The organism is Candidatus Kapaibacterium sp. (assembly GCA_025059875.1).
In the GTDB taxonomy this organism is placed as follows: domain Bacteria; phylum Bacteroidota; class Ignavibacteria; order Kapaibacteriales; family HRBIN21; genus HRBIN21.
Genome location: JANXCT010000004.1, coordinates 1 through 115,343, shown reverse-complemented (window position 1 = coordinate 115,343; position 115,343 = coordinate 1). Strand labels below are relative to the sequence as shown.

At 59.9% G+C, this 115,343-nt stretch carries 91 protein-coding genes, 2 tRNA genes and 1 pseudogene (1 of these 94 running past the window's edge); 44 read left to right on the top strand and 50 right to left on the bottom strand.

What is annotated here, in order from left to right:
- The 5 genes in view from NZ960_06160 to NZ960_06140 are tightly spaced (at most 31 nt apart) and all read right to left on the bottom strand, a layout consistent with a single transcriptional unit that may run on beyond the window.
- Positions 1-982, bottom strand: partial view of a short-chain dehydrogenase gene (locus NZ960_06160; protein MCS7177184.1) — the 5' portion only. 692 nt of this gene lie to the left of the window's left edge; 982 of the gene's 1,674 nt are visible here — the first part of the coding sequence; its start codon is at positions 980-982; its stop codon lies off the left edge, out of view.
- Entirely contained in the window at positions 979-3,264 is a 2,286-nt protein-coding gene (gene metE / locus NZ960_06155) for a 5-methyltetrahydropteroyltriglutamate--homocysteine S-methyltransferase (GenBank protein ID MCS7177183.1), read from the bottom strand. Before metE ends, NZ960_06160 begins: the two co-directional genes overlap by 4 nt.
- Positions 3,265-3,287: 23 nt before the next feature.
- A complete protein-coding gene (gene prmC, locus NZ960_06150) occupies positions 3,288-4,217 on the bottom strand; it encodes a peptide chain release factor N(5)-glutamine methyltransferase (GenBank protein ID MCS7177182.1) in 930 nt (309 codons plus the stop codon).
- A complete protein-coding gene (carB, locus tag NZ960_06145) occupies positions 4,207-7,476 on the bottom strand; it encodes a carbamoyl-phosphate synthase large subunit (protein MCS7177181.1) in 3,270 nt (1,089 codons plus the stop codon). Before carB ends, prmC begins: the two co-directional genes overlap by 11 nt.
- Before the next feature lie 31 nt (positions 7,477-7,507).
- Positions 7,508-8,476 carry an NAD-dependent epimerase/dehydratase family protein gene (locus NZ960_06140; protein MCS7177180.1) on the bottom strand — a complete coding sequence of 323 codons (969 nt, stop codon included), beginning with the start codon at positions 8,474-8,476 and terminating at the stop codon, positions 7,508-7,510.
- Between the two features lie 117 nt (positions 8,477-8,593).
- Between NZ960_06140 and NZ960_06135 the strand changes: the two genes are divergently transcribed.
- The 7 genes from NZ960_06135 (at position 8,594) to fumC (ending at position 16,058) form a co-directional block, all read left to right on the top strand.
- Positions 8,594-9,199, top strand: a complete 606-nt coding sequence (locus NZ960_06135) for a hypothetical protein (GenBank protein ID MCS7177179.1) — start codon at positions 8,594-8,596, stop codon at positions 9,197-9,199.
- Positions 9,189-9,443, top strand: a complete 255-nt coding sequence (locus tag NZ960_06130) for a hypothetical protein (protein MCS7177178.1) — start codon at positions 9,189-9,191, stop codon at positions 9,441-9,443. The genes NZ960_06135 and NZ960_06130 overlap by 11 nt, the downstream gene beginning before the upstream one ends.
- A gap of 2 nt (positions 9,444-9,445) precedes the next feature.
- Positions 9,446-10,720, top strand: coding sequence for a peptidylprolyl isomerase (locus tag NZ960_06125; GenBank protein MCS7177177.1), 1,275 nt, complete (start codon positions 9,446-9,448; stop codon positions 10,718-10,720).
- Positions 10,717-11,478, top strand: coding sequence for a hypothetical protein (locus NZ960_06120; GenBank protein MCS7177176.1), 762 nt, complete (start codon positions 10,717-10,719; stop codon positions 11,476-11,478). Before NZ960_06125 ends, NZ960_06120 begins: the two co-directional genes overlap by 4 nt.
- Positions 11,479-11,506: 28 nt before the next feature.
- Entirely contained in the window at positions 11,507-14,368 is a 2,862-nt protein-coding gene (locus NZ960_06115) for a S8 family serine peptidase (GenBank protein ID MCS7177175.1), read from the top strand.
- 2 nt (positions 14,369-14,370) lie between these two features.
- Positions 14,371-14,589, top strand: a complete 219-nt coding sequence (locus tag NZ960_06110; protein MCS7177174.1) for a histone H1 — start codon at positions 14,371-14,373, stop codon at positions 14,587-14,589.
- Between the two features lie 74 nt (positions 14,590-14,663).
- The gene (gene fumC, locus NZ960_06105; protein ID MCS7177173.1) at positions 14,664-16,058 is read left to right on the top strand and encodes a class II fumarate hydratase; all 1,395 of its coding nucleotides are present in this window, start codon (positions 14,664-14,666) and stop codon (positions 16,056-16,058) included.
- On the opposite strand, the gene purM is transcribed toward fumC, so the two are convergent.
- From purM to NZ960_06080, 5 genes are read right to left on the bottom strand one after another with little or no spacing between them, the layout of a single operon-like run.
- Positions 16,041-17,045 (bottom strand): phosphoribosylformylglycinamidine cyclo-ligase, encoded by a 1,005-nt coding sequence (gene purM / locus NZ960_06100; GenBank protein ID MCS7177172.1) that lies wholly within the window; start codon positions 17,043-17,045, stop codon positions 16,041-16,043. The two genes, fumC and purM, sit on opposite strands and share 18 nt — an antisense overlap.
- Positions 17,039-17,890: a glycosyltransferase gene (locus NZ960_06095; protein ID MCS7177171.1), complete on the bottom strand. Its 852-nt coding sequence runs from the start codon at positions 17,888-17,890 to the stop codon at positions 17,039-17,041. Before NZ960_06095 ends, purM begins: the two co-directional genes overlap by 7 nt.
- 7 nt (positions 17,891-17,897) lie before the next feature.
- Complete coding sequence (locus NZ960_06090) at positions 17,898-18,674, bottom strand: hypothetical protein (protein MCS7177170.1); 777 nt, start codon at positions 18,672-18,674, stop codon at positions 17,898-17,900.
- Between the two features lie 7 nt (positions 18,675-18,681).
- Positions 18,682-19,461 carry an enoyl-CoA hydratase-related protein gene (locus NZ960_06085; protein ID MCS7177169.1) on the bottom strand — a complete coding sequence of 260 codons (780 nt, stop codon included), beginning with the start codon at positions 19,459-19,461 and terminating at the stop codon, positions 18,682-18,684.
- Between the two features lie 19 nt (positions 19,462-19,480).
- The gene (locus tag NZ960_06080; protein MCS7177168.1) at positions 19,481-22,378 is read right to left on the bottom strand and encodes a S8 family serine peptidase; all 2,898 of its coding nucleotides are present in this window, start codon (positions 22,376-22,378) and stop codon (positions 19,481-19,483) included.
- A gap of 50 nt (positions 22,379-22,428) precedes the next feature.
- On the opposite strand from NZ960_06080, the gene dnaX reads away from it, so the two are divergent.
- From dnaX to upp, 5 genes are read left to right on the top strand one after another with little or no spacing between them, the layout of a single operon-like run.
- Positions 22,429-24,021: a DNA polymerase III subunit gamma/tau gene (gene dnaX / locus NZ960_06075; GenBank protein ID MCS7177167.1), complete on the top strand. Its 1,593-nt coding sequence runs from the start codon at positions 22,429-22,431 to the stop codon at positions 24,019-24,021.
- A 20-nt stretch (positions 24,022-24,041) separates the two neighbouring features.
- Positions 24,042-24,506: a peroxiredoxin gene (locus tag NZ960_06070; protein ID MCS7177166.1), complete on the top strand. Its 465-nt coding sequence runs from the start codon at positions 24,042-24,044 to the stop codon at positions 24,504-24,506.
- The gene (locus NZ960_06065) at positions 24,503-25,888 is read left to right on the top strand and encodes a TatD family hydrolase (protein MCS7177165.1); all 1,386 of its coding nucleotides are present in this window, start codon (positions 24,503-24,505) and stop codon (positions 25,886-25,888) included. Before NZ960_06070 ends, NZ960_06065 begins: the two co-directional genes overlap by 4 nt.
- On the top strand, positions 25,867-26,217 hold the full coding sequence (locus NZ960_06060) for a uracil phosphoribosyltransferase (GenBank protein MCS7177164.1): 351 nt from the start codon (positions 25,867-25,869) through the stop codon (positions 26,215-26,217). Before NZ960_06065 ends, NZ960_06060 begins: the two co-directional genes overlap by 22 nt.
- Positions 26,133-26,543, top strand: coding sequence for a uracil phosphoribosyltransferase (upp, locus tag NZ960_06055; GenBank protein ID MCS7177163.1), 411 nt, complete (start codon positions 26,133-26,135; stop codon positions 26,541-26,543). Before NZ960_06060 ends, upp begins: the two co-directional genes overlap by 85 nt.
- A 57-nt stretch (positions 26,544-26,600) precedes the next feature.
- Here the strand turns inward: upp and dnaK are convergent, their stop codons facing one another.
- The 12 genes from dnaK to NZ960_05995 all read right to left on the bottom strand — a co-directional run bounded on the left by dnaK (position 26,601) and on the right by NZ960_05995 (position 41,945).
- Entirely contained in the window at positions 26,601-28,514 is a 1,914-nt protein-coding gene (gene dnaK / locus NZ960_06050; GenBank protein MCS7177162.1) for a molecular chaperone DnaK, read from the bottom strand.
- 138 nt (positions 28,515-28,652) lie between these two features.
- Entirely contained in the window at positions 28,653-29,102 is a 450-nt protein-coding gene (locus tag NZ960_06045; protein ID MCS7177161.1) for an Hsp20/alpha crystallin family protein, read from the bottom strand.
- 195 nt (positions 29,103-29,297) lie between these two features.
- Positions 29,298-29,822, bottom strand: coding sequence for a C40 family peptidase (locus tag NZ960_06040; GenBank protein MCS7177160.1), 525 nt, complete (start codon positions 29,820-29,822; stop codon positions 29,298-29,300).
- 174 nt (positions 29,823-29,996) lie between these two features.
- Entirely contained in the window at positions 29,997-31,853 is a 1,857-nt protein-coding gene (gene uvrC, locus NZ960_06035) for an excinuclease ABC subunit UvrC (GenBank protein ID MCS7177159.1), read from the bottom strand.
- Positions 31,850-32,575 carry an SDR family oxidoreductase gene (locus tag NZ960_06030; protein MCS7177158.1) on the bottom strand — a complete coding sequence of 242 codons (726 nt, stop codon included), beginning with the start codon at positions 32,573-32,575 and terminating at the stop codon, positions 31,850-31,852. Before NZ960_06030 ends, uvrC begins: the two co-directional genes overlap by 4 nt.
- A gap of 1 nt (position 32,576) precedes the next feature.
- Positions 32,577-34,592, bottom strand: coding sequence for an ATP-dependent helicase (locus NZ960_06025; protein MCS7177157.1), 2,016 nt, complete (start codon positions 34,590-34,592; stop codon positions 32,577-32,579).
- A 45-nt stretch (positions 34,593-34,637) separates the two neighbouring features.
- Complete coding sequence (locus NZ960_06020) at positions 34,638-35,366, bottom strand: ComF family protein (GenBank protein ID MCS7177156.1); 729 nt, start codon at positions 35,364-35,366, stop codon at positions 34,638-34,640.
- 6 nt (positions 35,367-35,372) lie between these two features.
- A complete protein-coding gene (locus NZ960_06015; GenBank protein MCS7177155.1) occupies positions 35,373-36,449 on the bottom strand; it encodes a tryptophan 2,3-dioxygenase in 1,077 nt (358 codons plus the stop codon).
- 16 nt (positions 36,450-36,465) lie between these two features.
- Positions 36,466-37,875 (bottom strand): hypothetical protein, encoded by a 1,410-nt coding sequence (locus tag NZ960_06010; GenBank protein ID MCS7177154.1) that lies wholly within the window; start codon positions 37,873-37,875, stop codon positions 36,466-36,468.
- Positions 37,872-38,210, bottom strand: coding sequence for a hypothetical protein (locus NZ960_06005; protein MCS7177153.1), 339 nt, complete (start codon positions 38,208-38,210; stop codon positions 37,872-37,874). Before NZ960_06005 ends, NZ960_06010 begins: the two co-directional genes overlap by 4 nt.
- Positions 38,194-39,570: a dipeptidase gene (locus NZ960_06000; GenBank protein ID MCS7177152.1), complete on the bottom strand. Its 1,377-nt coding sequence runs from the start codon at positions 39,568-39,570 to the stop codon at positions 38,194-38,196. The genes NZ960_06005 and NZ960_06000 overlap by 17 nt, the downstream gene beginning before the upstream one ends.
- On the bottom strand, positions 39,570-41,945 hold the full coding sequence (locus tag NZ960_05995; GenBank protein MCS7177151.1) for a polysaccharide biosynthesis tyrosine autokinase: 2,376 nt from the start codon (positions 41,943-41,945) through the stop codon (positions 39,570-39,572). Before NZ960_05995 ends, NZ960_06000 begins: the two co-directional genes overlap by 1 nt.
- A 119-nt stretch (positions 41,946-42,064) precedes the next feature.
- Here NZ960_05995 and NZ960_05990 point away from each other — a divergent pair, with 119 nt between their 5' ends.
- The 3 genes from NZ960_05990 to rpsA all read left to right on the top strand — a co-directional run bounded on the left by NZ960_05990 (position 42,065) and on the right by rpsA (position 46,584).
- Positions 42,065-43,177, top strand: coding sequence for an SUMF1/EgtB/PvdO family nonheme iron enzyme (locus tag NZ960_05990; GenBank protein MCS7177150.1), 1,113 nt, complete (start codon positions 42,065-42,067; stop codon positions 43,175-43,177).
- The gene (locus NZ960_05985; protein ID MCS7177149.1) at positions 43,174-44,517 is read left to right on the top strand and encodes a cytochrome c family protein; all 1,344 of its coding nucleotides are present in this window, start codon (positions 43,174-43,176) and stop codon (positions 44,515-44,517) included. Before NZ960_05990 ends, NZ960_05985 begins: the two co-directional genes overlap by 4 nt.
- 111 nt (positions 44,518-44,628) lie before the next feature.
- On the top strand, positions 44,629-46,584 hold the full coding sequence (rpsA, locus tag NZ960_05980) for a 30S ribosomal protein S1 (GenBank protein MCS7177148.1): 1,956 nt from the start codon (positions 44,629-44,631) through the stop codon (positions 46,582-46,584).
- Here rpsA and NZ960_05975 read toward each other — a convergent pair.
- The 3 genes from NZ960_05975 to NZ960_05965 are packed head-to-tail and all read right to left on the bottom strand — an operon-like array spanning position 46,578 to position 50,667.
- Positions 46,578-48,191, bottom strand: a complete 1,614-nt coding sequence (locus NZ960_05975) for a hypothetical protein (GenBank protein ID MCS7177147.1) — start codon at positions 48,189-48,191, stop codon at positions 46,578-46,580. The genes rpsA and NZ960_05975 overlap by 7 nt on opposite strands.
- Positions 48,188-49,234, bottom strand: coding sequence for a Gfo/Idh/MocA family oxidoreductase (locus NZ960_05970; GenBank protein MCS7177146.1), 1,047 nt, complete (start codon positions 49,232-49,234; stop codon positions 48,188-48,190). Before NZ960_05970 ends, NZ960_05975 begins: the two co-directional genes overlap by 4 nt.
- Positions 49,235-49,239: 5 nt before the next feature.
- Complete coding sequence (locus NZ960_05965) at positions 49,240-50,667, bottom strand: sugar transferase (GenBank protein ID MCS7177145.1); 1,428 nt, start codon at positions 50,665-50,667, stop codon at positions 49,240-49,242.
- A 177-nt stretch (positions 50,668-50,844) separates the two neighbouring features.
- On the opposite strand from NZ960_05965, the gene NZ960_05960 reads away from it, so the two are divergent.
- The 7 genes from NZ960_05960 (at position 50,845) to NZ960_05930 (ending at position 60,793) form a co-directional block, all read left to right on the top strand.
- Complete coding sequence (locus tag NZ960_05960; protein ID MCS7177144.1) at positions 50,845-51,192, top strand: 4Fe-4S dicluster domain-containing protein; 348 nt, start codon at positions 50,845-50,847, stop codon at positions 51,190-51,192.
- A 3-nt stretch (positions 51,193-51,195) separates the two neighbouring features.
- Complete coding sequence (locus NZ960_05955) at positions 51,196-52,734, top strand: amidohydrolase (GenBank protein ID MCS7177143.1); 1,539 nt, start codon at positions 51,196-51,198, stop codon at positions 52,732-52,734.
- A gap of 32 nt (positions 52,735-52,766) precedes the next feature.
- Positions 52,767-53,978, top strand: coding sequence for a glycine C-acetyltransferase (kbl, locus tag NZ960_05950; GenBank protein MCS7177142.1), 1,212 nt, complete (start codon positions 52,767-52,769; stop codon positions 53,976-53,978).
- Between the two features lie 4 nt (positions 53,979-53,982).
- Positions 53,983-54,837 (top strand): 3-hydroxyacyl-CoA dehydrogenase NAD-binding domain-containing protein, encoded by an 855-nt coding sequence (locus NZ960_05945; protein MCS7177141.1) that lies wholly within the window; start codon positions 53,983-53,985, stop codon positions 54,835-54,837.
- A gap of 25 nt (positions 54,838-54,862) precedes the next feature.
- Positions 54,863-56,863 carry a T9SS type A sorting domain-containing protein gene (locus NZ960_05940; protein MCS7177140.1) on the top strand — a complete coding sequence of 667 codons (2,001 nt, stop codon included), beginning with the start codon at positions 54,863-54,865 and terminating at the stop codon, positions 56,861-56,863.
- Positions 56,864-56,972: 109 nt separating this feature from the next.
- A complete protein-coding gene (ade, locus tag NZ960_05935) occupies positions 56,973-58,613 on the top strand; it encodes an adenine deaminase (GenBank protein MCS7177139.1) in 1,641 nt (546 codons plus the stop codon).
- Between the two features lie 83 nt (positions 58,614-58,696).
- Entirely contained in the window at positions 58,697-60,793 is a 2,097-nt protein-coding gene (locus tag NZ960_05930; protein ID MCS7177138.1) for a thiamine pyrophosphate-dependent enzyme, read from the top strand.
- Here the strand turns inward: NZ960_05930 and NZ960_05925 are convergent.
- Positions 60,782-62,071, bottom strand: a complete 1,290-nt coding sequence (locus tag NZ960_05925) for a hypothetical protein (protein MCS7177137.1) — start codon at positions 62,069-62,071, stop codon at positions 60,782-60,784. The genes NZ960_05930 and NZ960_05925 overlap by 12 nt on opposite strands.
- A gap of 69 nt (positions 62,072-62,140) precedes the next feature.
- Here NZ960_05925 and NZ960_05920 point away from each other — a divergent pair, with 69 nt between their 5' ends.
- From NZ960_05920 to NZ960_05885, 8 genes are all read left to right on the top strand, one after another.
- Positions 62,141-62,665 (top strand): hypothetical protein, encoded by a 525-nt coding sequence (locus NZ960_05920; GenBank protein ID MCS7177136.1) that lies wholly within the window; start codon positions 62,141-62,143, stop codon positions 62,663-62,665.
- Positions 62,666-62,953: 288 nt separating this feature from the next.
- A complete protein-coding gene (locus NZ960_05915) occupies positions 62,954-64,132 on the top strand; it encodes a phosphodiester glycosidase family protein (GenBank protein MCS7177135.1) in 1,179 nt (392 codons plus the stop codon).
- 698 nt (positions 64,133-64,830) lie between these two features.
- Positions 64,831-64,903, top strand: a tRNA-Ala gene (locus NZ960_05910).
- Positions 64,904-64,912: 9 nt separating this feature from the next.
- A tRNA-Gln gene (locus NZ960_05905) sits at positions 64,913-64,985 on the top strand.
- 3 nt (positions 64,986-64,988) lie between these two features.
- A complete protein-coding gene (locus tag NZ960_05900; protein MCS7177134.1) occupies positions 64,989-65,648 on the top strand; it encodes a cation transporter in 660 nt (219 codons plus the stop codon).
- 27 nt (positions 65,649-65,675) lie between these two features.
- A complete protein-coding gene (locus NZ960_05895) occupies positions 65,676-67,418 on the top strand; it encodes an ABC transporter substrate-binding protein (protein ID MCS7177133.1) in 1,743 nt (580 codons plus the stop codon).
- A 50-nt stretch (positions 67,419-67,468) separates the two neighbouring features.
- Positions 67,469-69,157: an ABC transporter substrate-binding protein gene (locus NZ960_05890; protein MCS7177132.1), complete on the top strand. Its 1,689-nt coding sequence runs from the start codon at positions 67,469-67,471 to the stop codon at positions 69,155-69,157.
- 29 nt (positions 69,158-69,186) lie between these two features.
- A complete protein-coding gene (locus NZ960_05885; GenBank protein MCS7177131.1) occupies positions 69,187-70,065 on the top strand; it encodes a C40 family peptidase in 879 nt (292 codons plus the stop codon).
- Positions 70,066-70,143: 78 nt separating this feature from the next.
- Here the strand turns inward: NZ960_05885 and NZ960_05880 are convergent, their stop codons facing one another.
- Together NZ960_05880 and NZ960_05875 are read right to left on the bottom strand one after the other, a co-directional pair.
- Positions 70,144-71,283, bottom strand: coding sequence for an alanine racemase (locus tag NZ960_05880; GenBank protein ID MCS7177130.1), 1,140 nt, complete (start codon positions 71,281-71,283; stop codon positions 70,144-70,146).
- A 4-nt stretch (positions 71,284-71,287) separates the two neighbouring features.
- Positions 71,288-71,455, bottom strand: a complete 168-nt coding sequence (locus NZ960_05875) for a hypothetical protein (GenBank protein ID MCS7177129.1) — start codon at positions 71,453-71,455, stop codon at positions 71,288-71,290.
- Positions 71,456-71,596: 141 nt separating this feature from the next.
- Here NZ960_05875 and NZ960_05870 point away from each other — a divergent pair, with 141 nt between their 5' ends.
- Entirely contained in the window at positions 71,597-72,598 is a 1,002-nt protein-coding gene (locus NZ960_05870) for a zinc-binding dehydrogenase (GenBank protein MCS7177128.1), read from the top strand.
- On the opposite strand, the gene NZ960_05865 is transcribed toward NZ960_05870, so the two are convergent.
- The 5 genes from NZ960_05865 to dnaB all read right to left on the bottom strand — a co-directional run bounded on the left by NZ960_05865 (position 72,595) and on the right by dnaB (position 79,323).
- Positions 72,595-73,443 carry a hypothetical protein gene (locus NZ960_05865; protein MCS7177127.1) on the bottom strand — a complete coding sequence of 283 codons (849 nt, stop codon included), beginning with the start codon at positions 73,441-73,443 and terminating at the stop codon, positions 72,595-72,597. The two genes, NZ960_05870 and NZ960_05865, sit on opposite strands and share 4 nt — an antisense overlap.
- Complete coding sequence (locus NZ960_05860) at positions 73,415-73,798, bottom strand: carboxymuconolactone decarboxylase family protein (GenBank protein ID MCS7177126.1); 384 nt, start codon at positions 73,796-73,798, stop codon at positions 73,415-73,417. Before NZ960_05860 ends, NZ960_05865 begins: the two co-directional genes overlap by 29 nt.
- Positions 73,795-75,588 (bottom strand): WD40 repeat domain-containing protein, encoded by a 1,794-nt coding sequence (locus NZ960_05855; protein MCS7177125.1) that lies wholly within the window; start codon positions 75,586-75,588, stop codon positions 73,795-73,797. The genes NZ960_05860 and NZ960_05855 overlap by 4 nt, the downstream gene beginning before the upstream one ends.
- Before the next feature lie 97 nt (positions 75,589-75,685).
- Complete coding sequence (locus tag NZ960_05850; GenBank protein ID MCS7177124.1) at positions 75,686-77,776, bottom strand: BatA domain-containing protein; 2,091 nt, start codon at positions 77,774-77,776, stop codon at positions 75,686-75,688.
- Positions 77,777-77,841: 65 nt separating this feature from the next.
- Positions 77,842-79,323, bottom strand: a complete 1,482-nt coding sequence (dnaB, locus tag NZ960_05845; GenBank protein MCS7177123.1) for a replicative DNA helicase — start codon at positions 79,321-79,323, stop codon at positions 77,842-77,844.
- A gap of 316 nt (positions 79,324-79,639) precedes the next feature.
- On the opposite strand from dnaB, the gene NZ960_05840 reads away from it, so the two are divergent.
- The gene (locus NZ960_05840) at positions 79,640-81,391 is read left to right on the top strand and encodes a hypothetical protein (GenBank protein ID MCS7177122.1); all 1,752 of its coding nucleotides are present in this window, start codon (positions 79,640-79,642) and stop codon (positions 81,389-81,391) included.
- Positions 81,392-81,469: 78 nt separating this feature from the next.
- Here the strand turns inward: NZ960_05840 and NZ960_05835 are convergent, their stop codons facing one another.
- From NZ960_05835 to NZ960_05800, 8 genes are all read right to left on the bottom strand, one after another.
- Positions 81,470-82,339, bottom strand: a complete 870-nt coding sequence (locus NZ960_05835) for a DUF2520 domain-containing protein (GenBank protein MCS7177121.1) — start codon at positions 82,337-82,339, stop codon at positions 81,470-81,472.
- A complete protein-coding gene (gene cysS, locus NZ960_05830) occupies positions 82,336-83,793 on the bottom strand; it encodes a cysteine--tRNA ligase (protein ID MCS7177120.1) in 1,458 nt (485 codons plus the stop codon). Before cysS ends, NZ960_05835 begins: the two co-directional genes overlap by 4 nt.
- Positions 83,786-85,210, bottom strand: a complete 1,425-nt coding sequence (locus NZ960_05825) for a sigma-54 dependent transcriptional regulator (protein ID MCS7177119.1) — start codon at positions 85,208-85,210, stop codon at positions 83,786-83,788. Before NZ960_05825 ends, cysS begins: the two co-directional genes overlap by 8 nt.
- A gap of 49 nt (positions 85,211-85,259) precedes the next feature.
- Positions 85,260-85,703: a hypothetical protein gene (locus NZ960_05820; GenBank protein MCS7177118.1), complete on the bottom strand. Its 444-nt coding sequence runs from the start codon at positions 85,701-85,703 to the stop codon at positions 85,260-85,262.
- A complete protein-coding gene (gene gltX, locus NZ960_05815; protein MCS7177117.1) occupies positions 85,700-87,181 on the bottom strand; it encodes a glutamate--tRNA ligase in 1,482 nt (493 codons plus the stop codon). Before gltX ends, NZ960_05820 begins: the two co-directional genes overlap by 4 nt.
- The gene (locus NZ960_05810; GenBank protein ID MCS7177116.1) at positions 87,178-87,654 is read right to left on the bottom strand and encodes a 6-carboxytetrahydropterin synthase; all 477 of its coding nucleotides are present in this window, start codon (positions 87,652-87,654) and stop codon (positions 87,178-87,180) included. Before NZ960_05810 ends, gltX begins: the two co-directional genes overlap by 4 nt.
- Positions 87,651-88,007: a preQ(1) synthase gene (queF, locus tag NZ960_05805; GenBank protein MCS7177115.1), complete on the bottom strand. Its 357-nt coding sequence runs from the start codon at positions 88,005-88,007 to the stop codon at positions 87,651-87,653. Before queF ends, NZ960_05810 begins: the two co-directional genes overlap by 4 nt.
- Positions 88,008-88,092: 85 nt before the next feature.
- Complete coding sequence (locus NZ960_05800; GenBank protein ID MCS7177114.1) at positions 88,093-88,788, bottom strand: SPOR domain-containing protein; 696 nt, start codon at positions 88,786-88,788, stop codon at positions 88,093-88,095.
- A gap of 93 nt (positions 88,789-88,881) precedes the next feature.
- Here NZ960_05800 and NZ960_05795 point away from each other — a divergent pair, with 93 nt between their 5' ends.
- The 3 genes from NZ960_05795 to NZ960_05785 all read left to right on the top strand — a co-directional run bounded on the left by NZ960_05795 (position 88,882) and on the right by NZ960_05785 (position 91,169).
- Positions 88,882-89,988: a UDP-N-acetylglucosamine--N-acetylmuramyl-(pentapeptide) pyrophosphoryl-undecaprenol N-acetylglucosamine transferase gene (locus NZ960_05795; protein MCS7177113.1), complete on the top strand. Its 1,107-nt coding sequence runs from the start codon at positions 88,882-88,884 to the stop codon at positions 89,986-89,988.
- A 147-nt stretch (positions 89,989-90,135) separates the two neighbouring features.
- The gene (locus tag NZ960_05790) at positions 90,136-90,600 is read left to right on the top strand and encodes a hypothetical protein (GenBank protein MCS7177112.1); all 465 of its coding nucleotides are present in this window, start codon (positions 90,136-90,138) and stop codon (positions 90,598-90,600) included.
- Positions 90,597-91,169, top strand: coding sequence for a hypothetical protein (locus NZ960_05785; GenBank protein ID MCS7177111.1), 573 nt, complete (start codon positions 90,597-90,599; stop codon positions 91,167-91,169). The genes NZ960_05790 and NZ960_05785 overlap by 4 nt, the downstream gene beginning before the upstream one ends.
- A 204-nt stretch (positions 91,170-91,373) precedes the next feature.
- On the opposite strand, the gene NZ960_05780 is transcribed toward NZ960_05785, so the two are convergent.
- Positions 91,374-92,414, bottom strand: a complete 1,041-nt coding sequence (locus tag NZ960_05780; GenBank protein ID MCS7177110.1) for a Gfo/Idh/MocA family oxidoreductase — start codon at positions 92,412-92,414, stop codon at positions 91,374-91,376.
- A gap of 132 nt (positions 92,415-92,546) precedes the next feature.
- Between NZ960_05780 and NZ960_05775 the strand changes: the two genes are divergently transcribed.
- The 9 genes and pseudogenes from NZ960_05775 to NZ960_05735 all read left to right on the top strand — a co-directional run bounded on the left by NZ960_05775 (position 92,547) and on the right by NZ960_05735 (position 105,580).
- Complete coding sequence (locus NZ960_05775) at positions 92,547-94,391, top strand: OmpA family protein (protein MCS7177109.1); 1,845 nt, start codon at positions 92,547-92,549, stop codon at positions 94,389-94,391.
- A complete protein-coding gene (gene dxs, locus NZ960_05770; protein ID MCS7177108.1) occupies positions 94,388-96,340 on the top strand; it encodes a 1-deoxy-D-xylulose-5-phosphate synthase in 1,953 nt (650 codons plus the stop codon). The genes NZ960_05775 and dxs overlap by 4 nt, the downstream gene beginning before the upstream one ends.
- Positions 96,341-96,343: 3 nt before the next feature.
- A complete protein-coding gene (locus NZ960_05765; protein MCS7177107.1) occupies positions 96,344-97,573 on the top strand; it encodes a hypothetical protein in 1,230 nt (409 codons plus the stop codon).
- Positions 97,533-98,939 (top strand): O-antigen ligase family protein, encoded by a 1,407-nt coding sequence (locus NZ960_05760; protein ID MCS7177106.1) that lies wholly within the window; start codon positions 97,533-97,535, stop codon positions 98,937-98,939. The genes NZ960_05765 and NZ960_05760 overlap by 41 nt, the downstream gene beginning before the upstream one ends.
- On the top strand, positions 98,929-100,743 hold the full coding sequence (gene mrdA / locus NZ960_05755) for a penicillin-binding protein 2 (protein ID MCS7177105.1): 1,815 nt from the start codon (positions 98,929-98,931) through the stop codon (positions 100,741-100,743). The genes NZ960_05760 and mrdA overlap by 11 nt, the downstream gene beginning before the upstream one ends.
- Before the next feature lie 66 nt (positions 100,744-100,809).
- On the top strand, positions 100,810-103,890 hold the full coding sequence (locus tag NZ960_05750) for a DUF2723 domain-containing protein (protein MCS7177104.1): 3,081 nt from the start codon (positions 100,810-100,812) through the stop codon (positions 103,888-103,890).
- Positions 103,891-103,903: 13 nt separating this feature from the next.
- Entirely contained in the window at positions 103,904-104,644 is a 741-nt protein-coding gene (locus NZ960_05745) for a glycosyltransferase family 2 protein (protein ID MCS7177103.1), read from the top strand.
- Between the two features lie 4 nt (positions 104,645-104,648).
- Positions 104,649-104,807, top strand: a complete 159-nt coding sequence (locus tag NZ960_05740) for a hypothetical protein (protein MCS7177102.1) — start codon at positions 104,649-104,651, stop codon at positions 104,805-104,807.
- An 11-nt stretch (positions 104,808-104,818) separates the two neighbouring features.
- Positions 104,819-105,580: pseudogene (locus tag NZ960_05735) on the top strand (MFS transporter).
- A 148-nt stretch (positions 105,581-105,728) separates the two neighbouring features.
- On the opposite strand, the gene NZ960_05730 reads toward NZ960_05735, so the two are convergent.
- From NZ960_05730 to NZ960_05695, 8 genes are all read right to left on the bottom strand, one after another.
- Positions 105,729-106,865 carry a 4-phosphoerythronate dehydrogenase gene (locus NZ960_05730; protein MCS7177101.1) on the bottom strand — a complete coding sequence of 379 codons (1,137 nt, stop codon included), beginning with the start codon at positions 106,863-106,865 and terminating at the stop codon, positions 105,729-105,731.
- Positions 106,862-108,409, bottom strand: a complete 1,548-nt coding sequence (locus NZ960_05725; protein ID MCS7177100.1) for a YifB family Mg chelatase-like AAA ATPase — start codon at positions 108,407-108,409, stop codon at positions 106,862-106,864. The genes NZ960_05730 and NZ960_05725 overlap by 4 nt, the downstream gene beginning before the upstream one ends.
- A gap of 65 nt (positions 108,410-108,474) precedes the next feature.
- Complete coding sequence (locus tag NZ960_05720; GenBank protein MCS7177099.1) at positions 108,475-109,827, bottom strand: alkaline phosphatase family protein; 1,353 nt, start codon at positions 109,825-109,827, stop codon at positions 108,475-108,477.
- A complete protein-coding gene (locus tag NZ960_05715; protein ID MCS7177098.1) occupies positions 109,820-111,106 on the bottom strand; it encodes an insulinase family protein in 1,287 nt (428 codons plus the stop codon). Before NZ960_05715 ends, NZ960_05720 begins: the two co-directional genes overlap by 8 nt.
- Complete coding sequence (locus NZ960_05710) at positions 111,087-112,436, bottom strand: hemolysin family protein (GenBank protein ID MCS7177097.1); 1,350 nt, start codon at positions 112,434-112,436, stop codon at positions 111,087-111,089. Before NZ960_05710 ends, NZ960_05715 begins: the two co-directional genes overlap by 20 nt.
- A complete protein-coding gene (recO, locus tag NZ960_05705) occupies positions 112,400-113,167 on the bottom strand; it encodes a DNA repair protein RecO (GenBank protein MCS7177096.1) in 768 nt (255 codons plus the stop codon). Before recO ends, NZ960_05710 begins: the two co-directional genes overlap by 37 nt.
- Before the next feature lie 145 nt (positions 113,168-113,312).
- Positions 113,313-114,722 (bottom strand): immunoglobulin domain-containing protein, encoded by a 1,410-nt coding sequence (locus NZ960_05700; GenBank protein MCS7177095.1) that lies wholly within the window; start codon positions 114,720-114,722, stop codon positions 113,313-113,315.
- A gap of 92 nt (positions 114,723-114,814) precedes the next feature.
- On the bottom strand, positions 114,815-115,343 hold a 529-nt coding region (locus NZ960_05695; GenBank protein ID MCS7177094.1), incomplete at its 5' end, for an immunoglobulin domain-containing protein.

Sequence of the window (115,343 nt, the reverse complement as noted above, 5' to 3'; positions counted from 1 at the left end):
GTTCCATCTGTCCGAGAGCGCTGACGGTCTCGAATTCAGCCCGGGCGAAAACTCCATTCTCTCCCGTGTCAATGAAGACAGAGCGCAGCGGTTCTTCGAAGCGACGGAGGGCTGTCGGTGGATGGCTAGGGAGAGTATCCCCGAGCTCCAAGGCCTCTTCAGGGGGGAGATCAACGCGCATGAGCGGACGCCCACGGAAGAGTACCGTGTCGTAGGCAATTCGCTTCCAAGCGATGATGGCGGCAGGTTTGACCTCTTTGACGATTGGGGCTCCGGGAGTACGGCCCATGAGGAACAGCAGTAAGGATTGGGCTCCAGCAACGGCGGACTTCGCCAGGAGGACTCGTGAAGGCCGCTCTTCGCTGTGGGTATACGGGATGTTCAATCCCATACCGCCGGTCCCTGTCGTGCCAACCTTCAAGTACAGGCGAGTGCCGGCAGCGAGGAGGCTGTGGTAGAGGATCTGAATGTGGCGAATCAGTTGCGGAATGTAGAGGCTGCTCAGAAGGCGTTCCGTGGCTTCCACGGGAAACTCGTGGTGCTGAAGACCATGCCAAACGGCAGCGGCAGCACTGTAGATGTCCTGGTAGGCAATGGCGGTGGCAGTGTTGATGCAGTCGACGACGATGTCGGGGCGAGTGGTGGTGAGGAGTTCGTAGAGTGCAGACTGTTGGAGGCGTGTTTCTTCCAGCTCGCTGAGGATATCTTCAATGAGGGCAGCCCGTGTTGTAGGATTGGCAAGAAGGTCGCTACGGGGAAGGTCCTTCCAGGCGCTGCGGACGAAGATATCCCCCCACCAGGCCTCGATGCTGACAGAGGGGAAGAGTCGGCGGAAGTCGGCAGCCGCTTCCTCTGCTTCTGTTCGGCGCAGGGAGGTGACAATGAGTCGCTTCGGGGATTCTTGGAGAATGCGGCGGCAGACGGCAGACCCTACCAACCCCCAGCCGCCGAGCACCAGTACGGTCTGCGACTCTAGCCTCATGAGCGATCTTGCTGTGTGGTGTGGTACTCGAGTCTCTGAGCCACACGGCGGGCTGCGGTGACCATGTTGTGGAGTGCAGGGATGACCTCATCCCATTTCCGAGTCTTCAACCCGCAGTCGGGGTTGACCCATACAGCCTCTGGCGGCAACACATTGAGAACGCGTTGGAGGATTGCCTCGACCTCTTCAGGGCTGGGAACAGCAGGGGAGTGGACGTCGTAAACGCCAACTCCGACGTGGAGGCTGCCCGGCGGGAGCTGAGAGAAGCTGTCTACAATCTCCCCCTTGCTGCGCGAGCCCTCGATGGAGAGCACGTCGAAGTCCAATTGGGCGATGTAGGGCAGGATGTCGTTGAACTCCGAATAGCACATGTGGGTGTGGATCTGTGTCTCCGGGCGAGCTCGGGCATGGCAAAGGCGGAAGGCTCGTGTTGCCCATCGGAAGTACTCATCCCAGTGGCGCCGCTTCAGTGGGGCTCCTTCCCGAAAGGCAGGCTCGTCTATCTGGATGATGCGAATGCCAGCATTCTCCAGGTCGCGGACCTCATCGGCTAGGGCTAGTGCTATCTCGTAGGCTAACTCTTCAGCCGGAATGTCAGGGCGCCAGTAGCTCCAGAGGAGCATTGTCACTGGGCCGGTGAGCATCCCCTTGACGGGCTTACGGGTAAGCGACTGGGCATACGTAATGTCACGCACAGTCATCGGTTGGGGACGCCAGACGTCTCCGTAGATGATGGGCGGACGGTAGACTCGGGAGCCGTAGGAGAGTACCCAGCCGTGTTCAGTTGTGGCGAACCCCTCCAAGCGTTCAGCGAAGTACTCCACCATGTCGCTGCGCTCGAACTCCCCGTGGACGAGCACATCCAACCCCAGCTCCTCTTGGATGGCGATAGCGTGGCGGATGTACTGCTGGATAGCGGTATCGTACTCCTCAGCAGAGAGCTCCCCACGGCGGTATTGGGCTCGAAGGCGGCGTAGTTCGGCCGTCTGGGGGAAGGACCCAATAGTCGTCGTTGGCAGTACGGGGAGGTGTAGGAGCTTGCGTTGGAGAGCGCGGCGTTCGGCTGCGGGGGGGCTTCGGTGGAAGTCACTCTCCGTTAGAGCTGCTAGGCGCTGGCGCACCCGTTCATTGCGAGCAAAGGGTTGGTGCACGAGGGCCGACTGCTCCTTGACACGCTGTAAGGCAGAAGTGTCGCCTTCCCATGCCGCCTTCAGTAGCCACAGCTCCTCGATCCGCTCCCGAGCGAATGCCAAGCGCTCTCGGAGTCCCTCCGGAAGGCGTGATTCTACGGTTGTCGTAATCGGTAGGTGCCACAGGGGACAGGACGGGGCGAGAACAACGCTATCGGCAAGTCGGGTAAGGCTTTCGACGAAGCGTAGAAGCTCTTCCAAATCCGAGCGCCAGACCTGCCGTCCGCTGACAATGCCGGCAATCAGGGCCTTCTCCCTCGGAAAGCCGAAGCGCTGGAGGGCTTCCCAGTTCTCGGAGTTCGAGACGAAGTCCAGCCCGATACCGGCCACAGGCAGCTCGCAGTACCGCTGGAAGTCGGAGACGCTGTCGTAGTAGCAGAGCACCCACAGTGGGAGCCCGCAGCGGCTGAGTTCACCATACCATTGCGCCACCAACTCCCAGTGTGCGTTCGGGACGTCTAGAGCAAGAGCGGGTTCGTGGAGCACAGCAAGAGCTACCCCTTCGCTGCGTAGGCTCTCCAGAACTTCCACGTATACGGGCAGCAACGCTGAGCTGAACACGTGGAACTCTTCGTCGCTTAGGGGCGTGATGCGGAGGACACCGTTGGAGGAGTGTGAGCGCTTGGAAAGCCGCAGGAAGGTATAGGGGCCGATGATCGTGGGAACCGTCTCTACCCCTCGCTGGCGATAGAAGCGGACGTCTTCCAGCGGGAAGTTCCGCGAGAGCTGGAAGTTAGGCTGTTCGAGCTCCGGGACGAGGTAGTGGTAGTTCGTGTTGAACCACTTCGTCAGTTCCAAGGCTTGCTTGCCGCGAGCTAGGGCAAAGTAGGAAGACAGCCCGTCGTAGGGGCCGATTCGTTGAGGAAGAGCCCCAACCATCACGGCGGTGTCCAGCATGGGATCGTAGAGGGAGAGCTCGTTGCTCGGGATGAGGTCCATCGAGCGGTACTCTCGCAGCCGTTCCTCGCGGAGGGCGGCCATGCCCTGTAGCAGTCCCTCTTCGTCCACGGAGCCGGACCAGTAGCCCTCAAGGAGCGTCTTGTACTGTCGGCGCTCTCCAAGGCGGGGGAATCCAAATGCGAAAGTCAGCACGCTGCTCATTGGGCGGGAGAGGACTAAAGCGAACGCGCGAATTTAGTGAGTGCTGGGGGGTCTGCTACAGAAGAGGGCTGCAAAGTTCCCACGAGAATACGGTCGTGGCCAGCGTAGTCTTTTCGGATCCGTAGCCACCGGGCATTCGGGCGGAAGAGCTCAGCAACGGAGTTCATACTTCCTGCTCCTACCTCCAGGAGGAAGAGGCCGCCAGGCGAGAGCAGTACTGGGAAGATCTGAGCAAATCGGCGATAGAAGCCTAAGCCGTCACCACCGTCCGTGAGCGCCTCACGAGGCTCGTGGAGGCGGACTTCGGGCTGCAAGTGTGGAAGGTCAGCGGCAGGAATGTACGGCGGATTGGAGACGATAAGGTGGAACGGCTGCTCAGGTGGTAATTCGCGGAGGATGTCGACGCGGGCAAAACGGACGTTCCGGAGTCCCAGGCGCCGGGCATTGTAGCGAGCTACAAGGAGCGCTCGCAGCGAAGTGTCAATCCCAAGCACATCGGCTCTCATGCAGTGGTAGGCGATCGCCAGGGCAATACAGCCGGAGCCGGTTCCGATGTCCAAGACGCGGACTGGATGGGGTAGAGAGCCTCTGCGGAGCAAGGCTAGTGCCTCTTCCACCAGCAGCTCTGTTTCTGGCCGTGGGATGAAGACCCCACGCCGGAGCGAGAGCCGGAGGCCGAAGAATTCGGTCTCTCGCAGCAGGTACTGTACAGGCTCGCGGCGGAGGCGGCGTCTGAGGAGCAGTGAGAGTCGACGGCGAGCAGTGGGCGGCAGAGGTGTAGAACGCTCCAGTACGAGCCGAAGTCGGTCCCATCCCAGAACATGGCACAACAGGAGTTCGGCGGTACGCCGTGGGCTGTCCAATCCTGCGGTAGACAGGACCTGCGTAATTTTGGCCAGGGCTTCTCCGACGGTGCGGCAGCTTGCCAATCGGCTACTCAGCATAGTACTCTTGGAGCGGCTTCACCTGGAGCTCGGCCCGGCGTAGTTCAGCCAGTCCGCGTAAGGATGCAGCGGCTGCTGCGAGTGTTGTGAAAAAGGGGATCCGATAGCGCATCGCCGTGCGGCCCATGATGTGCTCGTCATACCGGGCATTCTCTCCGAGTGGCGTGTTGATGAGGATGTCCACCTTGCCGTCGGTGATGTAGTCAATGATGCTGGGGCGCCCTTCGTAGTGTTTCCGCACAGGTGTCACCGGGAGACCGTGGCGGCGGAGGAATGCTGCTGTTCCTGCAGTGGCCCAGAGCTCGAAGCCTAGTTCAAGGTATCCGCGAGCGATTTCAACGGCTTGCTGGGTTTTGTCGTAGTCAGCCAGCGAAATGAAGACACGGCCGCCATTAGTCGGGAGGCGATTCCCCGCTGCGATGTGGGCTTTGATGAGGGCACGTCCAAAGGAGGAGTCAATCCCCATGACTTCGCCCGTAGAGCGCATCTCCGGTCCGGGGAAGACATGCACCTGGGGGAACTTGGTGAAGGGAAAGACCGATTCCTTCACGGCCACATACCCTAGGTCCAGCCGGAACTCTGGGACGTTGAGGTTGGACAGCTTCTTGCCTACCATCGCATGAAGGGCCAGTTCCAAGATGGGAATGCCCGTGGCCTTGGCGACGAACGGCATCGTGCGCGAAGCTCGGGGGTTAGCCTCCAGCACGTAGATCGTTCCTTGCTGCAGTGCATACTGGACGTTGAGTGGACCCACGACCTGGAGCGCTCGGGCAATTCGGCGAGTGTAGTCGCAGAGGGTTTCCAGTTGCTCGCGAGTGATGTTGTACGGGGGCAGCACGCAGGTGGAATCGCCAGAGTGGATGCCGGCTTCCTCTATGTGCTGTAGGACACCAGCGATGAGAACGGTCTCGCCATCGCTAACGGCGTCAACGTCGAATTCGTAGGCATGCTCCAAGAAGCGGTCAATGAGCACGGGGCGCTCTGGGAAAGCAGCGAAGGCTTCGCGGAGGTACCGACGGAGAGTCTCCTCGCGGTAGCAGATCTGCATTGCCCGTCCTCCGAGGACGTAGGATGGCCGAACCAGCACGGGGTAGCCGATTTGGCGTGCGATGTTGACGGCCTCCTCTTCCGATCGCGCGGCGCCCCACGGTGGACAGGGGATGCCAAGCGTGTCCAGTAGGTGTGCAAAGCGTTCGCGGTCTTCTGCCAAGTCGATCCCTTCGGGTGAGGTACCCAGTAGACGGAAGCCAGCAGCTTGGAGTCGGTGGGAGAGCCGCAACGGAGTCTGACCACCCAACGTTACGATGATCCCGTCTGGTTGCTCGTGCTCCAGAATGTTGAGGACGTCTTCGGCAGTGAGTGGCTCGAAGTAGAGCTTGTCCACGATGTCGTAGTCCGTGGAGACGGTCTCTGGGTTGCAGTTGATCATGATCGCCTCGTACCCTAAGCGCCGCAGGGCAAAGATGCCTTGGACGCAGCAGTAGTCGAACTCGATCCCCTGCCCGATGCGGTTGGGGCCGCTGCCCAAGATGACGACCTTTGGACGGCGCGAGGGAATGGACTCATTCTCCCCAGGGGCGTAGGTGGAGTAGTGGTAAGGGGTTTCGGACTCGAACTCCGCAGCGCAGGTATCCACGGTCTTGTAGACGGGACGGATGCCGTGCTGGCGCCGGAAGTCCGCTACTTCGGCCTCGGTACTGCCGGTCAGCACAGCTAACTGCACGTCGGAGAATCCCAGAGCCTTGAGGCGGCGGACCCGTTCGGGGCCGAGCTGCCGTAGTGCTTCAGTGCCCTGACAGCCATTCTGGTGCCGGAAGCTGATGACTTCGTGGGCTGCGGTGACGATCTCTCGGCATTGCTCGATGAACCATGGATCGTAGCCCGTCAACTCGTGGATTTCCTCCGTGCTCATTCCCAGCCGGAGGGCGTCGCAGAGGTCGAAGATAGACCGGGAATGGCGCCGGCGGAGCCTTGCCCGCAGGGGTTCGCGTTCTTCCTCGCTGAGTGGCTGCAGGTATTCGGGACGGTCGAACCCGAAGCCGAAGCGCCCCTGCTCTAAGCTTCGGATAGCCTTCTGGAGGGCCTCCTTGAAGGTACGCCCAAAGGCCATGGCCTCGCCGACCGACTTCATCTGGGTTCCAAGCTCGTCGGGTACCTCTGGGAACTTCTCGAAGTCCCACCGTGGGATCTTGACCACGACGTAGTCGATGGCGGGTTCGAAGCATGCAGGGGTTTTGCCGGTGATGTCGTTGAGGATTTCATCCAGCGTATAGCCTATTGCCAGCTTTGCAGCGATCTTGGCGATGGGGAAGCCTGTGGCTTTAGAAGCCAGCGCCGAGCTGCGGGAGACGCGCGGGTTCATCTCGATGACTACCATGCGCCCCGTCTTGGGGTCGACCGCAAACTGGATATTCGAGCCACCAGTCTCCACGCCGATTTCCCGCATAATGCGGATGGCGGCGTCGCGCATCTGCTGGTATTCTCGGTCTGTCAAGGTCTGGGCGGGGGCAACGGTGATGGAGTCCCCTGTGTGAACGCCCATCGGGTCGAAGTTCTCGATCGAGCAGACAATCACAACGTTGTCCCTGCGGTCGCGCATGACTTCCAGCTCATACTCCTTCCAGCCCAGCACCGACTCTTCCACCAGCACGCGCCGGATTGGGCTGGCAACGAGGGCTGCGGCGAGTAGTTCGCGGTACTCTTCCATGTTGTAGGCGATCCCACCGCCTGTACCTCCGAGGGTGAAAGAAGGCCGGAGGATGGCAGGGAAACCAATCGCTTCAATCGCACGGAGGCCCTCCTCAACGGAATGGACGAAAGCTCCGCGTGGCGTCTCCAACCCACAGCGCCGCATGGCTTCTTGGAAGAGCTTTCGGTCTTCGGCTTTGCGGATCGCCTCCAGTGAAGAGCCGATGAGGCGGACACCGTAGCGCTGAAGGACACCTCGTTCTGCAAGCTCAACGGCGACGTTGAGCCCAGTCTGCCCGCCCATGGTGGGTAGGAGCGCGTCGGGGCGCTCGCGGGCGATGATCTTCTCCACAAACTCTGCGGTAATGGGCTCAATGTAGGTGGCATCGGCCAACTCAGGGTCGGTCATGATAGTGGCCGGGTTGGAGTTGACGAGGATGACGCGGAGCCCTTCCTGCCGCAGAGCCTTGCAGGCCTGGGTACCGCTGTAGTCAAACTCGCACGCTTGTCCGATAACGATGGGGCCTGAGCCGATGATGAGGACGCTGCGGATATCGGGTGACCGTGGCATTAGGCTGAGCGTCTGCTTGGGTGGTACCGACTCAGATTCGTCCTGCCCGGCGCAGCTGGTCTTCTATCCAGCGGTAGGTGGCTTCCAGCCCGACTTCCAGTGGCGTCTGCGGTTCCCAGCCGAGGAGTTGGCGTAGCCGGGTGTTGTCACTGTTACGGCCACGGACGCCCTGAGGTTTGGTAAGGTCATGGCGCTTGTGGATGCGCTTGCCGGCAATCTGGGCCACGATGTCCACCAGCTCGTTGATCGTCACGAGCCGGTCGCTTCCTAAGTTCAGCGGCTGTCGGATGTCCGAGAGCATGATGCGGTAGATGCCTTCGACGCAGTCGGCGATGTACATGAAGGAGCGCGTCTGGTTGCCGTCACCCCAGATCTCAATTGTGTCCCCGTCCTTAGCGAGCGCGATCTTGCGGCAGATAGCAGCAGGCGCCTTTTCGCGCCCCCCTTCATACTCCCCGACTGGGCCGTAGACGTTGTGGAATCGGGCAACGCGTACCTCCAGGCCGTAGTCTTCGGCGTAGTACTGGCAGAGCTTCTCGGCGAAGAGCTTCTCCCAGCCATAGCCCTCTTCGGGGTCGGCTGGGTAGGCGTCCTCTTCTCGTAGAGGGGTCACGTCAGGGGTGCTTTGGCGGTACTGCGGGTAGATGCAGGCTGAGGAGGAGAAGAAGAAGCGCTGTCCGCCATTGAGGCGGGTGGCTTCCAGCATGTGGGCGTTGATGAGGATGTTGTTGCGGGCAACATCGGCATGATAGCGGCTGATGTAGCCGATGCCACCCATGTCAGCGGCTAAGTTGTAGACGTGATCGATCCCTTCGGTGGCTCGGAGGCAGTCTTCCCAGCGGCGCAGGTCTAAGAGGAGGAATTCGTGCGCGCGTGTCGGTTCGTAAGCGGGGGGCTTCAGGTCAACCCCTCGGACCCAGTAACCACGTTCGACCAGGAAGGTCACCAGATGGTGCCCTATGAAGCCGCCAGCGCCAGTGACAAGGACGCGCGTAGGCATTGTGGATGGGACTCCGGGTGAGACGGCAGGCGCAATGACGTACGTCTGCGAGTGCGTAGTGAAGGCATGGAGGCACTAAGTTTGCGAGCGATTCTCGCGGTGTTGCGGTAGGCTGGAATGGTATGCGCGGAAGGGCAGGTATCCCGCCGGCCATGGGTATGGCGCTGGTGGCTGAGTTGCGTGGTTGTTGGAGGGGCACTCCTACTCGGCGGGAGCGTGGTGCGTTCGGTGGCGCTCTTTTCGGTGTTCCAGCCGGGCACGGTAGAGCTGGAGGGGCACTACCTGCCAGCCGAACGACTGCAGAGTTACCGAGTGGCCGTCAACAGCAGTCCGTACGTATGGGCCGGCGGCGTGGTCTTCTTCGTTGGGGTTGCAGGCAGCGTCGCCTATCGGTGGCGGCAGTTACGCCAGCACGGTTGGCTTGTGATGGCGGCAGTATTGGCGGCGCTGGCGCTTGCAGCGGAGGTGTGGTTGGTGGCTCGGTTCGATATACCCCTGGTGATGCTGTTTGCAGGAGGGGCTCCATCGCTGGAGGTTGTGGAGCCGCTCGTTCTGAAGCGGGTCCGCCAAGGGGGGAGTATTGGGCTGTTGGCAGCATACGCGGAGTGGACCGTCTTGCTTCTCTTCATCTGGCGTCCCCTGGAGCAGAGCGATGGGACCGGAGCGGTTGGTGAAGGAGTTGCTGGAAGTAGCTCGCCGATGCGGGATTCAGGTGCGGCGTGAGCACGGGCGTTTCCGCGGGGGCTACTGCGTCTTCCGAGATCGGCGGCTCATCGTTGTGAATCGAGCGCTCCCGCCGGAGCAGATGAGTGTGGTATTAGCCGAAGCTCTGCAGCAGCTCCCGTTGGAGGGCGTCCCGCTGAAACCTGCTGTGAGGTCGTGGCTGGAGGCGGTAGCAGCCCAACACAGAGCTCTCCTGCTGGACGTCTCCACACCGAAGATGGTGGAGCAAACGAGAAAGCCATGAGGATGGTCTGGTGCGCAATTGCAGCCCTATGCATGCCGCTTGTCGTCCGTGCCCAGCTCCAAGAAGGTCAGCCACTGGACCGTGTCGTGGCTATCGTTGGTGGTGAGGCCATCTTCGCTTCCGATGTCGAAGCGCAGGTCCAGCTCTTCCGGCAGCAGCTCCCTGCGGGGGTTGAGCTGGCAGATAGTATCCTACGGCGGCGCGCGTTAGAGGCGCTCATTGACGAGAAGCTCATGCTGCTGAAGGCGCAGGAGGACAGCATCGTGGTCAGCGACGATGAGGTCACCCAACGCCTGGAGTTCCAGCTCCAGCTATTGGTGCAGCAGGTAGGCTCAGAGCGCCGAGTAGCAGAGCTCTACGGGATGCCTGTTGAGCGGATTCGGCGGGAGTATCGAGAGGAGGTGCGCAAGCGGCTCCTGGTGGAGAAGTTGCAGCAGCAGCGGTTTGGGACGATTCGCTGCAGTGCTCGGGAGTTGGAGGAGTTCTACCAACGCTACCGGGATTCCCTGCCGCTTGTGCCGGCACAGGTAGAGCTGTACCACCTGGTTCGGTATGTCCAGCCGGACTCTGCGGCGCGGCAGCAGGTGATGGAGCTTGCTCGCCGAGTGCGCGATAGCCTCCTGCGGGGTGAGGATTTTGCTGAGTTCGTGCGCCGTTACAGCGATGACCGCGGTTCAGCCGCTGCTGGCGGAGACATCGGCTGGGTAGAGCGTGGTAAGCTGTTGCCGGAGTACGAGCGCGTAGCCTTTTCGCTGCAGGTGGGGGAGATCTCCCCGCCAGTCGAGACCCCCATCGGTTACTACCTCATCCAAGTGCTGGACCGTCGGCAAGATGCTGTGCGGACGCGGCATATCCTCTTTCGCCTGCGGGCTGATGCAGAGCGGGTACGTTTGGAGCTCCTACGGTTGCGAGAGCTTGCCATCCAAGGGGCTCCTTTCGACTCATTAGCGCGCCTCTACTCGGAGGAGCCGGATACGAAGGGGTTCGGTGGGGCCTTAGGGTTAGTTCCGCTGGACGGCCTCTCGCAGGAGCTTCGGAAGGCCATCGAGGAGTTGCCCGATGGCGGGATTTCGGAGCCGTTGCCGTACTTAGCCAACCCGCATCGGCCGGGGCTGCAGCTCCTCTACCGGAAGCGCATGGTACCACAGCATCCAGCAAGCCTCCCCGAGGATGCCGGATACGTTGAGCGCTTCTGCCAGCAGTGGAAGCGGGAGCAGGAGTATCGGCGATGGGTTGCTGAACTACGCCGCCGTTTTCCGTGGGAGGTGCGTCCATGATGGGGTATCGGTACAGGTCGGCAGTGCTTGCTACGCTTTTGACTGCCGTTGCAGTCCTCAGAGCTCAAGTACCGGCTCCGCTCCAGCAGCCACTGCCGCCACAGCGGGCATTAGGGTGGCAAGAGGAGACCGATACGCTCATCCAGCCCGTTCCATTGCCCACTGAGGAGCTCCGGCAGACAACGCCGGAGCAGGACAGCGCCTACGTTCGGGCCCTGCGCACACCGCTAACTCCACTCTCGCGGTTCCAGGCTGCTCTCCGGGAATCTTCGCCGGCCTGGTTAGCAGCTCAGGAGCAGGTACTGCTCCCTCCATGGCAGAGTGCTCTTCGGAATCTCCGCCTCGACCCGGCGGTACTAGTCCCTACGGGTGAGGAGCTTGTCCAGCATGCGTATGCCCTCCAGCAGGCGCAGGCATTGCCTACCGCGACGTTGCGGCGGACTCCTGGAAGTGGTGTAGCCATCCCGCTAGCTGCAATTGCCCAGTTCATCGGGTTGACAGAGGACCTCTCTCCAACGATTCGCTATGAAGTGCAGACGGTATCGCATGTGCAGGTGCGCGTCTACTCGGTACAGGCACTGCTGGTTGCGACACTCTACGATGGAGTCCAGCGTCCTGGCCGGTACAGCTTGACGTGGAATGGGCGCGATGACCAAGGGCGTGAAGTTCCACCAGGGGACTACGTCGCTGAGGTCCGCATCGGTGGAACGCAGCGACTCTACAAGCGCATTCGGCTCGGAAGCTCCGACATTCGGTAAGGGTCCCACCAGGCTTCGGGTGTAAGGAATGTGGCACCGCATAGGAGTGGTTGCATGCCTCCTTGGAGGTCTTGCGGTGGCGGAGGCGGTCCCTGTGGTGCTCAAGCTACGGGCTACTGCTCCATCGCTTAAGGAGTGGAGTGCAGGTGGGCGTCGTGGGACACTGGCCTTTGTGATGCAAGTAGCCGGGATGCATGTAGCCGCTCCGCTGGTCCCTGAGGGACTGTTCCAGGCACTTTACCAGCGGGCACAGCAGCAAGGTGGTGTAGCGCTCTTCCAGCGCCTCAGGGAGCTTGAGCGGATTGTCGTAGTGGAGTTGCCGAGTGCAGTGGACACGGCGGTGCTCCTCCGGAAGCTAAAACGCCATCCGGAGGTGGAGTACGTCGAGCTTCTACCGGAGCGGTTTCTCTGCGAGGTTCCGAACGACCCACTCGTGGCTGGACAGTACGCGCTGAACGTGGCCCGCGTCTTTGAGGCGTGGGACTTGATGCCGGCTGATGTGCAGCCGATTGTGGTGGCCATTGTAGACACAGGCATTGACATGGAGCATCCCGACCTGGCGGACAACATCTTCCTGAATCCCGGCGAGCTTGGAACGGATGCTGCTGGGCGGGATAAGCGCTCGAATGGTGTGGATGACGATGGGAACGGATTCGTTGACGACTGGCGGGGCTGGGATTTTGCAGCCGGTTCGGGGAACCAGCAAGACAATGACCCTCGGCCAGGGAATTCTCACGGGACGCACGTGGCCGGGATTGTCGGGGCAATCATCAACAATGCTCGAGGGATTGCCGGCATTGTCCCCAAGGTCCGCCTGCTGGCGGTGAAGATTGGACCTGATGAGCCGGGAGCGCAATCGGTGCACAATGCTTACCAGGGCATCCTCTACGCGGCCTCGATGGGAGCGGCGGTCATCAATTGTAGTTGGGGCGGGCCGGGGCGTTCTGAGGTAGAGTACGAGGTGGTTCGAACGGCCGTTGCAATGGGAGCTGTCATCGTGGCTGCCGCGGGGAACGATGGGCGCAGGGGGCCTTTCTATCCAGCAGCGTATCCTGAGGTACTTTCCGTCGCAGCAACGGATTCGGCTGACAATAAGGCACCGTACTCCAACTACCACGAGACCGTGGACATTGCAGCCCCTGGCGATGAGATTCTGTCCCTCCTCCCCGGGGGGCTTTACACGAGGATGAGCGGTACTTCAATGGCGGCACCCGTCGTGAGCGGCGTGGTGGCGTTAGTGCGACAGCGCTTTCCTCAGTACTCTCCGTTGCAGGCGATAGCTCGAGTGATGATGGCTGCTGACGACGTTACCCAGCGTCAGCCCTGGCTATCGGGCTTGCTGGGGTGGGGGCGGGTTAACGCATACAGGGCGCTTGCGGAGCCGACCCTATTCGCCTGCTTCGTTGATAGCATAGCCATCACCGATGTTGATGGCGATGGCTTCTTCGATGCTGGCGACACGTTGCAGGTGTCTGTGGGAGTCCGGAACATCCTGGATGCTGTTGACAGCGTAGTGGTGGACATCTTTACCCCCTTGGTGCCAGCACCGGAGTATCTGCGGCAGCGGATTGTCCTCTCTGGTATGGCAACAGGAGAGTATCGGCGCTTGCCAGAGCCGTTCCTGTTGCGGATTGCTCCTACGGTGCCGCACAACGCCATCATGGAGTTTCGCATCAACGTGCGTTATGGGCGCCGGCTCATCGGCCGTGGTTGGACTGCAACCGTTGTGCGCCCAGTCTATCGGACACTGGCGGCGAACAACATTGCTGTCACCTTCAACAGCCGCGGCAACATTGCCTTCAACGACTACCCAGAGAATACGCAAGGGGATGGCTTCCGATGGCGTGGCAGTCCCAATCTGCTCTTCGAGGGAGCGTTGATGGTTGGCATCTCTGCGGGACGGCTCTCCAACGTTGCCCGGGGAGCACTGCAAGACCAGCAGGACCGCTCGTTCGTAACACGGCAGGTCCTCCGCCTCTTCCAGCCCGGTCCCCATGCCGCACTGGAGGCTGAGGCCGTCTTCGCCGACGAACGGAGGCCTGAAGATGCGGGGGTTGCCGTCCGGCAGCGCATCTACCAGTTCTCTCAGGCTGAGCGGAGTGATTTCGTGTTGGTTGTCTATGACATCGTCAACCAGACGGACTCGGCGTTTACCACCCTCCACGTCGGCTGGTACATGGACTGGGACATCAGTCCCTCAGCCATGGGCGATCGGGCGCTCTACGACAGTGTCTCGGGGGTTGGGTACGTCGTCTGCGAGAGTTGTCCAGTACCGATGCCCTTGGCAGGAGCGATACTCCTGAGTCGGCAGCCGGTGAACTTCTTCGCCATCGACAACGACGGCCGTGGTCCCGACAATCCGGGAGTCTACGATGGATTCACGCGGGAAGAGAAATGGCGTACGATGAGTAGCGGCCTTGCCCGCTTGCGGTCCAATCGCACGGATGCTTCGTTCGTGCTGGCAGGGGGGCCTATTCAGCTTGGGCCAGGGGATACAGCGCAAGTTGTGCTGGCGCTGGTAGCGGGAGCGGATGTGGAGGGACTTCGGCAAGCTGCTGCTGCTGCCCGACAAGCTGCAGCAACCCTCGGGGTGGATACCGTCCCATGGACTCCGCTACCGAGTCGCATATCGGCCTGGCTCTTCCCCAACCCTTGGCAACCGGGGATGCCAGTGCCAACGCTTGTGCTGAGTCTGCCGGAACGGCGCTACGTCCGCATCCGCCTGGTAGATCCGCTCGGGCGCTTCGTTGCAGAACTTGCTGAGGGGCTCTACCAGCCCGGGACTCATCGCTTCGTCATTCCACCTGCGGAACTCAGCAGTGGCCCCTACTTCCTCTACACTATGGCAGGCGCTGAAGGGATGGTCGTACCCTTGGTCATTGCGCGCTGAACATGCAGCGGTACGAGGAGCTGCTTGAGTTGGTGAAGAGTTGCCAGGCAGACTTTGAACGCTTCTACCTCAAGCAGAACCGACGGGCCGGTATCCGGCTGCGCAAGCGGATGCAAGAACTTCGCCGCTTAGCCAAAGCGATACGGGATGAAATCCAACAGCTCCGCCGCACTTTCCCTCCGAGGCCAAAGCGCCGTTTGAAGCAGTCCGAGCAGGAGTGAGGTAGCGGCAGTGGGCACAACTCAAAGGCTAATTTTGCCACCCGCGTGGTAGAACGAACCCAAGTAAGGCGCAGATGGCCGGTGTGCGGGTAGAGACTGACACAATGGGTCCTATAGAGGTCCCGGCCGACAAGTACTGGGGAGCACAGACAGCGCGTTCGCTCATTCACTTCGCTATTGGCACCGAACGGATGCCGCGCGAGCTCATTCGAGCTCTAGGCATCGTCAAGAAGGCAGCGGCCCTTGTTAATCGAGACCTTGGCCTCTTGCCACCAGAGAAGGCAGAACTCATTGTGCGTGCTGCTGACGAGGTCATCGAGGGCAAGCTGGATGACCACTTCCCGCTCTCCGTCTGGCAGACTGGCTCCGGGACGCAGACGAACATGAACGTCAACGAGGTCATCGCCAACCGTGCGATTGAGCTGGCAGGTGGGGTGGTAGGGAGCAAGCGTCCGATCCATCCCAACGACGATGTCAACAAGTCGCAGAGCTCCAACGATGTCTTCCCGACCGCGATGCACATCGCCGCTGCTGAGCAGATCGTCCACCGGCTGCTGCCAGCAGTTCGGGAACTGCGCGATGCCTTGGCGGAGAAGGCAGAGAGCTTTCGAGATGTCATCAAGATCGGGCGCACCCACCTCATGGATGCCGTCCCGCTGACCCTAGGACAGGAGTTCTCCGGCTACGTCCAGCAGTTGACGAACGCTCTGCGGCGGATTGAGGCGGTGCTACCAGACCTCTACGAGCTGGCAATCGGTGGGACGGCTGTCGGGACAGGGCTCAACACGCATCCGGAGTTCGCTGAACGGATGGCAGCGATGATTGCACAGTTGACGAGGCTGCCGTTTGTGTCGGCTCCGAACAAGTTTGAGGCACTGGCGGCACACGATGCCCTCGTCTGGGCACATGGCGCTCTGCGGACACTGGCGGTGGCGCTCCACAAGATTGCCAACGATATCCGCTGGATGGCCTCGGGGCCTCGGGCGGGCCTAGCAGAGATTCGCATCCCGGAGAATGAGCCTGGTTCATCCATCATGCCGGGCAAAGTCAACCCGACTCAGTCGGAAGCCATGACGATGGTTGCCACACAAGTCCTCGGCAACGATGTCACAATCAGCATTGCGGGCTCTCTTGGGGCCTTCGAGCTGAACGTGTACAAGCCCGTCATCATCTTCAACTTCCTGCAGAGCGTCCGCTTGCTGGCCGATGCCTGCCGCTCGTTTACGCGTTACTGTGTCGTCGGTATTGAGCCGAACCGAGAGCGCTTGCGAGCGTACGTAGAGCAGTCGTTGATGCTCGTAACAGCGCTCAATCCCTACATCGGCTACGACAATGCTGCCCGCATTGCGAAACGTGCCTACCAGACAGGGAAGAGCCTGAAGGAGGCGGCTGTTGAACTGGGGCTGTTGACGGCAGAGGAGTTCGATCGCATCGTGCGTCCAGAGCAGATGCTAGGCCCCAACCTGTGAGGCCTTCCGGATCTCTCCAATGACAACGGGAGACTCCTCAGCGCAGAGGGCCATCACCTCGCTGACATGCTCTGGGGCAATCACCAGGACCATGCCAATCCCAAGGTTGAAGACGCGCCGCATCTCCTCCTCTGGAATAGCACCGGCGCGTTGGATGTAGCGGAAGAGTGGCGGCACCTGCCATGCATCCCACATAATCTCAGCGACGACGCCACGGGGTAGGATTCTCTGCAAGTTCCCCACGATACCGCCACCTGTCACGTGGGCGATTCCCTTTGCAAGCCCGCGCTGCAGCACGGGCAGGAGCGTTGCCGCATACGAGCGGTGGACTGCCAGCAAAGCCTCGCCCAGCGAGCTCCCAAGCTCGGGCATGTAGGTTTCGAGGTCATGGTCTCGAAGAGCCGCCATCGCCAGGGAATAGCCGTTCGTGTGTAGCCCTGTAGAGGCAAGGCCAATCAGTACGTCCCCTGGCTGGATGGAGCGGCCGTCGAGGATGTGAGAGTATTCCACGACGCCGATGATGGTGCCAGCGAGGTCGTAGTCTCCTGGGGCGTAGACGGAGGGCATTTCGGCGGTCTCACCGCCGAGAAGAGCACAGCCATTACTCCGGCAGGCAGTGATGATGCCGCCGATGACTTGCTCAGCGACGCCGATGTCCAGCCTCCCACAGGCGAAGTAGTCCAGGAAGAAGAGCGGTCGGGCGCCGCAGCAGAGGATGTCGTTGACGCAGTGGTTGACCAAGTCCTGCCCGACTGTGCTGTGGCTCCCTAGACGGATGGCAAGTTTCACCTTCGTCCCGACTCCATCGGTGCTAGCCACCAGGACGGGGTGTTCGTAGTCGCTGAAGCGAGCGTCGAAGAAGCCCCCGAAGTGGCCAATGTCGGCTATCACGCCGGGAGTGAAGGTAGAGCGAATAAGGGGCTTCAGGCGACGCAGGAGCTCATCAGCAGCGTCAATGTCGACGCCGGCATCTCGGTAGGTCAACATGACATCTGCGGCACCTTGTCCGACGGTTCCCGGATAGGCTCCCAGGAGCGGGCAATCGAGCGGTGCAGGAAGAGGACGGCGAAGGCATTGATGGTCCACAGCCAGAGTGTCCGAGCGTAGCCGTAGCGCCGATAGCGACGCGGCGATTCGTAGATCGGTAGTTCCCAAGCCATACGAATTCGCCCTAAGCGGCGGAGCCGGCGGTAGAGGTCAAAATCTTCGCCAGCATAGAGCTGCTCGTTGTAGCCGCCAACCCACTCAAATCCCCATCGCCGTACGATGTGGCATTCTCCCCGTCCGATGCCCAAGCCACAGGCGTTGAGGAGTGCAAAGTATCGGTTGTAGAGGCTGTGGAAGGCTCGGTCCTTCCATACGGCTACGGCTGGATGGACGTACACGGGGCATGCTAGAGCTACTTCGTCCGGTGCCTCTTCCGCCCAGCGGTGGATGTGCCAGAAGAAGCGTTCAGGATCAGCCGGGACGGAGTCGGCGTTGAGGAAGAGGAGGATGGAGCCACTGGCCACCCGTGCTCCCCAATTCCGACCCTGGGCGATGCTCTGGCGATAGGGGCCGGTGTGGGCGACGACGATGTCTGCATGGAGGTGCGCAATCTCCAGCGTTGCGTCTGTGCTGCCACCGTCGCTAATGATGAGCTCCACACCGTAGCGGTTCCGGAGCGCTTCTGGGAAGGATTCCAGCGTTGTGGCCAGAACGCTCTGCTCTTGGAACGTCGGGATGATAAGGCTGAAGCGGATGGAGTCGGTGCGGAGGCGATGGTGGATGGTGACGTGCGCTTCAGGAGGGAGCTCTGCAGCGGAGGCCCATGGCGGCTGGGGGGGCTGCATCAAGGCGTCACTCCAATAGGTCGCGCACTTGGTCCACGAACACGGTCACTGTTGGAGCCTCTGGGATTGGACGGACGATTGGTAGTGGGGGAATCTCTGGCGTGATTCGGATACGCTCCTCAGCATCTCGGACGTTGGGCATTAGGTAGCGGCGTACGGCGTCAGCTCGGGCTTCCAAGAGCCGTTGGGCTCGCTCCAGGAGCGTTGGGGTAGGAGCGGGCGGGACCGTGGCTCTACTTTGGCGCTTCTCCCATCGCTGGCGTTGGGGTGGGGCTGGTTCATCTATGAGTCGCGTATCCAGGATTGCGATGTGCACATTCACCCGCAGAGAGCGGTTGCGGTTGAGGAGCTCCTTGAGCTCGTTCAGCGCCGCATGCGCGGATGGCCGCAGGGTAGTGCTGCCGGGGTCAAAGGCATGGATGCGGAGTAGCTCCATCCCAGGCCGTAGCACCTGGACACGGAAGGTCTGCGAAAGCTCCGTATACTGGTCGCTGGGTGGCACGTCAACGGTGTCAGTCTGCCGCAGCACGTTATAGCCCCGGAAGGAAATGAGGTAGCGCTGTCCCGGGGTGAGGACCAGCTCGAAGGTACCGCGACGCGAGTCCGAGCGCCCCTGCTGGACGAGTTTACCGTTGGCGTCACGGACCTCAAATTCGGTCCCCACAGGAGTCCCCGTCTGGCGGTCTACAACTGTGCCGCGCAAGAGGGTGACCACCTTGATTTGGGCCTCTGCGACTGTGAGGCTCAGGGCTCCGGCTAAAAGTAACCAGCCCGGCGATGTCATGGGCAGCTCAGGCGTTGTGAGACGATCCCCGTTGTTGGAGGAAGCTCTCGATGCCGGCACGGAATTCCGGTGTTGTGCGGGCTAAGACGTTGAGCCCGGCGGCGTAGTGAAGGGCGCTCTCCGGCGGCATGCTCTGGACAGCGCTCAGCATGGCCTTCGTAAGCTGGAGTGATGCGGCGCTATACGAAGCCAACCGCTGAGCCAATTCCTCCACGAAAGCGTCCAACTGCTCATCTTCCACCACGTAGCTCACAAGCCCCAGCCGTTCGGCTTCCTCAGCAGAGATGAGCTCAGCCGTTAGTAGCAGGCGCCGGGACCGCTGCTCGCCAATCTTGTGGACCAAGAGGACACCGACGAGCGCCGGGACGAATCCTAAGCGGACCTCGGAGTAGCCAAAACGAGCACCGTTGCGTGCTGCCACAATGATGTCGCAGGCGCTCGCTAGTCCGCAGCCACCAGCGATGGCCGGACCATGGACTTTGGCAATCGTGGGCTTGGGATACGTGTAGAGCTGCCAGAGGACCCGCATCAAGAGCTCCGAGTCGGCAAGATTCTCCATCGGCGTATACTGGGTCAACTGGTGCAAATAGGCCAGGTCGGCTCCGGCACAGAATGCTGGCCCAGCTCCTTCTATGACGATCACCCGTACGCTGGGGTCTTCCTGCGCCTGATGGAGTTGGAGACTGAGTTCTCGGAGGAGCTCCGGGCTGAGGGCGTTCCGCTTCTCTGGGCGGTTGAGTCGGAGCCGACGATAGCCTTCAGCAGGCAAGACCTCTACGAGCGACATCCCAAGTCCTACGGCTGTTCTACGGAAGGCGCACGATGACTTGGTGCCACGACGAGTGGACCGAGCTGAGCCGCACCAGCAGGACTCCGGTAGCGCTTGGCGGCAGTGGAAGACGTATTGGCCCGGCCGACAGAGGGAGCATTTCTCGCTGGAGACAGTGTCCCAGGAAGTCCCAGACCTCGAGTGTCCATACTCCCCCGGCAGGGAGCTCGCCGATGAGGAAGCCGTCGTGGTATGATATCGTTAGGCGGGTTGGCCGTGGAATCGGCTCGGGAGAGGACAGGATCCGAGCATACCGGACGCACTCGCGGAAGAGTTCGGCGAGTGCGGTAGAGCTTTCCGCAGCGCCGAAGCAGCACAGGAACTGCCGCCGCTGGTTGGGTTCCCAGACACCACGGAAGCGCACTCCGACGGCAAGCGCAACATCGCCGGTGCTGTCGTGCTGGAGGCTGCTGCCACTGTTGAGCAATCGGATCTTCTCCGCCGTAGTCAGCCCGTCTCCATCGTAGAGCAAGATAGTGCTGAAGCCTGCACACTGCACCTCTGCTTCGGGAATCAGCGCAATGGCGCATGCCCCGACGATGAGTGAGTCCGAATGCTCTATGACCTCGGCTCCGTGCGGCAGCTCAACTGTTGGCTCCTCTGCTTCAGGAAAGAAGCGGACGCGGTCGCTGCGGCCAGCAGGACTCAGGTCCCAGTCCATCACGTATCCGATGGCGATATCGCGGAGCGGGATGCCGGAAGTATTCCAGGCGGTGACCAAGAAGCGCGCAACGCCGGAGCTCTCCGCAGCGAAGCCTAGGAATTGCTGCTGAAGGAGGAGTCCAATCCGGCTTCCGAGTGGAGCGTTGGCATCACTGACGAGGTTCAGCTCCTCGTTGGGTTCGGCGAAGGGTTTCAGGACGGCGAAGTCTCGGTCGCGCGTGAAGCCAGAAGGTGCAGCGCTAACGGCACGACCTTGGAGGCTGTCGGTAGCAACCAGCCCTCCGCCGTAGAGCAGGGAGCAGAACTCCCGGTAGCGGAAGCCGCTACCCTGGGCGTTGGTGGGATAGTCTGCGAAACCGAGCGCTCCATCGTCGGCAATGCTGAACTCTGCTGTACCGTTGGCAAAGGTGATTGTAGTGGGGACTGGGACGAGCGTGACGAAGAGGGCATCACGATACTCCCCAATGCTATCGCGGAGCTCCAAGCGTAGGAGTACGGGGTCCACAGAGGCGGTGGTGGCAACAGCACGGAAGGGGCCGAGTTCGCAGAAGGAAGCAGCCGGCAGCGCGGCTACTTTGCATAGCGTGTCCAGGAGGTGGAGCGCTGGGCTGGAGTCAGAGCCGAGGCGGAGCGTGCAGGTGACGTTCGTAGCGCTTCCTAGCACGTTCCGCGCTCGGATCCACAGCCAGAGGGTGTCGCCGAGTTGCCACCGGCGTCGTTGACGACCCTCGGCAGAGCGGACGAGGAGTTCGGGGAGTACTAGGCCTGGGGCTTCTGCCGGCGGTGTGGCGAGCGCTGCCCATAAGTTGAGCCGCCCCGGAAGCGCTGCAGCAATGTCAGGGTTGAGAGCGCGGATGTCGTCTGCTGTACGGCGCAGAAGAGCCAGTACTTGCAGGGGACCCAACTGTGGGTGCAGTGCGCGTAAGAGTGCTGCTGCTCCTGCAACGATGGGAGCCGCAGCCGAGGTTCCACCGAAGGTAGTATAGTCGTCCTCCCCGTCATTGGAGGTAGTCCAGGCTCCTTCGCCAGGGGCCAGAAGTGTTGCTCCGATTCCGTAGGCCGACTGTGGCTGCAGACGGTCATCTGGGTAGGTATTCCCCACCCCCACCACTCCGGGGTAGCCTGCCGGATACCACGCTGTAGTGCTCACAGGGGTGTTCCCCGCCGACGCCACTACCAGCGTCCCGCGGGCAATAGCGTACTCCACAACTGACCGGTTAATGCACGAGTACGTCCGGCTTCCCCAGCTGCAGTTGACCACAGCGAAGCCCATGAGGGCGCTGTAGAGGATGCCCTGGTAGCCGTAGTAGATGGCGGGGACGCCCTCTGGGGCAGCTTTGATGGGGAAGAAGCGGCAGCGGTAGGCGATGCCGGCGATCCCTTTGGCGTTGTTGACTGTAGCCGCAGCGATCCCAGCAACTCCCGTCCCATGGCCCTCCCCTCGGTTGCGCGGGTCGCCCGGAGAAGTACCGTCCCGTTCGGCAGCGAAGTTGTAGCCGAGGTAATCGTCAACGTAGCCGTTGCCATCGTCATCTACGCCGTTGTCGGGAATCTCCGAGCGATTGTACCAGAGGGAGCTGAGAAGGTCCTCGTGCATGTAGAGGACGCCGGTGTCCACGATCCCGATGACGACAGTGCTGTCCCCTTGGGCAAGCTCCCAGCCATTGAAGGCGTTGATGGTCCAGAGGAGCTGCTGGCGCGGCAGCAGGGGATCATTCGGGGTGAAGCACGGTAGGCTGACGACGTACGGCTCGGCGAGCTCAACGGCGGGACAGGATTGGCGCAGGAGTTTGCAAGCGTATTCCGGTTCCCACGGGTCGGTGTACTCTACAACGAAGGTGCGTAGAAGGGCTTCTTCGAGCCGCAGAGCAGTGGTTCGTTCCACAGCACTGAGTTGCCGACGTTGAAATCCAGCTCGGAGGCTCTGCTCCCATCGGAGTAGCGGCTGGGCTCGTCGGACCTGCAGAGGGAGGGGCGGTAGGGTCTGCAAGCGCTGGGAAGCATGTTCGGGACGGAGCCGGAGGAGTACGACTCCGCTCAGCACTGGGTCCAGTCGCCCCACTGACGGGTTTGGTGGAAGCATTGCTTGGTGAGGATGGGGAATAGCAGTAAGAGGACTGCCTCCGCCGAAGGCAATGAGGGCGAGGGCTATCGCCACTTTGCCAATCCGACATGTCCACCCTGAGGGTGGAGGCGTTTTCGTAGTTTGCATTTGTGTAGACCCCCCGGTGCAGCAAAATTACAAGCCGCTGCAGTGCAGCTATGTCCTTCGTAGGCCTGGCGCGAAAGTGGCGGCCGCTGACGTTTGCAACAGTGGTCGGGCAAGAGCACGTGACGACGACCCTGCGGAACGCCATCCGCATGGGGAGGATCTACCACGCCTACCTCTTCTGCGGTCCTCGAGGGGTTGGTAAGACTACGACAGCGCGCATCGTCGCCCGTGCGCTGAACTGCCAGCAACTGCGCCCAGATGGAGAGCCCTGCAATGAATGCCCTCCGTGTCAGGAGATCCTCCAGGGACGGTCTCTGGACGTCTTGGAGATTGATGGGGCCTCGAACAACAGTGTCGAGGATGTACGCCGACTGCGGGAGAGCGCGAAGTTCCCACCAGCCGCGGGGCGGTACAAGATCTACATCGTCGACGAAGTCCACATGCTCTCGCTGTCGGCGTTCAATGCCCTACTGAAGCTCCTGGAAGAACCACCGCCCCATCTGGTCTTCGTGCTGGCAACGACGGAGCCCCAGCGGGTTCCCCCAACGGTTCTCAGCCGCTGCCAACGCTTCGACTTCCGGCGGCTCAGCGTGGAGCTCATCGCTGAACACCTTCGCAGCATTGCCCAGCAGGAGGCCATCTACTTGGAGCCAGCCGCTGCCTATGCGCTGGCCCGGAAGGCCGAGGGCTCTCTTCGGGATGCCTTGGCCCTCCTGGATCAGGCCATTGCGTTCTGTGGGACGGAGGTACGACTAGAACAGCTCACCTCACTCCTGCGCATCGTAGATACGGAGACTCTCTTCCGGCTTACGGCAGCTCTCCAACAGCATGATGTTAAGGGCGTTCTGGAGCTGGTGCACGAGGTCATCCGTCGTGGCTACGACGCTCACGAGTTTGCGGAAGCCCTCCTAGAGCATCTGCGCCATCTGGTCACCGTTCGAGCTATAGGTTCCGCTCGGTTGCTGGACGTGCCACCGGAGGTTGCTCGTCGGTACGAGGAAGAAGCACAGTGGCTCGCTCTGCCTGACCTCCTCAATTGGCTGACCATCCTCCAGACTACGCAGCAGGCATTGCGGTACAGCAGCCAGCCGAGAGTCCGGCTGGAAGTGGGATTGGTGCAGATGGCGCTGCTGGAGAGCGCCGTGGAGTTCGGCGAACTGCTGCGGCTGCTCAATACACTGGCTACGCAATCCCAAGGGATTGCTGCTTTGAACTCTGCGGAGGCCCGGCCGCCCTATACTGTCACGAGTGTCCCAGCTTCGGCTTCCGTAGGGGCTGGGCCACAGGAATTGGAGCAGAGCGTACGTAAGTTCTTGGAGCAGACCTCAAACATCGCCATTCGAGCAGCATATCAAGCCAAGGAGCTTGCTGTGCAGGTAGAGGGAGAGACAGTCGTTCTTACGACCTCGCACAGCTTCCTCGAGGAGCTGGTCCGTCAGCAGTTGCCGCAGCTCCGGGATGAGCTGAAAGAGTTCCTGGGAAGGCCAGTTTCGGTCCGCTTGAATGACAGCGCAATGACTCCAGGCACTATCTCCGACCCACAGGAGGAGACTCTGGCTAAGGTGGAGCAACACCTCCAGTTGCTACTCTCTGCCCGACGCGTTCCTTCTACCAAGATGCCAGGGGCGAACAGCAAGGGCTGATTCGGATGCTGTCCGCGGGAATGCCGGCGCCGGACTTTGAAGCCTTGGATGATCGTGGTCTCCCATTTCGCCTCTCAGCGCTGCGCGGGCAGTGGGTAGTGCTCTACTTCTACCCAAAGGACAACACGCCGGGCTGCACACGTGAAGCGTGTGCGTTCCGGGACGTCTACGCAACCCTCGCACAGCGAGGAGCCACGGTTGTGGGAATCAGTCCCGATAGCGTTCGCTCGCACCAGCGCTTCAAGGAGCACTACCAGCTACCGTTCGTGCTCATCAGTGATTCCGGGGGGCATATCGCACAGCAGTATGGTGTCTGGCGTGTTCGCCAGCTCTATGGGCGTCCATCAACAGGGGTTGTTCGAACAACCTTCATCATCGATCCCGATGGCATCATTCGAGCGGTCTTTCCCGAGGTCCGCGTAGACGGGCATGCAGAAGAGGTGCTCCAGCGTCTTATAGCCCTCCAGCAGCACTCTCGAGCATGATCGATACGCATGCCCACATAGACCTGCCAATCTTCGACGATGACCGCGCTGCCGTTCTACAGCGTGCTCACGATACCGGGGTAGAGGCTGTTATCATGCCAGCGATTTCCCCTCAAGGCTTTCCCAAAGCGCGGCACATTGCGGACCAGTTTCCAGAGGTCTACCGGGCCGTAGGTATCCATCCTCATGCTACACTGCAGGCAGATGCTGCAGCCCTAGCCGCGGTGGAAGAAGAAGCGACCATGCCTAAGGTCGTTGCCATCGGAGAGATTGGGCTGGATTACCACTACCATGACCTGGCTCCGCCGTCGGTTCAGCAGGAGCTCTTCCGAGAGCAGCTCCGGATTGCTAAGCGCTGCAACCTGCCGGTCATCATCCACAACCGGGATGCGCATGCGGATGTGTTGCGGATACTTGAAGAGGAACAGGATGGCAGCCTGCAAGGGGTATTGCACTGCTTCTCCGGTGACGAAGCATACCTGCAGCGCGCTTTGAGGCTGGGCTTCCATGTCTCTGTAACGGGCAACATCACCTACCGCAAGAGTGCCGTCGCAGCATTGATAGCACGGGTGCCCGAGGATCGCCTCATGGTGGAGACCGATGCCCCTTACATGGCTCCCCATCCCCATCGTGGCAAGCGGAACGAACCAGCGTTTGTGCGTTACGTCGTAGAGAAGATTGCCGAACTAACAGGGCGGACATTCGAACAAGTAGCAGAAACCACTGCACGGGTGGCACGTGCTTTCTTCAAGCTCGCTGTCTCCGTCTGCCTCTTCGTGACTACGGGACTAGCGCAAGAGGTAGGGAAGCATCTGTACTCCAAGTCCTTCGGGATTGGACTCCACGCAGCGACGAATACTATTGTCGAGTTGCGCCGTTTCCCGACGGGAGAGGATCAGACCTTCTCCTACGAAGGACTGCCGGCATTTGGACTGCACCTCTTCTACGAGTTTCTCGACCACCTCAGTGTGGAGGCAGCCTATGTGTACTCCCGGAACACAAAGGTACTGAAGAGCCCCCAACGGCCGTGGGGACAAGACCGGCCAGACATCTACCAGGCTCTTGAGCTGTGCATCCACGCCACTCCGAACCCGTATGGGCGGGTGAACTTCTACGGTACACTTGGAGGGGCAGCACTCTTCAATCGAATCAATGAACGGCCTGAGAATAAGGCAGCGGTTGTTGCCGGAATTGGGCTTCGCTTCAACGTGCCTACCTCCTGGGGGATGTTCATGCCCTGGATGGAGTGGCGTCTAGATTTTGCCCTGGGCCGTGAGGAACGACGGGTCTTCCTGAGCCGCGAGAACCAGAGGGATGCTCAGGTGGGCTTCTACCTCTCATTGCCGCGGATAGGGCTAGTATGGTTCCCACCCTGGTGGTAGAGCGGCAGCCGGGGGTCTGGGTTGCGGAGCATCCGGCTGCTCGCCATGAATTAGCCATCTTGCGCTCTGCGGCTACAAGCCGGGCAGAGTTTCGTGCTGCAGCCGAGCGGTTGGGTTTCTATTTAGCGGCTGCAGCGACGACACGGTTAACACTCGAGCCCGTGGAGGTAGAGACCCCGCTCTGCCGGACAGTAGCCTATCGGCAGGTGGAGCCCTCGTACTGGTACCAGTTCTTCGCGCTGGGATGCTCCTGCTGCCGGCCTTCCTACGACTGTTCCCCGAGGCTCGAATTGGCTACCTTGGACTACGCTGCAACGAGCAGACCTTAGAGCCAGAGCTCTACTACGCTAATCTCCCGCCGTTACAGCCGGAAGCACGGGTCTTTGTCCTGGACCCCATGATGGCTACAGGGGGGAGTATGCAAGCAGCAGTAGAGTTCCTGCGGCATCAGGGAGCAACGTCGTTGACGGCCGTATGCATCATTGCTGCTCCGGAAGGAATTCAGCGTTTCCGTCAGCATCACCCCGCTGTGCCGATCGTGACTGCAGCGATTGACTATGGGCTTAATGCCCAGGGCTTTACCTTGCCTGGGCTAGGTGATGCTGGTGACCGTGCACACGGGACGGGGAGGGAAGAGGATGAGGAACAACTTTGAAGGCAAAAGGGGCACCGACTGCTGTCGGTGCCCCCGTGAGACTGCGCCTTCAGAACCTCACCGCTTGTCGTCGTCGACCACCCGATAGTCAGCTTCCTCTACACGTCCATCGCCCCTACCACTGGCAGAGCTCCCGCCATCCCCTGAGCTCGAGGTCGTAGTAGGGGCCTGCTGGTAGAGTCGTACAGAGACCTCATTCCACGCTCGATTGAGCTCGTCCATCGCGGCCCGAAGCTCTGTGACTGGCGCATTGTTCTTTAGGGCTGTCTGGAGGCGCTCCTTTGCTTGCTCGATCCGTCCTCGGTCGGCCGGCGAGAGCTTCTCACCCAGCTCTCGGAGCTGCTTCTCTGTGGAGTAGACCAAGGCATCAGCCTGGTTTCGTAGTTCGATCTCCTCTCGACGTCGCCGGTCCTCCTCAGCATGCTCTTGGGCCTCTCGCTTCATTCGCTCGATTTCTTCCTTGCTCAGCGTGCTGGCACCAGTGATTCGGATGCTCTGCTCTTTGTTCGTTGCCCTGTCGCGAGCAGTGACAGTGAGGATGCCGTTGGCATCAATGTCGAAAGTGACCTCGATCTGCGGTACGCCGCGCGGTGCTGGTGGAATTCCATCCAGGTGGAAGCGACCTAAGGAGCGGTTGTCCTTCGCCAGCGGACGCTCGCCCTGCAGGACATGGATTTCCACCGATGTCTGGTTGTCCGTGGCCGTTGTGAAGATCTCGGTCTTGCGTGTTGGGATCGTAGTGTTTGCTGGGATCAGTACCGTCATAACGCCGCCGAGTGTTTCTACCCCAAGCGAGAGCGGTGTGACGTCCAGCAGAAGGACGTCGCGGACCTCTCCGGCTAGCACAGCCGCTTGGATCGCAGCCCCGACGGCCACGACTTCGTCAGGATTGACGCCTTTGTTGGGTTCCTTGCCGAAGAACTCGCGCACCAACTGCTGGATACGAGGAATGCGGGTAGAACCCCCGACGAGGATGACCTCGTCGATCTGATGTGGGGCCAGCTTGGCCGCTTCCAAGGCCTTGCGGCAGGGTTCCAACGTCTTCTGGAAGAGGTCTTCGCAGAGGCTCTCGAACTTGGCCCGCGTGATCGTCATCTGGAGGTGCTTCGGTCCCTCAGAGGTCGCAGTGATGAAAGGCAGGTTGATCTCCGTCTGCAGGAGCTGGGAGAGTTCGATTTTGGCCTTCTCGGCAGCTTCCCGGAGGCGCTGGAGCGCCATTGGGTCTTTGCGGAGATCGACGCCTTCCTGCTTCAGGAACTCGTCGGCGATGTAGTCCACGAGCCGCTGGTCGAAATTATCCCCGCCGAGGTGGGTATCTCCGCTAGTGGCTTTGACCTCGAAGACACCTTCGCCGATCTCCAGGATGGAGATGTCGAACGTACCGCCTCCTAAGTCGTAGACTGCTACCGTCATCGTGCGCCCACGCTTGTCGAGGCCGTAGGCCAACGCAGCGGCTGTTGGCTCGTTGATGATACGACGCACGTTGAGCCCGGCAATCTCCCCAGCGGTCTTCGTTGCCTGTCGCTGGGCATCGTTGAAGTATGCTGGCACCGTGATGACGGCATCGGTGATCTTCTCTCCCAAGTAAGCTTCGGCATCGGTCTTCAGCTTCTGCAGAATCATCGCAGAAATCTCTTCTGGAGCGTAGAGTCGCCCCTCTATCTCGACGCGGACGGCGTTGCCATCGGGAGAAGGCACGACCTTGTAGGGGACCATGAGCATTTCTTCCTTCACTTCCTCCGGACGCCGCCCCATGAAGCGCTTGATGGAGTAGATGGTGTTCTTGGGGTTGACAATCGCTTGCCGCTTAGCGGCGGCGCCTACCAGACGCTCGCCGGTCTTAGTGAAAGCAACAACGGAGGGGGTCAACCGAGATCCCTCACTGTTCGGGATGACCACCGGCTGGCCGCCCTCCATAATCGCAATGACCGAGTTCGTCGTTCCGAGATCAATGCCTACAATCCGTCCCATGGCTGTGCAACGCTCTGTGTTGTGCTCTGTGTTGTACAACGTTCTGCGAACAACATTTCAGAGTGCGAACAAAGACCCGCACGCGAGGAGGGAAATCCCCTTCCCGTGCGGCTTTGTCGAGGAGAATGCTGTGCATGCTTAGCGGACCTGCACTTCTATCTCCTTCGGCTTGGAGGGCGTTACCTTCGGGAGCGTGATTGTCAGGACGCCATTCTCAAACTTGGCGTCGACTCCGTCAACTTTGACGTTCTCTGGCAGCGCGAAGCTCCGACAGAAGCTCCCGAAGACGCGCTCCATCCGCAGGAAGTTCCGCCCCTCCTCCTTTCTCTCCTCCTTCTTCTCGCCCTGGACAGTGAGCACTCGGTCCTCCGAGATGCTGACTTTCACGTCCTCCTTGCGCACCCCGGGCAGCTCAGCGTAGATGTAGATGTTCTGCTCATCCTCCGCAATATCCACTCTCGGCGAGAAGCCGGAAGTCTCGAAGAAGCGAGCAGGGAAGGAGCGGACCATGTCGTCGAAGAGCTCCTCGAAACGTCGCAGCATGCTCTCAAAGCCCCGGAAAGGCTCAAACCTCACCAGCGTCGTCATGGCTCTACCTCCTGGCTTGGCTATGTAACATACCACATCAGCTTCTTGGCTCCCTCGTGGGAGCCGTAGCTTGACCAGATGAAAATTTCGTGCCAAGCTCGTGCAGGGCCCGTAGTTCTGCCATGTTGGCAGCGTTTCTGCCACTTGCGATGTACGAATGGCATACAACTGCGCCATGTTTATGCGCGCACTCAGCTACCTTGTTGCGATGACGCGGCGAAAGGAGATATCTGGAGCAATGGAGCTGAAGACAGAGAGTGGGTCTATCACGACTCCGCGGCTGCGGGAGGCGTGAACGACCCTCCCATTGCCTAAGTAGATGCCGATATGGCGCACTTGTAGGTTGTGGGCAGCAATGACTAGATCGCCAGGTAGAGGCTCGCCGCTCACTATCTGCCCTACCTTTGACTGTTCTGCGCTCGTCCGAGGCAGAGAGACGCCCAGAGCTTTGTAGACCTGCTGTACGAAGCCAGAGCAGTCGACGCATTCAGTGCCTATGCCACTACGACAATACGGAATCCCTAACCACCGCTCTATCTCCCGCCAAAGACGCTCTTCGAATAGTCTCGGCTCTCTCTCGGAGGCTTCAGATTGGCTCGGCTTGGCCTCTAGGTGTGCAAACCGAGCAGTGCTGTGGCATCCACTGAGGATTCCACCAACCCATCCCCAACCGACGATGCAAAGCCAGGCGAGAGACCGACGGGCTACATGTGGTCGCATTTCTGCCAGTTGGGTGCGTCAAATAGGACAGTGCATGTATGGTGCCATTCTGTTGTTCGAGCGTTTTGCGGGTATAAAAGTACGCCAACAAGTGCGACGCCGACTGCGAGCTACTGTTGCCATGCCCTTTACGCAAGATTGGGGAAGCAGGGAAGGGCTTGGAGGGCTATGGAACTATTTTGCGGACTCGGGGCGGAAGTAGCGGTAAACGGCTTCAGCATACCGGCTCGGTAGAACGCGCTTGAGCTCCTCTAGGGAAGCAGCACGTATACTCTCCACCGATCCGAAGGCATTTAGTAAGCGCTGTGCCCTTTGGGGACCAATCCCAGGAATCTGGGTCAGCTCGGTTTGCAGAGTGTACTTGCGACGTCGAAGGCGATGGTACTCTACTGCAAACCGGTGGGCCTCGTTGCGGATGCGCTGGAGGAGGCGCAGACTCTCTGAGGTCTTCGGAAGGAGGATTGGGTCAGGCTCTCCTGGGCGGAAGAGCTCTTCCAAACGCTTGGCCAGAGCTAAGACGGTAAACTGGCCATAGAGACCGCACTGAGTGAGAGCCTCTACAGCCGCTGAGAGCTGTCCTTTGCCGCCATCGATCAGGAGAAGGTCCGGAGCAGCATCTTCCCCGTTCAAGATTCGGCGAGCATATCGGCTGACGACCTCCCGCATGGCGGCAAAATCATCGTTCCCGGGAGCTTGCTCCAAGCGGAAGCGGCGGTACTCTGCCTTATGCGGCTTCCCGTCTACGAAGACTACCAGTGCAGAGACGGGTTCGGCACCGTGCAGGTGAGAGTTGTCAATGCAAGCGATTCGTCGAGGGAGGGTAGGGAGCCGCAAGTCTTGTTGGAGAGCTTGGAGTGGGTGGGGAATACGTCCTGCTCGCTTGGCACGTTGGAGGAGGTGCTCGTCCAGGAGCACTCGGGCATTGAGCTCTGCCATCCGGATGAGCTGTGCTCGCTCTCCAGCTCGAGGTGTTACAAGGCGAACGGGTGCTCCACGCTTGTGGCTCAGCCACTGTCCAATCAGCTCAGCTTGCTCGGGTAGCTCTGGGAGAAGGAGCTCTTCGGGGACTTCTTGGTGCTCCAAGTACCACTGCTCTAAAGCAGCTTGGATGAGCTGAGGGAGAGTGTAGGCATGAGTGTGGTGGAGGAAGACGTGCCGTTTGTCGATGAGCTTCCCCTCACGAACGCTGAGGAAGACAGCACAGGCTATCGTATCCTGGACAGCGATCCCGAGCACGTCGTATTCAACCGGATCTGAGCTTATGACTTTCTGCCGGTCTGTGTGCTCCTGGAGAATGCGCAAGCGGTCCCGGAGCTGTGCTGCTTCCTCAAATCGGAGTTGAGCTGCCAAGGCATGCATCTGCTGCTCTAACTCGCGTTGGAGATGGCGGGTACGTCCACGCAGGACCTCGACCGCCTGGCGGATGTAGCGGCGATACTCCTCCTGGGAGATGAGTCCCTCGCATGGGCCGAGGCATTTTCCGATGTGATAGTCCAGGCAGACGCGGAACTTGCCACGACGGATGGACTCCTCACTCAGCGGGAGGTCACAGCTTCGGATGGGGAAGAGCGCTCGCAGGGTCCGTAGGAGATGCCGAGCGTACTTTGCGTCGGTATATGGCCCGAAGTAGAGGCTTCCATCACGGACAAGGCGGCGGGTGAGGAAGATGCGAGGGTAAGGTTCGTGCGTGACTCGGATGAAGGGGTAGGATTTGTCGTCCCGCAGTAGGATGTTGTAGCGCGGCTTGTGGCGCTTGATGAGCGTGTTCTCTAAGATGAGGGCCTCCACTTCGGTGTCGGTGACGATGTACTCGATTCGGGCGATGTTTCGCACCAACGCCTGCGTCTTGGCATCTGTCGGTCGGCTAGGCTGGAAGTACGAGCGCACGCGCTGGCGTAAGTTCTTCGCCTTGCCCACGTAGATGACGGTGCCTGCTGCATTCCGGAAGAGGTAGACACCCGGTAGGGTGGGTAGAGCCTCCACAGTTGCCGCGGCTTCGGCAAATAAGTGGGATGCCGTTTGCCGACTCATGGGAGATCGCCAAGCTGTGGGCGTAGCACCAGCTCTTCTGGCAGCAGTTGGGAATTGGAGGCCAAGGCAAGGAGGGAGCCAATGGCTTCGGCCACGTGTTCGGGCTGTAGCATTCGGTCTCTCCAGCGATGTCGCATGTCGGGTGGCCACAGCGGGGTCTCTGTTGCACCGAGGTGGACGTTGACGACCTTGATCCCATGTGAACGCACTTCCTCGCGAAGGCTCCGGAGCATGTGAGCAGCAGCAGCTTTGAGTCCGCCATAAACGGAGGACTGTGGGAACGCCTTCAAGGAAGCAACAGAGCCTACAAGGACTACGGTCCCCCGTCCACGCCGAAGCATGCCAGGTAGTACCGCCTGCGTACACACGAAGGCACTCCAGAGGTTGTTGCGGAAAAGCTCGGCGAACTCCTTCAGGGAGATGTCCGTGAAGGGCTTGAAGAGTGCGCTCCCGGCACAGTGGACGAAGGCGTGGATAGCCCCGAAACGCTCTTCCAAAGCCTTCACTGTCTGGCGTACAGCATCGGCGTCAGCGCAGTCGCATGGGAAAGCGTAGAGGGAGTGGTTGGAACGTGCCAGCTCTTGGAGTCGGTCTGTACGCCGAGCGCTAGCGGCGACGACGTATCCTTGTGAGCTCAGATGCTGAGCAATCGCTGCTCCAATGCCGCTGCTTGCGCCTGTGACCCAGACAATGCCCGTCAAGGACTGGTGGTCCGCTACCATGCTATCCCTTGCCGAGGCTGTCCTCTGTTACGAGAATCCAGCGCTCTACGAGGCCATCCTGTAGCTCTGCAAGGAATGGGGAAGGCTTGGAGAGTACCCAGCCGCTCTCGCGGTCGAGAGCGCGGGTAGGGTAGAGGATGTAGAGGTACCGCTTTGCCCGCGTGCAGGCCACATAGAAGAGGCGGCGCTCCTCCTCGTAGGCGTCCAGCGAGTCGTAGGCCCACGTTACGGGAAAGCATCCATCGGTCATCCAGAGGATGAAGACCGCGCTCCACTCCAGCCCTTTGGCAGAGTGAACCGTTGAGAGCGTTAACGGGGCTTCCTCGTCGCTTCCTGGCGGCTTTGCCTCTGCAACGCTTTCGGTAGGCGGCTCTATGGCGATATCGGCTAGGAAATCGCGCAACTCCTGGTAGCGTGCTGCCAATGCTATGAGTGCTTCGATGTCCTTCCAGCGCTTGTGATGGTCATCATAGTGGCGCTGCAGCAGCGGACGGTAGAGGAGGGCTGCCTGGTGCAGCAGCTCTGGCAGAGGGTCGTGCCGGAGGAAGAGGCCACGGAGGGCTTCCCAGAGCTGTAGGACGGCTGTGCGTGCCACCGTCGGCGTGCCAGGGAGGATGGCATCCATGCAGTGGGCGTCTTCCCATCGTAGGAGCCCCTGGCGTATGGCATCCACGATGCGGCGAGCTGTCCGAGGACCAACCCCTTCTAATAGCAGCAGGACGCGGTGCCAGCTCACGACATCAGCAATATTGTCCACGATGCGGATGAGTGCCAACACGTCCTTGACGTGCGCCGTCTCCGTGAACTTCAGCCCGCCGAATTTCCGGAAGGGTATCCCCGCTCGTGCCAGCTCCAGCTCTAGGTCAAAGAACAGATGGCTGCTGCGGGCCAGAACAGCAATCTCCGACAGCGGCAGCCCTTGTTCGCGTAGTTCTAGGACCTTCTGCGCGACGAAGAGGGATTGCTGGTGCTCATCTTCGGCTCGGATCACTGCGGGTAGAGGTCCGTCGGTCTGCCTACTGTAGAGCTGCTTGCGGTAGCCGTACGCTGCGCGCGCGATGATGGCATTCGCAAGGTTGAGAATCGGCTGAGTGCTACGGTAGTTCTCCTCGAGTCGGATGTAGGTGCACTGCCGGAATGCTTTCGGGAACTCGAGGATATTGCGGAAATCGGCCCCGCGGAACGAGTAGATGCTCTGGGTATCATCGCCGACGGCGAGGATGTTCTCCTCTGGACCAGCAAGCAGTAGGCTAATGCGGTGCTGAAGGGGGTTGGTGTCTTGGTACTCGTCCACCATGACGTAGCGGAACTGAGCGTGGAGGCGGCGCAGGATGCCAGGATGGTGCTCCAGCAGCTCAATGAGGAGCAGCAGGAGGTCATCGTAGTCTACCAAGCCGTGCTGACGCTTGTAGCGGCTGTAGGCAGCGAAGAGCCGTTCTAGCTCTTCAGCCAAGTGCTGGAAGTGCGGGTAGTCTGTGCGCAAGATGTCCTCAACGCTTCGGCAGCGGTTGATCGCAGCGCTGTGGATGTCGTAGAGCGTCTGCTTCTGAGGGAAGCGCTCACGGCGCTGCTCGCGGAGGAGCTCGGAGCGAAGAAGGTTGAGGACATCTTGGGCATCGGTTTGGTCCAGGATAGTGAAGTTCGACGGCAGGCCGAGGACATCGCCGTAGCGGCGTAAGATGGCGTTGGCGAACGAGTGGAAGGTGCCACCGGAGACACGCTCGCAGCGTCCGTCCAGTAGTCGTGCAGCGCGGTGTAGCATCTCCCGCGCTGCCTTACGGGTGAAGGTCAGTAGCAGGATGCTCTCCGGCGGCACCCCGTCCTCCACCAGCCGGGCAACGCGGTAGACGAGCGTTCGTGTCTTTCCGGTGCCTGCTCCTGCGATGACCAGCGCTGCCCCCTCTTGGTGCATAACTGCCTGGAGCTGGGCAGGATTGAGCTCTTTCTCGTATGGCAGCCGGTACGGGCGATGGCCAGTAGGAGTTCGAAGAATTCGGATTACCTTCTCACTCGCCATCGGTCTTGCACGGGGGACGTTGTTGGCTTCACCACGGTTGCAGACTCAAGCGGCTTTTGCAACAGCAATCGCAAATACTCGGCGAGCTCCGAGTGATAGGAGAGCCTCTGCACAGCTATTGAGCGTAGAACCTGTAGTGAGGATATCATCGACGAGCAGCAGATTGGCAGAGCGTACTACTGCAGCCTGGGTGCCTCCGGCAAAGACCCCAGCAACATTCTGCCGACGTTGTTCAACCGTCAGTTGTGTCTGAGAGGCTGTCGCTATGCAGCGTCGGAGGGCGTCCCGGTACAGCGGTATGCCTGTTACATCGGAGATACCTTCGGCAATCGCTTCGGCTTGATTGTAGCCGCGTTCGCGGCGCCGCGCTGGGTGGATCGGGACAGGGATGAGAGCCTCCAGTTGATACGGTAGGAGTTTCGGGAGGACCATTCCCAGCACACGTCCTAATTCCCTTCCAAGCTCCCAGCATCCGTGGTACTTGAGTGCGTAGATGAGCCGCATTGGCAGCGTGCCCTCCCGTAGTCCGAAGAGCGCAGCGACTCCAGAGAGAGCTAGTTCATCATTCGGGAAGTTCTGCAGCAGTTGATTGTACAGCTCTTCCGGCGGTGGTGCCACGGGGAGGTTCTCCCAACAGGGCTGACAAACGAACCGATGGAGTCCGGCGATCTCCTCCGTCCACTGCCCACAGATACAGCAGCAGCGAGGGGCGAGGAGGTGGAGGAGGACTTCGTATGCTTCAGCAAGCCAATGCTGGAGGCGTAGCTGTGGCATATGCTTTCAGCTCAGCTCGGCAGCGAAGCGCAGACGGGTTTCTACTTCGGGCGGCAACGGTGGAATTTCAGCCGGTGGGAGTAGGTAGTTCGCTAAGCTGGCAAGGTCCTGGAAGATGTGCTGTCGGACGGTAGTCTGGAGCAGGTAGTCGTAGCCGCTGGAACCGCCGGTGCCGACTTTGCGCCCGATCATGCGATTGACCATGACGGTATGTCGGTAGCGCCAGAGGCTCATGCGCTGGTCTAACCGGATGAGAGAGTCCAGAAAACGGGAAGGGAGCTGTAGCAGGGGATAGTCTCGGTACAGCATGATAAAGAGTGCTGCCAATGTGGCCCGGTGCGAAAGGCGGCGCTGGCGCGTACGCTGGAGCTCAGCATAGCGTGCAGCGTCGAAGAGGGCCCCGAAGTCAGCAGCATTGAGCTGAATCTGCTGGAGCTTCTGCTGCTTTTCCTCTGGCGATAGTACCGGATGCTCCTCAACGGCTCGGCGTTCGCGGGCAAACATCCTCAAGGCAGCTTCGCGGTAGGCATCCCAGAAGCGGTAGTCACCTAACTCCAGGAAGGGCATCCGCTCCAACCAAGCCTGGACAACCCCAAAGAGGGTCGGCTGGGAGCGTGCTTGCTGTAGCTGTTGGCGGTCACGTTCATCCAGGCTGAGCTCGTAGCCTCGGAGTACGCGTGCCTCTTCGTCCAACCCAAGCCGTACTTCTAGAAGCCGGAACTGGAGTGACTGGAAGCCGCTAGCGGGGTGTAGGAGGTCGCGGAAAGCCAAGAAGTCCAATGGGGTCATGGTCTCCAGGAGGTCGAACTGCGCAATCCCCAGCTCTAGGATGCGATTGATGCGCTCTACTCGAAATAGGGCGGTGGCGACTTCATGCTCGGGGACATACGACTGACCAATGATGCGGATGACGGAGTCTAGCTCGTAGAGTGCCTGCTTGAACCACAGTTCGTAGACCTGGTGCACAATGATGAAGAGTAGCTCATCGTGGGCTATGACACCATGTTGTGCACTACGGGGGTGCTGTGCCGAGAGGATGCTGTCCAATGCCAGGTAGTCTCGGTAGTAGAGGTGCTCTGCCATTGGCCGGACCTCTGTTTTAGTGTGACGGAGAGCGGAAGTACCACACTTCGGAAGGCCGGAACAGGCGTTCGCCAGCTCCCGTCCCGATTCCGATATACCACCCACTGAACCGGCCAGCGTCATTGAGGATGTCCCACCATTCCCTGCCGCGGAGTACAGAACCGTTGGTGAAACCGGCTGTGAGGAAGATGTTGGCAATCTCTGAGAGGCGGAGTATGAGTCGCGCAGAGAGATTCACGGCATTGGAGGGGTAGTACAGGGCTTCCGCTCCGAGGTCCCCATAGAGCCCTGCAGGGACGAGCTCGAACCAGTATCCTGCGCGGAGTGGGAGGATACCGATGGCCCCTTGATTCATCCCCAGGATGAGGATGGTTGTCAAGGAGGTCCCAAGGTAGAAGCCCTGAGGTCGCAGCGGGAGTGCTAGTTGAACAGGCATGACTCGCAGAAGCAGTCCAGAGATAAGCGGTGAGGACCCCTCTGTCCAGATAGACTGCGACGCGCTCGTACGGAGGAAGGCTCCATGGCCTATCCCTACACTCCAGGCCGAATGCCGATGTTCGCTCCATTCCTGCTGCAGCTCCTCTTCGCGGTTGAGGAAGTCTAGCAAAGAGGTCCCTAAACCGGCGTAGAGCTGAGCAGTACTGCTTCCTTCACTCTGTCCTTGCCCTATAGGTCCTTCGTTCTGTCCTTGCCGTGCAGGAGTCTGTCCCCATAGGAAGCCTACATAGCCTCGGAGGTTGACTCCACCGAGCGACCCGAGTTCCAGCGAGCCAGTGAGGTTGAGGTACTGCGAGGGGAAGAGACTAGTCCCAAGGCTGACTGCGGCTGTAACGTATGGGGGAAGCTCGCGGAAGTACCAGCGCTTGCAGATGTACAACGGTAGGACTCCGATGAACCACGACCTCTCCTGCCGGCTGAGCTGGAAGACCTCAAGGCTCACGCTGCCAACACTCCAGTGTCGTGCCCCGTAGAACCATGGGAAGCGATACTCTAGGATGCCGAAACGGCGCCATGCTCCAGTGAACACTCGTGAGTCGGTGGATGGCTCCCCTTGTTCTTCCAGGGCCTCGGGAAAGAGCCCAAAGAGGCCGGAATCGTAGGCCTCGTCAGAAGGAGCTGTTCCTAGCAGCCCGACGCTCTCGAAGACACCGAGGCGGATGAAGTTTGGGTAGTGCCGCTCTACGGTGCTATCGCGGAAAGTAGCGGTGTGCTCTATCGTCGTATGCCGCGCATTCGGGAACAGGATGCCTCGATCAGCTTCACCAGGAGGATTGAGGAGGTGCGTCTGTCGAACGGTATCCCGGACGATGATGGTGTAGACGTCACGCTCTATGCGGATCCATGGCGTCTGGAGGACATCGGTCGCCGTTGCGCAGCCGCCGAGGCTGAGGACGAGTGTACAGAGCCCGACGAGGAGGACTTTCATCGCTGCAGCTCCAGAATCTCTATCACTTCCACGCATGTCCCAACACCGCACGTTGGGGTGCACTCAGGGCGCAGGACTCCTCGGATACGGGCCCGAAGGTTCTCCTGCTGCAGACGCTGTAGGATTCGGTCGGGTCCGCGAAGCTCGTAGAATGCTTTGTCCCGCATGCCGCCAGTCTCCAGAATCCAGCACACGCGGGAATCGAGTCGCAGAGGGTTGATGACACCGTAAAGTTCAATGACACTGCCTTGGGGACGGGCACTAGCGCAGCCGTCACAGAGAAGGGTAACAGCAGCGAGAGCTACCCAACACCCGAGGCTAAGACGAAGCGACATGGGCATACTCGCGCAGGAATTCGACCGATGCTAGGATTCCGCGGAAGAAATTCTTCAGGTGGAAGTGCTCATTCGGAGCGTGTGCTCCCTCGCTCTCTAAGCCCAGCCCCATGAGCACCACAGGGGCGCCCAAGAGCTCCGTGCACCACTCCACGACTGGGATGGTGCCACCTTCACGCACGAATACTGGAGGGCGTCCGAAGGTGCACTCTAAGGCGCGAGCTGCTGCCTGCATTGGGAGGCTCTCTATCGGGATGAGCACGGGATTAGCTCCGTGAAGTCGGCGGACCTCTACCTCTACTGTCGGCGGGGCCAGAGCTCGGATAGCGGCCTCCGCCTTAGCAGCGATATCGTCTACCCGCTGATTGGGCACAAGGCGCATGGAGAGCTTCGCTGATGCAACGGCTGGCAGTACCGTCTTGGCTCCGCTCCCGATGTAGCCTCCGACGATGCCGTTCACGTCCAGCGTGGGGCGCAGCCAGCGACGCTCGAGAATGGTATACCCTGCTTCCCCAAACAGCATAGGGGCACCAAGCTCCCGCTTTACAGTGTCTTCCTCAAAGGGCAACACTGCAAGCCGTTGGCGTTCTTCTGGACTCGGCTCGACGACGTCATCGTAGAAGCCAGGAATGGTGACGCGTCCGTAACCGTCGCGGAGTCCGCTCAGAATGCGAGCTAGTGCGAGGATGGGATTGTCCACAACACCGCCGAAGACTCCGGAGTGCAGGTCCGCAGACGCAGCGCGGACAGTTACCTCCAAGTAGCACAGCCCGCGCAGGCCATAGCAGAGCGTAGGGAGGTCATCTCGGTACAACGCCGTATCGGAGATCAGGACAGCATCGCACCGAAGCATCTTCCGGTGCTCTTCCAGAAACGGGCGCAGGTGAACGCTCCCGATCTCCTCCTCCCCTTCTAGTAGGAGCTTGACATTGAGTGGGAGCCGCTCGTCGGAGTTCAGGAGGGTCTCTATGGCCTTCACGTGGGCGAAGAACTGGCCTTTGTTGTCCGTTGCACCGCGAGCGTAGATGCGGCCGTCACGGATGCTCGGCTCAAAGGGTGGGGTCTCCCAAAGCTCGATGGGATCGGCCGGTTGCACGTCGTAGTGCCCGTAGATCAGCACGGTCGGGGCGTTCTGGTCTGTCTCCCAGGAGGCATAGACAATAGGGTGCCCTGCCGTTGAGATGAGTTCTAGATGTGTTGGAGCAAGTGTAGCCAAGTGCTCGCGGAGCCATTCAGCACAGCTTCTGACATCTTCAGCATGCTTTGGATCTGTACTAACGCTCGGGAATTGAAGTAGAGAGTTCAACTCCTCGAGAAAGCGGCCCCAATTCCGCTCTACGTAGTCGGCTGCAGAGGGCATCACTTGATCGGGCTCCGTAGGGTACTGCGGCGCTTTTCGGAGTCGGTGTAGTAGTGGTAGTACTTGTAGTACCGGTAGTAGCGGTAGTACGAGCCGTACGTGGTGGAGATGTCGAACTCGTTGAGCACAACGCCGATGATGCGGGCGGAAATGCGCTCCAGGAGTTCCTGGGCTTTCAGTAGGGCATCAATCTTCGTCTCGTTGGCTCGAGCCACAAGGAGGTAGGCATGTGCGAGAGGAGCAAGAACTAGGGCATCGGTGACGGAGATAACGGGTGGTGTGTCGACGAGAACGATGTCGTATTGCTGTCGGAGCTGTTGGAAGAGTTGCCGTGTACGTTCCGAGCCTAAGAGTTCGGAAGGATTTGGGGGAATAGGCCCGCAGGTTAGGATGTCCAGGTTCCTGAGCCCCGTTGGTCGGCAGGCCTGATCTGGGGGCACCTCTCCAATTAGGACGTTGACTAGCCCCGGTTCACGCCCGAAGCCGAAGATATTGTGAGCACATGGACGACGCAGGTCCGCGTCAATCAGTAGCGTGCGGTACCCTGCCTGGGCGAAGGTAATTGCGGTATTGACGCTTGTGGTCGTCTTCCCTTCCTGCGGCACGGAGCTTGTGACGACAACCAGCGGATGGGGGGTATCTACTGTAGCGAACTGGAGAGCGGTACGAACGGAGCGGTAGCTCTCGGCTATTGGGGACTTCGGGCTGTAGTGCGTAATCAGGTGAGGTGGAATCACTTGCTCGGCGGGGAAGCGGGAGTAGAAGGCAGCATCCTCTTCTGTCTGGGCAATCATTGCCGCATCCTGAGCAGTCAGTTCAGGCGGAATCCGAGGAATCGCCGCAAGGACTACTAGCCCCTTACTTTCTAGGTCTTCTGGCGAACGGATGGTAGTGTCGGAGAAGACTCTGATTAGAACGAATCCGATGCCGAGCAAGAGGCCGACGATTGTCGCTATCATCATGTTCAGGGAGCGATTCGGGCTGATCGGACGCTTGGGGGGTACCGCCTTTTCCAAGATAGACACGGTTGCAAACACCGACTGTTCAGCAATGATCGCTTCGTTGAGCTTTTCGGAGAGAAGCTCGTGAAGCTTCTCCAGACCTCCGGTGATGCGGCGGAGTCGAGCTAGCTCAATGCTCTGGGCTGGCAGTTGGCGGAACTCTGCTTCGGCTCGCTGGCGAGCTTGTTCAGTCGCTTTAAGGCGTGCCTCCTCTGCTTGGAGTTGGACACTGAGCTCAAAGACCTTCTGTCGCAGGTGTTGCAAGGCTGCTGTTGGCCCGCCTCCCTCAGGAGAGGCAGGGAGGGTTCCTAGTTTGGAGCGCTTCAGCTCTTCGGTCCGTTGGCGAAGCTTCTCTTTCAGTTCAGCCAGCTGCTCTTCCAGCTGTTGCATCTGTGTCTGGAAGTAGACGGGGCTCGCCACCAAGGGCTTGCTGGCGATGATGAGGTCCCGCTGAACCTCCAACTGAGCAATCTGCTGCTGGAGGGTCTCGATGTAGGGCGAAGACACAGTGGCTAGCTCTTCGGCCAGTCTCGGCTCTATTTCGCGGAGCTGCTGCTGGTACTGCTCCAGTGCCTGCTTCAAGGCGTCACGGGCAATCCGTGCTTCACTGGCTTTTCCGTCCAACTCGGAGAGCTGAGTGACGAGCGCATTGGCGCGGGCATCCAACTCCATTGCGCCGGTACGGCTCATGTAGTCTTGCAGCATCTGTTCGGCTTTCGCTAGAGTGTCGCGCGTCCATTCGTACTGTTGCTGTAGGAACTCCCGCACACGACGAGCATTCGCGCGGTTGTTGCGCTCGTTGACTTGAACATAGACCTCAGCAAAGGTGTTTGCAATCAGAGCTACTTCCGTTGGCTCATTCGTCCGCACTCGGATATCCACAATGTCAGCGTCCCGTGTAGGGATGAGGCTGACGACGCTACGGATGCGGCTTGCTACAGCCGCTACACTGTCTTCCCAGCTACGTGGCGAAGGGGAATTTGGCTTTGCAAAAGTGGTGATACTGAGGCGGTGACCAGCGCGTGCTTTCTGGAGGAGGGCTTCCGCAACGGCCTGCATGGTCTCATGAGCATTCATCTGCATGAGCTCGTTACGGAGCATGCGCTCGTCCTGTCCTGCGAGGCCGACGAGGACAATCCCTGTTGGAGGACGACTTGTGTTGACCAACAGGCGTGCTGAGGCCTCGTATACGAAGGGTCGAGTCCAGGTGTAGTAGAATGCCGCCGCAACGACGACGCCCGTGATGCCGAGGATCCACCACTTTCCTTGCCAGAGGAGGTGAAGGTAGTCCACGAGCGTGAAATGGCGCTGGAGCGAAATGTTAGCAAGTCCGTTGCGCTGGTAGGTGTTGCGCTGCCTCGCCGGGGTCGGCATCGTAAATCCTCCGTGGCTATCGGTGGGAGGTGGGCAGAGCCAAAAATACGGCTTTTGCCGCAAGCCCCTTGCACGAGGCCTCTTCATTAGTCGTTACTTCTGGTGGTAGGGAGTTCCTCATGTGGTGGGTTGTTCTCGGTGTCTTGGGGTGCTTGGCCGGCTGCGCTGAGAGCGCGGTAGACGAGCTCTGGCTACCACCAGACCGGAGCCTCATTCTCCAGACGACGCTGCTAGGAGGCACAGAGGGAGAACCGGGGCAAGAGTATGAGTTCGTTGCTGTAACAGCCCGTCAGCCTGCATGGTGGCGGATCGAGTGGGACTTCGGAGATGGGTCTCCGAAACTCGTTGTCGTCGGGAGCGACCGGGCACGCCATCGCTTCTCTGAAGCAGGGACGTACACGGTGGTAGCGCGCCTCTTCGACCAGAGCACGGGAGCTCTCTGGGCCGTGGGTACGTTGATAGCGAACATCCGTCCGACCCCGCCTCCGCCAGAGATGGTGTTGCTTCCAGCGGGTCGCTTCCAACAGGGCTCTCTGCGGGACATTGCTGAACAGCCAGTCCGAGAGGTAGAGCTGACCGTCCCAATCTGGGTGTGTACTACTGAGGTTACTCAGGCGCTCTGGACGGCAGTGATGGGCTACAATCCTAGCTGGTTTCGGGATCCTCGGCGACCGGTGGAGAACGTTACGTGGTGGGAGGCCGTAGACTTCTGCAATCGGTTGTCACTGCGGCATGGTCTGCGACCATGCTATCTCCGTAGTGGTGACTCCATCATATGGGATCGCACGGCCAACGGCTACCGTCTTCCGACGGAAGCAGAGTGGGAATATGCCTGCCGCGCAGGTACGACAACCGATACATACGCAGGCGACCTCCGCCAGCCTTGGGGCGGCTGCGACGAGGAAGAACCGCTCCTTGAAGAGCTTGCATGGTACTGCCGGAACAGCAACGACCGAACACATCCTGTGGGACAGAAGCGGCCGAATGGCTTTGGGCTTTACGACATGCTCGGGAATGTTGCGGAGTGGTGCTGGGATTGGTACAGTAGTACAGCGTATACTTCTACGCCAGCTCAGGATCCAGCAGGGCCGCCATCGGGAGACCGACGGGTCGTACGTGGGGGAGCCTGGAGTACGGGGAGCTTTGTCGTGCGTTCGGCTGCGCGTATGCCTTTCTCTCCGTGGTACCGTGGGCCAGCGGTAGGGTTTCGTTTGGTGAGATCGCGAATATGATTGGATGGCTCATTGTGGCCGTAGTAGGGGCAGTTGTATGGAGCGGGTGCTCGAGAGAGCAGCCTGCAGCTCCTCAGCGTCCTGCGGGGCAGCCCGATACGGCTGAGGCCCTGCGTCGATTGGTAGCTGTAGCGGAGCAGTGCCAGCCGTGCCATCCGAAACACTACGAAGAGTGGCGCATCTCCATGCACGCCTACGCAGTCGAGGATCCCGTCTTCCATGCACTCAATGAGCTGATGCTCCGAGGACAACAAGTCGTTGATGACCAGTTCTGTATGCGCTGCCATACTCCGTTCGGCTCACTCTTCGGGGAGACGTCGCCGGGAGTACGGAAGGAGCAGCTCTCTCAGCTTGCCCGGCAGGGAGTTACGTGTGATGTCTGTCACATGATGGCACTCCCTCACCCGCCGGGGCGGAGTGTTGTGCGTTTCCGTCTGGATGGAACCCGTATAGGGAATGTTCCGGATCCGCTGCCAAATTCCTTCCACCGCTCTGAGTACGAGCCACGCCTGTCCCAGTCTGAAGCCTGTGCGCCTTGTCATGATGTCATCAATCCGTTAGGGGTGTTGGTGGAGCGGACTTACACGGAGTGGCGTGAAAGCACGTACCCCGGCCGAGGGATTACATGCCAGGTCTGCCATATGCCCTGGACACCTGAGCCGATTGTACCGAATGGTCCCACTCGTCGTCGCCACAGTCACTTGATGCCTGGAGTGGACGTTCCGCTCTCGGACTTCCCAGGGCGGGAGCAAATGATGGAAGCCGTCGAATACATGCTCCAGAATGCTCTTCGGATGCTGCTGACAGTTCCTTCAGAGCTCCATCGAGATAGTGCGCTGCGTATCCGTGTTGTGCTGGCGAATAACATTACGGGCCATGATATCCCCACCGGCTCTATCTTCATGCGGCAAATGTGGCTAGAAGTCATCGTCCGCGAAGCGACGACTGGGCGAGTGGTGTACGAGAGCGGGACCTTAGACTCCCATGGAGACTTGCGGACGCTTCACAGTCTGGACGTCCAAAATGGTCGCGCACCTCTGGATACGAGCCTGGTGCTCTTCAACGGTACGGCACTCCGGAATGGCAAACCGGCCTTCTTCTGGGAAGCTCATGCGGTGGAGTTTCGGACCATCCCTGCCTTCGACACGCGGACGGCCGTCTACACGATCGCTCCTCCACCAGGGGGATGGCGCCGCGATCGTGGTTTGGAGGTCTCGGTCCGTCTCCGTTTCCGGGCACTTCCACCGTATCTCCTGCGGGCACTCGGGCTAGAGCACCTTGTAGAGCGGCTTCCGATCTTCGATATGGAGTGGGAGCGGCGTGAAGTTCGGATTCGGTGATACCTGAGCTTTGGCGCAAAAAGCTTAATTTGCGTTGCTTTTCCTGGAGCCTTGAGGAACAGGCTGCGTTCTCAATCTGTGTGTACCACTAATCGCCGAAGGTTGTAGTGCATGGAGAGCCTGACAGGCACACCACCCCCGTCGTATCAGCGACAGCGCCTTTTGGAAGAGCTCTTAGAAGGCGGAGCTGTGCCGGCAGGTATTGACGATGCTACATTGGCCAAGCTGTACGAAGGCACACTCTCCCGGCTGCGAGAGGGCGAGGTTGTCAAGGGGCGGGTGGTAGGCACCACCAAGAATGAGGTGCTGATTGACATTGGAGCAAAGTCCTTGGGGGTTGTGCCACGGCGTGAGTTCAGCAGCGATCCTAAAATCGGGGAGGAGATAGAGGTCTTCGTGGAAAAGGCAGAAGACAACGAAGGACGAGCCATCTTGTCGCGGCGCCAAGCAGAACTCCTACGCACGTGGGAGCGAGCCAGAGAGCTCTACGAGCAGCAGCAGACCGTCCCCGTCACAATCATGCGGCGGGTCAAGGGGGGGTTCGTTGTTGACTTCATGGGAATGGAGGCCTTTCTGCCAGGTTCACAGGTGGATATCCGTCCGGTGCGTGATTTTGACGCTTGGCTTGGCAAGACGATAGAGGTGCGGATCGTGAAGCTGAATCAGCCCGGGGAGAACGTTGTGGTTAGCCGCAAGGTCCTCCTTGAGGATCAGATTGCTGAACAGCGCCAGCGCATCCTGAACCAGCTAGACCGTGGGCTAGTGTTGGAGGGTACAGTGAAGGCCATTACGGACTTCGGAGTCTTCGTGGACTTGGGCGGAGTGGATGGTCTAGTGCACATCACAGACCTTTCCTGGGGGCGCGTTAACCATCCCAGTGAGATTGTGTCCCTCGACCAGACGGTCAAAGTCGTCGTCCTCGACTTTGACGAGGAGAAGAAGCGAATCTCCCTTGGTATCAAACAGCTGACGCCGCATCCGTGGGAGACGATTGGTGACAAGTACCAGCCAGGTACCATCGTCCGCGGTAAGGTTGTCAGCATTACGGACTATGGAGCCTTCGTCGAGATTGAGAAGGGCATAGAGGGGCTGATTCACATCAGTGAGATGTCATGGACGCAGCACATCAAGCACCCCTCCCAGGTGCTCTCGCTGGGGCAGATGGTAGAGGCGATGGTGCTGAGCATTGATAAGCAGGAGCGGAAGTTGGCCTTGGGACTCAAGCAGCTCCAGCCCGATCCATGGCAGGAACTGGTGAAGAAGTATCCTGTTGGGTCCCGCCACAAGGGGATTGTGCGAAACATTACCAACTTTGGCGTTTTCGTTGAGCTGGAGCCCGGCGTGGAGGGATTGGTGCACGTCAGCGACCTTTCCTGGACGAAGAAGGTTCGGCACCCAGGAGAGCTCGTCCGACGTGGTCAAGAGTTAGAGGTCGTGGTGTTGGAGGTAAATCCGGAACAGCGCCGAATTGCGTTGGGCCACAAGCAGCTCCAGCCTGATCCGTGGGAGTACTTCGCTGAGAAGTACAAGGTGGGGGCTGAAACAGAGGGACGAATCGAGCGCATCCTGCAGCGAGGTGTTATCGTTGAGCTTCCTGATGGTGTTGATGGCTTCGTCCCAGCATCGCAGCTCTCCTTTGCGCCAGTGCCCTCAATCCCAGACTACTTCCAGGTGGGGGACATCTTGCCGCTGAAGGTCGTAGAATTTGATCGGGAAGCGCGGAAGATTGTGCTCTCCGTTGTGGAGTACCTGCGCACAAAGGATCGGGCAACGATCGATGCTTACAATGCACAGCACCCAGTTCCTGGGGCCGAGAAGAGCGCCTTCATAGAGTCACCGTCCCTGGGCGCATCAGAGAAGGAAGCTGCTGCAGAAGCTTCCTCAAAGTCTAGGCCGACCCAGAAGCGACAGAGGGCAAAGAAGGCTGACAGCTCGGATGCAGGGCTGGAGGAGGCGAAAGCATCTGCTACTGCGTCGGAGGAAACGTCTGCTGCAGATGGGTATAGTCAGTCAGAGCAAGCAGACCCTGACTCCACAGATTCTCCACAAAGTAGCGCGGCTCAGTAGCCGAGCCTGAGCTCTGCGCTGCCCCATAGTTGCCCTAGAGGATTCGATCCGCCGGTGCGATTGAGGTAACTAGCAGTCACGAGCAGTACGACGTTCGGTACTACCTCTATCGCCGCGCTTACGGAGTAGCGACGGGCATCACTCCGCTTCCCTCGAAGGAAGCGATTGGGGGCTAACATGTCACCGTCACCCCGGAGGATATCTCCACCGACATTGCCGACGGGAAGCCGCTCACCGTTGCGGATCTCCGTGAGGACCTTTCCGTCAGGGCCGAGGAGGTTTTCTCCGTGCCGAGTGTAATCAGCGCTCAGAGTCAATGTGGCTCGGGGAGCCAACCAATAGCGAAGCTGCAGAGCCCATCGGTCGCTATTGGGTTGCATTGCGTAGCCCAGAGGTGCGTTCAGATGTGTCCACGAATTGACAATCGTCCGATGTGAAAACACGAATGGCCCGAGCCGTACGTACTCCGCCGCTAGCTGCATACCGTGCTGGCCAATTGGCAGGAGAGTCGCTGCACCGAGCTGAAAGCCGAACTTGTTGGTGTTGCCAGCGACAGAGGTGTCGAAGAGGGTGGAGTAGTTCAGGTCGTCTACCAACAGCGTTCCGTAGAGGAGTACGCGCGGCTGAGGGCGGAGCGCTACTTCCAGGGCTAGCAGAGAGTTATCGCGGTTACTCCGCTCGGCTGTCTGAAGACCTGCGGAAACGAAGAACGCGAGGGGATTGAGGTATGCAAAGTCTAGGCCTCGGCCGGAGTAGACAACCATGTCGTAGAGTGCCACACAGAGAGCAGATAGCGGCATCCATCCTACTCGGTGGAGGACAATGTACTTCGACTGCACAGGCTGTCCTGCGGTATCGGTCCCCTCTGCCGCCGCATGGAGGTAAGAGAACCGGAAGGGGCCGTGGGCGATGTCCAGGAGGATGCCGTCGAGCATTGGGGCAACTGGCGAGAGGATGAGATTGTCAATCGGGCTATAGCCGATGCTCAAAGGTTCTCGCCCTAAGCGTACTCTAGCCTGGCCCCACCGTAGCTGGAGGTAGCCTGCGAAACGGTCGAAGTAGCGGCGCGCCTCAATGGTGAACTTCAGCGTGCGCCCCAGACTGGGGTCAATCCGGAGTGCTGCTTCTGGAGAACCAGCGAACCGTGCTCCGTTGGAGATGTCCACAAATCCTTCAGCGTTGGCACCATACCGCACGAAGGCCTGCCCTCCCAGGCGGGCTAAGAGAGGAGTGCTGGTAGTATCCCCATATCGGACAGCACCACCACGGAGCATAATGTTGGCGTTCAGGAGCATCTGGAAGCCAGTGTCAGCAACTGTAGCAAGGAACCGGTGGCGGGCAATTTGGGGGAGGAAGCGCGAGCCTACGGAGGAGGCAGAGTTGTACCAGAGGACGTAAGCGGGATGTTCGTTCTGCGGCAGGAGCGAGACGACCTCTGCAAGGGGTATAGGCCAGAGGACGATGCTCTGCAGGGGAGCATTGCCCAGGAGGACTTGCCGAAAGGCAGCTTCATAGGTCCAGGGATCAGAGGCGGGGTCTACGTTTTGCGCCAAGCAGTAGCCGCCCACGGTCCAGAGGAGCAAGGGGAACAGGCGGTATGAGTTCATAGCGACAGTAACTGGGGGGTCGGGTAGGAGACCAGGTCTGGACACAGAGGGACGCGCTGTCCATGGCGCGCAAGCGATTCCTCGGCAGCTTCGAGGATGCTAACTACGGCCCGTCCAAAGTATCCGTCGCTAATCGGCCGCTGGCCTGTATGGATGGATTCCAAAAAATGGTGGATGACCCGTCCCAAGGCTTCATGGTTGGGAAGTGGAGGAGCGTACATCTGCCCAGCTCGGTATTGGACGCGGAGTCGTTCTTCACCCTCCTTGGAGGTAATCTCCACGCCGCGGTCGTAGACACGTAATTTCTCACTTGTCTCCATATCATCGTAGACGGCCATTCGGCGAGAGCCTCCCAGGCAAATTGTGCGGATCTTAACGGGGGAAAGCCAATTCACGTGGAAATGCGCCAAGAAGGAGTCGTTGTAGTATACGGTCACATAGGCTAAGTTTTCTAGTTCATAGTAATGTCGAATGCCGACAGCAGAAACGGCGGTTGGGGGCTCGCTATCGAGGAGATAGAGAAGGATGGAGACATCATGTGAAGCCAAATCCCAAACGACGTTTACATCGGGTTGGAAGAGACCTAGATTAGCACGCACTGAATCGAAGTAGAGAGGCTCTCCAAGCTCTCCCAGCACGAGGAGCTCTTTAAGTTTTTGGACAGCATCCGTGAAGAGAAACGTATGGTCGACCATGAGTGTTAGGCCTTGGGCCTCCGCAATGGTGAGGAGCTCTGTTGCCTCGGTGGCGCGGCGCACCATGGGCTTCTCCACTAGGACGTGCTTGCGATGGAGCAGTGCTATGCGAGTTAGCTCAAAGTGGGAGGCAACCGGGGTTGCAATGGCAACGGCATCGACGGTCGGATCAGTAAGAACGGAGAAGGGATCAGCAGAGGTCCGAATCCACCGGAAACGCTGCCGGACCGTTTCCAAGCGGTGCTCATCGAGGTCACAAGCGATGACAGTATCTACGGATTGGAACTGGAGGAAGTTGCGGATAAGGTTTAGCCCCCAGTACCCACAGCCTACAACAGCGACGACCATGGGTGTTAGCGGTTCTGCCCTCGGAGCATGTATGGGACTGTCTTCAGCACGACGTAGAGATCAAGCCATGGAGACGCATTCTGGACGTAGTAGATATCCAGCAGGAGCATCTGTACAAAAGTATGGGAACGGTCAGAGATCTGCCACAGCCCCGTGCAGCCAGGCAGGATGAGATGGCGCCAGCGCTGCCACTCAGGGAAGTATGCAACCTCCTTAGGGAGCAACGGCCGCGGACCAACGAGGCTCATTTCGCCACGTAGTACGTTCCATAGCTGAGGCAGCTCATCTAGGCTCCAGCGTCGTAGCCAGCGGCCAACACGGGTGAGGCGTTGCTGGGGCACAATCTTCCGCAAGGGCTTATTAGCGGAAATGTGCTCTTGGATGCTCTCAGCCCACTCCTGGTACGCAGCTTCGCCCACTTCCATTGTCCGAAACTTGTACATCAGGAAGCGCTTGCCGTACCGACCTATCCGCTGCTGCCGATGGAAGACAGGGCCGGGTGAATCCAGCTTGATGGCAATTGCAATGACCACAAAGAGGGGGAGACAAAGCAAGAGAATGCTCGCAGCGATGACGGTGTCGTAGATGCGCTTCAGCAAGAGGAAAGGGTAGCGAGCACCTGCTCCAGCGAAGGAAACGAACCGTAAGCCAGCAACGTCGTCCATCATCTGCTCGGGGATCAGTGTAGGGTAAAGCTCAGCTACTGTAGACACCGTCGCATTCCGCTGAATCCACTTAGCAGCAGATTCCAATAGCTCTTCAGGAGACAGCCGAGGCTCGGCGTAGATGACGTGCTCAATGGTCGCATCAGTACTTGGAGTGCGCCAAGAGCCGAGAACATGGTAACCATTCAACACTGGAGTTCCGGGAGGTAGGAGATCGCTAAGGAAGCCTACGAGTTTGTAGTCATGGTTGTCATCAACGAGGAGACGCTCTGCAATGAGCTGCGCTAGTGCGCCTGTGCCGGCGATAGCTGTGCGGCGTTGGAAGCGAGCATTGCGCAGCAGCAAGCGCTGCAACAGTCGGAACCCGACAAGGCGCCATCCCAGGAGGAGGAAGAGCCCTGCGGAGAATGTTGCCCCCGTAATAAGGCGGCTATCTAACCAGTGCGGAGGTCGCAGGAAGAAGGCGATGACGGCAAAGCCAACGAGCGCGTAGAATCCGGAGCGGAGTATGAGCACGGTCTGCCGTGACGATGAGCGGATAGAGCGGAGCTTGTAGAGTCCGTTGTGCTGGAGGATGACAAGCCAGAGTAGGCCAAAGCAAGCGAAAGCTATCCACGGCTGCCATTGCTGTAGTAGCGTCCAGGCATCGGGGCGTCCGAAGCCATGCGCCAGAGCAGCTACAGCTATGCTGTAGCCCCCTAGGATGCAGAGGTAATCCCCGACAGCCAGCACCAGCTTGTATGCCGGGTATCTTGGGAAAGCTCGCATAAGCCTCTTCAAGCCCGCCAAAGCGGCCCTCACAGTTTAACTCTGCCCCCCACCTCCCCCTACTGCCTAACTGCAAATTAGGGAATGCCGCGGATACGAGGAGCCTTCCGCCAATGGTGGATTGGAAGGAGCCGCAAGTTGTAATTTTGGGCTACAACATTCAAGGTGCACCTAGCAATGGCACTCTACATAACAGCAGACTGCATCAACTGCGGGGCCTGCGAACCCGAGTGTCCGAATACCGCCATCTACGAGCCCGGTGCTGAGTGGACGTTGGGAGGCCAGACGTATCGGGGATCATACTCTCCGAGCGGCTATCAGCGAGACTTCTGGTCGGAGGAGTACTACTTTATTGTGCCGGACAAGTGTACAGAATGTGTTGGGTTCTACGACGAGCCCCAGTGTGCCGCGGTCTGCCCAGTTGACTGCTGTTTGCCGGATCCGTTGGCACCGGAGACTCGGGAGCAGTTGGAGGCAAAGAAGGCTTATCTCGACCAGATAGATCCCGGACGCGTTCGGGTCTAAGCTGTGGCTCTGCAGGCACAGCAGTTGTGGCTCCGCATTCGCGGTGGTCGGATCTGGGACTTCAGCCCAGCAGAAGGTGAGGTCGTTGTAGAGACAGAGGCCGGGAGGGTGCACTATCCGGGATGCTGGATTTTACCTGGCTTCGTAGATGCTCACGGTCACATCGTCCACTTCGGCCTGGAGCTTGTCCAGCCCCGACTACAGGGGTGCCGTAGCGCGGAGGAATGCTTAGAAGTGCTACGCTGCTGGGAGCCGAACCGTGGGGAGTGGCTGGTAGGACGCGGCTGGAACCATGAAGAGTGGGCGCCGGCAGTCCTTCCGACCGCGGCAGTGTTGGATACACTCTTCCCTGACGTACCCGTTGCTCTATCCCGGACTGATGGACATGCGCTCTGGGTGAATTCCGAGGCACTGCGCCGAGCGGGCATTACCGCTGAAACCCCAGACCCCTCAGGTGGGCTCATCGTTCGAGATGCCTCGGGTATGCCCACGGGGGTATTGGTAGATACTGCGATGGAGCTCGTACTACGGTGTATTCCTCCCCCGAGCCCGGAAGAAGTACGGCAGGCTATCCTACGAGCGACTGCCCAGCTCCTTCAATACGGCATCACCGAAGTGCACGACATGGACGTTGACGTAGCGTGGGTTCCGATCTTCCAGGAGTTGGCCCAAGCGGGACACCTGTCCATCCGCGTACAGAGCTACGTACGGGCTCAGCGAGGGGAGTGGGCCCAAGCAGGGCTGCTTCCAGCAACAGGGGAGTTCTTTCAACTCCGCGGGGTCAAGTTCTACGCTGACGGAGCTTTGGGATCGTATGGAGCAGCATTACTCGAACCATATGCCGACTTCGAGTCGCACAAGGGCTTTCTCCTGTTTACCACAGAGGGCTTGGAGTTAGCAGTTGCAAAGGCCATGGAGGTGGGGTGGCACGTGGCAATCCACGCCATTGGGGATGCGGCGAACCGACAGGTGGCTCACGTCTACGCGGCAATCCGTCAGCGAGGTATTGGGGAGCTCGAACAGCGACTGAGAATAGAACATGCCCAGCTCGTCCATCCGGAGGACATTCCAGTAATGGTAGAGGCTGGCTGCATTGCTTCGGTCCAGCCTCTGCATTGTGTCCACGACGCTCCCATGGCTCGGCGACGGCTGGGGTATGGGCGGGCGAGCATCCCGTATCCGTGGCGTAGTCTGCTCGAGGCTGGCCTTCCCCTTGCCGCTGGTTCTGATTTCCCGGTAGAGCCACCGAACGTTCTGGCCGGCATTTCGGCATTCTGCACGCGCCGACCGCCAAGCGAAGCCGCTCCGTGGATGCCAGAAGAATGCCTGAGGGTTGACGAGGCCCTGGCAGCTTACACGACGTGGGCCCACTATGCCAGTGGGATGGAAGATCGTCGTGGGTTGCTACTTCCGGGGTATGATGCCGACTTCGTCATTGTGGACGCAAATCCGGCAGAGATGCCGCCAGAAGAAATAGCCTCCATTGGCGTCGTTGCCGTTTACGTGGCTGGGGAGCGACGCTGGGTGTCGCGGCATATGTAAATTTGTGGCCTCCGAGCATAAAGGGATGCCCAATGTACGACCCAGCCTTTCGGGAACACCTCCAGCGAGAGTTAGCAGTCCTTCGGGAGACAGGGCTCTACAAAGAGGAGCGAGAAATCCTAGGTCCCCAAGGGCCGGTAGTCCGAGTTCGCTGGAATGGTCAAGTACGCGAGCTTCTGAACTTTTGTGCCAACAACTACCTGGGACTCTCGGCAGATCCCCGGATTATAGAAGCCGCAAAGCGGGCAATGGCCACCCATGGCTTTGGAATGTCCAGCGTCCGCTTCATCTGTGGCACCCAGGATTTGCACAGGGAGCTGGAGCGTAAGATTGCGGAATTCTGCGGCACAGAGGACACCATCCTCTACGCTGCCTGTTTTGACGCAAACGGTGGATTCTTCGAGCCTTTCTTCACGGAGCAGGACGCTATCATTTCTGATGAGCTCAACCATGCCTCCATCATTGACGGTATCCGCCTAACGAAGGCGAAGCGTTATCGGTACAAGAACTGCGACATGACTGACTTGGAAGCGAAGCTCCGGCAGGCAGAGGCCGAGGGAGCGCGCTTTAAGGTGATAGCCACGGATGCTGTGTTCTCTATGGATGGGAACATGGCCCCGCTGGACCGCATCTGTGAGCTTGCTGAGCGTTACCGTGCCTTAGTAGTGGTGGACGAGAGCCACTCTTTGGGGTTTGTCGGTAAGCGGGGCCGTGGGGTGACCGAGTACTATGGGGTTATCGGCAAGGTGGATATCATCACGGGTACGCTCGGCAAGGCCTTAGGAGGCGGTATCGGGGGCTTCACAACAGGGCGGCGTGAAATCATCGAAATGCTGCGGCAGCGCTCTCGGCCATACTTATTCAGTAACTCTCTGCCTCCGATGGTGGTTGGGGCGGCGATTGCGGTGTTCGACTTACTGTCGGAGACGACGGAGTTGAGGGATCGCTTAGAGCGTAACACACGCTTCTTCCGGCAGCACATGCTGGAGGCTGGCTTCGACATCAAGCCTGGCGATCATCCGATTGTGCCCATTATGCTCTACGACGAGATTTTGGCGCATAGCTTCGCCCGTCGGATGCTGGAGGAGGGAATATACGTGGTGGGCTTCTCCTATCCTGTTGTGCCTCGAGGGCAGGCACGGATCCGCGTTCAGATTTCTGCAGCCCACACGCAGGAGCAGTTGGAGCGCGCTGTGGAAGCGTTCGTCAAGGTTGGGCGGGAAATGGGGGTGCTGAGGGACTGAGCCGATGCATACCGTCGGGATTTGCGGTGCTGGGACGATGGGACGGGGGATTACGGTGACCTGCCTGCAAGCCGGTCACCGCGTGCTCCTCTACGACATCCGCTCGGATGCCTTACGAAATGCTGAGAAAGATATCCGGGAGCAGCTGGAGAAAGGCTACGCAAAGGGTCGGCTCCGCGAGCCTGTGGAAGATGTCCTCCGTCGGCTCGAGCTGGTTCCTACGCTGGCGGAGCTGTTTCGGTGTGACATCATCATCGAGGCAATTGTGGAGAATCGGGCTGCAAAGCAAGACCTGTTCCGGGCACTGGAATCCCTAGGAATCAGCCCAAACACCATCATCGCAAGCAATACTTCCTCCATCTCCATTGCAGCACTAGCCTCAGTCCTGCACCACCCCGAGCGTTGTATCGGACTCCACTTCTTCAATCCAGCGCATGTGATGCGTTTAGTGGAGGTCGTCCGTAGCGCTCGCACTTCTGATGAGACCCTGCAGCGTGCATTGACCTTTGTCCAGGGACTAGGAAAGACGCCGGTGGTAGTACGGGATGTCCCTGGATTCATCGTCAACCGGGTGGCGCGCAACTACTATAACGAGGCGCTTCGGATAGTAGCCGAGGGAGCAGCGACGGTAGAGCAGGTAGATCGGCTCATGCGGAGTGCTGGATTTCCAATGGGGCCGTTTGAGCTCATGGATCTGATTGGTGTGGATGTGAACTTGGAGGTGACCCGCTCTATCTACGAGCAGCATTTCCATGAGCCTCGCTTTGCACCATCGCCGCTACAGCAGCAGTATGTTGACGCTGGCTTATTGGGCCGTAAAGTGCGGCATGGCTTTTACTCGTACGACGACCAAGGGTGACGTTCCACATATAGGAGCAGCACAGATGCAGACGAGCGTTGCGATCGGCTTCCTGTTAGGGATAATGAGCACCGTAGCCCAACAGCTCATCGTCGTGCCTGGACCTTCTCAGAAGGAAACGAGGGCCCAAGAGCCGGAGCAGTTAGGTGCCTCACGGGCAATAGCGTGGAAGGTCCCTTCGCTCCCACTGAGTTTCCGGAATGGGCAGACGCCAGCAGCAATCCAAGAGTTCATCTTTGACTCGCTCGTCAACGCCTTTTCCTACTACTCCTGGCAGCAGCAACCCGTGTGGTGGGATCCTACCAGCGATGTGCTCGTTACGGTTAAGCGTGGTGGAGTAGGGGCTGCTGCCCAAGGTGATGGCAATCGGCTCTACTACCGTTACTCCACCAACCGAGGGCAGTCATGGTCAGAGCCCATCCGGCTTTTTGACGGGAATGCTCCAACCAACCAGCTGCCGCGCTACCCTAGTGGGTACTTGGTTAACCCTAACAACACCGTCACCTCTCCACAGGACTTGATACTGGTCTTCGCTAGCCCGGTGACGGATGGGACGGCCTGGAGGGGCTTTCGGGATGGCTTCACGTACCTTGGTTCTAACGATGTGCAGAGCTGGTTCAACGATGGCGTGGATGTGACTATCCAGGGACGGCAGTACCGCTACACATGGGGCACGGACTCCAGAATCACAGCGACGCGCGCTGGAGATGTGGCGTTGACTCTAAGTGCGCTCGTTGCCCCAGATGGGGTGCCTACAGCTGAACAGAACTACGTGGGACTGCGGCTCCAAGACTTTGCTGCTCCAGCATTCGGCTTCGTTCCGGAAGAATGGCGGAGTACTTTGTTCGGTGATCCTGGACAGCCGGGCTACCGGGCAAACGTCCCTATTGGGATTGCCCGAGATGACGTCGGTAACCTCGTCTATGCTGTCTTCGGGCGCTTTGTGGATGCCGATGACCCTGGTTTGCCTACAGTAGGCTTCTTCCTCTCCACAGACGGTGGGGAGAGCTGGCGGGGGCCGACCTTCCTTCAGCCTTCTGCGATTCGGGAGTACGCCTTCCAGCAGGGGGCAATGCCGGATTCGGTGGTAGTTCCTTTCGGACTGCAGACCGGGCAAGGGGGTGCAATTGCTATTCCGAAGGCCTTCGCTGCTTACGGGAACGGCAAAGTCAGCATCGCGTTCCAGATATTCGAGTTCGACGGCAGCAAACCCTTGGAGGAGCGGGCAGCTCAGATGGTTGAAGCCACCTACGACAACGGCAACTGGACGCTACGGAAGATTGCAGACCGCTCATGGCTCTCCCTGGCGCTCATTGCTGACCCCAACTCTCCCGCTTCAACCCAAGTCGGCAACGAGCTGCAGCTCAGCCGAACAGCCGACGGTACCAAGCTACTAGCCAAGTGGATAGAGGGCACTGTCTATGTTGCCCAAGTAGACATTGACGGTGATGGTGCTGCGCCGGATACCTTCTTGACGACGGACGTCTACATTTCGACCCGCCAGCTGCCCAATGGACAGTGGTCGGATCCGGTGAATATCACCCAGACCCCAATCTGGGACAAGTTGGCATGGATTCCCCCGATTGTGCCGAATGACCTCCGGCAAGTTCCACTGTTGATGGTCAAAACGGCGATTGACACGTTTGTCTACCCGACGCTCTTGGAGCGTCTAGTCAACAGCCAGCAACAGCTGCTGGAGAAGCAGTACGTCACGATTGCAACCTTCTCCGGGGTTGTCTCGGTCCAGGAACCCTCAGCAACCATTCATCGGCAGCTTCAGGTCCGTGTCTCGCCGCATCCGGTGGGCAGGGAGTTACGTTTGTTCGTCAGCGACGCTCCTGGGGGTCATGCTTCCGTGGAGCTCTATGCAGCAAGTGGGGAGCGGCTCTGGACACGGGAGCTCGTGCTGGCACCAGGGTCACAGATGGTGATTCTGCCAGTCTCCGAGGTCGCTGCAGGTACCTACGTGCTGCGCGTCCGCAACGGGAGTGCGGTCGCCATACAGCCGGTGGTAGTGCTACCTTGAGTGGACAAAGCAGTCTGGCAGCGGGCGCCGTCTCTAGAACGGGGTGGCGCCCGCTCAGTTTGTCTAGGTTCGGTTGCTACGATGATGCAGCAGGGGACAGCGAGTTGAGATGGAAGAGGCCGTTCAAATAGCCGGGCTTGTCGTTGACGTCGTAGAACGGCGAATCGTACCAGCAGAGGTGGTGGTGGAGGAGGGGAAGATTGCCTCTGTAACGTACCGCTCTGCCTCAGAAGTGCCGTCGGTGTACATCCTACCAGGCTTTGTGGATGCCCACGTCCACGTAGAGAGCTCGCTTTTGCCGCCACCAGAGTTTGCGCGCTTGGCGGTCATCCATGGGACGGTGGCGACGGTCTCCGATCCGCACGAGATCGCCAACGTTCTGGGGATAGAAGGGGTACGGTACATGCTCCGGACAGCAGCAGAGGTACCCTTCGTCTTCTGGTTCGGGGCCCCATCGTGTGTGCCGGCAACACGCTTTGAGACAGCCGGGGCCGAGATCAGCGTGGAGGAGCTGCGAATACTGTTTGAGGAGGGTATGCCGTACCTCAGTGAGATGATGAACTTCCCAGGCGTTCTAGCGCAAGACCCTGAAGTGATAGCAAAGCTGGAGCTTGCACGCGCTTACCGACGCCCGATTGATGGGCACGCTCCGGGATTGCGGGGGAATGAGGCCCGCCGATATGCTGCGGCCGGCATTACGACCGATCACGAGTGCTTCACGCTGGAGGAGGCGCTGGACAAGGTCGAAGCGGGTATGAAGATCCTCATCCGCGAAGGCTCGGCAGCACGGAACTTCGATGCCCTCCACCCGCTACTGCGCTTGCATCCAGATCGGTGTATGTTCTGCACCGATGACCTTCATCCCGATGCCCTTGCGGCGGGACACATCAACGTGCTAGTTCGACGGGCGGTCGAACTCGGGTACGACCTCTTTGATGTCTTGAGAGCAGCTTGCTTGCATCCAGTCCAGCACTACGGGTTGCCTATCGGACTCCTGCGGCCAGGGGATTCGGCTGATTTCATCGTGGTGGAGGACCTCCGGAACTTTCGGGTGTTGGCAACGTACGTGCGTGGGCGTTGCGTGGCACGAGAGGGGGAGAGTCTCCTACCGTTCCGTAGGGCACCGGTTGTCAATCGGTTCGTCCAACGGCGAGTGCGAGAAGGAGAGCTTCGGGTGTCTGCTTGTGGAGAGACTCTCCGGGTCATTGAGGCGTATGATGGTCAGCTCGTCACGGGCGAGCTGCTGCTCCCTGCCCCATTGCGGGATGGGGAGATCGTGCCCGATGTGGAGCGTGATATCTTGAAGCTGGTGGTGGTCAATCGCTACAAGGAAGCTCCGCTGGCGGTAGCCTTCGTCCGAGGCTTTGGACTCCGCCGTGGGGCGATCGCTTCGAGTGTTGCCCATGACTCGCACAATCTCATCGCCGTCGGAGCAAGTGACGCTGAGCTTTGCCGAGCTCTCAACGCGGTTATTGGACACCAAGGCGGCTTGGCGGTTGCCGAAGGGGAGCGCGTAGACGTCTTGCCGTTGGATATCGCTGGGCTCATGAGCTCAGAGGAGGGCACGACGGTGGCGCAGCGCTACACAATGCTGGAGGCTGCCGCTAAGCGGTTGGGCTCTTCGCTTCGGGCACCGTTCATGACGCTGTCGTTCATGGCACTCCTCGTCATCCCAGCGCTGAAGCTTAGCGACCGGGGGTTGTTCGACGGTAGGGCGTTCCAGTTCACCTCACTATGCCCAGAGTCGTAGGGAGCGTGTAGCTCAGCATTGCTTGCAGGGTGGAAGCCCTAAGTTTGTGCTATGCAAGCACCAGGAGCGTCCAGCAACGTGCCATGGACAGCCAGACAGCCATAGCGTTCCCTCAAGTCCGAAGCAGCCATGCGGCCTTGTGGAAAGAGGTGGCTCGATTGGTCCTCCTATCGCGTCGCATTGACGAACGGGAAGAGCAGGAGCTCCTGCCGGCTGGCAAGATTACATATCAGTTTTCCGCAAAGGGGCACGAGCTGGCACAGGTCCTTCTTGGACTGCATCTCCGCCATCCTCACGATGGGGCAACGGTGTACTATCGCTCGCGTCCATTTCTACTGGCTGCTGGACTGACGGCAGAAGAGGCGTTTGCTGGCTCCCTTGGGCGCACCGGGAGTCCAAATGGGGGGCGGGACATTGGGGTAGTGTTCAACATGCCTCCGCGGCGTGGCGTCACTGTTCTCCCTGCCAGCGGAGACGTGGGGGCACAGTATACACCGGCTGCTGGGTGGGCGCAGGCGATTCTCTACCGGAGCCGAGTCTTGCGGGAATCGGAGTGGGAAGGGGCCATCGCAGTTGCTCTGGGGGGAGACGGTTCCGTTGCCACCAACGGCTTCTGGTCGGCCTTGACGATGGCGACGACGCTCCGTCTGCCGATGCTCTTCTTCGTTGAGAACAACGGCTACGGCATCTCGGTCCCTTCTCGCTTCCAGACGCCGGGTGGGCGGATCGCTCCCAATCTCCGTTCATTCGGTGAGCTCCGTCTGTGGGAGCTGGATGGTACCGATCCAGAGGCTGCGCTACAGGGCATTGCGGAAGCAGTCACTTTCGTTCGCTCTGCGGCTGGTCCTGCGCTCGTGGAGGTCTACGTCCCGCGGCTCTGCGGCCATTCTAGCGCCGACAATCAGGCTTATTATAAGACGGCCGAGGAGCGTCAGGAAGAGCAGAAGCGGGACCCCATCATACGCCTCCAGCGCTACCTACTCCGCAAGCGACTGCTGACGAAGTCTGAGTGGGAGCGGCTCCAGCAGGAAGTAGAGGCAGAGGTCGCGGCAGCTTTGGCTGCAGCACTGGCGCAGCCTGAGCCGGAGCCAAGCTCGGTGTGTCGCTTCCTCTTCTTCGACCCCGATGCTCCTCAGCAGGTGGGTGGTATACTGCCCGAAGGGCAGCATCTGCCAACTGGTACGACGCAGGCACGACCGACTGGTCCGCGAATCAACATGGTGGAGGCCATTCGCCGGACCTTAGAGCGGGAGTTAGAGCTCAACCCGAGGGTGGTTGTCTTCGGCGAGGACGTTGGCGTCAAGGGGGGTGTTCACGGGGCTACAATGGATTTGCAGCGGAAGTTCGGTGCCGACCGAGTATTTGATACTGCGCTTTCGGAGGAGGGCATCATTGGACGTGCCGTCGGCATGGCGCTAGCGGGCTTGGTGCCGGTGGCGGAGATTCAGTTTCGCAAGTATGCTGATCCTGCCACGGAGCAGCTCAACGACTGCGGCACTATACGGTGGAGGACAAACGGGCGGTATGCGGCCCCGATGGTGGTGCGCATCCCCGTGGGGTTTAGCAAGGTCACCGGGGATCCGTGGCATAGCGTCTGTGGCGAGGCGGTCTTCGCTCACGCGCCGGGCTGGCGTATTGCTTTCCCTTCCAATGCCGAAGATGCCGTAGGGTTGCTGCGCTCGGCGCTCCGTGGCCACGACCCAACCCTCTTTTTAGAACACCGAGCCCTGTACGATACGCCCATGGCACGGCGCCCATACCCGGGGGATGGGTTCATTGTGCCGTTCGGCCGTGCTGCGATTGTCAGAAGTGGACGCCACATCACGGTCGTTACGTGGGGGGCAATGCTCTACCGGGTCCTGGAGGCGGTGGAGCAGCTCCAGGTGGATGCCGAAGTGATAGACCTGCGGACGATTGTCCCATGGGACGTGGAGATGGTGTTAGCGTCGGTGCGGAAGACGAACCGTTGCCTCATCGTCCACGAGGATACGCTCACGTGCGGTTTCGGTGCGGAGATTGCCGCTACTGTCGGGCGGGAGGCGTTCCAGTGGCTGGATGCCCCTGTGGAGCGAGTAGCCTCGCCGGACTGTCCGATCCCGTACAATCGGCGGCTCATGGACGCTGTGGTGCCGACCGTGCAGCGAATTGCTGCTGCATTGGAGCAGCTCTTACGCTTCTGAGAGTCCGCTGAGCACTGTTGCTAAGGAGGTAGCGATAGACTCGGCCCCACCGCGCTGCTGCAAGAGTCTCTGAGCTGCGGTCCCCAACCGCTGGCGCTCCTCAGGATTGCTGAACACGGCATAGAGCCAATCTGCAAGCTGCTGTTCGGTGCGAACGATCGTCAAGGCCCCAGTGCACAAGAGCGCGTGGGCATCAGGGGACTTCCGAACCCTTGGCCCGCAGACGAGCGGGATGCCGTATGCTGCCGGCTCCGCGAGGTTGTGGACGCCGTGGCCGAAGCCACCGCCGACATACGCCACGTCAGCAAAGCGGTAGAGATGGAGTAGGAGCCCGAAACGGTCAACGATAAGAACCTGGGGGCCTTGCTCAACCACTCCTGGGCTGGTGTCGGACACTTCCGTCCAGCGGTGTGCTCCGCGGAAGAGGCGGAGCAGCGCCGTAACCCTGGCTGGGTTGGGTTCATGGGGCACGATGATGAGCACAAGCCGTTGGCGAAGGTCGTTCGGTAGGTAGCGGAGCATCCCTGCCAGGAGGCGGTGATCCTCCTCCCAGGTGCTGCCAGCAATTAGGCAGAATGAACCTGGATGGCGGAAGGCCTCCGGCAGCCATACGCGGGGCTCTTGGTGGGCAGCCTGCCAGATGCGGTCATACCGCGGGTCTGGGACTACCCTCACCGGAACTTCAGGAACGAGGCGCCGGAATGCTGCGGCCTCTTGGTCGTTCAACGCCCAGATTCTCTGGAAGCTGCTGAGAGCTTGTCTCAGCAGCCACTGTGCCGCAGGTAGCCTCCAGAGCGGGCTCTGAGGGAAGGTAGCGGCTACGAGGAACGTAGGGACTCGCTGCTGATGGAGAGTAGCTAAGTAGCCCAACCACAGCTCATATCGCACGAAGACAGCAGCCGTTGGCTGCAAGGCCGCTAGGAAGCTGTACCTGCTGTCAGGGAGGTCTGGGGGAAGTAGGAGGACTTTGTCGGCTAAGGGGGTTGCTCTGTGGGCTTCGTAGCCAGAGGGAGAGAAGAAAGTTAGGACGACCGGCAGCCGAGGGAGACGTGCCCGTAGTAGTTGTAGCACAGGGCGGACGTGCTCGAACTCGCCTGCAGACGCAGAATGGACCCAAAGGCGGGGATGCGGGGCAGTACGGCTCCAATCCTGCAACTCTCGAAGGTGCCGGTGCCATTCTTCTCGCGCCTTGGCCTTGAGGCGTAGCTGCGGAGAGAGGCGGGCGAGGCTCGTGGCCTGGCGGAGCACAATTTCGTAGAACCACAGTGCAGTAGGCATTGTCTTCCGATGACGGACAGGATAGCCTCGAAGCTATGTAATTTGCCAGCCGCCAGCGAAGTCTCTGTGATGCTCTCTCAGCAAGTCATCGCCGCGGTCCTTGAGCACAAGGTTCGGCAGCGGACGGGAAAGTATGTTGCCGTGTTGGTGCTACAGGGGACCGTGGTGGGACTGTTTGCCTCAAGTGTAGAGCTAGCCCTGGCCATCCCAATCGGACTCTTAGGCTTAGGCTGTGGCATTACGCTAGCGTGGCTGCGAGAGCAGCGGCGATTGCTAAGGAACTCGTATTACCGCCTCGCCATCGAGGGATGGGAGATGTGCCTACTGTTAGGAGCACTGGGGCTTTCAGGATTGGTAGCGCACTGGCTGCAGCTCTCGTTGGTGTTCTATCAGGCACATCTGAGCTACGTGCTCTTTGGATACGTCCTCGGATCGTGGCTGGGGGAGCAGAGCTGGCGGTATAAGGTGTTTGGTCATTTGCCGATCGAGCAGCAGTATCGGTACGTCCAGAACCTCTCGCCGTCGCTCCTCTTTCCGTACACTTGGCAGCACTTGCGGCGGCTCTGGCGGGCTTGGCAGCGCGGGCAGCAGTGAACTATGACTCTGCCGGTGCTGGTCCCAGTACTTGCACTGCTTTTAGGGGGGCCCGAAGTGCAAGTGGTGTCGTATAGCGCATTCCCCCTGTCGGGGGTAGAGCACAGTATAGGAGTGGCTTCGGTGAGCAGGAAGCACCACTCGATACAGCGGCAGCGATCGAGAGCCCGGCCTAGGGTTAGTATGGCCACCAGGAAGCAGCACCGAGAGCTCCGAAAGCCTCAGCGTCGTGCTCGTCAGAAGGCCCTACTTCGCAAGAGACCTACTTCAAGGAGGCAGGCCTACCGAGTGCAGCGGCGTCAAGAGCCGACCTTCCAGTGGCAGTTGGTGGCTGATTCTACTCTTAGCCGGGCTGTTCGCTACCAGCGGTATCGCGTGCTTGGAACGGCGGAACGCTCAGTGCATGTGCTCAGGGTCAATCTGCGGGATCCGTCTGTCGAGGTCAAGCTCGTACCGGCCATTCCGGGACAGCAGGAGACTTTGGCGGAGATTGTTCAGCGTTACGACACCCTCAGTCCATTCCAGGTAGTGGCGGCGGTCAATGGCTACTTCTGGAGTCGGTCAGGGATGCTACCAGTTGGTCTAGCTGCAACCGATGGCGAGCTCCTCCAACTTCACCGCTATAAGCGCTGGAGTTCCTTCGTAGTGGACGCACGGGGCACTTCGGTGCTGGATACCTTCCTCTTGGAAGCATGGATACGACTGCCAGGTGGGGAACGAGTGGAACTTGCCAATGTTAATCGTCGGGATCACTCACAGGGAGTTGTGCTCTATACGCGGTTTGCTGGGGATACAGTGCCTCGGCAGGGTGCGAGTGTCGTTGCCGTCCCGATTGAAGAGCAGCCCGATAGTGTCCTTCTCGTCAGTGTTCCGACAGATACGGTCGAGCTACCCCTGAAGAAGCTGCGCCTGCGGTACTTGCGGATGCCGTTCGTGGGTGGGGCGGTACCGTGCCAAGTGCTCAGCGTGGATTCTGGCGCTACGGCTATGCCACTGCGGGGATGCGTTCTCTCCCTAGGGCAGGACTTTCCGGACTCGCTCTTACCTGTGCCAGGGGACACAGTCTGGTTGGAGACTCGCCTGAGGCCTCGAGTAGGCCTCCGGGTTCGGCATGTCTGGAGCGGGACTCCGCGGTTGGTTCGGGACGGCCGTGTTCGAGTGGAGGCAGCACAGGAGGGCACAACATCGGAGCGCTTCCTCTACCGTCGCCGTGCCCGCACAGCGATAGGAGTAACTCGGCAGGGCGAGCTATTGCTCGTTGTCGTTGAGCACAACGGCCACTCTGCTGGCGCAACGGTGCCGGAGTTGGCTGCATGGATGCGTTCTTTGGGAGCCTACCAGGCCCTCAATCTGGATGGCGGTTCCTCATCGGGAATGTACCTTGCAGGAGGCGGTAGCATTGGCAATCGTTTTCCGGTTGCTTCTGCGCTGGTCATTCTCCAGCGACAGACACGCTCAGTCCCTTAGCCCTTTCACGGTGCCATGGAGTGCCAGAGGTAGCGCGAGCAATCGTAGAGCCATGCAGTGAAAGGCTTGCGACCGACGGAAATGGTCGCCCGTATCGGTGGCCCCTTGCATAGCTGTATCTGGACCGACGCGGCTACTGAGGGTACCGGAGCACGGTAGCATCTAGCACTGCGCGGACACAGTAGACTAAAGCGGTGCCTTCGGCTGAAAGATGTCCTCTGCGCTGCTCTCAACTCGTCCCTAAGGGACCCCCGCTCTCCCAACGGTACACCGACAACAGAGAGGCGTGCTTGCTGTCTGGGTTGGGCGAAAGCGATATCCTCAGCGGTGTTAGAAGCTCTGCCTCCAGACGAGCCTCAGGCTGATGGTCACAAGAGCTTGCCCAGCCGTGCGTGACGCAGGTCTCCGGGCGAGAGGCGGAGGCTGTGTGACCTACCCGTCGACAGTCGATGTAAGGGCGTCCGCCGGAAGTGTTCCTGGAGCGGCTCAGGTTGCCGTAGAGTTGCCGCTGTGGACGCTCTACCTCGTCCACACAGCGACAGAAGCTGAGGCAACGGTCACGCGATCATGGGATTGCTCGATGACAGCGGGACGCTGCTTTGATGCCTGTCCGCACACGTTGTTGCTGAGCTGCCGGCTTGTTGGGCTGCATGGGCGGGCGAGTGGAGCAGGGTTTTTTCCTATTTTTGCGCTCGGCTGGGCCGGTAGCTCAGTTGGGAGAGCGCCAGAATCGCACTCTGGAGGTCGGGAGTTCGAATCTCCTCCGGTCCACTTGGTCATTGCCCCGTGGTGTAACTGGCAACACGCCTGACTCTGGATCAGGAGAGTCCAGGTTCGAGTCCTGGCGGGGCAGCTGTTGAATCGGTGGGGGATGTGGGCAGGTAGTGCCGTCTCCGTAGGCAGCGTCCAGAGACTCGGTGGATGGGCGTGGAGTCTGGCACTGGTGGCAGTGCTCTATACCCTCGGCGAGGCCGCAGTTTCGCTCTGGGTCGGACACGTTGGCAATAGCTGGGGAATCCTCAGCTTCGGGATAGAGGCAGTTGCTGAGTCCCTCTCTGGCCTTGCCATCCTCTGGCGCTTCGCTCCTAGCCTAAGCTCGGCAGAGCGTGTACAGCATGCCCGGCGAGAGCAGCAGGCAGCAGGCATCATTGGAGTTGCTTTCCTCCTCCTGGCAGCAGTTATTGCTCTGGAAGCCGTCCAGCGGCTCTTTTGGGGCGTCCATCCCCACGTCCACGAACTCGCCTTCGGGCTGGCGGTTGTCTCCCTCGTCGTTAAGCCGAGCCTCTTTTGGGTGAAGTGGCAACTGAGTAGAGTGCTGCAGAGTACGGCGCTCCAGGCTGATGCGAAGCAGACGTTAGCGTGCGCAGCCCTATCGCTCATTCTGCTGGTTGGGCTAACGGCCCAACGGTGGTGGGGAGTATGGTGGGCAGATGCCTTACTGGCTCTTGGTATTGCCGCTGCTCTTGTTCGTGAGGGCGTCCGTACTCTCTGTCACCGGCATATCCTCTGCTGCTGAGCGGTTCCTCAACGGCGCGGGAAGGGAATGGGGAGTTGGAAGCGTTTCGTGCTCATTCTCCTCGTGGGTGTGGCACTTGGGTGTGCTCCAGAACGTCGCCAGCCCGAGGGACTACGTCCTGCGGCAGGTGGGAAGTTCTACGGGGGGACGTATCGTGTCAACGAGGTCGGTGAAGTCCGGTCGCTGGACCCAGTGCAGATCAACGACGTCACGTCGGCACACGTTGCCGAGCAGCTCTACGACAAGCTGCTGACGCTTGACGAGAACCTACGCCTCCAGCCTGAGTTAGCAGAGCGGTGGGAAGTCTCTCCCGATGGACTAGTCTACCGGTACTTCCTTCGCCGTGGCGTGCTGTTCCACGACAATCCCTGCTTCCCCGGTGGCAAAGGGCGTGAACTCACTGCGGAGGATGTCAAATACTCCCTCACGCGGGCTTGTGACTTCCGAACAGGGACGTTGGGATACGACTACTTCCGGGGAAAGGTGAAGGGCGCGGATGCGTACTTTGAAGCTACGCGGCGCGCTGCTCAGCAGGGTGGTTCGCCGGACGTTTCGGAAGTAGAAGGCTTCGTCGTGCGAGACCGATATACGTTTGAAATCCATCTGACCCGGCCGTTTGCTCCGTTTGAGTACTACGTCTCTCTTGTGACGTTCGCGATTGTGCCACGAGAGGCGGTAGAGTACTACGGTGCCGACTTCTTCCGGAGCCCCGTAGGATCGGGCCCCTTCGTGTTTGTCTCCTGGGTACCAGATCGTGAGCTCATCCTTCGGCGCAACCCGAACTACTGGCAGCGGGACGAACATGGGAACCAACTGCCCTACCTGGATGCCATCCGCTTTAGCTTCATCAAGGACGACAAGACGCAGTTCTTGGAGTTTCGCCGAGGGAACTTGGAGGAGTGTTACCGGATTCCGGTGGAGTTCTTCCCACAGGTAGTCGACGAACGGGGGCAGCCGCGAGGTGAATGGCGGCAGTATCAGCTCCTCCGCGTCCCAGCACTAGCGACGCAGTACTACGGGATGCTGACCACACACCCTCTCTTCCGGGATAAGCGCGTGCGGCAGGCCTTGGCGTACGCAATCGATCGTGAGCGCATTGTCCGCTATGTCCTCAAGGGGCAAGCAGCGGAGCCGGGACATTATGGGCTCATTCCGCCTTCTATGCCCGACTATCCAGCTCGTAGCATTCGGGGCTACCGCTACGACCCAGAGCGTGCGCGCCAGCTGTTAGCAGAGGCTGGGTATCCGGGAGGACGTGGCTTCCCCACAATTACACTCCAGCTCAATGCAGGCGGTGGACGGAATGTCCAGATCGCTGAAGCCGTCCAAGCAATGCTCCGAGAGAATCTGGGGATCACAGTGGAGCTGCGGCAGGTAGAGTTTGCCCAGCATTTGAAGGAGATCGATGCGGGGCGCGTTCCCTTCTTCCGGCTCGGGTGGGTCGCCGACTATCCTGACCCGGAGAACTTCCTGAACCTATTCTACGGCAAGCTAGTCCCGGCCAAAGGGACGGACATTAGCCCTATCAACTCCACGCGGTACCGTAACCCTTCCTTTGATGCGCTTCTGGAGCGGGCTCTATCCACACAAGACCGACAACGCCGCATGGAGCTCTATCGCCAGGCAGAGCAGCTTGCCATTGACGATGCCCCGATGATCATCCTCTTCTACGACGAGGACTACCGTCTGCTCCAGCCCTATGTTGCGGGCTACCGCAACAATGCGATGGACCGGCGGTTCTACAAGTACGTCTGGCTACAGCCTCGGTGAGCACTAGGCCTCGTATGTGCGAGGAATTTCGTTTTTTGCGCTCCCTGAAGATGGCCAGTAGGGTGGGGGGTTCTTTGACATGCTGGGTGGTGGGATGGCTGCTGACGGGTTGTGGTGGTCCGTCAGAGCGCCCAGGAAAGGGGAGCTTCGTCTACAACGAGGCCGAGGGGATTACGACCTTGGACCCCGCCCATATGAGCTATATGGCGGCAATCTGGGTGGGGACACAGCTCTACAATGGGCTGGTGGAGCTGGATACGGCTCTTCGGATTGTTCCGTGCCTGGCGCGTTCCTGGAGCGTTGATGCCAGTGGACGGCGGTGGCGTTTCGTTCTGCGGACGGATGTCTTCTTCCACGACGATCCCTGCTTTCGCGGTCAGCCACGCCGGTTACGGGCGGCGGATGTGAAGTTCTCGTTTGAGCGAATTTGCGATGCGCGGACGCGTTCCCCGGGACTGTGGGTCTTCTGGGGAAAGGTGGTCGGCGTAGAGGAATTCCACGCTAAGACTGCGCGTGGAGAGGTTCCTGCCGAAGGGGTCCGCGGTATCCGAGTGTTGGACGACAGCACGGTCTCCATTGAGCTCCAACGCCCGTTTGCGCCTTTCCTCGCACTCCTTACGACTCCATACTGCTGGATTGTACCGGAGGAGGCTGTACGCTTCTACGGTGAGGACTTCTTTCGCCACCCGGTGGGCACGGGACCCTTTCGGTTGCAGGAGTGGAGGCCGGATGTTCGACTCGTCTTAGTGCGCAACCGGCGCTACTTCAAGCGCGACCACCGAGGTCGGCCGCTGCCGTACTTGGATTCCGTTGTGGTGCGCTTCCTCCGGGACCAGAAGACGGCCTTCTGGGAGTTCCAGCAGGGCCGCTTAGACATGGTCTCTGGCCTGGATCCGAGCCTTGTGCCGGCCGTACTGACGCCGGAAGGAACGCTGCGGCCGGAGTTCTCGCGGTATCGGCTCTTGACTGCCCCGGCCTATGCAGTAGAGTACTACGGTATCATGCTCGACACTACCACAGAGGGTGGGCGTACCTCGCCACTGGCACGCTCTCGCCTCTTGCGCCAAGCGCTTAACTACGGGATAGATCGCGAGCGTATCATCCGGCACGTGCTCCACGGCTTAGCTGAGCCGGCCCACTATGGCGTGATACCTCCAGGGTTCCCAGGCTTTTCCCCGCAGACGGTTGGCTATCGGTACGATCCCGAGCGGGCTCGTCAGCTCTTGGCGGCGGCTGGGTACCCGGGGGGTAAAGGGTTGCCGCCGCTGGTACTGCAACTCGGGATGCATCCACGAACGCTCTCGGTTGCCGAGGCAGTCCAGCAGCAACTCAGAGAGCTTGGAGTTCGGGTGGAGCTCCGCCAGCTAAACTTCCCGCAACATCTGTCGATGGTTCGGGAAGGCAGAAGTATGTTCTGGCGGACGAACTGGATTGCAGACTACCCGGATCCCGAGAACTTCCTGTCGCTGTTCTACTCGCCCTATCGAGCCCCGCAAGGGCCTAACACGACGCGCTTCCGCTCACCAGAGGTAGATTCTCTCTACGAGCGGGCACTGTCGGAAGCCGATACAGCTCGGCGCTTCCAGCTCTATCGCCGGATGGAGCGCATCGTCCTCGAGGAAGCACCGTGGGTCTTCCTCTACTACCCACGCCTCGTTCGGCTCGTCCAGCCTGCAGTAAGGGGAATGCGGCTGGACGGAAGTGATCGCCTCCTGCTGGAGTGGGTCTCCAAGGAGTGAAGTTCCACCAATTCAGGGAGGGTGAAGCCATGAAGGCACTCATCCATGTCCTCTGCGCTGCTGTTGCCTTCGTTGCCGTTGATTTCTGGAAAGCCCCTGCAGCATTCGCTATACAGCAGTTGAAGAAAGCCAGCCAATGGGTCAACAAGGCCAAGAAGCGCAAGCAGTTTGGCCGTCCTGCCTCCTCAGTCCGTCGCGAGCTTGTGCGTCAGCAGACGTTGGAGTTTGTCCGAGAGCACTCCCCAGCCCTCTGGCAGATGATGAACGAGGCTCCGCAGCCGGGGCCGGCAGTCCAAGGAGGGACGTCGGTTCCGGAAGGGGCGATGGCTGCCGATGAGCCCTTGGAGGGCGAAGACCCTGTCGAGCTGGAGCAGGAGGATGATATTCCCGTGGACATGGAGACCTTCTATCGCCTCTGGCATGCCTACATGGAGGGCGAGGCTGCCAGCGAGCGGACGGCTGCCGGTATAGAAGTCCGCCGAATCCTGGACTTCATTCAGGACTGGCTGGGTACTCCGTATCGCTTCGGTGGAGTAACCCCGCAGGGGATAGACTGCTCTGCCTTCATCCGCCGGCTATTCGCTGAGGTTGCTTCTGTGACGCTGCCGCGGACAGCGGCAGCTCAGTTTACGCTAGGCATGCCCGTCAAGCGCGAAGAGTTACAGTTCGGCGATCTGGTCTTCTTCCATACCCGGCGGCATGTGTATGTCTCCCACGTTGGGATCTACCTCGGAGACGACCTCTTTGCTCATGCTAGCTCGCGGTATGGGGTGACGATCTCATCGCTGCGGAGCACTTACTATAGCAAGCGCTTCATTGGGGCCCGTCGCTTGACGGAACGAACGCTCTTAGAGCTTCAGCTGGCTAGCGGAGAAACTGTTCCGGGAGTCCTAGCACCGAGCAACTAGTCTGGAAGGGCCGAACAGTTAAGCATCTGCTGGCACTTGTGCGCAACAGTTAGTATGGAAGCGGACAAGTGCCGTGATTCAACTGCGCTGGCGAGCAATCTTCCACTGCGCGACGACAGAACCGGCGTCGCAAATCCAATAGTGGTCGTGGAGGGCTGCTGTCAGGCACGAATGATTCTCCACAATCCGCACACGGCTCCCAACCGGGTAGCGCTCATGGAGGTAGTTGGGATGCTTAGCGACAACGACTCCATGTTCTTGGCTTAGCCGGGCGATGCAAAGCTGGGGTTCAGGTATGAGGGTGCCATCCAGTTCGTGCACGATGAGTCCGTAGGAGGGTGAAGGCATGAGGTGTTGGGGGCCGGGGTCCAACGATAGAGCTAATGCGCCGGCGTCGATCACGAAGTGGGTGGCACCAGTTTGGTGTGAGACGACCGTTGCTAGTACTGTCAGCGCGCAATCCTGCAGCGTGCAGCTCCCCAGCAGGACCTGGGTGTAGTCGTAGAAGACGTAGTTGCCGGGCCGGATCTCTGTGATGTCCGGAAGGAGGCTTGTAGCAGCCATCACGGTTGGCGTAGAGCCGATGCTGAGCCCGGGCACTTCGATGCCGGCGGTGCGAAGCCAGTTGGCAACTTCAGCCATGGTCTCTTGCTCTTGCAGAGCGATCCGTCGGAGCTCTTCGGCGGAGCTAGCCCGGTAAGCATGTCCGGCATGGGTGAGGAGTCCGTCGAAGATGAGCCATGGCGAGTCAACCACGAATCTAGCAGTCTCCATTAGCGCTGGGGAGTTTGGAAGGAAGCCAGAGCGGCGTCCACCGCAGTCGATCTCCAACCAGGCGTGGATGCGCTGGCCTCGGCGCATACAGGCACTAGCCAGTGCTTCAGCTACTGCTTTGCTATCTACCAGGAGGCGGAGGCAGCAGCGGGAGGCCAGCTCAAGCGCTGGCTCTATAGCCCAGAGTGGTAGTGGAAAGGCCCAGGTGATGTCCTCTATGCCGGCATCTGCGAAGAAACGTGCCTCTGCGAGTGTCGCAACCGTAATGCCACAGGCACCGAGTTGGCATTGGAGCTGAGCAATCTCGGCGCACTTATGGGTCTTGGCGTGGGGCCGCAGAGCAACTCCCCACTGCCGGGCTCGTTCCTGCATCCGCTGGAGGTTCTGCAAGAGGCGCGAGTAATCAAGGAGGAGTGCTGGCGTTGGGAGCTCCTCACAGCGCATCTCGCTACCGCTGCTCCGAACGCTCAGCTCGTTGGAGCTGGCGTTCGATCAATTGTCGCTGGAGGGTGCGCTCACGCCAGTTGAGCTGAGACCACCAGCGCCGGACCTGGCGATTGCTCTGACCAGTCAAGCGAGCATAGGCGTTCAGTAGCCGCACAGTACGCTGATTCATCGCTTTCAGAGACTGCGTAGGGGATGTGGTAACTGGGCGCAAAATTAGGAGGGTGGGACGGATAGACTACGCAGGGTCGGGGGTTGCCACAGCGGGCTTTTCTAATTTCGCGCCGCTAGTCTAGAAGAGCAGTAGGGCAGAATGCGAGCGCTTGTCCTCCGTGAGGACAGCTTTGAGGTGGAGCAGGTAGAAGATCCCGCTGTAACCCCAGGGGAGGCGCGGGTGCGGCTACTGGCTGCAGCTCTGAATCGCCGTGATGAGTGGATCCGGCAGGGGCGCTACGCTCGGATTCAGTATCCCGCAATCTTGGGCTCAGACGGCTGCGGCGTGGTGGAAGCCGTGGGCTCGGAGGAGCACCGCAGTTGGGTAGGCAAGACTGTCGTCATCAATCCCAGCCTAGGCTGGGGTTCGGACCCGCGAGCGCAGGGACGGGACTACCAGATTTTGGGCATGCCACGGGCCGGGACGTTGGCGGAGTGCGTCTGTGTGCCAGTAGATCGGCTCCATGAGAAGCCAGCCCATCTTTCCCCGATTGAGGCCGCTGCCCTGCCGTTAGCAGGTCTGACAGCGTATCGTGCACTCTTCACGCAGGGACAGCTCCAGAGTGGGCAGAAGGTGCTCATCACTGGGGTCGGCGGCGGGGTTGCGGTCATAGCGCTTCAGTTCGCTGTGGCAGCCGGAGCCCGCGTATTCGTGACTTCGGGGCGGTCGGAGAAGGTTGAGCGTGCACAGGTACTCGGTGCTGTCGGGGGAGTGTGTTATGCCCATCCTGAGTGGGAGCGCCTCCTTCGTGAGCTGGCTGATGGTGAGTTTGACCTCATCGTAGACAGTGCGGGAGGGGCCCCATTCAACGCTCTGCTTGGCCTGGCGGCTCCTGGCGGTAGGATTGTCGTCTACGGTGCTACGCTTGGTGCGGTGCCAGAGTTCAATTTGCACCGCCTCTTCTGGCGCCAGCTTCATATCGTGGGGAGCACGATGGGGACAGATGAGGAGTTTGCAGCAATGCTTCGGTTCGTGGAGGAGTACCGCATTGTTCCGGTGGTGGACACCGTCTTCCCGTTCGAGCAGGTACTGCAGGCTTTTGACCGGCTGCGGTCAGAAGAGCATATGGGCAAGGTTGTCGTGCAGATTGCCGAGGCTTAACGCCGCCTGTAGGTCTGCTCGGCAATGTGCTCCAGCAGTTCGGGGTCTTGGAGGTCTTCGGCGGTGAGGGTGCGTGAGCGGATGCGGTTGATGAGGCCAGCGTAGTAGTCAATCTGTCGCTGGCGTTGGCGGATTTCTTCCTCAAGTTCCCGTCGGCGCCGCGCGACCCAAGTAGGGTCGTAGAGAGGCAGGCAGAAGGGCTCGTCGTTGCGGAGGCGCTCCAAGCGACGTTGCTCGGCTGCAAGTCGCTGCTCCAACTGGCGTACGAGACAGCGCAGAGCGTCTATGTCGTCGTCGGGGATAGAGTCCGCTTCGCTTTCGCCACAGAGGAGGGAGTAGAGCTGCTGGAGCTGCTGGACGTTGCGTTCTTGGTAGGCGCGCTGAAGGATGTTCCAGTAGCGGCGAAACTCTTCGGTCTCTCCCCCCACCGCGTCCGGATGGAGGCGCTTGGCCAAGATGCGGTAGAGCTTCGGGAAGTCGTCGGGCTCTGTTGAAGGAGGACTGGGCTGTGGACTTGTAGCCGACTGGAGGTGCTCCCATAGCTGGGCGAACTCCCGCTCGACAATGCGCTCCACGAGAGCAAACGTCTGCTCCGTGATGGCCTCCCCTCTTTGAAGCTTGACGATTAGAAGCTCAGCACGGCGCCGCATTTGGGCGGCTTTCAGCGAGGTGTGCTGCAGTTGCAGTTCCAGGTCACGGAAGAGACGCTCGTAGTCAGCAAGCAGCTTGGGGTAGAGCTCATGTCGGAGGTGGAACCACTCGTGCAAGGTCTGCTGGAGAGCCTGTCGGAGCTCTTGGCAGCGGCGTCGCAAGTGCTCAACTTCCGGGTGAGGGATGGGCTGCATCGGTGGGCTCTTCTTCCGGTTGCCATTCTTCCAAGGCTTCAAGGGCGTAGCGGAGGTGGGGGATGACGATGGACCCGCCTACGATCAGCCCAATGTTGAGCGCTTCATAGACCTGTTGCCGCGTCGCACCACACCGCAGCGCTTGGTCCAGGTGGTAGAGGATGCAGTCGTTGCACCGAAGGACGAGCGAAGCAACCAGCCCCATGAGCTCTTTGACCGTGCGAGGGAGTGCTCCGTCTTCGTAGGCAGTGCCGTCGAGGGCGAGGAAGCGCCGGTAGCCGATGAAACCAGTGTCTAAAACGGCTACGTTCTGCCGGGTACGGCGACGTCGGAATTCCTGCCACAGGGTACTCATTGGCCAACCCACAGTGGTTGCACGAAGCGGCGGCTCGGCGTGGAGAGCTGGAGCCAATAGAGGCCCTGCGCTGCCGAAGGGAGGGCGAGCTTCAGAGAGTGTTCGCCGTGTCGGAGGGCCAGCGACTGCCGGAGGACTGCGCGCCCTAAGCCGTCAATGAGATGTAAGTGGTAGGGGCCGTCTTCGTCCGCTACGATGGAAACGGAGAGTTCTCGCTCTGATTGCCACCGTACGCGCACCTGCAGCGGTCTTGCGATGGTCAGGGATGGTGTCGCTCCAGGGCAATGCCCTGTGACCTCCACCAAGCCGGCGTGTAGTTCTGCATCGAAGGCTCGGGTCCCGCGCCATTCCACCCACAGGGGCTCGACAGGGCCGGTTGGCGGCATCCCCTGCAAGAGTCGCACAGGTAGGCGTGCAAGCGTATCGGCAGCATGGAGCCACAGGTCTGCAGTCACCGTGTCCCATGCTGTGGGGCTGACTCTTCTGCCGGTGAGCTCTACCAACCACGCTGGCAGTCGTAACACGAGTCGGCAGGAGAAGCTATCGCTGCGGAGTGGCGGCAACCACGCATAGTCTTCGTGGAGGACTGCAAGCGTCGCAAGAGAACCTGGAGTGCCAACGACTGGAGCGATCCGAAGCCGGACGGGGTATTTGAGCACCACCTTGATGGTGTCCTCTCGGCTCTGAGCGGTCCCACTTTCCCAGATTCGGATGGCGGAATCCCTCCCTGCAGAAGCCAGCAGCCGACCGTCCGGGGAGTAGTCCACCGAGAGGACTTGTCCACCGTGGAAGAGTGGGCGGCCAAGCTGGGTTCCTGTAGGCGTCCATTGGCGGAGGGTACTGTCTAGCGAGCCGGAGGCAACGCGCCGACCCCAGGGGAGTGAACGCACGGAACGGACGTGGAAAGTGTGTGTGCTACCGCGGGCCAACTCTTGGCCAGTGTGGGGGTTCCAAAAGCGGACTGTCCGATCAACCCCACCCGAGATGAGCAGCCTTTCTTCTGTGCCGAAGCAGAGGGCCCAGATGACTGCATTGGTTCCAGAGTCCCCATGTTGTCGTAGGAGCAGTGGTGGTTGCCATAGTTGCTGCCACGGGCGTACGTAGATGATGCCGTTATCACCGCCGTAAGCCAGCAGCCTTCCGTCAGGGGAGAATGCGACGCTGTACCATGACCGAACCCCAGGCTCGCCCCAGCAGGCGAGGCGTTGCAGCGTCGTGAGGTCCCAGAGGCATACCGTAGAGTCGTCTGCTGCCGTAGCAGCATAGCGCCCTGAAGGATGGACAGCAAGGTCCCGAATGAACTTCCGGTGCCCACCGAGACCGAAGGTAATCCGCTCTCGCGTGGGTCGGTTGTAGAACAGCAGGAGGGAGTCAACGGCAATGAGCACGCGGTTGGAGTCACCAACGAATTCAGCGGCATAGAGGGCCGTGGTGCGGGTGCCAACTACCAAGACATCGGCTGCTTCCAGCGTGGCAACGTTCCACAACTTGACGATCCCCTCTTCAGCGGTAGTCAACAAGTGCGTCCCATCCGGAGAGAAGCGGAGGCGGCGGATAGGAGCCTGGTGCGCTTGACGCCGCTCGCGGATTGGGGTGGGACTGGCTCCATACTCTGCCCGTGCTCGCAGGAGGAGAGCTATGGTATCCAGCGCTGGTACATGCCAGACCACGCTGTCCGCGGGTAGGTCCGCAAAGAGGCGCTGCCATGTGCGGCCTGTGTCGAGCGAGTACCATACGCTGATGTTGGCTAGGCCTCGAGTGTTCCATCGCAGCACGAGAGGTCGTCCCATCAGGACCGTATCTCCGGGGCGTGGTGACAGCCACAGTGGTCCATGGGGCACCGCAGAACTGGCGGCACTCAGGGCGAGCCCGAAGACGAGGAGCCACCTACTGCTCTGGCACAGCATTCCTGCGCGTGAGCCGATAGCTGAGGACAAGCTCCAGCGCGGCCAGAAGTAGCGCTATCACCAGGAAGTAACGCCACAACTCCGTCGCGTCTGAGCCCTGGATGCCCGCTGCCACGAGCTCGTCTGCTGACGACAGGTATCGGAAGGAAACCCCCGGGCTCAAGAGGCGTTCAAACCAGGATTGGATCTGCTCTGGGGTGGCGTACTCTAACCGGAGCTCGGCTGTCGGAATGTTGACGGTTACCGTGGTCAGCGGTGTAGCGTCGGTTGTCAGATCGTACACCCCAGGTTCCCGCAAGACTCCAAGCTCAAGGCGAGTTCCCGTGCTGAGCTGGAGTGGTGACAGTAAGCGGCGAGTCCCCGAGGGCTCCTGGAGAGCGACGGTGCCTTGGGCGGCAGGGAGTGTCAGCGTAACACTTTCCCCGGTCTCGCGGAAGAAGGCCGGAACGGCTGTGCTCCCCGCTAACAGGACGGAGCGCACCACGACCATAGGGAAGAGCCCGCTGCGCGGGAAGTCGCCCCATTCTAAGTCTGGAGCAACACCGCAGAAGATGAGATGACCTTCACCAAGGCGTTGCTCAGCGAGGATAGTTCCAGCAGAGCTGCGGAGGAGCGGAACTCCTCCATCGGTGCTGACGAGGCGGTACAACTTCGGGGTTTCCGGGAGCAATTCCCCGCGGGTTTCGCCAGCGAAGACTCCGCTGAAAAATGGGTGGTGCTTGTCGGCCCACACAATCGTTGCGGGCTGCGCTGGGAGGAAGTCACGACGAGCAAGCTTGGTCATCCCTTGTTGCGCAAGCCAAGGGGCCACAGCCTGCATCCAGCCGCCATCGGCGGCGAAGAGTACGACCCCGCCACCACCTCGCATGAAAGCCTCCAGCCGGCTCAGATGGGCTGGCGTCAGGGCTGTGGAGGCGATGACGAGTACTCGGAAGCGGGTTAGATCGCTACTTGCGAGCTCGGCCGCTGACAGCGTCTCTAGCCGAAGTGGCGACGATTGGGCAGGGTAGGCTGAGAGGGCTGCCTCAAGGAAGGTAGAAGCTGCTCCATCGGCCAGCAGCCCGACGCGAATCGGCTCCGGAACCACGAAGCCGACGAAACGGCGTTCCCCAACGGAGACGACGTCACCTTCGGCGACAACGGCAGTATGGACGAAGCCTGGTGCAGTGGGGGTGCCGGTGAGCACCACCGTCTGCGACTGCCCGGGCTGAAGGACAACTCGACGCTGGGCCACGCGCTCCCCGTTCCAGAACAGGGAGACCAGCCCGTTAGCGGGTTGAGCCCCAACATTGGAGACCCGCGCTGTGATAGCTACTGGTTCACCAACAGCTCGGAGCTGGGTCTCTAAGCTTACAGAGTCCACGACGAGCCCCAGCTCAAGTTCCTCCTCGGCGGCGACATTGACAGCGTAGACAGTGATGCCGGCTTCTAGCAACCTCCTTGTGGAGGACTGCTCTGCGAAGAGGTTCCGCTGGAAGTCGCTGAGGATGATGACGAACCGCTGCAGATGGCGTGCTGTGCGGAGCAGCTCCTCGGCTCGCTGGAGCGCAGCCGACAAGTCACCAGCTTCGGGGCGTGGTGAGAGAGAGTTGAGCGCCTCGATGAGAGCTCCCCGAGCATTTCCCCACTCGGCCATTTGCCATTGGACTGGAGGGACAGTCGGTAGGAGGGCAACCTCGTCTTCGTACCCCAGCGAGCGGAGTAGGCGCTCGGCATACTGTTGGAGCCGTCGGAAGCGCTCTCCTTGAGCATCCGTAATCCCCATGCTGGCGGAGTTGTCGACGATGAGCACGATGCTTGCAGGTGCTTGCGTGCTCAGGAGTGGCAGTTTTCCTGGGATGACCGGGCGTGCGAAGGCTAAGACGACGGCTGCAATGAGCGCCATGCGCACGGCCAGTAGGAGGAGCTGTTGCAGCCGAAGGCGGTGGACTGTGCTCCGCTGCAGCTCTTTGAGGAAACGCACAGAGCTGAACTCAAAAGGACGGGGCCGGCGCAGCGTTAGCAGGTGCAGGACTAACGGGATAAGGGCTGCGACCAGCCCAACGAGTACGAGCGGGTTCAAGAAGTGCATCCTGCTCTTGGCGGCTTCGCCTGTGGCGTAGATAGACGAAGCCCTCTGTCGGGGCGTGCACTAGCTTAGAACGGGGTGTCTGCGTCGTACGGCGGTGGTGGCGGTTCGGGGTAGTGGAGCGCCAGGTTCTCGAACCGGGCGAAGTCTCGGAGATAGGCTAGCCGAACCTCGCCAACCGGGCCATTGCGCTGCTTGCCGACGATGATCTCGGCAGTGCCTTCCGTTGGAGTGCCGTCGTCGTACGTCGTGATGCCGTACATCTCTGGACGGTGGATGAAGATGACGACATCAGCATCCTGCTCCAAGGAGCCGGATTCTCGTAGGTCTGCCAGCATTGGGCGTTTGTCTGCCCGTGACTCCACAGCACGGTTGAGCTGCGCCAGCGCTACCACGGGGATATTGAGCTCTTTTGCCATCATCTTCAGCGAGCGGGAAATCAGCGCCACTTCGCGCTCGCGGCTCTCTGCCTTCGGCGGGTGGACTAGCTGGAGGTAGTCTACGATCACCAGCTGCACGTTGTGCTCGGCTCTCAGCCGGCGCGACTTCGCCCGTAACTCCAGGAGCGACAGCATCGGGGTGTCGTCAACAAAGATCGGAGCATCGGCTAAGCGCCCAGTGGCTTGGACGATCTTGGAGAGCTGCTCGGGACTAATGCGGCCGGTGCGGAGCCGGTGGAGGTCTATCTGGGCTTCGGCCGCCAAGAGGCGCAGCGCGAGCTGCTGGGCGGACATCTCCAGTGAAAAGATGGCCACTGGGACCCGATACTCCACGGCTACGTTGCGGGCAATCGAGAGCGCTAGCGCTGTCTTGCCCATCGAAGGACGGCCTGCAATGACGATGAAATCCGACCGCTGCAGGCCTCCAAGGAGTTCGTCCAGCCGGACGTAGCCCGTGGGGATACCCGTGACACCATGCCGCGAACCCCGCTCCATGAGGTGCGAAATCACCTCAAACGTTGTGCGGGCTAGCGAGCGCATGGGGATAGCAGTCTGTTGCAGCCGCTTCTCAGCAATCTCGAAAATGGCGCTCTCTGCCCGATCCAATTCTTCGAGGGCGTCGGTGGAGTCGTCGTAGCAGGCATAGAGGATTTCGGCTGCAGCGCGGATGAGGCTCCGCTTGATGTAGTGCTCCAGCACAATCCGGGCGTAGTACTCTACAGCGCTCACTGAGGGGACCCGTAGGGTGAGCTCCGCGATGTAGGCTGTTCCTCCAACTCGTTCCAGCAGGCCTCGCCGACGCAGTTCTTCCGCTACTGTTAGGGCGTCAACGGTAGCCCCACGTTCGAACAGCGACACCATAGCGGCAAACAAGAGTTGATGGGCCTCTCGATAAAAGCAGTCAGGCTGGAGCAACTCTACACCTTTGGCAAGGGCAGAGCGGTCTAGCAGCATAGCACCCAGCACTGCCATCTCTGCCTCCACAGAATGCGGCGGCACACGTTCGGTGAGCCGCTCTAGCGGGATGACCTCTGCCGTCCGACGATGCCCTGCCTGCAGGAATTTCTCCAACGGGTAATCCGCAGCCCCCTCTGTACCTTGCAGTGGCATGAGAGGTGCTCCGATGGTGTTACGAAACACGAGCGAAAATACTGAGAGGCGATGCCAGAGAGGGCATCAAGCGTGTTGGTGCAGGTGCATAGCTCTGCTTCGCTATAGGATGGCCTGGTTCAGCTGTGGCTGGTTAGCATCAGTTCACGCCGAGGCAAGCGGGGCGGCCTCTCAAGGGTAAACTAGGCAGGATGCTAGCTCCGTGTGCTACCTGTGACGCTTGCTGGGGGTGAGGTGGGAACCTTGTGGTGGGGACGGCAGTATAAGGCGGCTGGAAGTGTGGTCGGTATGTTGAACCATCAGTGGTGGAGTTGTGATGTGGTACGTTGCGATGCTTGCGGCGCTGGTGGTGGCAGCAGCATCAGCGCAGACGATTCAGGTGGGTCTCATGCTGCCTTTTGCCAACAACATGCCCCCGCGACTGAGCGAGTGGATAGAGAACGAGCAGCTCATCCAGGTCGTTGTGCGCAACACGGACCAGCGGCGGGGGTATGACAACTTGGTGATCTCGTTCCAGATCTTCCGCAACGACCGCGTAGTGGCGCGGAGTCGGGATGGGCATCCGGCACAGCCGCGGTTTTCGCTAGGGCCTGGGGAGGGACGGGTGATGAAGTGGCGGGAGGTTGTGCATCTGAAGGCAGTGGAGTATGACGAGGGGTTGTCCAGTCAGGCGCTGGCCACTGGGGAGCTGCCTGAGGGGGAGTACCGACTGTGCATCAGGGCGCTTCAGCTGATCGGCCCTGGGGTAGAGAGCAACACTGACTGCCGCCACTTTGCCGTTCGGTCTCCGGATCCGCCGCGGTTGCTGTCTCCGATTGGTGGGGCGCAGGTCTTCCCGATGCCACTGCTGCAATGGACGCCAAGCAATCCGGTAAGGCCAGGTGTGATCTACCGCGTAACACTGAAAGTACGCTACCGAGGGCAAACGCCAACTCAGGCGATGCAGAGTAACCCGATTCGGCTGCAGGTGGATGTGCAGGCGACGAGCTACCAGATTCCGGTCCATCAGCAGCTTGGGGTAGACGCTACTGACCCGAACTACGCTGGGCATGTCTGGCAAGTGCAAGCCTTGCTGAACGGTCGGCCATACGGACGGAATCAGGGACGGAGCCAGATTGAGTGGTTTACGGTACCAGCGATGGCCGTCGATCCAGTCAAGCCAGGAGGGCCGGTGGTAGTCTGGGAGTTGGATTACGGAGAGCTACTGAGTGGCCGGGTAGCTAAACTCGAGGTGACACTGCCTGAGAATGCTCCAGATACGTTGACGTATGTAGTGAGAGCTCGCATACCCGAGCGGTTGAGCTGGGAGAGGGTCCAGCAGTTGCTTGGGCAGGGTGCATCCGCCGATACCCTCCGAGTGAGTGGTGTTTACCGTGGAGGCTACTTTGTCTACGGTGGCAGGCCACAGGACACGAGTCGGACGGAGGAATGGGAGCGTCGTCAGCCGTACCGTGGAGGCTACTTCGTCTTCGGTGGACGACCACAGGACACGAGCCGGACGGAAGAGTGGGAACGCCGTCGGCCATACCTCAGTGGTTACTTTGTCTATAGCATCCCTCAGGACACAACTCAGCCCATAACGCTGCAGGGGTACTATGCGAAGAACTGGGCCCATGAGGTCCGCAAGGAGATCTCCGCCCGCAGCCGTGATGACAGAGAGAGTGGCCAGGGGCTTCGTCAATCGCCGGTGAGGGGGAGAATAGAGAGAGGCAGAATCAAACTTAACGAGCCTGTAGATATTGTTGGGTTGCGTTCGGCTCCTTCTTTTACACCACCGGTGGTTGTGGAGCCTGAGGGACCCATTGGCTGCTTCCCACAGGGGAATGGCGTCCAACTTGGAGGGGTGCTGATTCCCGATCACATCGCCCTGCCGGAACTGGTGCTGGAGCTTGGTGAAGGGGAAGAGCCGGTTTGCGAGCTTCCCCCAGTTCATGATGAGACCACTGTCACATACGCCTGGATGACGACCGCCAGGCAGACAGGGCCCCGCTCCTGGTGGGCGAGGTTGAAAAAATGGTGGGAGGAACGGAATAAGCCCACCCTCAGTCCCCCCGGGGTAGTTCGCTGATAGTAGAGCCCGTGTGCTAAGACAAGCGGAGGAATCATTCAGCACAGCACCCCACCGATGCCGGTGGGGTGCTGATTTTCAGACGGACTCTGGCGGAAGTAGCTGCTGCAGGTAGTTCCATTGCTCCTCGGAGAGAAGCCCGCGGGAGTGGGCCACCGATGCAGTGGCTAGGAGGAGGCTCCTGTAGACCGCCCGTTCGTTGCCTTGGAGGCACTCCAGGTGGCGTTGGAGCGTAGGCCAATCGGCGCGTATGATGGGGCCGGTCAACGGGAAGGAGCCAATCGCGGAGAAGGTGTTTCGGACGCTTGCCTCCGCAATTGGGCGGAGGAACACAGAGGCTGGGATGCCTGCGGAGGAGGCTATGTCGAAAGCGAAATGCAAGAGCGCTGTGAGCACATTGGAGGCAGCCACAGCGGCAATGTGGTAGCGAGTGCGATGCTCAGCGGGGAAGCATGAAACAACGACAGGGATACCTTCCAGGACACGGATGAGTAGTGTTAACTGTTGGCGCACTCGAGGGTAGGGTGATTCCACTAACCACCCAACACAGCGCAGGAGATAGGGCTGCGGCGGCCAAGGGAAGGTCTGGAAGGGATGGGCGCAGCCCCATTCTACACCTGATGGCGCTCCTTTGAAGACCTCTCCCCCGAAGCTGCCGGCGGTGTGGATGAGAGCGGTCTGCTGTAAACGCTCCGTGCCGAGTGCTTGGATGGATTCCTCCACGACTGCCGTGATAGCCTGGTCGGGAACGGTATACCAAACGAGGTCCACAGGAGGCAAGTCGTCCCAGCCCTCTCTGTATGGTATCCCTTGAGCTTGAGCCCACACAGCATGTTGGGGAGAGCGTCCCTTGAGCCACCGGAGGCATCCGAGTCGGTGGAATGCTAAGGCCAACGTGGTTCCTAGGCGCCCAGGGCCGACGATGCCGCAGGTAGGCAATTCGTTCATCGCCGCTCAATCACGTACCCGTCGCGCAGGTCTTTGATCGTGTAGCCAGCCCGCTGGATTTGCTCTCGGATGGCATCGGACTCGGCGTACCGGCGCTGGAGCCGCAACTGCCATCGCAGCTCTGCCAGCCGGCGGATCTCTTCTGGGATTTCCTCCTGCGGTCGAGGCGCGATATCCCAGACGTCCACGATCAGGTTGAACTCCGAGAGGAAATGCAGGACCTCACGACGACTCTCTGCAGAGAGGGCACTGGGTGGAGTGGCATTGATGAAGCTGAAGAACTCAGCGAAGGCTTTTGGAGTATGGAGGTCGTTGGCCAGGTGGCAGAAGACGCTCTCTCGGACGGCGGCGGTGTTCACCGTCATCCCATCGGCAGCCGCTGGCTCGTCGTGCAAGGCGTAGATGTACTCCTGGACGCGCTCTCGAGCTCGGCGGGCGGCTTCTATGCCGGGGAAGGTGAAGTTGAAGGGGGAGCGGTAGTGTGCTCCTAACATCGCAAAGCGCACGTCCAGCGGATCGATCCCGCGAGAGAGCAGATCGCGGAGGGTGTAGAAGTTGCCTAGCGATTTGCTCATCTTCTGGCCCTCTACCTCCAAGAACTCGTTGTGGACCCAGAAGCGGGTGGGGTCCACACCGTAACCGGCCATGCTTTGAGCAATTTCGTTCTCGTGGTGGGGGAAGCGTAGGTCTATGCCGCCGGTGTGGATATCAAACGGGAGTCCCAAGAGCTCGTGCTCCATGACGGAGCACTCTAAGTGCCATCCGGGGCGCCCAGGGAGGGAATGGCCGTGGAGTCCAAACTCCCAGTATGGCTCTCCCGGCTTGCGGCCTTTCCAGAGCACGAAGTCGCTGACCTCATCGCGCTCGTACTGGTCTACGTCAATGCGCGCACCAGGCTTGATGGCCTCAGGGTCCACAGTGAAGAGGCGCCCGTATTGAGCAACTCGCCGCCAAGCCGAGAGGTCGAAGTAGACGCTCCCGCCGGCGATATATCCGAAGCCATGCTCTACGATGCGGCGCACTAGGTCCTGCATGGGAGCGATGTAATCGGTGGCTCTCGGCATGGCGAAGAGGTCGCTGCGTCGGATACGAAGCCGCTCGATGTCCTCCAGGAAGGCCTGTTCGTAGAAGCTCGTGTATCGGCGTAGGTTCTCGTGGGGGTCGTCTGTCTGCTCTCCCATCTCCGGGAGCCAAGAGGGACTGCCCGGGGTGCTCCCGCGGATGGTCTTGTCGTCGATGTCGGTGATGTTCATCACCCACCGGACTTCGTAGCCTCCGACGACACGCAGCACCCGCTGGAGGAGGTCGGCGCAGAGGAAAGCCCGCATGTTCCCAATGTGGGCGTAGTCGTAGACTGTAGGACCACACGTGTACATTCGCACTACGCCCGGTTGGAGTGGCTCAAAGGGCTCGAGCTGGCGGGAGAGGGTGTTGAAGAGCTCAATCTTAAGCATCGGAGGTGCGGAATCTGTCGAGGTCAATTCCGTAGCGCTTGAGTTTCCGGTGCAGGTGCTCTCGTGAGCAGCGTAATTCCCGTGCTGCCCTTGTGACATTTCCTCGATGTTTCCTCAGGGCCTTCTCTATTTCCTCCTTCTCAGCCTGTTCTCTTGCTTGCTGGACTGGTGTGATTGTCGTGCTACCGTCAGGCTTCCAATTCTGTCGTTGGGTCTGTTTGGTCTCTTCTATTGCCTTCCGAACGATGCGAGGGGTGATGCTGTGAGTACCCTCTTCGTGTGCGATGAGCAGGCATCTCTGGACCACGTTCTTGAGTTCCCGAATGTTTCCCGGCCAGTCGTAGGATTGGAGCGCTTCTACGGAAGCACTGGAGAATTCGAAGGTTGTCACGGGGGGACAATCCCAGATCTCTTTCGGTAACTCGTCGGCAAAGTGACGGGCCAAGACTGGAATATCCTCTAGGCGCTCTCGCAGGGGAGGAAGGTAGATGCTCTCTTGCTGTAGCCGCTCGAAGAGGTCACGTCGGAAGAGCCCTGCATCCACAAGGCGAGGGAGGTCACGGTTGGTAGCAGCGATGAAGCGAATGTTTACCTCTTCCGGCTTCGTGGAGCCAACGCGATAGAAGCGCCTCTCCTCGATCGGTTTGAGGAGGTCCGACTGTTGCTCAAGCGAAAGTTCTCCGATTTCATCCAGGAAGAGTGTACCGCCGTCAGCCTTGTGGAAGAAGCCATCCGTAGGTTTGGGGGAAGCCCCAGTAAATGCTCCCGGCACAGTTCCGAAGAGTCTTGAAGGGAAAAGCTCTTGAGAGCGGGCTACGTTGGGGACATCTACGACGACGAATGGCTTATCTCTGCGCGGGCTTTCATTGTGGATAGCCTTTGCTAGGAGAGTCTTGCCCGTTCCTGTCTCTCCTAAGAGGAGAACCGATAGCCGTGTCGGGGCGACACGCTGGACTTTTTGGGCAATCTCTGCCATTTTCTGGCTCTGAGTCAGGACGCCAAGGGAACGGAGGTATTCCAGCGGTTTTTGGAGGACTTGCTGACGCTGGTGCGCGAAGCTGGTAAGGCGCTCAGGCAGAGTCTCTAGTTGGTTCTTGGGGACATACGTCTCCGCCCCTTGCTTAATGGCCCTCTCCACGAGCACTGCCTGCTCGTAGCTTGAAAGCATTATGACCGGTGCGTTTCGGAGCTGCAGGACCCTAGGCAGTAGCTGCAGACCCTTGGGCTCCCCGTCAAACATGACGTCCAAAAGAACCGCAAGGACGTCCTCGGAAGATTGCTGTAGAAAGCGTAGGCCTTCCTCTGGGTCGGTGTAGCCACGGAAGGAGTAGCCGTGCTGCTTGAGCAGGCGCTCTGCTTCGGAGAGCCATTCGTGCTCATCGTCAATCATCACGATCGTGTAGCGCTTCTCTAGCATGGATGTGTGGTGACCGTGTGGTGATCATAGTGCTCAGTAGGCAAATTTATTATGGCCTGCGGAGAGCTCGGCGGGCGGCCTCCAGAGAGTCGTAGAGGACCCACAAGGATTCGTTGCCATGCGTACGGTAGCGGGGGTTCCAGACAGCGCGCATGAAAGCAGTAGGGGCTCGGTACTCAACGAAGTGCTGGGAATCAGCCGGTACATAGAAGGCTGGGACCGCTTGGAAAGCTCGGTGGGTTTGGAGCAAGAGTCGGCAGTAGAGGGAGCCATCGATGCGTCCGAGACGGCGTCGCCAGAGGAGGGAGTCTTCTGTAGCCTCATATTGGAATAGCTCGGCATGGGCTGTCAGTTCATAGCCGCGGATGGTCTTGCCTAAACTGTCCTGCACGCCCCATCGGAGGCGGACCTCCTGCAGGGCTGGAGTAACGCAGGGTGGGAGACTGCGACAGGCTGCCCAACAGACGAGGAGTCCCAGCGCCCACCACTTCATGCTGTCCGCATCTGCTCAGCAACGGCGGGGAGCCGCTCTGCGAGGAATGAGCGGATTCGGTGGATACACTCTGCCTTCCCCAGCACTTCCATCGTCTCGAAGATGCCAGCGCCAACGGATTTCCCCGTTAGAATGAGTCGAAGAGGATGCACGATGGCTCGTAGTGGCTGCCCACGCTCTTCCACGAACTGTCGGATTTGCTGCTGAAGCTGCTCCATAGTGAAGGGCTCCAGCTCCTCCAAAAGCGCCAGGAGTTCCTCCAGCCAGCCAGGGAGCTCCTCGCGCCAGTACTTGCGGAAGTATGCCCAGTCGTACTGCTGGGGCGGAACGAACATGTAGTCCCCGAACGTTGCAATCTCAGGTAGCCGGTCGACACGTTCGCGGAGGAGAGCAACGACACGGACAACATACTCCAGCGGGAACTCTGGGTAGTTGAACGAACGCAGGATTGGCTGCAGCTCCAGAGCTAATCGCTCCACAGGGAGCATCCTCAAGTACTGGGCATTCATCCAATCCAGCTTCTTACGGTCCACGATTGCAGGGGCACGATTGACCTTGCTCAGCTCAAAGCTGGCGATGAGCTCTTCCAAGGTGAAGATCTCCCGGTCTGCCGTAGGGTTCCAGCCCAAGAGGGCAACGAAGTTGAGCAGGGCTTCTGGGAAGTAGCCCTGTTGACGGAAATCCTCTACTGCTACGTCGCCATGGCGCTTGCTGAGCTTGCTACGGTCGGGATTTAAGAGCAGCGGCAGGTGGGCAAACTGTGGCGGTTCCCATCCAAAGGCCCTGTAGAGGAGGATGTGCTTCGGTGTTGAAGGGATCCACTCCTCGCCGCGGATGACGTGGGTGATTCGCATGAAGTGGTCGTCGACCACGTTGGCCAGGTGGTAAGTGGGGAAGCCGTCGGATTTGAGTAGGACCTGGTCGTCGATGTCACGGCTGTGGACAACAATGTCTCCGCGGATAATGTCGTGGAAGCGAATCTCCTCATCCAGCGGCACCAGAAGCCGGATGACTACAGGAGCTCCGTCTGCCAGGAGGCGCTGGACTTCATCTGGTGGGAGTGTGAAGGCGTTGCGCATCGAGAAGCGGTCGTACTTCGGAGCGACCCCAGCGCGGCGCTGCCGTTCGCGCATGCGCTCGAGCTCTTCCGGGGTGTCGAAGGCGTAGTATGCAGCGCCGCGCTCAATGAGGACCTGGACTTGTCGTCGGTAGAGCTCCAACCGCTGGGACTGCACGTACGGTCCATAGGGCCCGCCAACGTGGGGGCCTTCGTCGAACTCCAGCCCCACCCACCGCAGCATTTCGATGATGTTCTCTACGGCGCCAGGGACGGTGCGCTCTTGGTCGGTGTCTTCAATTCGTAGGATGAAAGAACCGCCGTGGTGGCGGGCAAAGAGGAAGTTGTACAATGCCGTGCGCAGTCCGCCGATGTGGAGAAAGCCTGTCGGTGAAGGAGCAAAGCGGACCCGGACGCTCATGGACTAGTGGTGAGCGTGAGACCTTCCTGGTGGGGGACGGGATCGGTGTGGAGCTGGAGGCTGGCTTCGGCGAACGTGCGCTCGGTTTCGTGCACGCGCACGCTGAGTCGGTGCAGATTCGGATAGCTTCGGAGTTCAGGAGCAAGCTGCTCCAGAAGCCACTGGGCTATATTCTCCGCCGTTGTCAGGAAAGGAACGAAGACAACCTTAAGCTCGGGGTGCTGCTGGAAGAAGCGCACCATCGGCTCATCGTCCTCGGAGCAGAGGAAGGCGTGGTCGAGGCGTTGGAGGATTGGCTCTACCAGACGAGCCAGCTCCAGATAGTCCAGCACCATTCCGCGGGCGTCGGGTTCCCCTTCCAGGGTAACAACAGCACGGTAGGAGTGCCCATGCACATTCTGGCAGCCGCAGGTGTGGAAGGGGAGCCGGTGGGCCATCTCCCAGCGAAACTCTTTCGCGATCCGGATGCTCATCCTCGTTCCTTCGGGCGCTCGTACCGAGCTTGGATGACTGAGCGCATACCGCCGCGGGTGTTCCACTCGGTGATGACCTCCATCTCCAGCGGATCGCAAGCTGCCACCAAGTCGTCCAGGATGCGGTTGGTGACGTCCTCGTAGTAGATGCCCTGGTTGCGGTACTGCAGGAAGTAGTACTTCAGCGACTTCAGCTCCAAACAGAGCTGGTCCGGGACATAGCGCACCGTGACGGTCCCAAAGTCGGGCAATCCAGTCCGAGGACAGACAGAGGTGAACTCCGGATTGATGTGCGTGATGACATATCGCCGTCCCGGTTTCGGGTTAGGAAAGGTCTCGATTGATACCGCCATTGGCCACGTTCTGTTGTTGCGCGCAAGGACTGCACAAAATTATTCGAGCTACCCCATCACGCGGGGGTACAAAGGAGCACAGGCCTCAGGGAGATTTACCAACAACTATCGGTTGGCACCGGCACAGTGCGGCAACGCTACTCCGGGCTTTCTCGGCAGCTTCGCGCGTGGGGTAGTCTCCAACAGTGACAACGTAGTGCAATTGTCCTTGGCGAGGTCTCTCCGTAATCGTCGCTCGGAGGCGGAGGCGGCGCAAGCGGGCAACTTCTTGTTCGGCCAATTCCTGCGTGCGGAAAACCGCGACTTGGAGGGTGTACCGCGTCGGCTGTGGGGTCGGTGTAAAGGGAATGCCAGAGGTAGGGGGAGGTCCTACGGTTGCTCGCAGCGTCTCCCAGGCATACGGGAGGAAGTCTGATGTGGGATACTCTTTTCGCAGCCGCTCGAAGAGCTGCCATGCCTGCGCGGTGTCGCGGCGGAGCGCATGGTACTGGACCAGGCGACAGAGAGCATCATCGCTCCATTCGCTCGTTGGAAACTCGCGGACGATGCGCTCATAGAGGGTAACGGCCTGATGAGCGTCGGAGAGCGTTGCAGCATGGAGGAAGAGAATGGCGGGATTGTTGGGATACCGGGCGAGCCATTCGGGCAGCTCTCGACGGACGGAGTCCAGCTTCCCATAGGCAATCCGGAGCAAGGCCTGGCGGGCATATTCTGTCGGAGATTGCTGTGCTCCAGCAGCCCAGACCAGGCAACAGGCAATTCCAAGGCAGCGATAGAACATGGGGGTAGCTACGTCTATAGGAGCCGGAACGTCCGCGAAAATACGCCACGACGAACCTCAAGGGTGGAGGGGAGACAGGCCAACAGAGAACGGATGCCTCTGCGACTCTTGGTGGCTGCAGGAGGGACGGGCGGACACTTCTTTCCCGCAGTGGCGGTCGTCCAGGCGGCCGAGCGAATCGGACCGGTAGAGGTCTACTTCGCTGGCCGGCAGGACCGGATTGAAGGCCGGTTTGCGCCGATGTTGAGCTGGAAATTTGTCGCACTCCCTGTTGCCCCGTTCAGCAAGGATCATGCGCTTCGCTTTGTGGCGGGGATGACCAAGAGCCTACGGTTGCTGGCCCAGCTCGTACGACAGCTACGCCCTGATGTTGTACTGGCGACAGGGGCCTACATTGGGCTGCCTGCTGGTGTCGTTGCAGGGCTGCGTCGCATTCCCTTGGTTCTGGTGGAGGTGAACGTCCTGCCGGGGAGGGCAATTCGACTGCTAGCGCGTGGAGCGCGGGTTATCGTGACGGCTTATGAGGAGACGGCGCAGTGGCTGCCAAAGTCGGTGCATTCACGGATTCGGCTCTATGGGGTGCCAGTTCGACAGGAGTTCAGGAATCCTCCGTCAGCGGAGGAAGCGCGCCGCCGTCTGGGGCTGGAGCCAGAACGGCCAGTCATAGCAGTACTCGGGGGGAGTCTGGGGGCAGCCCGTCTCAATGCTGTTGCGCAGCGACTGCTACCGGCCGTCGAGAGCGGACAGTTCCAGCTAATATGGCAGTACGGGGAACGGTGGACAGTTCCGGGGGAGTTGCCGGCCGGTGTCGTTGCGCGGCCGTTTTTCTCGGAGCCTGCTGTGGTGATGGCCGCTGCTGATTGTATCGTTGCGCGTGCAGGAGGAATGACAGTTGCTGAGCTCTGTAGCATTGGCCGTGCGGCCGTGCTGGTGCCCTATCCGGGGGCAGCAGAGCAACACCAGGAGGCGAATGCCCGCTGGATGGAACGGAATGGTGCAGCCATGTGTGTGGCGGATATGCGAGCGGAGCAAGAAGTCCCTGCAATTGTTCAGCAGCTCCTCAGCAACGCTGCCGCACGCCAGCAGATGGCAGCAAGGGCACGTCGGTTGGCGCGGCCCGATGCTGCCGAGCGAATAGCCGCAGTGCTGTGGGAGCTCCACAGCAGCCATGGGAAGGCTTTGGGGGCGAAGCCACAGTGAAGTACAGCCAGATGCCTTCCGCGTTGGGCAGACGAGGTTCGGACAGCCGGGACTAATTTTGTGCCTGTGTCAGCAAGACTTTGGTGGAGTTAGCAGCTGGCCTAGGCGGCATCCACGGTTGTATGATGCTGCTGTGCTGGGTTCTCCATGAGCTCGCAGTCGGCTGAGAGGGTTTACCGCTACCGCCTGGATATCTACTGGCGGGCGCTGGCATTGTACCTCTTGGCGCTACTCGGCTATGGCTTCGTCCGAGGTGGGATAGCAAACGGGCACTTTACAGTAGCCCTTTTCGACCCCGTCGTCCTGCTGCTGTTGCTCTTCGTGGTATGGACTGGGGTGGTGCTCGTATGGGCGTGGTATCGGAGGCCCTGGATTGGGGTGGGAGAGGACTACATCCGCTTGAGCACCCGTTTCCGGGAGCAGGTCGTGCGGTTAGGAGAGGTAGAGCGAATCGTTCTGCCGCGGCGGCAGCGCGGCTGGGGACGATTGGTGCGGATCTGGCTGCGTCAGCCCCGGAAAGTGATCCTGCTGCGTCCTGCTGCTTACGAGCGCTCGCAGGAGTTGCTGCAAGAGTTCGTTCGGCTGGGCCGTATGCTGCGGGGTACGGTATGAAGTTGCTCGGGTTTGTGGGCGCTACCTTCGTAGCAGCGGCACAGCTCCTCCCCCCAACCAACGTAGAGCAGTTGCAGAAGCTGGCTGATTCCTGCGCCCAGGCTGTCTGTCAGTACTTGCCTGGGGGGAAGTATGTTGCCTTCGAAGTGGAGCCCCACCCTGCTCAGTGGCTGTTGGAGCACGCCTTTGCAGCCGGTCTTGCACGCTGTGGTGTAGTGATCCTGGAGGCTGCTGATACAGTGACTCGTCTCAAGGTGGTGATCACGGACATTGGGGTTATCTACGAGCGGCTCTCCGAGGGACATGTCCGGAGGACGGTGCGTTTGGGGGTCGTGCCGACACTCCGCTTATCCAATCGGCAGCTTGTTGCACTCCCTACGTGGCGGGCCGTGCACGCGGACACGCTCTCTATTGCCGTCGTCGCAGCTGTTGAGCAGCCTGCCTATCCCTTCGCTACTGCCCGTGTACCCGAGCACCGTTCGTTCTGGCGCGACCTTTTGGAGCCAGCCCTTGCCCTTGCGGCTGGTGGGGTCATCTTAGTGCTACTGTTTTCGCTGCGGACGCGGTAGGATACTGTGTCCTCCCTGTGTGTTGCCGTTGGTGTGGGCCGAGGGAGCCTGCCAATAGCGACGTAGGCGGCGGTAGTAGGGCAGCACCTAATGATGCTGGCATACAGTGCCCGGGGGCTTCCTACGGATTTGTGGCACGCGCCCTGCGAGCCTGGTGGGTAGACTGTGTACCTACCTGCGCGGAGCTACCCCCACGATTTGCTGCTATGAGGTTGGCTCAGCGGAGGCTTCGGCGCTGAGAAGGACCTCGCGTTGCTCCTCACCGGAGCGATAGAGTGCTTCCAGGACCCGCATTCGGTGGACGGCTTCTTGGGCTGTAGAGAGTGGTGGAACATGCCCGCGGAGCATGTTGAGGAAGTACTGCCACTCAGCAGCGTACGACTGGGTATACTGCTGAGCCGAGGGTAGACAGGCCTGCCCTTCGGCATGGATGGTCAGGAACTCCCCGCCCTCGGTCTGCCGGACGACACGGAATGGATTGATGTAGCCGCTACCCCTTGTGCCGAACAGGTTACAGTAGTACAGGTTCTCTGGCCGCATCAAGGACCAAGAGCACTCTATGGTGGCGATACTGCCACTCGCGAAGTAGAGGGTCGCCACTGCGAGGTCCTCGACTACACGCGTCTGCTGGCGGAAGAGGGCTGCGTGGACAGAACGTACGGGGGCGAAGTCATACATCCACAGCACTAGGTCTATCAGCACGATGCCCAGGTCTATGAGCACGCCTCCGCCGGAGATGTCCGTGCGGGTGAGCCAGCGCCGCTCCTTCTGCCGAGGCTGGAGCCATCCGGCTTTGATGTAGTAAATCCTGCCTAGCTCGCCGCGCCCGACGTAGGACCGCAGCAACATCACATCTGGGCGGAAGCGATGGTTCATCCCTACCATGAGTTGGCCTCGGCTGCGGGCTGCTATCTGGGATACCATTTGCGCTTCAGCAAGTGTGCGGGCAAGGGGCTTTTCAACGAAGGCGTGCTTACCGTGTTCTAGGGCTGCACAAGCGATCTCAGGGTGTGCATCAGTGGTCGTGCAGATGTCCACGATGTCAACTCCGTCCAACTGCCAGAGTTCGTCTAAACGACTGGCAACGTAAGGGATGCCGAAGCGCTCAGCGACAAACCGTGCTTTCGAGAGAACCCGGTCGTAGACGGCTACAACTCGAACTCCCGGAAGGCGAGTCAAGAGAGGGAGATGCACGGTTTGGGCGATGTGTCCTACTCCGACGACGGCGACGCCAAAGCCTTCCATCAGGCTACAATGACGTGTGCTGGGAGGACGCTGCAAAACTCCGCAACTTTGCTCAAATGGTCCTAAGCCCAGGCCGGCCAGGCCCGGCTCCGTAATTTTGTGCTATGTTGGCTTCTCATGCAGGTGTAGGTGATGCGGAAACCTGTGCTGATCGTCTCTGTTGGAGCAGCAATCACCGTCGCGGCGGCGCAGCAGCCGGCTCTGCGGCAGTGGACCTCTCTCGGACTCTGGGGGGCTGTAGGGGCGAACTTCCATGCGCCAGACCTTCAGGTGGGCGGTGGGGTCTACAATCGGAGTGCAACAGGGGTAGGATGGGGAATTGGAGGCTCGGTGACCTTCCCTCTGAGTTCTGCAGTGGGGTTGGGAGTGCGCGTCGGCTATGAGGCATTGGGTGCGGAGCTGAAGTCCACAACCGACACTGCGCTGGGGACTCGAATCGGCGCTGTAGAGCTCTTTCCGCACGCCTTGATCTGGTTAGGGCGATTCTACATCCCTGCAGGGGTTGAGCTCGGAATTGGTGCAGGGGCTTCTTACCAGCGACAAGGGCAGACGACGTGGCAAGATATCCCCGACCAAGCCCTTCGGTTTGCTCTCGGGGCCGGGATTGGGTGGGCGCTACCCTTGAGCCGTTCGGTGACATTGGCCCCAGAAGTTGGGCTTCGGGTACCGTTGACGGATGTCTCCAGTGCAGATGCATGGAGTCCATGGAAAGTGACGCAGCTACGGCTCACCGTCGGTCTCCATTTTGGGATTGCCCCTACAGAGCCGAGATCTCCAACCCCTGAGCCTTTGGCTCCAACAGTCGCCCTTACGTCGCAGGTTCGACGCCTGACGATCGAAGAGGTGCGGCTGACGGAATACTTCCCACTGTTGCCGTACATCTTCTTCCCTCAGGGCCAGGCATCGCTAGCCAACGCGGGATATCGGTTGACGGCATCTAAGGCAGAGTTTTCCGTAGCCCAACTGCCGATGGACGCGCTTGAGGTTAACCGCTCCATACTGGACGTCCTCGGCAAGCGGCTCACGGAGTATCCAACGGCACGTTTGACACTCACGGGGACAACTGATGGGCGCCAGGAGGCTTGGGACGCTGAGCTGCCCCGTAACCGTGCCGAGGCCATCAGGCAGTACTTGGTAACGACGTGGGGAATTGCTCCTGATCGAATTGCTGTTCAAGGACGGCGATACCCGCAGAAGCCTTCGGCTACTCGCTCTACTGTTCCTGAGGACCGTCGAGATGCCGACGCGGAGAACCGTCGGGTTGAGGTCAGCTCGAATGTGCCAGAGGTGCTAGCGCCTGTTGCGCTAACGGCGGAAAATCAGCGCTACGTCCGTCCTGAAGTTGTGTCCTGGGACCTTCAGCTCTCTGCGGCTACCCCCATTGCGTCGTGGGAGCTGGTGCTCAGCCAGGCGGGACAGACAATCGACAGTATCCGTGGTCAAGGGCAGCCGAGCTCTCCGCTCGTGTGGCACGTTCCGGCTGCAAAGCTTCGGGCCGGAGAGCTACCGCTGGAGTACGTCTTTCGTGTTACTGACGCTCGAGGGAGGACAGCCGAGACAGTAGGCTCCATCCCGGTGGACTACGTCTCCACCCTTCGGAAGCGAGCAGAGCGACTCCCTGATCGCACAGTGGTACGCTTTAGCTTGGTCCTGTTCGACTTCGACAGCGATGCCCTGACGCCCGAGAACCAGCAGGTGCTAGAACAGTTGGTGCTGCCCTCTATCCAAGCCACTTCCCGGGTGCGAATTGTGGGGTATACAGACCGCATTGGAGAGGAGCAGTACAACCAGGAACTATCCCTCCGCCGGGCCCAGCGTGTACGCGATTTCCTGTCTGCACGTGTACCAGGAGCGCAGTATGAGGTTGCGGGCTACGGGGAGAGTCTGCTCCTCTTCGACAACAACGACCCAATTGGACGCCAGCTCTGCCGGACCGTCCAGATCACGGTTGAGACCCCCGGCGGCACAACTCCATGACCGACTGGACTGGATACCGTTACCTTCCCCTCATCAACTCGCCGGAGGACCTTCGGAAGCTACCCGAGAGCGCCCTTCGAGATGTCTGCGCGGAAGTGCGCCGCTACTTGATTGACGTCATCACGCAAGTTGGGGGGCATTTCGGGGCCGGACTGGGGGTGGTGGAGCTAACAGTCGCGCTCCACTACGTCTTCAACACCCCGAAGGATAAGCTCGTCTGGGACACAGGCCACCAGGGGTACCCTCACAAGATCCTCACAGGGCGCCGTGACGAGTTGTGGACGATTCGGCAACGCGGCGGGATTTCGGGATTCCTCAAGCGCAGTGAAAGTCCCTACGACGTCTTCGGAGCGGGGCATGCCAGCACTAGCATCTCCGCCGCGCTTGGCATTGCCACTGCTCGCGACATGATGGGTCGCGACTTCAAGGTCGTCGCCATCATCGGCGATGGTGCGATGACGGGAGGCCTGGCCTACGAGGCAATGAACAACTGCGGACTCCAGCAGCGCGACCTCATCGTCATCCTCAACGACAACCGCATGTCCATAGCCCCCAACATGTGGGCGCTTTCCAACTACTTCACCCAAATCTTCGCCTCGCCGCTCGGTCTGAAAGCCCGCAAGGCAGCGCGAGAACTTACGGAGCGGATGGATGAGGTTGGAGACCGCCTCCGCCGGTTGCTGTCCCGGGTGGAGAGCGGGGTAAAGGCCATCATTACGCCAGGCATGCTCTTTGAGGCGCTGGGCTTCAAGTACTTTGGGCCAGTCAATGGCCACAACGTTCACCTCTTGGTTCGCTTGCTCCGCTCCCTGCGAGAGATGCGCGGCCCGGTCCTCCTGCACGTCATCACCCAAAAAGGCAAAGGGTATGCACCAGCAGAGCAGGACAGGCAGAACTTGCACGCTATCGGCAAGATAGACAAGATCACCGGCAAGCCTTTCTCTGCTCCATCGGACAAGCCCAAGCCACCGCTCTACCAGACCGTGTTTGGGCAGGCAATGGTAGAGCTCTGTGAGCGGGATCGGCGCATTGTCGGGATCACTGCTGCAATGCCTGATGGGACGGGGCTCAGCATCCTCCAGGAGCGTTTCCCAGACCGCGTGTTCGATGTTGGGATCGCTGAGGCCCATGCCGTCACGTTTGCGGCAGGGTTGGCAACAGAAGGAATGCTCCCTGTGTGCGCGATCTACTCCACCTTTCTGCAACGGGCCTTCGACCAGATTGTCCACGACGTCGCCATTCAGCGCCTCCACGTCGTCTTTGCATTAGACCGCGCTGGCGTAGTTGGGCAGGACGGCCCTACACACCACGGGATGCTGGACTTGGCGTACTTGCGGATCATCCCGGGCATGGTCGTCATGGCCCCGAAGGACGAGCAGGAGCTCCGCAATATGCTCTACTCCGCGCTCTACTGCTATACGGACGGGCCAGTAGCGCTGCGTTATCCTCGCGGGCACGGAGTGGGGGTACCACTCGGGCCAATGGTCCCTCTTCCGCTGGGGAAGGCGGAGGTCCTACGGCAGGGGGAGGATGTGGCAATCGTAGCTATCGGTAAGCCTGTCATGGAGGCACTTCGAGCAGCAGAGCTCCTAAAGGAGCAGGGGATCCAAGCGGAAGTAGTCAATGCTCGTTTTGCTAAGCCCTTGGACACAGACTTGCTAGACGAGCTCTGTGAGCGGCACTCGCTCCTCGTTACCGTCGAGGATGGGCAAGTCCTGGGTGGGTTTGGTTCCGCCGTCCTGGAGTATGTCGGGCAGCGGTACAACCGCCGTGTGGATGTGATGCTCCACGGGATTCCGGACTGCTTCGTGGAGCATGCAACCCCAGAGGAGCAGTACCGAGAGCTCCGTTTGGATGCACAGGGGATTGCCCAGGTCGTCTGTGAAGCCTTGAAGCGTCACAGTCCGAAACGGCGGTGGACACGCCGCTTCTTTGCCTTCCAGCGCTAAGGAATGGCAACACCGCAACTGGAACGAGAGGAACTGTCGAACCAGCCAGTGCCGAATCGCACGGCAGCGGCTGTGACCCTGTCGCCAGGAGCGACGTTCTTCGCTTTAGTGCTTCGCCACTGGAAGGTGCTGCTGGCGAGCGTTGGGCTCACCACGGGAGTTGCCGTTGGTGTGAGCTTCTTGGTGCCGAATTGGTATGAAGCAACGGCCAGCGCCGTTCCCTCCTCCCGGAACATCATGGGATTGGAAGGGATGCTGGGAGCTGCTGCGGGTGTGTTGCGGGATATTGGCGCACTACGCCTCGGGACATTGGGGCAGCAGGGCTATAACTTCCTGGCCATCCTGGAGAGTCGTCGCTTGAAGGATTCGCTTATCCACCGTTTCCGACTCTGGGAGCTTTACGGGCTGCCAGATACGGCGATCCATCGGCTGTACCGGAAGCTGGAGAGGGACCTGGAGGTGACCTACGAGCTCAACGGCAACTATACCGTTACGGCGCGTCACACAGACCCAAAGACAGCGGCAGCGATGGCCAATGCCGCCTTTGAGATTGCCAACGCCATAGCAGCCGATGTTGGGCAGCAAGAGAGTGGCCAGCTTCGGCAATACTTGGAGCAGCGCCTTGCTCGCTTGGATAGCGCAGCCACCCTTATTGCCGATTCGCTCCGCTTGTTTTCGCGACAGACACTTGTCTTCTCTCCACTTGACCAGGCGCAAGCAGCGGCGAAGGCCCTGGCGGAACTCAAAGCACAGGCGATGTACCAGACGATTCTCCTGGAGGGGCTGCGGTATGCCTACGGACCGGGCGATCCCGCTGTGCTGGCCCAAGAACAACTCGTCAGAGAAGTGCAGCAGCAGCTCCGTCAGGCAGAGCTACGGCCAGGGCTCATCGGGGACTTCCCTTTACGCAACGCTGCTACGGTTGGTCTGCGGTTCCTGCGGCTCTACGCTGAGCTGGAAGCATACCAACGTGTTCGCAGCCTACTCTTGCCAACCTTGGAGCAGGTGCGCATAGACGAGCAGCGCTCACGGCCGGTACTCTACGTAGTGGATCCGGCCGTTCCGCCGCAGTTGAAGGCGTATCCCAAGCGAGCCCTCATCGCGGTTGGAGCAGCTGTGGGCTCGCTTGTGCTGTCGTTATTGGCCCTCCTCCTGTGGCAACGGTGGCAGGAGTGGCGTCGGCAGGCTTCCTATGCAGGGGACGGGGCGTCGGGAACGGCCGATAGGAGATGAACTCCCGCTGGGGTTCGTTGTAGCACTCCTCTCAGTGCCAGCGGGGTTAGCTGGACTTGCTGTAGCGCTTCGTGAAGAGTTAGTGGCTGCCTTCGCAGTAGCAGGGCTTGGACTGACGGTGCTGCTCTTCCATAGACCGCTCCTGTGGCTCTTTGTGGTTGCTCTCTCCCTGGCACCGTTGACCCTGTTGCAGGGTCCAACAGTCCAGCCGGAGGAAGTAGTGCTGGTGCTCTGGCTGCTTGCTGGGGTGGTCGGGTGGATTGGCTGGCACGTCCTCATCCAGCGTCGGCAGCTCGTGGAGCACTGGGGCGACAAGCTGCTGCTGCTCTTCTTGGGGCTCTCCACCTTGAATTTGCCGATTGCGCTCCTCAACGATGTGCCGATAGAGGAGTGGCTGCGGCGGTGGCTGCCGATGTGGCTCCTGCTCTACTACTTCCCTGTGCGTTACTACATTCGGACGCCGCGCCAGTTGCTGGTTCTGCTGGCAGCCCTGTTAATTGCTGGCCTAGTCGTTGCCCTCTTCTCGCTCCAGCGGTACCGCGCAGGGGCTATGCTGGCAGAGTACGCATACCAGCTCCGCGGGAAGTACGCTCGGACACAAGCCGAGCACTTCCTGGCTTTCGCCATCCTCGGGTGCATCGTTGGAGCAGCCTTCCTGCGGTCCCTCCTCTGGCGCGTCTTGCTCCTGGTGTGTGCCATCGTCATGGGGGCTGCAGTCGTGGTGACGTTCTCCCGGACGGCCTGGATGTCAGTAGCGATTGGCCTTCTGGCTGCATGGTTGTGGTTGTCGTGGCGTCAGCGGCTGCGGGCAGTGATCGCTGGGGGTGCGCTCATAGGGATCAGCATAGCGGTGGTTGCAGTAGCATTCCCCGCACTCTCTTCGGTACTTCTGCGCCTAGCTGAACAACGCTTCCTCTCGATCGGTCAGGGGCAGCGCGATTTGGCTATACGTGGCAGACTAGAGCAGCTCGGCAGAGCTCTGGAGGAGGTAGTCCGTTTCCCGCTGGGTGGGCAAGGCATCGGCAAGGCCTTCCCGTACTACGAGCCGGCAGTCTTCCGCCACATCCACTACGAGTACATCCACAACGGTTACGTAGCGACGGCCTACCGGTACGGCGTGCCAATGGCACTGCTGCTGATTGCAGCGTTGGTAGGACATCTGTGGTATGGCATTCGGCAACTCCGGAGGTTGGCTCCGGATTCGGTTGCCCGCATGGTCACTTTGCTTGGGGTTGCTGGAATGCTGAGCGCGATGCTCTCGCTTATGATGATGGAGAATCCGCTGGACATGCGTGCAACGACGATGGTCCTCCTGTGGACGCTGGCGTTGTTGAACCTTCGGCAGCCTCTTGCGGATGCAACCTGAGCGTTCAAGCCTCGTACGGCTGAACGTTGTTCGTGGCCTGTTGTTGGCGGTGGCGGGAATCTTCGTGCTGCGACTGGCGCAGCTACAGCTCTTCCGCGGCCAGGAGTACCGTGAACGGGCAGAAGCACAGGCTATTAGGAAGGTCATTGTCCATCCTCCGCGGGGTATCATCTACGACCGTTCGGGAGTACCTCTGGTGGAGAACGTGCCAGCCTTCTCCGTAGTAGTCATCCCAGGGGAGTTCCCACTGGAGCGAACCCCGCTCTTGGCCAGTTTGATAGGGGCAGACAGCCTCCAGCTCCGTCTACAGCTTGACTCAGCGCGGCGGCATCTGGCTACTCGGTTTGCTCCGCTGCGGCTCGTTCAGGACGCGGATTTTGATGTCGTCGCTGCAGTAGAGGAGCACCTCACCAACTTGCCCGGGGTTAGCGTTGAAGTGGAGACTAGGCGTACGTACCGCGGGCCAGCGCGCCTGGCACATGTTTTGGGCTACGTCCGCCAAGTCTCTCCCCAACACTTGGAGCGGATGGGGGATTACTATCGGCCTGGGGACCCAATCGGGTATACGGGGATAGAGGCCAGCTTTGAGCCATTCCTGCGAGGGGAGAAGGGATACCGCTTCGTCGTCGTCAACGCCCTGGGGCAGCCGGTCTCGGCCTTTCGCGAACAGCGGTACGATGTCCCTGCGCGCGAGGGGTTCGATGTTACGTTGAGCGTAGACACACGTCTGCAGGCAGTTGCAGAGCGGCTGCTGGAGGGGCGCCGTGGAGCCATAGTGGCTCTTGATCCTCAGACGGGAGAAGTGCTAGCGATGGCAAGTGCGCCAGACTATGATCCCGAGCCCCTCAACCGTCGGCATGCAGGGACCTACTACGCTGAGCTCTTGGCAAACCCTGAGCGTCCCCTCTTCAACCGTGCTATCCAGTCGCAGTATCCTCCAGGCTCTACGTGGAAACCACTCGTCGGTCTGGCCGCACTCCAGGACAGCCTCATTACTGAGCAGACACGGATTGTGTGCTCTGGTGGCTTCTTCTACGGTGGTCGGCTCTATCGGTGCCACCATGCCCATGGCGCACTGACACTCGTGGAAGCTCTGAGGGTTTCGTGTAACGTCTTCTTCTACCAGCTCGGACTGCGGGTGGGGCTGGAGCGGCTGCATCAGGTTGCGGCGCTGTTTGGGTTTGGGCGTCCGACGGGGATTGATATCCCTGGCGAGTACAGGGGGATTCTGCCGTCGCGCGAGTTCTACGACCGTCGTTATGGTCGGCGTGGCTGGAGCGAAGGGGGGAAGTTGGTGAACCTTGGGATTGGGCAAGGGGAGCTTAGTGTCACTCCCCTGCAGATGGCTGTATATGCTGCGGCGCTTGCCACGGGCGTCGTGCGCCAGCCCCATCTCGTTCGGGCGGTCTACAACAAGTACACTCGACAGCTCCAGCCTTTGGCGTACGCCGAGCGCCCTCTTCCGCTGTGCCCAGAGGCTCTAGAGCTCGTCCGGCAGGGCATGGAGGAGGCCGTCAATGCAGTAGGGGGGACAGCCCTTGCAGCACGTCTTCCTGGAGTTGTGGTGTGCGGCAAGACTGGCACGGCCCAGAATCCCCATGGGAATGATCATGCCTGGTTCATCGGATTTGCACCCCGGCAGCATCCTCGGATTGCCTTCTGCGTGATGGTAGAGAACGCAGGGTTCGGAGGCGCTGTCGCAGCCCCAATGGCTCGGCAGCTGCTGGAGGCTTTCTTCTTCGGGGCGCAGCCAGACTCGGTGCAAAGCCGTCCAGTTACCGGGGTGACGGCAGCACTCCAGTAGGAGAGCTTTCTGCAGTGCTTCGTAGCTTTGCGGCTTAGGAAGGTGGTCGGTTGTGGAGGCTGTGCAATGAGCTCGACGGCGGTGCGGCGTGGTGCCGCAGTTTTTGTGTTTATGGTTTCGGCCGTGACCTACATTGCTACGCTGCAACCTTCGGTCCCTTTCTGGGACTGTGGGGAGTTTGCTGCAGCTATCGCCCTCCAACAAGTTCCCCACCCCCCAGGTGCACCGCTGTTCCTGATGCTTGGCAAGCTCTTCCATCTCTTGCCGTTCGGGGACCCTGGATGGCGGATCAACCTCATGTCTGCCCTCGCTAGTGCCATGGCTTCGGTCTTCCTGTACCTGTTGCTCGTGCTGGTGCTGGAGCGGGTGTGGAAGACCTCGGTGGCATCCCTTACCGATGCGATGCAGGTCTACGGGGCTGCAACGGTCGGAGCTTTGGCGTTGACCTTCAGTGATACGGTGTGGTTCAACGCTGTCGAGTCTGAGGTCTACGCCCTCTCACTGCTGTTCGTGGCGATAGTCCTCTACCTGGGCTTCCTCTGGTATGTCCGGGCTGATGAACCGGGCAGCGAACGCTTCCTGTTGCTGGCAGCCTACCTGGTAGGGCTCTCGATTGGCGTCCACCTACTCAGCATCCTAGCGGTTCCTGGGATTCTGTACTTAGTGGTCTTCCGCAAGTACGGGACGGATCCAGCAGAGGCCCGTCTGCGGAATCCACGCTACTTGCTGCTATGGCTCGGCATACCGCTTGGGGGATTCGCTATCGTGTACTGGGGGATCGCTCAATGGTTGCCGGCCCTTTTGGCTGGCGACCTACCCTTCCGTACAGAAGCACGGGAGCATCTCGTGGAGGACAGTCCAATCGTTACACTGTTGACGTTGGCCTTCCTTGGAGTTCTGGGGTGGCAACTGTACCAAGCGTATCGCCGCCAGAAAGCGTTGACGGTGCTCGTTTTGAGCTCGCTGCTGGCCGTAGTGCTGGGCTTCACGACGTACGCACATGTCCTGATTCGCTCGAACTCTCATCCCCCGATGAACGAGAACGAGCCAACGACGCTGGCGCAGCTCATCAGCTACTTGGGGCGGGAACAGTACGGAGAGACGCCATGGTGGCCACGGCGGTACCGGTACAATGACCCCTACTACTCGCAGCATTACTCCAAGTATGGCCCCTGGTATCCCCCCCAGATTGAGCGAGTTCAACGGCGGGATGGCTCTGTAGTCCCTGTTCCACGATGGCGGCGTATCAACCTGGGAGGGGAGCTGCGCTACCTCTGGGAGTATCAGGTCCAGCACATGTACATCCGCTACTTCCTGTGGAACTACGTGGGGCGGATGAGCGATGTCCAGGATGCCCCGGCCGCTGGTCCGCTAGCAACGAAGAAGGATGCGCTGCCCTACAACTACGACTCTGGATACGCCGGTGTCTTCCCTGTACGCTTCTTCGCTCTCCCGTTCCTTCTCGGGTTGCTCGGGCTCTTCTACCACTTCAATCGTGACCGTCGGACGGGCTGGGTGATGTTGGTGTCGTTCCTCCTGATGGGGGTGCTGGCGGCAATTGCCCAGAACCAGCAACTTCCACAGCCGCGAGAGCGGGATTACTTCTATGTGGGCTCCTTCCTGGTCTTCTGCTTCTGGATTGGGCTGGGAGCCTACAGGGTAACGGAGCTCTTACGTCAGCGCCTCTTGAAGCGGCTTCCTGCTGTGGCCGCTGCAGGTGGCACTGTGGCTGCATTACTGGCAGCTCCGGTCAACATGGCGGTCGGAGGTTGGGAACTCCACGACCGCTCGGGCAACTACCTGCCGTTTGATCACTCGTACAACATCCTGCAGAGCTGTGAGCGGGACGCAATCCTCTTCACGAACGGGGACAACGACACCTTCCCGCTATGGTACCTGCAGGATGTAGCTGGAGTCCGGCGCGACATTCGGGTGGTCAACCTCTCGCTCGGCAATACGCTCTGGTACATTCGCCAATTGAAGCATAGAGAGCCGCACGGGGCCAAGAGGATCCCCTTGAGTTTCCCCGACGAGGCTTTAGAATCGGAGGATTCGCCGCGGGCACTCCAGCCGGAGGTAGGGGAGGCTCGTAATATTGCTATTCCCGTACGCCGCGAGATTCTAGAGCGCTTCACTCAAGACTCAGCCCTCCTTCGCGATGGCCACATGCGTTTCACGTTTATCGGTATGCAGTGGCGGCAGGAGCGGGGGCGAATGTTGTACCTCTTCCGTGTGCAGGACAAGCTCATTTTGGACATCCTCCAGCAGACCCGCTTCGAGCGCCCCGTCTACTTCTCCATCACGGTAGGCTCGGATGCCTATGCGGGTTTAGACCGATATCTCCGCTTGGAGGGTATGGTCTACCGTGTCTGCCCTGTACCGCAAGGGGCTGGACAAGTAGGAGAGGCAATTGAGCCGCGTGTCATGGAGGCATGCCTCTTCAATGTTGACAATAGCGACAACTACCATACAGAGCCACGCTACGGCTTCAAGTTTCGCAACCTGAATAACCCGAGTGTCTTCTACGACGAGGTCCATCGGCGGCTGATCACGAACTACCGCATGCTCTACGTGCGGTATGCTGCCCATGTCTTGGAGCGTCAGGACTCAGCTCGGGCGATAGCGGCTCTGGATACGATGAACCATTACATCTCCGTTGAGCAATTCCCGCCTTCATACTGGCTAGCGTACAACATCGCTCAGCTCTATCAGCGTGCAGGCGCTCGCGAGAAGGCACGCTACTTCGCCTCTCTCGCTGCAAAGGCTGCGGAGCTCGTGGCCACAACACCTGCCATCCAGGAGCGGGAGTCAGCCGTGCAGTACTACAATCCTCGCTGGATGGCCGCGGAAGCCTACCAACTGATGGGTAACTACGAGCAGGCACGGCTCCATCTTCAGCAGCTTCTACTGGAGTATCCGAACGACGCGACGGTGCAGGCACGGCTCAACGAGGTCACGCTGGCTGCACTGGAGGCTCACGGTAGGTACCAGGAGGCTCTCGACACAGCTCAGGCTATTCTTGCTCGCTACGAGGGCTCTACAGATGAGACCCTGCGCTCGTTGGTTCCGCAGGTGCGAGCTCACATAGACCGACTCAGGCAGAAGCTTGGCGATACGGCGGTGGGGGATACTACCCCACGGTTCTAAGCCGTAGGACTCCATGGTGCCGTACCTATCGCTGATTATCCCAGCGTACAATGAAGCTGAACGCATCAGCAGCTCGCTGGAGCAGGTTCTTGCCTACCTTCGCCAGCAGCCCTACACCTGGGAAGTCCTGGTGGTAGACGACGGTTCTCGAGACGAGACCTCCGCAGTCGTTGCTCGGTATGCACCAGCAGTGACGTTGATACAGCTGCCTGCAAACCGAGGGAAAGGGGAGGCTGTACGAGTCGGTATGCTCCAAGCGCGTGGGCGGTACCGCGTGTTTACTGACGCCGACCTCTCTACGCCGATAGAGGAATTGGAGCCGATGCTTGCTCGCTTAGCCGCGGGAGCGGATGTCTGCATTGGTAGCCGAGAACTTGACCCGCGTCGGCTTCTCCGTGCGCAGCCGGCATATCGGCGCTGGATGGGACGGCTCTTCCGCCGATTCGTTCAATGGGTCGTCTTCAGCGATCTTCCAGCCCTGCGTCAGATTGAGGACACACAATGCGGCTTCAAGGGTTTTCGGGCTGAGGTAGCAGAAGCACTGTTCCGACGGACCCGATTGAGGGGCTTTGCGTTTGATGTTGAGGTTCTCTACTTAGCGGCTCGCTCCGGTTACCGTATCGTTCAAATCCCAGTCCGGTGGCGGAACGATCCACGATCACGCGTCCATCTTCTGCGTGACCCGCTGCGAATGCTCATAGAAGTGTGGCGTATTCGTCGTTTACACTGTGATTGCGCTCGTTCGTGCGGCTGAGGGGATGGACGTGAGCTCGGACGGTGTAGCTTTCCCCCACTGGCGTTGGAATCTCCGAATCCTCTGGGTAGCTCAGCTAATCGCGATGGTGGGCATGAACGCCTTCTTGCCCTTCCTGCCACTATACGTGTTGTTGTTCGTGCTGCTTTTGGGCTGGGAGTGACAGTGTTCCTAATGGGTTTAGCGGAGTCAGTCGAGACCCTGTTTGCCTTACGGCTGCTGCAGGGGATCCTCAGCGGCTTCGTTGCCGCAACCACGGGGTTCGTAGCTACTGAGACTCCTCCGCAACGGGTTGGATATGCTTTGGGGGTACTTCAGAGTGCCGCGGCTGGCGGGAGCGTCATCGGACCTCTGGTGGGCGGGATCATCTCTGACGCTGTAGGGATGCGATGGACCTTCTTCGCTGTTAGTATTCTCTGTGTTACCAGCGGGGGATTGGTCTGGGGCTTTCTGCGGGAACATCGCCGACCAACAGCACAGGGAGATTTCTCGTTGGTGGTGCCGCTGCGCCATGTCATGAAAACACCTGCGATGGTGAGTCTCATAGCAGGAATTGTGGCCGTACAAGCAGCGATGATGCTGCCAGCCCCGGTTTTCCCGCTATACCTTGAGCACCTCGGAGCCCCGCGATGGTTGCTGTCAACGTTCACGGGTCTTTCGGTTGGGATTGCCGGGGCTCTGATGGCAGCGGCTTCTCCGCTGTGGGCACGCTGCGCTGAGCAGTATGGCTATCGGAGGATTCTCCTCCTCTGCACTGCGTTGGCTGCTGTCGTGTATGCGGCGCAGGCAATGGCACCACACTACGAGCTCGTCATCTTTCTGCGGGCGCTCACTGGCGTGACTGTGGCAGGGATTGTGCCTCTACTGTATACTCTGCTAGGCCATTCGGCGCCGGTATCCCTACGAAGCAGCATCATCGGGATCGGTAGCAGTTGCGACCCTGGTGGGCAATCTCCTCGGTCCTCTACTTGGCAGCATGCTTGCAGCATCGGTGGGAATAGAGTGGGTGTTTGCCGCTTCGGCAGCTCTCATGGGGGTAGTCTCATTGGTGAACTCTCAAGGGCGCTGGGGACTGCGTCTGCTACTACGTTCGCTGACAGGGCATGGGTGAGTCCTCAGGAAGCCAGAGAGTTTCTGGCCGGCGTGGGTAGTTGTCCCGGTAAGAGCGGAACGCCTGCTCTTGGCAGCTGGGAGAGAGATGTCGCCATGAGCGGAGGGTATGGGAGTCCACATCTACCTTGCGGCGCTGGAGGAGGAGCCGGAGTAAGCTGAGCCGATCTTCCCAAGGGATTGTAGCAGGAGGAGGTGCAATGGACTCCTCCAATGCCGACTGTAAAGGGGCTTCTGATACGGGGAGCTGTGCCCAGGCGGCGAAATGCCGGACGAGTGTGTATGTACAACGGACTCGCGCCTGCCATGTGTAGCCAGCAATGTGGGGAGTCGCCAGTAGAGCGTTCTCTGCCAAGCGCCAATTGCACTGAGGCTCTTGCTCCCATACGTCAATCGCAGTCGAGAGTTGCCTCTCCGCTATCGCGATTTCCAAAGCTAATTCAGCGACGACCCCGCCTCGCGATGTCTGGACAAGGAGCGCGCCGCTTGGAATTTCGGCGAGAAGCTCTGAATCCAGTAAGTGCCACGTAGCGTCCGGACCATCCCGGGTTAGGGGGACATGCAAAGTGATGGCAGAGCAGTTCCTGCAAAGCTCCTGGAGGGTAGGGACACAGCGCACCCACTCTGGGAACTCAAACCCTTGGCGAGCTAGAGGTGGGTCGTACACCCATATGTCCATACCAAGCTGGCGGGCATAACGAGCAACTCTGCGTCCGATATGTCCAAAGCCGATAATCCCTAGGCGCTCTTCCGAGAGTTGCTTTGGCAGTAATGCCTCCCAAAGGAGCAGTGCAACGACGACATACTCTGCAACGGCGTTAGCATTACAGCCGGGTGCATGGGCAACCGTGATGCCAAGCTCTTGAAGCTCCTCCACAGCGATGTGGTCTATACCGGAGCTGGGAGTGCCGACAAAACGAACGGGGGTCCCTTCTATGAGGGAAGCGTCAACCCGGGTGTGGGCCCGTACGAAGAGGGCGTCGCAGCGAAGTTGACGGAGCACTTCCCGACTGAGCTTCGGTCCCTCAATTGGGCGAAGGTCTACGTGGGAGCCTAGGACCTCTGCTAGCAGGGGGATTTTAGGGTCGAAGCAGCACACGAGGCGTCTCATCGACACCAGTACTGGCGGTCCAGAGTGCGGTACTGGATGGCTTCGGCCAAGTGGTGAGGCAGAATAGCCTCGCTGCCTTCCAAGTCGGCAATTGTGCGAGCAACTTTGAGGATTCGGTCATAGGCGCGGGCTGAGAGCCCCAAGCGGCTCATTGCCGTTCGGAGTAGTTCTTGCCCGCGGGCATCGAGGCGGCAGAAGCGCCGGATTTCCTGTGTCCCCATGTCGGCATTCTTGTAAATCCCCGGAAGACCTTGGAAACGCTCAGCCTGGCGCTGCCGCGCTCGGATGACACGCTCTCGGATGGTGGCAGAAGGTTCTCCAGAGCGCTCGATGCTAAGTTCGTGGTATTTGACGGCTGGCACTTCTACGTGGATGTCAATCCGGTCGAGGAGTGGCGCAGAAATCTTTGCCAAGTAGCGCTGAATCTGGTGGGGTGTACAAGTGCATGTCTGGTTGGGGTTGCCGAAGTTGCCACAGGGACAAGGGTTCATGGCGCAGACGAGCATGACGTTGCAAGGGTATTCAACTGTCATCTTCGTTCGGGAGATTGTGATGCGCCGCTCCTCTAAGGGCTGCCGGAGGACCTCTAAGACGTTACGAGGGAACTCCGGCAGCTCGTCCAGGAAGAGGACTCCATGATGGGCCAACGAGATCTCTCCGGGCCGTATGGTCCCAACCCCGCCTCCGACGAGGGCAGTGTCAGAAATGGTGTGGTGAGGAGCGCGGAACGGCCGAGTCGTGACGAGCGCTTGGCCAGGCGCCAGCAGGCCCGCCACGGAGTGGATTTTAGTTGTCTCCAATGCCTCTTCCAGCGTCATCGGAGGGAGGATACCGGGCAGCCGCTTCGCCAGCATTGTCTTTCCCGAGCCCGGTGGCCCCAACATGAGCACATTATGACCCCCTGCGGCTGCAATCTCCAATGCCCGCTTTGCATTCTCTTGGCCCCGGACATCGGAGAAGTCGAGGAGGATGGTATGCTGCTCCTGCTCGAAGAGCTCTTGCACGTTGACTCGAAAGGGCTGGATAGCTACTTCACCGCAGAGGTACCGTACGGCCTGCTGGAGCGTCTTCACAGGGAGTACTTCTATGCCTTCCACCAGGGCGGCCTCAGCGGCGTTGGCAACTGGAAGCAGAAGCCGAGGGATCCTTTCGCGGAGCGCGTGAAGCGCGATTGGTAAGGCTCCGCGAATGGACCGGACTTCGCCATCTAGCGCCAATTCGCCCAAAACCATGAGTCCATCCAGGCGCTCGTGTGGAATGAGCCCTGTTGCTGTGAGGATGCCGATGGCTATTGGGAGATCAAATGCACTACCCTCTTTTCGGATGTCCGCTGGTGCCAGGTTGATCGTGATTCGCTTGTTTGGAAAGCTGAAACCGGAGCTCTTCAGCGCCGCCCAGACACGTTCGCGCGCCTCTTTGACGGCAGAGTCCGGCAGCCCTACGATGCTGACACCTGGAAAGGCATTTTCCAAGTGGACTTCAATCTCAATCCGGAGCGCCTCGATCCCAAAGATGGCTGCAGACCAGACCTGTGCGTACGCCATGGGTGGTGAGCAGCAAACTGTGTCACAGTAGTGAGCAATTTAGAGCTTTCATTACAGCCGCACCGCTACGGCTGCAGTTCCGCTGCTCGGATAATCCGTTCCCACAGTAGTTTGCCTTTGCTGTTGTAGACCCGAATTTGGAGCCGACGGTTGCTACTCTCTCCAGCGAACTCCAAGACGGCAAAGTTCCGTTCTGTAACGAGCGTCCCAGGGACACGAAGAGGGTTAGGCTCCTGGGCAGCACGCTGGAAGGGAGAGGCCGTGAGAGGTGATACCGTCAGCTCGTAGAGGGGATAGAGGCCTGGTCGTTCTAGACGCGAGAGTTCCGTGAAGTGCCGGTCACCACTGAGGAAGATCACACCAGGGATGCGCTCCTGGTACAGGAAGTTCAGCAGCTTTTCTCGCTCCTCTGGAGCACAGTTGGCGTAGGTCTCGAAGACGGGCGTGGGATTGAGCACTTGTCCACCAATGGCGACCACTTTAAAGGTTGCCCGGCTGCTGACCAGTGCTTCCCGCAGCCAGCGGAACTGCTCTTCCCCCAAGATAGTGCGAGGTTCGGAGCGGAGACGATTGGGAGTGCGCCAGAAGCGATTGTCTAGCAGGAAGAAGTCCACATCTCCCCAGCTGAAGCTGGTGGTGATTCCGCCTGTGCCGGTGCCATCAATCCCGTGTGCATACGCAGGGTTGCACCAGAAGTTCGCGAAGGTTTGACGGGCAATGTGCTTGTGCATGAAGCTGCGGTCGCTGTCGTTTGGTCCGTAGTCGTGGTCGTCCCAGATGGCATAATGGTGGACCGTTGCTAAGAGTCGCTGCAGTTGGGGGAGGGCTCGGTCATGAGTGTACCGAGCCACCATTCCGTAGTGGGAGTCCCAGTCTGCCTCGCGGAAGTAGACGTTATCGCCGAGCCAGAGCATCAGCTCTGGTTGCAAGTTTGCGATGCTCTCAAAGATTTCGTAGTCTCCACCGTAGGGTGGACCCGGTCGATCAAACAGGGTGTCGTTAATGAAGGCACAACTGCCAGCAGCGACGCGAAAGGTTGGCGGATCGCTGCGCCACTGCCAGAGAGGGGGCGTGCGAAACGTGAGCCGGTATGGAAATGTGACACGCTCGCCGTTGAGGTAGAGTTCGTACTCGTAAACCCGTCCCGGCAAGAGGCCGCTGACTTGGATGCGGGCTATATGGCTGCCGAACCACCAGGTAGTCGGAGCAGGATGGGTCCGGTGACGCACCTGTGGAGTTGCTGTATCCCAGTAGGCGATCTCAACGGAGGCTTCTTGTCGAGTTTGGACCCAGATGCAGACCTCCCGCATGGTAGAGCTGCCTAGCATGGGGCCAGCGTGGAGTATGGGATGCTGAGCCCGTAGGATGGGAACTGCGCTACAGGCGATGAAGACGAGAAGCAGTGCAGTGCTACGCATGGCCTTTTGGGAGGAGTCGGATGGTACTCCACTGCTCTGGGCTACAGTAACGGGCGGCTAGGAGGTTGACATGCTCGTGGGAGAGGGATTCTAGGGACTGGAAGACATGGGGGAATGGTTCGTGACCATCGTCTAGCAGAATGGCCCGCGCCAGGGCAGCGAGCGAGTCGGCGGGGTTGTCGAGGAGCATCGCAAGCCTGGCTCGGAGAAAATTGCGCCCGCGGGAGAATTCACTCGGCCGGATACCTTCCTGGACGAGGTGCTGGAGTTCGGAGGAGATAAGCTGCTCGATTCGAGCGAGTCCCGAAGGGCTACCGCTAGCGGTAATGCTCCACATCCCGCAGTCAGAGAACCACTCTAGCTCGGAAGTGATGTGGTAGGCTAACCCGTAACGCTCGCGGATGCGCTGGTAGAGTCTCGAGCTCCATCCTTCAGCCAAGAGGAAGTTCAGAAGTGCCAGAGCAGCTCGCTCCTGTGACGAAAGCTTCGGAAGCAAACGGGCAGCCGTGATATAGCCCTGATGGAATGGGCAGTAAAGGGTTAGTTCGCCGCCAGACTGCAGCCTCGGTGGGGTGCGCCGGGGAAGAGGGACCCGGATTGATGGAATCGAGGCGAGTGCTGAGGAGATGGCTGTGAAGACCTCCTCAGGCGAGATATTCCCAGTAACGCCGACGAGAATTCGTTCCCCGACGTAGAAGCGGGAATGGAAATCGGCGACGACTTCTGGCGATATTCGCTCCAAGGTCTCGCGTGTGCCCGTAATCGGTAAGCTGAGGGGATGGTCGCCGAAGAGTAAGCGTTCGGCATGCTCGTAGAGCGTCTCCTCAGGGTCGTCGGCGTAGCTGAGAAGCTCTTCGCTGATAATCCGGCGTTCTCGCTCTAGGAGCCGCGGACTATACCGAGGATGAAGGAGCTGCTCGACTAACAGCTCCAGAACGCGATGGAAAGAGGTACGGAGCGTCTGCACATAGTAGCATGTTAGCTCCTTGGTCGTGTATGCGTTGATCTCTGCACCGAGCTTCTCAAAGGCAATCGCTAACTGATAGGCAGAGTAGCGCTGTGAAGAGCCAGCTACCAGGTGCTCTAAGAGGTGGGCGACACCGTTGTACGAGGGGTTTTCATCCCGACTGCCGGCGAGAACCCAGATGCCGAGCACTACGGAGTACGCAGACGGAATCTGCTCACTCAGCACTGTAATGCCATTTGGCAGACACCAAAGAGCGTAGGCTCGTTCAACCGGTAACCGAGGTGGCAGTGCACTACGCCGTCGAATCCCCATGAGGGACTGTCGATGGCAATTCCAGTTCCACCATTTCTATCCGCCGCTTGGACGTTTTGAGGATACGGCACGTGTATTCGCCGAGCTGGCACTTCGTCTGCTCAGCTGGGATACCTCCGATGTGCATTGTGATGAGGCCGCCGACGGTCCCATACTCCTCGGACTGGGGCAGCGGAACAGGCAGTAACTCGTTGACGTCTGCGACTGTGGCTGTTGCGCGGACTAGGAAACGATTGGCAGCAAGGGGTTGGACGGGTGGTGATTCTTCGTCGTACTCGTCCTGGATCTCTCCTACAAGCTCTTCCAGTACGTCCTCCAGTGTAACGAGTCCTGCCGTACCTCCGAACTCATCCACGACAATTGCCATGTGAATGTGGCGTTGCTGCATGGTGCGGAGGATGCGCTCAATCGGCTCTTCTTCTGGGACGAAGTATGCAGGCCGGATGATGTCATCGAGGATGATGAGGTTCCGGTGCCAGAGAAGGCGTAGGACGTCGCGTGCATAGACGATCCCAACAATCGTGTCCAAGGTCCCTTCGTAGACGGGCATCCGGGAGTATCCCTCCTCCAGGAAGAGCTCTACGATTTGCTCACTGCTCATGGAGCGCTCGATGGCTACGATCTCTGTCCGCGGCACCATGATCTGGCGTGCTGTCACCTGTGGGAAGCGGAGAACGTTCTCCAGGAGTTCGCGCTGCTGGGGCTCTAATTCTAGCTGCTCGCGGACAACGTACTGGAGTTCCTCAGCGCTGTGGAGTTCTACGTCTCTGGTAGGGCGCAGTCCAAGAGCGTGCAGGAGGAGCCACGAGAGGCCGTTGAGGAAGCTGATGAGCGGGCGGAACAGGAAGAAGAAGCCCTGCAGGACTGGGGCAAGGGCAAGACTTACGGTACGAGGGTATTGAATAGCGATGGACTTCGGAGCTAATTCTCCCAGGACAATGTGAAGTGTCGTAATCAGTAGGAAAGCGCTTGGGAGAGCGATGCCACGGGCTGCATCAGGACTCAAGGGGAGGCCGAGGAAGGAGAACAAAGACATCAGCATCCGTGCAACCACGGGTTCCCCAATCCATCCAAGGCCCAAGCTGGCGAAGGTGATGCCAAGTTGCGTTGCCGATAGGTAAGCATCTAAGTTCCGGCGCATATGGAGAGCTAAGCGCGTTAAGGAGCGCCACCGCTGCAGCTCTAGCTGGAGCTGTGCTTCCCTTACCTTGACGAGAGCGAACTCAGCCGCGACGAAGAAGGCATTGAGGAGCACTAAAGCAGCTGTCAGTAGGATCCCCCCGAGCATTCCCTTCAGCGGGTTGCCAATGGTGGAGATGGGACATTCCACAGTACTAAGCTTTGCAATGGGAGTGGATGCTCGAGGTGGTGCTCTAGGTAGGCAACGAAGCTGCGCAGTAGGTTGGCAGCCCGCTCAGCAGGTAGCGAGATGCTGGAGGCTACCTCCAGAGGTAGCTCCCGCAGACTCTGGAGGGTCTGCACATCTTCGAGAGTGAGCATAGTGCCTGTGAAGGTAGTATGCTGCGGCGAACTGTAAGGAACGAAACGCCCATCCTCGAGGCTCAGAGAGTACTGAGTGGTGGGTTCCCGCAAGGTGGCTACTTGCAGCGAAGGAGCAAAGCCCAACAAGTGGAGGAGCCGTAGCATGAAGGCAACAGCAACGCTGAAAGGTGGTGTTGGACTGCGGTCAACGCTCCGTAAGGCCTGCAGGAGCAAGCTGAAAAGCACGGGGTTAGGCTCCTCCGGGCGTTGCGTAAGGTACACACTTTCAGCGATAGAGAGTGCCACCGCCGTGTGGTCCAACGAAGACCGTAGCCGAGGGAAGTGCTCTACTACGTCGGCGGAGCGCACATAGTATAGCTCACGACGTGGGGTACGGTAGAAGACCAGCCAAATGTGGTTGGGTACTTCAAAAGCTGCTCTGTGCGGTGACCCGACACTTCGGGCTCCCTTCGCTAGCACGGAGCACTTTCCAAACTGCTGAGTGTAAACGGTTGCCACGAGGCTTGTGTCCCCATGGCGTTGCGTACGGAGGGCAATTGCCGCACTCTCTGCTACCATAGTCGGAGGAGCAAGGGCTTTCGCCCTGTCTGCTGTGGTGGTATAGACGTAGACGGAGGGCAGAACTCGTCATGGACTATGCTGCTCAAAAAAACAGGGGGCGGCGTTGGCCGCCCCCTGCAGTAGTAGTTGTCTTGAAGACCTACTAGCGGACGACAATGAAAGGTTGCTGCAGCACCATGTCCCGGGTTTCTAACCGGAGCATGTAGACACCCGGAGCAAGTCCAAACTCTTCTGGGCGGAGCCATAGAGCATGCTCACTCTCAAAGTTCCCCTCTGCTACGATTGTCACTCTCCGGCCATATGCATCGTAGAGGGCAAGGCGCATGGGGTTCATTCCTGGGGCAATAAAGCGCACTAGCGCAGTCCCTACTACGGGGGACGGGGTAACAGGATAGAGCCGGTATCCGCTAGCTTCAGTGCCCGAGGAAACCGAGACAGCCTCTACCACTACTTCTGCTTCATTTGACGAAGCCTCGCCACAATCATTCTGAACCCTACAGCGATACCGACCTTCGTCAGCCTTCTGTGCACGATCAATTACATAGGTGTTGCTGGTGGCTCCTGGGATATCTTGCCCGTTCTTCTGCCATTGGTAGCGCAAGGGGAGCTTGCCTGCGGCTTCTACACGTAGGACGATGCGCTGTCCCTGGGATGCCCGCACACTCTGAGGCTGGAGCGTGATCTGCGGTGGTAGGTAGGCTGTGACTACGACGCGACGTGACTGAGTCTGTCCACACTGGTTGCTGACGACTACCCAGTACTCTCCTTCCGTAGTTCGGTCAACAGTGAAGGTGTAGGACTGTCCTGTCCCCACGGGTACACCGTTGCGGTACCACTGGTAGTTGAGCGGAGAAGCACCTGTAGCCTCTACGTTCAACGTTACCTGTCGTCCTACGCATTCTGCGATCGAGCTCGGTTGGCGAGTGATCTGTGGAAGCTCCCGGACTTCCACTCGTACTCGGTCGGTCGTTATAGAGCCACAGGGATTAGTAATCACACACCACCAGGTTCCGTTGTGTTGCTGGGGTGAAGCGATGGCGCTGTACGTCGAGCTATTGGCTCCGGGTACAGGCTGACCCTCTCTGTACCACTGAAAGCTCAGGCCACTGCCGCTGACCGTTACGCTCAGAGTGAGCAGACGCCCTTCGCAGCCACTCCAGTTCTGCGCCTGAGAAATGATGGTAGCGGGCTCGTAGACGCGCAAGGTTGTCGCTGAGCGTTCCCGTGCAGTAACGACGACCTGGTTGTTACCGGTGACGTAGTACGATTCTACCTCCACCTCGTAGAGGCTCTGGTCGTCCACAAACTGTGGATTGCGGATTGTAAGGCAAGATTGATCCTCGCCCGGAATCTGTGTTCCGTCCTTGTACCATCGGTAGCGCAGTTGGTCACCGGCAACCAATGGGATTGCATAGACGCAAATCGTCGTGTCCTGCCCGACACATACTTCCACAGTCTCGGGCAGAGGGGTTGTGATGATCTTGTTCGCGATTCCAGTGCTGACGGCTATCAGACCACACAGCACCACTTGCCTGGGAAGCACCAACCGCATAGGTCAACCCTCCACGTTGAGGATACAAAAACCGTCGTCGCCACAAAAATACAGAGCCGGCAGGGGAAGAGCTTTCCCCTGCCGGCTACTCCTTACCGTACCACTACCACTACCCGCTGCCCGACAACCCTCCCCTGTCGCTCCACCTGTACCACATACACCCCACTACCCCCAACCTCCACCGTCACCTTCCCCTCCCCAACAACCCGCCACCGACCAACCTCCCGCCCCGACGCATCCCGCACCACCAACACCCCCTCCCCACTCACCCCATACCGCACCTCCATCGCCTTCCCTACCACCGGCTGCGGATTCACCTCTATCTCCACCCCCTCGTCAGCCTCCGCAACCCCAACCACAACCTGTACCCGCACCTGACTACTGCGCACCGAATCACATCCATTGCGCACCACACACCAGTACACCCCAGCGTCCCCTTGCTCCGCTGCTGCCTTCTCATACCGAGCCCCCCTCGCCCCCGCGATCGCCTGCCCGTCCTTGTACCACTGATACTCCAACCCATCCCCACTGGCCTGGATCTGCAACACCAGTGGCTGCCCTATTGCCACCTGCACCGTCGCCGGAACATCCTGCACAATCCGCGGCAGGCTCACTACCTCA

Excerpts from the sequence above, each read along its gene's own strand:
- prmC (MCS7177182.1), bottom strand. The coding sequence starts at position 4,217 with ATGCTGAGTAGCCGATTGGCAAGCTGCCGCACCGTCGGAGAAGCCCTG.
- carB (MCS7177181.1), bottom strand. The coding sequence starts at position 7,476 with ATGCCACGGTCACCCGATATCCGCAGCGTCCTCATCATCGGCTCAGGC.
- NZ960_06140 (MCS7177180.1), bottom strand. The coding sequence starts at position 8,476 with ATGCCTACGCGCGTCCTTGTCACTGGCGCTGGCGGCTTCATAGGGCAC.
- NZ960_06135 (MCS7177179.1), top strand. The coding sequence starts at position 8,594 with ATGGTATGCGCGGAAGGGCAGGTATCCCGCCGGCCATGGGTATGGCGC.
- NZ960_06125 (MCS7177177.1), top strand. The coding sequence starts at position 9,446 with ATGGTCTGGTGCGCAATTGCAGCCCTATGCATGCCGCTTGTCGTCCGT.
- NZ960_06120 (MCS7177176.1), top strand. The coding sequence starts at position 10,717 with ATGATGGGGTATCGGTACAGGTCGGCAGTGCTTGCTACGCTTTTGACT.
- NZ960_06115 (MCS7177175.1), top strand. The coding sequence starts at position 11,507 with ATGTGGCACCGCATAGGAGTGGTTGCATGCCTCCTTGGAGGTCTTGCG.
- NZ960_06110 (MCS7177174.1), top strand. The coding sequence starts at position 14,371 with ATGCAGCGGTACGAGGAGCTGCTTGAGTTGGTGAAGAGTTGCCAGGCA.
- fumC (MCS7177173.1), top strand. The coding sequence starts at position 14,664 with ATGGCCGGTGTGCGGGTAGAGACTGACACAATGGGTCCTATAGAGGTC.
- purM (MCS7177172.1), bottom strand. The coding sequence starts at position 17,045 with ATGTTGACCTACCGAGATGCCGGCGTCGACATTGACGCTGCTGATGAG.
- NZ960_06095 (MCS7177171.1), bottom strand. The coding sequence starts at position 17,890 with ATGCAGCCCCCCCAGCCGCCATGGGCCTCCGCTGCAGAGCTCCCTCCT.
- NZ960_06090 (MCS7177170.1), bottom strand. The coding sequence starts at position 18,674 with ATGACATCGCCGGGCTGGTTACTTTTAGCCGGAGCCCTGAGCCTCACA.
- NZ960_06085 (MCS7177169.1), bottom strand. The coding sequence starts at position 19,461 with ATGTCGCTCGTAGAGGTCTTGCCTGCTGAAGGCTATCGTCGGCTCCGA.
- NZ960_06080 (MCS7177168.1), bottom strand. The coding sequence starts at position 22,378 with ATGCAAACTACGAAAACGCCTCCACCCTCAGGGTGGACATGTCGGATT.
- dnaX (MCS7177167.1), top strand. The coding sequence starts at position 22,429 with ATGTCCTTCGTAGGCCTGGCGCGAAAGTGGCGGCCGCTGACGTTTGCA.
- NZ960_06070 (MCS7177166.1), top strand. The coding sequence starts at position 24,042 with ATGCCGGCGCCGGACTTTGAAGCCTTGGATGATCGTGGTCTCCCATTT.
- NZ960_06065 (MCS7177165.1), top strand. The coding sequence starts at position 24,503 with ATGATCGATACGCATGCCCACATAGACCTGCCAATCTTCGACGATGAC.
- NZ960_06060 (MCS7177164.1), top strand. The coding sequence starts at position 25,867 with ATGGTTCCCACCCTGGTGGTAGAGCGGCAGCCGGGGGTCTGGGTTGCG.
- upp (MCS7177163.1), top strand. The coding sequence starts at position 26,133 with ATGCTCCTGCTGCCGGCCTTCCTACGACTGTTCCCCGAGGCTCGAATT.
- dnaK (MCS7177162.1), bottom strand. The coding sequence starts at position 28,514 with ATGGGACGGATTGTAGGCATTGATCTCGGAACGACGAACTCGGTCATT.
- NZ960_06045 (MCS7177161.1), bottom strand. The coding sequence starts at position 29,102 with ATGACGACGCTGGTGAGGTTTGAGCCTTTCCGGGGCTTTGAGAGCATG.
- NZ960_06040 (MCS7177160.1), bottom strand. The coding sequence starts at position 29,822 with ATGCGACCACATGTAGCCCGTCGGTCTCTCGCCTGGCTTTGCATCGTC.
- uvrC (MCS7177159.1), bottom strand. The coding sequence starts at position 31,853 with ATGAGTCGGCAAACGGCATCCCACTTATTTGCCGAAGCCGCGGCAACT.
- NZ960_06030 (MCS7177158.1), bottom strand. The coding sequence starts at position 32,575 with ATGGTAGCGGACCACCAGTCCTTGACGGGCATTGTCTGGGTCACAGGC.
- NZ960_06025 (MCS7177157.1), bottom strand. The coding sequence starts at position 34,592 with ATGGCGAGTGAGAAGGTAATCCGAATTCTTCGAACTCCTACTGGCCAT.
- NZ960_06020 (MCS7177156.1), bottom strand. The coding sequence starts at position 35,366 with ATGCCACAGCTACGCCTCCAGCATTGGCTTGCTGAAGCATACGAAGTC.
- NZ960_06015 (MCS7177155.1), bottom strand. The coding sequence starts at position 36,449 with ATGGCAGAGCACCTCTACTACCGAGACTACCTGGCATTGGACAGCATC.
- NZ960_06010 (MCS7177154.1), bottom strand. The coding sequence starts at position 37,875 with ATGAAAGTCCTCCTCGTCGGGCTCTGTACACTCGTCCTCAGCCTCGGC.
- NZ960_06005 (MCS7177153.1), bottom strand. The coding sequence starts at position 38,210 with ATGTCGCTTCGTCTTAGCCTCGGGTGTTGGGTAGCTCTCGCTGCTGTT.
- NZ960_06000 (MCS7177152.1), bottom strand. The coding sequence starts at position 39,570 with ATGCCCTCTGCAGCCGACTACGTAGAGCGGAATTGGGGCCGCTTTCTC.
- NZ960_05995 (MCS7177151.1), bottom strand. The coding sequence starts at position 41,945 with ATGCCGACCCCGGCGAGGCAGCGCAACACCTACCAGCGCAACGGACTT.
- NZ960_05990 (MCS7177150.1), top strand. The coding sequence starts at position 42,065 with ATGTGGTGGGTTGTTCTCGGTGTCTTGGGGTGCTTGGCCGGCTGCGCT.
- NZ960_05985 (MCS7177149.1), top strand. The coding sequence starts at position 43,174 with ATGATTGGATGGCTCATTGTGGCCGTAGTAGGGGCAGTTGTATGGAGC.
- rpsA (MCS7177148.1), top strand. The coding sequence starts at position 44,629 with ATGGAGAGCCTGACAGGCACACCACCCCCGTCGTATCAGCGACAGCGC.
- NZ960_05975 (MCS7177147.1), bottom strand. The coding sequence starts at position 48,191 with ATGAACTCATACCGCCTGTTCCCCTTGCTCCTCTGGACCGTGGGCGGC.
- NZ960_05970 (MCS7177146.1), bottom strand. The coding sequence starts at position 49,234 with ATGGTCGTCGCTGTTGTAGGCTGTGGGTACTGGGGGCTAAACCTTATC.
- NZ960_05965 (MCS7177145.1), bottom strand. The coding sequence starts at position 50,667 with ATGCGAGCTTTCCCAAGATACCCGGCATACAAGCTGGTGCTGGCTGTC.
- NZ960_05960 (MCS7177144.1), top strand. The coding sequence starts at position 50,845 with ATGGCACTCTACATAACAGCAGACTGCATCAACTGCGGGGCCTGCGAA.
- kbl (MCS7177142.1), top strand. The coding sequence starts at position 52,767 with ATGTACGACCCAGCCTTTCGGGAACACCTCCAGCGAGAGTTAGCAGTC.
- NZ960_05945 (MCS7177141.1), top strand. The coding sequence starts at position 53,983 with ATGCATACCGTCGGGATTTGCGGTGCTGGGACGATGGGACGGGGGATT.
- NZ960_05940 (MCS7177140.1), top strand. The coding sequence starts at position 54,863 with ATGCAGACGAGCGTTGCGATCGGCTTCCTGTTAGGGATAATGAGCACC.
- ade (MCS7177139.1), top strand. The coding sequence starts at position 56,973 with ATGGAAGAGGCCGTTCAAATAGCCGGGCTTGTCGTTGACGTCGTAGAA.
- NZ960_05930 (MCS7177138.1), top strand. The coding sequence starts at position 58,697 with ATGGACAGCCAGACAGCCATAGCGTTCCCTCAAGTCCGAAGCAGCCAT.
- NZ960_05925 (MCS7177137.1), bottom strand. The coding sequence starts at position 62,071 with ATGCCTACTGCACTGTGGTTCTACGAAATTGTGCTCCGCCAGGCCACG.
- NZ960_05920 (MCS7177136.1), top strand. The coding sequence starts at position 62,141 with ATGCTCTCTCAGCAAGTCATCGCCGCGGTCCTTGAGCACAAGGTTCGG.
- NZ960_05895 (MCS7177133.1), top strand. The coding sequence starts at position 65,676 with ATGGGGAGTTGGAAGCGTTTCGTGCTCATTCTCCTCGTGGGTGTGGCA.
- NZ960_05890 (MCS7177132.1), top strand. The coding sequence starts at position 67,469 with ATGGCCAGTAGGGTGGGGGGTTCTTTGACATGCTGGGTGGTGGGATGG.
- NZ960_05885 (MCS7177131.1), top strand. The coding sequence starts at position 69,187 with ATGAAGGCACTCATCCATGTCCTCTGCGCTGCTGTTGCCTTCGTTGCC.
- NZ960_05880 (MCS7177130.1), bottom strand. The coding sequence starts at position 71,283 with ATGCGCTGTGAGGAGCTCCCAACGCCAGCACTCCTCCTTGATTACTCG.
- NZ960_05875 (MCS7177129.1), bottom strand. The coding sequence starts at position 71,455 with ATGAATCAGCGTACTGTGCGGCTACTGAACGCCTATGCTCGCTTGACT.
- NZ960_05870 (MCS7177128.1), top strand. The coding sequence starts at position 71,597 with ATGCGAGCGCTTGTCCTCCGTGAGGACAGCTTTGAGGTGGAGCAGGTA.
- NZ960_05865 (MCS7177127.1), bottom strand. The coding sequence starts at position 73,443 with ATGCAGCCCATCCCTCACCCGGAAGTTGAGCACTTGCGACGCCGCTGC.
- NZ960_05860 (MCS7177126.1), bottom strand. The coding sequence starts at position 73,798 with ATGAGTACCCTGTGGCAGGAATTCCGACGTCGCCGTACCCGGCAGAAC.
- NZ960_05855 (MCS7177125.1), bottom strand. The coding sequence starts at position 75,588 with ATGGGACGACCTCTCGTGCTGCGATGGAACACTCGAGGCCTAGCCAAC.
- NZ960_05850 (MCS7177124.1), bottom strand. The coding sequence starts at position 77,776 with ATGCACTTCTTGAACCCGCTCGTACTCGTTGGGCTGGTCGCAGCCCTT.
- dnaB (MCS7177123.1), bottom strand. The coding sequence starts at position 79,323 with ATGCCACTGCAAGGTACAGAGGGGGCTGCGGATTACCCGTTGGAGAAA.
- NZ960_05840 (MCS7177122.1), top strand. The coding sequence starts at position 79,640 with ATGTGGTACGTTGCGATGCTTGCGGCGCTGGTGGTGGCAGCAGCATCA.
- NZ960_05835 (MCS7177121.1), bottom strand. The coding sequence starts at position 82,339 with ATGAACGAATTGCCTACCTGCGGCATCGTCGGCCCTGGGCGCCTAGGA.
- cysS (MCS7177120.1), bottom strand. The coding sequence starts at position 83,793 with ATGCTTAAGATTGAGCTCTTCAACACCCTCTCCCGCCAGCTCGAGCCC.
- NZ960_05825 (MCS7177119.1), bottom strand. The coding sequence starts at position 85,210 with ATGCTAGAGAAGCGCTACACGATCGTGATGATTGACGATGAGCACGAA.
- NZ960_05820 (MCS7177118.1), bottom strand. The coding sequence starts at position 85,703 with ATGAAGTGGTGGGCGCTGGGACTCCTCGTCTGTTGGGCAGCCTGTCGC.
- gltX (MCS7177117.1), bottom strand. The coding sequence starts at position 87,181 with ATGAGCGTCCGGGTCCGCTTTGCTCCTTCACCGACAGGCTTTCTCCAC.
- NZ960_05810 (MCS7177116.1), bottom strand. The coding sequence starts at position 87,654 with ATGAGCATCCGGATCGCGAAAGAGTTTCGCTGGGAGATGGCCCACCGG.
- queF (MCS7177115.1), bottom strand. The coding sequence starts at position 88,007 with ATGGCGGTATCAATCGAGACCTTTCCTAACCCGAAACCGGGACGGCGA.
- NZ960_05800 (MCS7177114.1), bottom strand. The coding sequence starts at position 88,788 with ATGTTCTATCGCTGCCTTGGAATTGCCTGTTGCCTGGTCTGGGCTGCT.
- NZ960_05795 (MCS7177113.1), top strand. The coding sequence starts at position 88,882 with ATGCCTCTGCGACTCTTGGTGGCTGCAGGAGGGACGGGCGGACACTTC.
- NZ960_05790 (MCS7177112.1), top strand. The coding sequence starts at position 90,136 with ATGAGCTCGCAGTCGGCTGAGAGGGTTTACCGCTACCGCCTGGATATC.
- NZ960_05785 (MCS7177111.1), top strand. The coding sequence starts at position 90,597 with ATGAAGTTGCTCGGGTTTGTGGGCGCTACCTTCGTAGCAGCGGCACAG.
- NZ960_05780 (MCS7177110.1), bottom strand. The coding sequence starts at position 92,414 with ATGGAAGGCTTTGGCGTCGCCGTCGTCGGAGTAGGACACATCGCCCAA.
- NZ960_05775 (MCS7177109.1), top strand. The coding sequence starts at position 92,547 with ATGCGGAAACCTGTGCTGATCGTCTCTGTTGGAGCAGCAATCACCGTC.
- dxs (MCS7177108.1), top strand. The coding sequence starts at position 94,388 with ATGACCGACTGGACTGGATACCGTTACCTTCCCCTCATCAACTCGCCG.
- NZ960_05765 (MCS7177107.1), top strand. The coding sequence starts at position 96,344 with ATGGCAACACCGCAACTGGAACGAGAGGAACTGTCGAACCAGCCAGTG.
- NZ960_05760 (MCS7177106.1), top strand. The coding sequence starts at position 97,533 with ATGCAGGGGACGGGGCGTCGGGAACGGCCGATAGGAGATGAACTCCCG.
- mrdA (MCS7177105.1), top strand. The coding sequence starts at position 98,929 with ATGCAACCTGAGCGTTCAAGCCTCGTACGGCTGAACGTTGTTCGTGGC.
- NZ960_05750 (MCS7177104.1), top strand. The coding sequence starts at position 100,810 with ATGAGCTCGACGGCGGTGCGGCGTGGTGCCGCAGTTTTTGTGTTTATG.
- NZ960_05745 (MCS7177103.1), top strand. The coding sequence starts at position 103,904 with ATGGTGCCGTACCTATCGCTGATTATCCCAGCGTACAATGAAGCTGAA.
- NZ960_05740 (MCS7177102.1), top strand. The coding sequence starts at position 104,649 with ATGGACGTGAGCTCGGACGGTGTAGCTTTCCCCCACTGGCGTTGGAAT.
- NZ960_05730 (MCS7177101.1), bottom strand. The coding sequence starts at position 106,865 with ATGAGACGCCTCGTGTGCTGCTTCGACCCTAAAATCCCCCTGCTAGCA.
- NZ960_05725 (MCS7177100.1), bottom strand. The coding sequence starts at position 108,409 with ATGGCGTACGCACAGGTCTGGTCTGCAGCCATCTTTGGGATCGAGGCG.
- NZ960_05720 (MCS7177099.1), bottom strand. The coding sequence starts at position 109,827 with ATGCGTAGCACTGCACTGCTTCTCGTCTTCATCGCCTGTAGCGCAGTT.
- NZ960_05715 (MCS7177098.1), bottom strand. The coding sequence starts at position 111,106 with ATGGGGATTCGACGGCGTAGTGCACTGCCACCTCGGTTACCGGTTGAA.
- recO (MCS7177096.1), bottom strand. The coding sequence starts at position 113,167 with ATGGTAGCAGAGAGTGCGGCAATTGCCCTCCGTACGCAACGCCATGGG.
- NZ960_05700 (MCS7177095.1), bottom strand. The coding sequence starts at position 114,722 with ATGCGGTTGGTGCTTCCCAGGCAAGTGGTGCTGTGTGGTCTGATAGCC.